This is a genomic window from Taibaiella chishuiensis (genome assembly GCF_003014535.1).
Classification (GTDB): Bacteria; Bacteroidota; Bacteroidia; order Chitinophagales; family Chitinophagaceae; genus Taibaiella; species Taibaiella chishuiensis.
On record NZ_PYGD01000006.1, the window covers coordinates 57,672 to 173,014 of the forward strand.

109 protein-coding genes and 1 tRNA gene (2 of these 110 cut by a window edge) are annotated in these 115,343 nt (G+C 48.7%); 58 read left to right on the forward strand and 52 right to left on the reverse strand.

Annotated elements, in window-relative coordinates; all coding sequences use genetic code 11:
• The 9 genes from gwsS to B0I18_RS15535 all read left to right on the forward strand — a co-directional run.
• On the forward strand, positions 1-836 hold the 3' portion of the coding sequence (gene gwsS, locus B0I18_RS15495) for a grasp-with-spasm system SPASM domain peptide maturase (protein ID WP_106523646.1). It extends 340 nt beyond the left edge of the window; only the last 836 of its 1,176 coding nucleotides appear in the window; its start codon lies off the left edge, out of view; it ends in the stop codon at positions 834-836.
• Positions 837-1,125: 289 nt separating this feature from the next.
• Complete coding sequence (locus B0I18_RS15500; RefSeq protein ID WP_106523647.1) at positions 1,126-1,626, forward strand: hypothetical protein; 501 nt, start codon at positions 1,126-1,128, stop codon at positions 1,624-1,626.
• A gap of 68 nt (positions 1,627-1,694) precedes the next feature.
• Positions 1,695-2,054 (forward strand): hypothetical protein, encoded by a 360-nt coding sequence (locus B0I18_RS15505; RefSeq protein WP_106523648.1) that lies wholly within the window; start codon positions 1,695-1,697, stop codon positions 2,052-2,054.
• 1 nt (position 2,055) lies between these two features.
• Entirely contained in the window at positions 2,056-2,715 is a 660-nt protein-coding gene (locus tag B0I18_RS15510; protein ID WP_106523649.1) for an ATPase, read from the forward strand.
• A gap of 310 nt (positions 2,716-3,025) precedes the next feature.
• Positions 3,026-3,970, forward strand: a complete 945-nt coding sequence (locus B0I18_RS15515) for a hypothetical protein (RefSeq protein ID WP_106523650.1) — start codon at positions 3,026-3,028, stop codon at positions 3,968-3,970.
• A gap of 5 nt (positions 3,971-3,975) precedes the next feature.
• Positions 3,976-4,482 (forward strand): hypothetical protein, encoded by a 507-nt coding sequence (locus tag B0I18_RS15520; protein WP_106523651.1) that lies wholly within the window; start codon positions 3,976-3,978, stop codon positions 4,480-4,482.
• A gap of 46 nt (positions 4,483-4,528) precedes the next feature.
• On the forward strand, positions 4,529-5,890 hold the full coding sequence (locus tag B0I18_RS15525; protein ID WP_106523652.1) for a hypothetical protein: 1,362 nt from the start codon (positions 4,529-4,531) through the stop codon (positions 5,888-5,890).
• A gap of 198 nt (positions 5,891-6,088) precedes the next feature.
• Positions 6,089-7,612: an AAA family ATPase gene (locus B0I18_RS15530; protein ID WP_106523653.1), complete on the forward strand. Its 1,524-nt coding sequence runs from the start codon at positions 6,089-6,091 to the stop codon at positions 7,610-7,612.
• A 1-nt stretch (position 7,613) separates the two neighbouring features.
• Positions 7,614-8,495 (forward strand): HNH endonuclease, encoded by an 882-nt coding sequence (locus B0I18_RS15535; RefSeq protein ID WP_106523654.1) that lies wholly within the window; start codon positions 7,614-7,616, stop codon positions 8,493-8,495.
• Between the two features lie 713 nt (positions 8,496-9,208).
• Here the strand turns inward: B0I18_RS15535 and B0I18_RS15545 are convergent.
• A complete protein-coding gene (locus B0I18_RS15545) occupies positions 9,209-11,422 on the reverse strand; it encodes a T9SS type B sorting domain-containing protein (RefSeq protein ID WP_106523656.1) in 2,214 nt (737 codons plus the stop codon).
• A 55-nt stretch (positions 11,423-11,477) separates the two neighbouring features.
• Positions 11,478-13,754, reverse strand: a complete 2,277-nt coding sequence (locus tag B0I18_RS15550) for an SBBP repeat-containing protein (protein ID WP_146146762.1) — start codon at positions 13,752-13,754, stop codon at positions 11,478-11,480.
• A gap of 289 nt (positions 13,755-14,043) precedes the next feature.
• Between B0I18_RS15550 and B0I18_RS15555 the strand changes: the two genes are divergently transcribed.
• From B0I18_RS15555 to B0I18_RS15565, 3 genes are all read left to right on the forward strand, one after another.
• Positions 14,044-15,990, forward strand: a complete 1,947-nt coding sequence (locus tag B0I18_RS15555; protein WP_106523658.1) for a tetratricopeptide repeat-containing sensor histidine kinase — start codon at positions 14,044-14,046, stop codon at positions 15,988-15,990.
• Positions 15,987-16,628 carry a response regulator gene (locus B0I18_RS15560; RefSeq protein ID WP_106523659.1) on the forward strand — a complete coding sequence of 214 codons (642 nt, stop codon included), beginning with the start codon at positions 15,987-15,989 and terminating at the stop codon, positions 16,626-16,628. The genes B0I18_RS15555 and B0I18_RS15560 overlap by 4 nt, the downstream gene beginning before the upstream one ends.
• Positions 16,629-16,894: 266 nt before the next feature.
• A complete protein-coding gene (locus B0I18_RS15565) occupies positions 16,895-18,148 on the forward strand; it encodes a hypothetical protein (RefSeq protein ID WP_106523660.1) in 1,254 nt (417 codons plus the stop codon).
• 615 nt (positions 18,149-18,763) lie between these two features.
• Here B0I18_RS15565 and B0I18_RS15570 read toward each other — a convergent pair.
• The 4 genes from B0I18_RS15570 to B0I18_RS15585 all read right to left on the reverse strand — a co-directional run bounded on the left by B0I18_RS15570 (position 18,764) and on the right by B0I18_RS15585 (position 22,661).
• The gene (locus B0I18_RS15570; RefSeq protein ID WP_106523661.1) at positions 18,764-20,209 is read right to left on the reverse strand and encodes a S41 family peptidase; all 1,446 of its coding nucleotides are present in this window, start codon (positions 20,207-20,209) and stop codon (positions 18,764-18,766) included.
• Positions 20,210-20,303: 94 nt separating this feature from the next.
• On the reverse strand, positions 20,304-20,978 hold the full coding sequence (locus tag B0I18_RS15575; protein ID WP_106523662.1) for a DUF4386 domain-containing protein: 675 nt from the start codon (positions 20,976-20,978) through the stop codon (positions 20,304-20,306).
• An 85-nt stretch (positions 20,979-21,063) separates the two neighbouring features.
• A complete protein-coding gene (locus B0I18_RS15580; RefSeq protein ID WP_106523663.1) occupies positions 21,064-21,828 on the reverse strand; it encodes a helix-turn-helix domain-containing protein in 765 nt (254 codons plus the stop codon).
• A gap of 71 nt (positions 21,829-21,899) precedes the next feature.
• Positions 21,900-22,661: a response regulator transcription factor gene (locus B0I18_RS15585; RefSeq protein WP_106523664.1), complete on the reverse strand. Its 762-nt coding sequence runs from the start codon at positions 22,659-22,661 to the stop codon at positions 21,900-21,902.
• A gap of 111 nt (positions 22,662-22,772) precedes the next feature.
• Here B0I18_RS15585 and B0I18_RS15590 point away from each other — a divergent pair, with 111 nt between their 5' ends.
• Entirely contained in the window at positions 22,773-23,042 is a 270-nt protein-coding gene (locus tag B0I18_RS15590; protein ID WP_106523665.1) for a hypothetical protein, read from the forward strand.
• Positions 23,043-23,047: 5 nt separating this feature from the next.
• Positions 23,048-23,794: a DUF3667 domain-containing protein gene (locus B0I18_RS15595; protein WP_106523666.1), complete on the forward strand. Its 747-nt coding sequence runs from the start codon at positions 23,048-23,050 to the stop codon at positions 23,792-23,794.
• Positions 23,795-23,886: 92 nt separating this feature from the next.
• Here B0I18_RS15595 and B0I18_RS15600 read toward each other — a convergent pair whose 3' ends face one another.
• Positions 23,887-24,768 carry an alpha/beta hydrolase gene (locus tag B0I18_RS15600; protein ID WP_219905989.1) on the reverse strand — a complete coding sequence of 294 codons (882 nt, stop codon included), beginning with the start codon at positions 24,766-24,768 and terminating at the stop codon, positions 23,887-23,889.
• 226 nt (positions 24,769-24,994) lie between these two features.
• Between B0I18_RS15600 and B0I18_RS15605 the strand changes: the two genes are divergently transcribed.
• From B0I18_RS15605 to B0I18_RS15615, 3 genes are all read left to right on the forward strand, one after another.
• Complete coding sequence (locus B0I18_RS15605) at positions 24,995-25,849, forward strand: AraC family transcriptional regulator (protein ID WP_106523668.1); 855 nt, start codon at positions 24,995-24,997, stop codon at positions 25,847-25,849.
• A gap of 106 nt (positions 25,850-25,955) precedes the next feature.
• Complete coding sequence (locus B0I18_RS15610) at positions 25,956-26,591, forward strand: class I SAM-dependent methyltransferase (protein ID WP_106523669.1); 636 nt, start codon at positions 25,956-25,958, stop codon at positions 26,589-26,591.
• A gap of 69 nt (positions 26,592-26,660) precedes the next feature.
• A complete protein-coding gene (locus B0I18_RS15615; protein WP_106523670.1) occupies positions 26,661-27,257 on the forward strand; it encodes a short chain dehydrogenase in 597 nt (198 codons plus the stop codon).
• 81 nt (positions 27,258-27,338) lie between these two features.
• Here B0I18_RS15615 and B0I18_RS15620 read toward each other — a convergent pair whose 3' ends face one another.
• Positions 27,339-28,286, reverse strand: a complete 948-nt coding sequence (locus B0I18_RS15620; protein ID WP_106523671.1) for an NADP-dependent oxidoreductase — start codon at positions 28,284-28,286, stop codon at positions 27,339-27,341.
• 122 nt (positions 28,287-28,408) lie between these two features.
• Between B0I18_RS15620 and B0I18_RS15625 the strand changes: the two genes are divergently transcribed.
• Positions 28,409-28,762 carry a winged helix-turn-helix transcriptional regulator gene (locus B0I18_RS15625; protein WP_106523862.1) on the forward strand — a complete coding sequence of 118 codons (354 nt, stop codon included), beginning with the start codon at positions 28,409-28,411 and terminating at the stop codon, positions 28,760-28,762.
• An 8-nt stretch (positions 28,763-28,770) separates the two neighbouring features.
• Here the strand turns inward: B0I18_RS15625 and B0I18_RS15630 are convergent, their stop codons facing one another.
• From B0I18_RS15630 to B0I18_RS15640, 3 genes are all read right to left on the reverse strand, one after another.
• Positions 28,771-29,070: a hypothetical protein gene (locus B0I18_RS15630; protein WP_106523672.1), complete on the reverse strand. Its 300-nt coding sequence runs from the start codon at positions 29,068-29,070 to the stop codon at positions 28,771-28,773.
• A 176-nt stretch (positions 29,071-29,246) separates the two neighbouring features.
• Positions 29,247-30,716 carry an IMP dehydrogenase gene (gene guaB / locus B0I18_RS15635; RefSeq protein ID WP_106523673.1) on the reverse strand — a complete coding sequence of 490 codons (1,470 nt, stop codon included), beginning with the start codon at positions 30,714-30,716 and terminating at the stop codon, positions 29,247-29,249.
• A 71-nt stretch (positions 30,717-30,787) separates the two neighbouring features.
• Positions 30,788-31,291 carry a DUF1579 domain-containing protein gene (locus tag B0I18_RS15640; RefSeq protein ID WP_106523674.1) on the reverse strand — a complete coding sequence of 168 codons (504 nt, stop codon included), beginning with the start codon at positions 31,289-31,291 and terminating at the stop codon, positions 30,788-30,790.
• 140 nt (positions 31,292-31,431) lie between these two features.
• Between B0I18_RS15640 and B0I18_RS15645 the strand changes: the two genes are divergently transcribed.
• Both B0I18_RS15645 and B0I18_RS15650 read left to right on the forward strand, forming a co-directional pair.
• Entirely contained in the window at positions 31,432-32,208 is a 777-nt protein-coding gene (locus B0I18_RS15645; protein WP_106523675.1) for a 3'-5' exonuclease, read from the forward strand.
• Between the two features lie 68 nt (positions 32,209-32,276).
• Positions 32,277-32,981 carry a polyprenol monophosphomannose synthase gene (locus B0I18_RS15650; RefSeq protein WP_106523676.1) on the forward strand — a complete coding sequence of 235 codons (705 nt, stop codon included), beginning with the start codon at positions 32,277-32,279 and terminating at the stop codon, positions 32,979-32,981.
• 978 nt (positions 32,982-33,959) lie between these two features.
• Here the strand turns inward: B0I18_RS15650 and B0I18_RS25350 are convergent.
• The 5 genes from B0I18_RS25350 to B0I18_RS15675 all read right to left on the reverse strand — a co-directional run bounded on the left by B0I18_RS25350 (position 33,960) and on the right by B0I18_RS15675 (position 39,822).
• The gene (locus B0I18_RS25350) at positions 33,960-34,928 is read right to left on the reverse strand and encodes a DUF6620 family protein (RefSeq protein WP_106523677.1); all 969 of its coding nucleotides are present in this window, start codon (positions 34,926-34,928) and stop codon (positions 33,960-33,962) included.
• Positions 34,929-34,948: 20 nt separating this feature from the next.
• A complete protein-coding gene (locus B0I18_RS15660; protein ID WP_106523678.1) occupies positions 34,949-35,893 on the reverse strand; it encodes a hypothetical protein in 945 nt (314 codons plus the stop codon).
• 8 nt (positions 35,894-35,901) lie between these two features.
• Positions 35,902-36,144: a hypothetical protein gene (locus B0I18_RS15665; protein WP_106523679.1), complete on the reverse strand. Its 243-nt coding sequence runs from the start codon at positions 36,142-36,144 to the stop codon at positions 35,902-35,904.
• A complete protein-coding gene (locus B0I18_RS15670) occupies positions 36,144-37,115 on the reverse strand; it encodes an SPFH domain-containing protein (protein ID WP_106523680.1) in 972 nt (323 codons plus the stop codon). Before B0I18_RS15670 ends, B0I18_RS15665 begins: the two co-directional genes overlap by 1 nt.
• A gap of 307 nt (positions 37,116-37,422) precedes the next feature.
• Complete coding sequence (locus tag B0I18_RS15675; protein WP_106523681.1) at positions 37,423-39,822, reverse strand: TonB-dependent receptor domain-containing protein; 2,400 nt, start codon at positions 39,820-39,822, stop codon at positions 37,423-37,425.
• A 192-nt stretch (positions 39,823-40,014) separates the two neighbouring features.
• Between B0I18_RS15675 and B0I18_RS15680 the strand changes: the two genes are divergently transcribed.
• Positions 40,015-41,025: an LLM class flavin-dependent oxidoreductase gene (locus B0I18_RS15680; RefSeq protein WP_106523682.1), complete on the forward strand. Its 1,011-nt coding sequence runs from the start codon at positions 40,015-40,017 to the stop codon at positions 41,023-41,025.
• Here B0I18_RS15680 and B0I18_RS15685 read toward each other — a convergent pair.
• The 6 genes from B0I18_RS15685 to B0I18_RS15710 all read right to left on the reverse strand — a co-directional run bounded on the left by B0I18_RS15685 (position 41,022) and on the right by B0I18_RS15710 (position 45,511).
• The gene (locus tag B0I18_RS15685; protein ID WP_106523683.1) at positions 41,022-41,534 is read right to left on the reverse strand and encodes a hypothetical protein; all 513 of its coding nucleotides are present in this window, start codon (positions 41,532-41,534) and stop codon (positions 41,022-41,024) included. The genes B0I18_RS15680 and B0I18_RS15685 overlap by 4 nt on opposite strands.
• Positions 41,535-41,545: 11 nt before the next feature.
• A complete protein-coding gene (locus tag B0I18_RS15690; protein ID WP_146146763.1) occupies positions 41,546-42,439 on the reverse strand; it encodes a hypothetical protein in 894 nt (297 codons plus the stop codon).
• 141 nt (positions 42,440-42,580) lie between these two features.
• Entirely contained in the window at positions 42,581-43,336 is a 756-nt protein-coding gene (locus B0I18_RS15695) for an ABC transporter ATP-binding protein (protein ID WP_106523685.1), read from the reverse strand.
• 20 nt (positions 43,337-43,356) lie between these two features.
• The gene (locus tag B0I18_RS15700; protein ID WP_106523686.1) at positions 43,357-44,019 is read right to left on the reverse strand and encodes a CBS domain-containing protein; all 663 of its coding nucleotides are present in this window, start codon (positions 44,017-44,019) and stop codon (positions 43,357-43,359) included.
• A 191-nt stretch (positions 44,020-44,210) separates the two neighbouring features.
• Positions 44,211-44,969, reverse strand: coding sequence for an alpha/beta fold hydrolase (locus tag B0I18_RS15705; protein ID WP_106523687.1), 759 nt, complete (start codon positions 44,967-44,969; stop codon positions 44,211-44,213).
• 65 nt (positions 44,970-45,034) lie between these two features.
• Positions 45,035-45,511 (reverse strand): GNAT family N-acetyltransferase, encoded by a 477-nt coding sequence (locus B0I18_RS15710; RefSeq protein ID WP_106523688.1) that lies wholly within the window; start codon positions 45,509-45,511, stop codon positions 45,035-45,037.
• A gap of 130 nt (positions 45,512-45,641) precedes the next feature.
• Here B0I18_RS15710 and B0I18_RS15715 point away from each other — a divergent pair, with 130 nt between their 5' ends.
• Both B0I18_RS15715 and B0I18_RS15720 read left to right on the forward strand, forming a co-directional pair.
• Positions 45,642-46,205, forward strand: a complete 564-nt coding sequence (locus B0I18_RS15715; protein WP_181358487.1) for an RNA polymerase sigma factor — start codon at positions 45,642-45,644, stop codon at positions 46,203-46,205.
• A 9-nt stretch (positions 46,206-46,214) separates the two neighbouring features.
• Entirely contained in the window at positions 46,215-47,351 is a 1,137-nt protein-coding gene (locus B0I18_RS15720) for a tetratricopeptide repeat protein (protein WP_106523690.1), read from the forward strand.
• A 791-nt stretch (positions 47,352-48,142) separates the two neighbouring features.
• Here B0I18_RS15720 and B0I18_RS15725 read toward each other — a convergent pair.
• Together B0I18_RS15725 and pth are read right to left on the reverse strand one after the other, a co-directional pair.
• Positions 48,143-49,717, reverse strand: coding sequence for a M1 family metallopeptidase (locus tag B0I18_RS15725; RefSeq protein ID WP_181358488.1), 1,575 nt, complete (start codon positions 49,715-49,717; stop codon positions 48,143-48,145).
• A gap of 77 nt (positions 49,718-49,794) precedes the next feature.
• Positions 49,795-50,355, reverse strand: a complete 561-nt coding sequence (gene pth, locus B0I18_RS15730; RefSeq protein WP_106523692.1) for an aminoacyl-tRNA hydrolase — start codon at positions 50,353-50,355, stop codon at positions 49,795-49,797.
• A gap of 186 nt (positions 50,356-50,541) precedes the next feature.
• Here pth and B0I18_RS15735 point away from each other — a divergent pair, with 186 nt between their 5' ends.
• The 3 genes from B0I18_RS15735 to B0I18_RS15745 all read left to right on the forward strand — a co-directional run bounded on the left by B0I18_RS15735 (position 50,542) and on the right by B0I18_RS15745 (position 55,741).
• Positions 50,542-52,218, forward strand: coding sequence for a peptide MFS transporter (locus B0I18_RS15735; RefSeq protein WP_106523693.1), 1,677 nt, complete (start codon positions 50,542-50,544; stop codon positions 52,216-52,218).
• 145 nt (positions 52,219-52,363) lie between these two features.
• Complete coding sequence (locus B0I18_RS15740) at positions 52,364-54,118, forward strand: peptide MFS transporter (protein WP_219905990.1); 1,755 nt, start codon at positions 52,364-52,366, stop codon at positions 54,116-54,118.
• Positions 54,119-54,238: 120 nt separating this feature from the next.
• Complete coding sequence (locus B0I18_RS15745) at positions 54,239-55,741, forward strand: peptide MFS transporter (RefSeq protein WP_106523694.1); 1,503 nt, start codon at positions 54,239-54,241, stop codon at positions 55,739-55,741.
• A gap of 531 nt (positions 55,742-56,272) precedes the next feature.
• Here B0I18_RS15745 and atpC read toward each other — a convergent pair.
• From atpC to B0I18_RS15760, 3 genes are all read right to left on the reverse strand, one after another.
• On the reverse strand, positions 56,273-56,530 hold the full coding sequence (gene atpC, locus B0I18_RS15750; RefSeq protein WP_106523695.1) for an ATP synthase F1 subunit epsilon: 258 nt from the start codon (positions 56,528-56,530) through the stop codon (positions 56,273-56,275).
• Between the two features lie 84 nt (positions 56,531-56,614).
• The gene (gene atpD, locus B0I18_RS15755) at positions 56,615-58,120 is read right to left on the reverse strand and encodes a F0F1 ATP synthase subunit beta (protein WP_106523696.1); all 1,506 of its coding nucleotides are present in this window, start codon (positions 58,118-58,120) and stop codon (positions 56,615-56,617) included.
• A gap of 181 nt (positions 58,121-58,301) precedes the next feature.
• Positions 58,302-60,260, reverse strand: a complete 1,959-nt coding sequence (locus B0I18_RS15760) for a PI-PLC domain-containing protein (protein WP_146146764.1) — start codon at positions 60,258-60,260, stop codon at positions 58,302-58,304.
• A 72-nt stretch (positions 60,261-60,332) separates the two neighbouring features.
• Here B0I18_RS15760 and B0I18_RS15765 point away from each other — a divergent pair, with 72 nt between their 5' ends.
• Together B0I18_RS15765 and pyrF are read left to right on the forward strand one after the other, a co-directional pair.
• A complete protein-coding gene (locus tag B0I18_RS15765) occupies positions 60,333-61,778 on the forward strand; it encodes a hypothetical protein (RefSeq protein WP_146146765.1) in 1,446 nt (481 codons plus the stop codon).
• 36 nt (positions 61,779-61,814) lie between these two features.
• A complete protein-coding gene (gene pyrF, locus B0I18_RS15770; protein WP_106523699.1) occupies positions 61,815-62,615 on the forward strand; it encodes an orotidine-5'-phosphate decarboxylase in 801 nt (266 codons plus the stop codon).
• A 443-nt stretch (positions 62,616-63,058) separates the two neighbouring features.
• Here pyrF and dnaK read toward each other — a convergent pair whose 3' ends face one another.
• Positions 63,059-64,969, reverse strand: coding sequence for a molecular chaperone DnaK (dnaK, locus tag B0I18_RS15775; protein WP_106523700.1), 1,911 nt, complete (start codon positions 64,967-64,969; stop codon positions 63,059-63,061).
• 429 nt (positions 64,970-65,398) lie between these two features.
• Between dnaK and B0I18_RS15780 the strand changes: the two genes are divergently transcribed.
• The 11 genes from B0I18_RS15780 (at position 65,399) to B0I18_RS15830 (ending at position 78,667) form a co-directional block, all read left to right on the forward strand.
• Entirely contained in the window at positions 65,399-65,635 is a 237-nt protein-coding gene (locus tag B0I18_RS15780; protein WP_106523701.1) for a YtxH domain-containing protein, read from the forward strand.
• Positions 65,636-65,763: 128 nt separating this feature from the next.
• Positions 65,764-67,803, forward strand: coding sequence for a putative porin (locus tag B0I18_RS15785; protein WP_181358489.1), 2,040 nt, complete (start codon positions 65,764-65,766; stop codon positions 67,801-67,803).
• 47 nt (positions 67,804-67,850) lie between these two features.
• Positions 67,851-68,936: an RluA family pseudouridine synthase gene (locus tag B0I18_RS15790; protein ID WP_106523703.1), complete on the forward strand. Its 1,086-nt coding sequence runs from the start codon at positions 67,851-67,853 to the stop codon at positions 68,934-68,936.
• A 126-nt stretch (positions 68,937-69,062) separates the two neighbouring features.
• A complete protein-coding gene (gene bioB, locus B0I18_RS15795; protein ID WP_106523704.1) occupies positions 69,063-70,058 on the forward strand; it encodes a biotin synthase BioB in 996 nt (331 codons plus the stop codon).
• Positions 70,015-71,187 (forward strand): aminotransferase class I/II-fold pyridoxal phosphate-dependent enzyme, encoded by a 1,173-nt coding sequence (locus B0I18_RS15800; RefSeq protein WP_245882104.1) that lies wholly within the window; start codon positions 70,015-70,017, stop codon positions 71,185-71,187. The genes bioB and B0I18_RS15800 overlap by 44 nt, the downstream gene beginning before the upstream one ends.
• Positions 71,166-71,834 (forward strand): dethiobiotin synthase, encoded by a 669-nt coding sequence (gene bioD, locus B0I18_RS15805; protein ID WP_106523705.1) that lies wholly within the window; start codon positions 71,166-71,168, stop codon positions 71,832-71,834. The genes B0I18_RS15800 and bioD overlap by 22 nt, the downstream gene beginning before the upstream one ends.
• Complete coding sequence (bioA, locus tag B0I18_RS15810; protein WP_106523706.1) at positions 71,831-73,108, forward strand: adenosylmethionine--8-amino-7-oxononanoate transaminase; 1,278 nt, start codon at positions 71,831-71,833, stop codon at positions 73,106-73,108. Before bioD ends, bioA begins: the two co-directional genes overlap by 4 nt.
• Before the next feature lie 13 nt (positions 73,109-73,121).
• Entirely contained in the window at positions 73,122-73,742 is a 621-nt protein-coding gene (locus B0I18_RS15815) for a hypothetical protein (RefSeq protein WP_106523707.1), read from the forward strand.
• Positions 73,743-73,808: 66 nt separating this feature from the next.
• Positions 73,809-74,747 carry a tRNA epoxyqueuosine(34) reductase QueG gene (gene queG, locus B0I18_RS15820; protein WP_106523708.1) on the forward strand — a complete coding sequence of 313 codons (939 nt, stop codon included), beginning with the start codon at positions 73,809-73,811 and terminating at the stop codon, positions 74,745-74,747.
• 69 nt (positions 74,748-74,816) lie between these two features.
• Positions 74,817-76,877 carry a T9SS type A sorting domain-containing protein gene (locus tag B0I18_RS15825; RefSeq protein ID WP_181358490.1) on the forward strand — a complete coding sequence of 687 codons (2,061 nt, stop codon included), beginning with the start codon at positions 74,817-74,819 and terminating at the stop codon, positions 76,875-76,877.
• A 170-nt stretch (positions 76,878-77,047) separates the two neighbouring features.
• Entirely contained in the window at positions 77,048-78,667 is a 1,620-nt protein-coding gene (locus tag B0I18_RS15830; protein WP_106523710.1) for an amino acid permease, read from the forward strand.
• A 54-nt stretch (positions 78,668-78,721) separates the two neighbouring features.
• On the opposite strand, the gene B0I18_RS15835 is transcribed toward B0I18_RS15830, so the two are convergent.
• Positions 78,722-79,555, reverse strand: coding sequence for a UbiA family prenyltransferase (locus tag B0I18_RS15835; protein ID WP_181358491.1), 834 nt, complete (start codon positions 79,553-79,555; stop codon positions 78,722-78,724).
• 91 nt (positions 79,556-79,646) lie between these two features.
• Between B0I18_RS15835 and B0I18_RS15840 the strand changes: the two genes are divergently transcribed.
• The 3 genes from B0I18_RS15840 to B0I18_RS15850 all read left to right on the forward strand — a co-directional run bounded on the left by B0I18_RS15840 (position 79,647) and on the right by B0I18_RS15850 (position 81,360).
• On the forward strand, positions 79,647-80,204 hold the full coding sequence (locus tag B0I18_RS15840) for a GtrA family protein (RefSeq protein ID WP_181358492.1): 558 nt from the start codon (positions 79,647-79,649) through the stop codon (positions 80,202-80,204).
• Between the two features lie 87 nt (positions 80,205-80,291).
• Positions 80,292-80,366, forward strand: a tRNA-Arg gene (locus B0I18_RS15845).
• A 610-nt stretch (positions 80,367-80,976) separates the two neighbouring features.
• Positions 80,977-81,360, forward strand: a complete 384-nt coding sequence (locus tag B0I18_RS15850; protein WP_106523713.1) for a VOC family protein — start codon at positions 80,977-80,979, stop codon at positions 81,358-81,360.
• A gap of 21 nt (positions 81,361-81,381) precedes the next feature.
• On the opposite strand, the gene B0I18_RS15855 is transcribed toward B0I18_RS15850, so the two are convergent.
• The 8 genes from B0I18_RS15855 to B0I18_RS15885 all read right to left on the reverse strand — a co-directional run bounded on the left by B0I18_RS15855 (position 81,382) and on the right by B0I18_RS15885 (position 88,279).
• Positions 81,382-82,248, reverse strand: a complete 867-nt coding sequence (locus B0I18_RS15855) for a hypothetical protein (RefSeq protein WP_106523714.1) — start codon at positions 82,246-82,248, stop codon at positions 81,382-81,384.
• A gap of 98 nt (positions 82,249-82,346) precedes the next feature.
• A complete protein-coding gene (locus tag B0I18_RS15860; RefSeq protein WP_146146766.1) occupies positions 82,347-82,751 on the reverse strand; it encodes a hypothetical protein in 405 nt (134 codons plus the stop codon).
• A 471-nt stretch (positions 82,752-83,222) separates the two neighbouring features.
• Positions 83,223-83,411 carry a hypothetical protein gene (locus tag B0I18_RS15865; RefSeq protein WP_106523716.1) on the reverse strand — a complete coding sequence of 63 codons (189 nt, stop codon included), beginning with the start codon at positions 83,409-83,411 and terminating at the stop codon, positions 83,223-83,225.
• A 126-nt stretch (positions 83,412-83,537) separates the two neighbouring features.
• Positions 83,538-83,714 carry a hypothetical protein gene (locus B0I18_RS25110; protein ID WP_181358493.1) on the reverse strand — a complete coding sequence of 59 codons (177 nt, stop codon included), beginning with the start codon at positions 83,712-83,714 and terminating at the stop codon, positions 83,538-83,540.
• A gap of 35 nt (positions 83,715-83,749) precedes the next feature.
• On the reverse strand, positions 83,750-84,439 hold the full coding sequence (locus tag B0I18_RS15870; protein WP_106523717.1) for a DUF4919 domain-containing protein: 690 nt from the start codon (positions 84,437-84,439) through the stop codon (positions 83,750-83,752).
• A gap of 82 nt (positions 84,440-84,521) precedes the next feature.
• Complete coding sequence (locus tag B0I18_RS15875; protein ID WP_106523718.1) at positions 84,522-85,976, reverse strand: hypothetical protein; 1,455 nt, start codon at positions 85,974-85,976, stop codon at positions 84,522-84,524.
• Between the two features lie 41 nt (positions 85,977-86,017).
• Positions 86,018-87,658 carry a DNA recombination protein RmuC gene (locus B0I18_RS15880; RefSeq protein WP_106523719.1) on the reverse strand — a complete coding sequence of 547 codons (1,641 nt, stop codon included), beginning with the start codon at positions 87,656-87,658 and terminating at the stop codon, positions 86,018-86,020.
• Between the two features lie 18 nt (positions 87,659-87,676).
• Positions 87,677-88,279, reverse strand: a complete 603-nt coding sequence (locus B0I18_RS15885; protein ID WP_106523720.1) for a WG repeat-containing protein — start codon at positions 88,277-88,279, stop codon at positions 87,677-87,679.
• 105 nt (positions 88,280-88,384) lie between these two features.
• Between B0I18_RS15885 and B0I18_RS15890 the strand changes: the two genes are divergently transcribed.
• The gene (locus tag B0I18_RS15890; protein ID WP_106523721.1) at positions 88,385-89,194 is read left to right on the forward strand and encodes an AraC family transcriptional regulator; all 810 of its coding nucleotides are present in this window, start codon (positions 88,385-88,387) and stop codon (positions 89,192-89,194) included.
• A gap of 69 nt (positions 89,195-89,263) precedes the next feature.
• On the forward strand, positions 89,264-89,857 hold the full coding sequence (locus B0I18_RS15895; RefSeq protein WP_106523722.1) for an NAD(P)H-dependent oxidoreductase: 594 nt from the start codon (positions 89,264-89,266) through the stop codon (positions 89,855-89,857).
• 159 nt (positions 89,858-90,016) lie between these two features.
• On the opposite strand, the gene B0I18_RS15900 is transcribed toward B0I18_RS15895, so the two are convergent.
• The 5 genes from B0I18_RS15900 to B0I18_RS15920 form a co-directional block, all read right to left on the reverse strand.
• Complete coding sequence (locus B0I18_RS15900; protein ID WP_106523723.1) at positions 90,017-90,376, reverse strand: rhodanese-like domain-containing protein; 360 nt, start codon at positions 90,374-90,376, stop codon at positions 90,017-90,019.
• Positions 90,373-90,696 carry a DUF3817 domain-containing protein gene (locus B0I18_RS15905; RefSeq protein WP_106523724.1) on the reverse strand — a complete coding sequence of 108 codons (324 nt, stop codon included), beginning with the start codon at positions 90,694-90,696 and terminating at the stop codon, positions 90,373-90,375. The genes B0I18_RS15900 and B0I18_RS15905 overlap by 4 nt, the downstream gene beginning before the upstream one ends.
• Positions 90,697-90,698: 2 nt before the next feature.
• On the reverse strand, positions 90,699-91,157 hold the full coding sequence (locus B0I18_RS15910) for a hypothetical protein (protein WP_106523865.1): 459 nt from the start codon (positions 91,155-91,157) through the stop codon (positions 90,699-90,701).
• 73 nt (positions 91,158-91,230) lie between these two features.
• Positions 91,231-91,821 (reverse strand): TetR/AcrR family transcriptional regulator, encoded by a 591-nt coding sequence (locus B0I18_RS15915; RefSeq protein ID WP_106523725.1) that lies wholly within the window; start codon positions 91,819-91,821, stop codon positions 91,231-91,233.
• Positions 91,822-91,965: 144 nt separating this feature from the next.
• Positions 91,966-92,676: an NRDE family protein gene (locus B0I18_RS15920; RefSeq protein ID WP_181358494.1), complete on the reverse strand. Its 711-nt coding sequence runs from the start codon at positions 92,674-92,676 to the stop codon at positions 91,966-91,968.
• Positions 92,677-92,981: 305 nt separating this feature from the next.
• Between B0I18_RS15920 and B0I18_RS15925 the strand changes: the two genes are divergently transcribed.
• A complete protein-coding gene (locus B0I18_RS15925; RefSeq protein ID WP_106523727.1) occupies positions 92,982-93,254 on the forward strand; it encodes a barstar family protein in 273 nt (90 codons plus the stop codon).
• Positions 93,255-93,261: 7 nt separating this feature from the next.
• Here the strand turns inward: B0I18_RS15925 and B0I18_RS15930 are convergent, their stop codons facing one another.
• From B0I18_RS15930 to B0I18_RS15950, 5 genes are all read right to left on the reverse strand, one after another.
• Positions 93,262-94,734, reverse strand: coding sequence for a carboxypeptidase-like regulatory domain-containing protein (locus tag B0I18_RS15930; protein WP_106523728.1), 1,473 nt, complete (start codon positions 94,732-94,734; stop codon positions 93,262-93,264).
• Between the two features lie 116 nt (positions 94,735-94,850).
• A complete protein-coding gene (locus tag B0I18_RS15935) occupies positions 94,851-95,069 on the reverse strand; it encodes a microviridin/marinostatin family tricyclic proteinase inhibitor (protein WP_106523729.1) in 219 nt (72 codons plus the stop codon).
• A gap of 272 nt (positions 95,070-95,341) precedes the next feature.
• The gene (locus B0I18_RS15940; protein ID WP_106523730.1) at positions 95,342-96,304 is read right to left on the reverse strand and encodes a DUF3592 domain-containing protein; all 963 of its coding nucleotides are present in this window, start codon (positions 96,302-96,304) and stop codon (positions 95,342-95,344) included.
• Positions 96,305-96,337: 33 nt separating this feature from the next.
• Positions 96,338-96,676, reverse strand: a complete 339-nt coding sequence (locus B0I18_RS15945; protein WP_106523731.1) for a cupin domain-containing protein — start codon at positions 96,674-96,676, stop codon at positions 96,338-96,340.
• An 18-nt stretch (positions 96,677-96,694) separates the two neighbouring features.
• The gene (locus B0I18_RS15950; protein WP_146146767.1) at positions 96,695-97,417 is read right to left on the reverse strand and encodes a hypothetical protein; all 723 of its coding nucleotides are present in this window, start codon (positions 97,415-97,417) and stop codon (positions 96,695-96,697) included.
• A 99-nt stretch (positions 97,418-97,516) separates the two neighbouring features.
• Here B0I18_RS15950 and B0I18_RS15955 point away from each other — a divergent pair, with 99 nt between their 5' ends.
• From B0I18_RS15955 to B0I18_RS15980, 6 genes are read left to right on the forward strand one after another with little or no spacing between them, the layout of a single operon-like run.
• Positions 97,517-97,963: an ATP-binding protein gene (locus B0I18_RS15955; protein WP_106523866.1), complete on the forward strand. Its 447-nt coding sequence runs from the start codon at positions 97,517-97,519 to the stop codon at positions 97,961-97,963.
• On the forward strand, positions 97,953-98,753 hold the full coding sequence (locus B0I18_RS15960) for a tRNA(His) guanylyltransferase Thg1 family protein (protein ID WP_106523733.1): 801 nt from the start codon (positions 97,953-97,955) through the stop codon (positions 98,751-98,753). Before B0I18_RS15955 ends, B0I18_RS15960 begins: the two co-directional genes overlap by 11 nt.
• Before the next feature lie 43 nt (positions 98,754-98,796).
• A complete protein-coding gene (locus tag B0I18_RS15965) occupies positions 98,797-99,276 on the forward strand; it encodes a hypothetical protein (protein WP_106523734.1) in 480 nt (159 codons plus the stop codon).
• 30 nt (positions 99,277-99,306) lie between these two features.
• A complete protein-coding gene (locus B0I18_RS15970; RefSeq protein WP_106523735.1) occupies positions 99,307-99,972 on the forward strand; it encodes an HAD family hydrolase in 666 nt (221 codons plus the stop codon).
• Positions 99,973-99,980: 8 nt separating this feature from the next.
• Positions 99,981-100,625: a class I SAM-dependent methyltransferase gene (locus B0I18_RS15975; RefSeq protein WP_106523736.1), complete on the forward strand. Its 645-nt coding sequence runs from the start codon at positions 99,981-99,983 to the stop codon at positions 100,623-100,625.
• Complete coding sequence (locus B0I18_RS15980; protein WP_106523737.1) at positions 100,610-101,095, forward strand: CYTH domain-containing protein; 486 nt, start codon at positions 100,610-100,612, stop codon at positions 101,093-101,095. The genes B0I18_RS15975 and B0I18_RS15980 overlap by 16 nt, the downstream gene beginning before the upstream one ends.
• Here B0I18_RS15980 and B0I18_RS15985 read toward each other — a convergent pair.
• Both B0I18_RS15985 and B0I18_RS15990 read right to left on the reverse strand, forming a co-directional pair.
• The gene (locus B0I18_RS15985) at positions 101,085-101,990 is read right to left on the reverse strand and encodes an aminoglycoside 6-adenylyltransferase (RefSeq protein ID WP_106523867.1); all 906 of its coding nucleotides are present in this window, start codon (positions 101,988-101,990) and stop codon (positions 101,085-101,087) included. The genes B0I18_RS15980 and B0I18_RS15985 overlap by 11 nt on opposite strands.
• A 62-nt stretch (positions 101,991-102,052) precedes the next feature.
• The gene (locus tag B0I18_RS15990; RefSeq protein WP_106523738.1) at positions 102,053-103,162 is read right to left on the reverse strand and encodes an AI-2E family transporter; all 1,110 of its coding nucleotides are present in this window, start codon (positions 103,160-103,162) and stop codon (positions 102,053-102,055) included.
• Between the two features lie 1,314 nt (positions 103,163-104,476).
• Here B0I18_RS15990 and B0I18_RS15995 point away from each other — a divergent pair.
• The 4 genes from B0I18_RS15995 (at position 104,477) to B0I18_RS16010 (ending at position 109,330) form a co-directional block, all read left to right on the forward strand.
• A complete protein-coding gene (locus B0I18_RS15995; RefSeq protein ID WP_106523739.1) occupies positions 104,477-104,992 on the forward strand; it encodes a DUF2975 domain-containing protein in 516 nt (171 codons plus the stop codon).
• A 2-nt stretch (positions 104,993-104,994) separates the two neighbouring features.
• Positions 104,995-105,204: a helix-turn-helix domain-containing protein gene (locus tag B0I18_RS16000; protein WP_106523740.1), complete on the forward strand. Its 210-nt coding sequence runs from the start codon at positions 104,995-104,997 to the stop codon at positions 105,202-105,204.
• Positions 105,205-105,293: 89 nt separating this feature from the next.
• Positions 105,294-106,160, forward strand: coding sequence for an ABC transporter ATP-binding protein (locus B0I18_RS16005; RefSeq protein WP_106523741.1), 867 nt, complete (start codon positions 105,294-105,296; stop codon positions 106,158-106,160).
• A gap of 2 nt (positions 106,161-106,162) precedes the next feature.
• A complete protein-coding gene (locus B0I18_RS16010; RefSeq protein ID WP_106523742.1) occupies positions 106,163-109,330 on the forward strand; it encodes an ABC transporter permease/M1 family aminopeptidase in 3,168 nt (1,055 codons plus the stop codon).
• A 3-nt stretch (positions 109,331-109,333) separates the two neighbouring features.
• Here B0I18_RS16010 and B0I18_RS16015 read toward each other — a convergent pair whose 3' ends face one another.
• On the reverse strand, positions 109,334-110,053 hold the full coding sequence (locus B0I18_RS16015) for a DUF3667 domain-containing protein (RefSeq protein ID WP_106523743.1): 720 nt from the start codon (positions 110,051-110,053) through the stop codon (positions 109,334-109,336).
• A gap of 512 nt (positions 110,054-110,565) precedes the next feature.
• Here B0I18_RS16015 and B0I18_RS25525 point away from each other — a divergent pair.
• On the forward strand, positions 110,566-110,793 hold the full coding sequence (locus B0I18_RS25525; RefSeq protein WP_219905991.1) for a class I lanthipeptide: 228 nt from the start codon (positions 110,566-110,568) through the stop codon (positions 110,791-110,793).
• 145 nt (positions 110,794-110,938) lie between these two features.
• On the opposite strand, the gene B0I18_RS16020 is transcribed toward B0I18_RS25525, so the two are convergent.
• Complete coding sequence (locus B0I18_RS16020; protein ID WP_106523868.1) at positions 110,939-112,024, reverse strand: 3-oxoacyl-ACP synthase III family protein; 1,086 nt, start codon at positions 112,022-112,024, stop codon at positions 110,939-110,941.
• 987 nt (positions 112,025-113,011) lie between these two features.
• Here B0I18_RS16020 and B0I18_RS16025 point away from each other — a divergent pair.
• Together B0I18_RS16025 and B0I18_RS24960 are read left to right on the forward strand one after the other, a co-directional pair.
• Complete coding sequence (locus B0I18_RS16025) at positions 113,012-113,449, forward strand: cold-shock protein (RefSeq protein WP_106523744.1); 438 nt, start codon at positions 113,012-113,014, stop codon at positions 113,447-113,449.
• A gap of 368 nt (positions 113,450-113,817) precedes the next feature.
• Positions 113,818-113,997, forward strand: coding sequence for a hypothetical protein (locus B0I18_RS24960; protein ID WP_146146768.1), 180 nt, complete (start codon positions 113,818-113,820; stop codon positions 113,995-113,997).
• 453 nt (positions 113,998-114,450) lie between these two features.
• On the opposite strand, the gene B0I18_RS16035 is transcribed toward B0I18_RS24960, so the two are convergent.
• Positions 114,451-115,343, reverse strand: the final stretch of a protein-coding gene (locus tag B0I18_RS16035; protein WP_106523746.1) for a carbohydrate binding domain-containing protein. The gene runs 1,390 nt beyond the window's last position; only the last 893 of its 2,283 coding nucleotides appear in the window; the start codon falls outside the window, past its right edge; the stop codon is at positions 114,451-114,453.

Below are 115,343 nucleotides of genomic sequence, written 5' to 3' on the forward strand. Positions count from 1 at the left end.
GGAAACGCTTTCCAGCCTTAAATAAGGAATGGCTGTTTCCCGCCCATATATCTCATTGTATTTTGGATACGGCAACCGGTCGATTGGATTATTTTACAGAATCCTTCGTAGAGCAGCTGAGTAAACTATGTTGCAATTTCGTACAACTTCGTTTTTTTGGAATACCTCCAATAGAGCATTTAGAAAACATATTAAGGCTTATAACCGGCTCCCAAATTAAGTCTGTAGAAATCCTGATGCCCTGGAATACAGCTTATGAAAGTGGCTGTACTTATGGAAAATGGATCAATGATTATAAAAAAATAAGTAGCCTGGTATGTTGGGGAGCCCCATCAACCTGTGTAGTAAAAGAGGGCGCTAGAGCTATGGGGTATCTTTTGTATACCAGCGAACAAATCAATGCAGCAACACATTGCGGTATTATCGACCAGGGAATGTTTTCAACGAATATAACCACCTATACAGAATCGCTTAATTTCAATAGCTGTTTAAACAGGAAGATAAGTATAGACATACAGGGGGACGTAAAAAATTGTCCTTCGATGAAGGAAAGTTATGGCAATATCGGCGACACCACCTTGGTTGAAGCGATAGGAAAACCGGGGTTTAAAAAGTACTGGAACATTACCAAAGACCAGGTTTCTATCTGTAAAGATTGTGAATTCCGGCATGTTTGCACTGACTGCCGGGCTTACCTGGAAGATCCAGGAGATGTTTACAGCAAGCCTTTAAAATGTGGTTATGACCCCTACATTTGTGAATGGGCCGAATGGAGTACGCATCCATTGAAACAGAAAGGTATTAATTTTTACGGTCTCGAAAAACCAGCTTTTTAGAACCAAAGATAGTCTGATAGCACCGTTGGCAGATTAGATGTTTAGCTCGTCCAATATTGAATTTGAACAACATAATCGTAAGTAATTTACTAGTCAATTCGCCGGTCCATTATGTTTTTTGATACTACTGCTTTAAGCAAATAATTCATATCTGCAAGCCTTACAACAGCCATTTTCTGCGCGTGATATGCTATGTTTTTTATAGGATTTCATCTTCGCTATTAAAAAAAATCAATCACTTAAGGCTAAGGCCTACGACTCCGGAGTAAAGGCCCTCCATAAGCTCGTTGTGAAACAACGATACATCTGGCCGATCACGGAGCAACAGGTGATCGGTCCGCCTCAAGGTCAGATACTACGCTATATCGTCAAAGCCGAAAACCTGCAGATAGGGAAGGCTCAGGGACATGCTTGGAGTCTCAACCACATCCTTAAGCTAGCACCGCTCAAAATCCTGTTGTGTTGCCCTGTTCCTAAAAATATTTTTAAAAGAAAAACGGAAAAAAGAAAGCAATGGAATCGTACGTCCAAAGCGACGGCGCAAAAAATACTTGGTTTAATGGGGGGACCCTTTGGGGGGAGGCCGTTCATCCAAGTATTTTTTGTGGGCTTTTGTGCTGGGGTTGGACGTACGATATTTGCTGCCCTTTTTTTGTCTTTTGTTACCATGCCTACTCCCGATTTCACTAAGAATAATTCGTCACTAGCACAGCCAATTCCATTTTTAGTTTTTAATGTCTGTTGTGATACAATAGCAATTTATAAAAAGTTTTTACAGAAATTAATTTAGCAAAACTTTCATCTACTTTACTTGACATTCCTTTGGGAGATTCGTAAATTTGAAAAAAACTATTTATTATGTCATTACAGATTATCATGAGTGAAGATGGAGAACGTGCAGAAGGCGTGTTAATTCCTGTAAAGGACTGGAAGACTTTGGAACCTTTTGTAGATAAGGAAAGCGAATTATATTCCTTAATGGAAAGGCTAACCAAGAAGCCTCCTTTCGAAATGACGGATAAGGAGCTTATAGATCATTTAATGCCTGCTGCCGAGCAGGCGAAACAAAAGTCGCGTGAAATAGGGCTCCCGGAAATCTATAAAAACGAGGACTGTTACGGTTTTGATCAATTTATACGTGAGTATCCCAATGGCCGGAAAGAGTTGGTGTCACTCGACATTACTAACCGCACTTTTACCATCCTGAAAACTTTATAACATGAGCCAGCCTAATCTATATGTGATAGCCGGTCCCAACGGCTCAGGGAAAAGTACGTTCTCTCGTAGCCTGACCCTTCTTGATAAAGTAATAGATCCGGATGTGGAATTGAATTTGCGCCGCCTACAATTTCCGGATATCAGTAGCGCAAATTTATTGGAAGCCATGAATGACAATTGGTTCCCCAACATGGTTCATGAAGCCATCGAAAAAAGAAAGGATTTCGCATTTGAGACAAACTTTAGGTCTGCATCCCTGATGGAAGTAGTAAAACAATTCGAAGAAGCAGGATATCTTACTCATTTGTTTTTCATAGGTCTTCCCTCACTACAACTGAGTATAAAGAGGGTGATGTTGCGGGTAAGCAAAGGAGGGCACGACGTCGACAATGCAGACATCGAAATCAATTATAAAGCAAGCCTGGAGAACCTGGAAAAATATGGTGCTTCTTTTGATAGAACCTGGCTTCTTCATAGTTCAGAGTATGGCAAGCAGTTGACCTTGCCTTACATGGTCTGCAAAGCGGAAAAAGGGCAGTTGTTGAAAGAACAAATTCATATTCCAAAATGGGCAGAGCATTTTGTTCGTACACTCGACAGGACCAGGTTAGAAATTGAACAGAAACAATCTTTGAGTAAGAGGCGTGGGCGTCGTTTGTAATTACTCAGTGGATTAATTATCTGTTGGGTATATAAAGTGTTCCTGGTCCTAGTTATCTGTCCGTTGAAATCAAATTAAATTCTGATAGTATTTCATGTATCAAACTATGCTCCGTATACTTTACCGATTTTTTTAAATTCAATTAAGCATACGCCAGGTAATGGCGTAAATATCCCTCAAATTTGTATTCCAATATAATCACAATAAAATAACAGATAAAAACCTGAAAACAACCAGGGGAAAACACCTGATTATGGTGATTATCTTGTTTAGATAAATTTATCGCTTTACTTTGTTACAAAAAAAAATTATGGATATTATTGAAGAACAGACAAGTACGATTCGAAAGTTGTTGTTCTGCGAGATTGAAATAGAGTTTAGAGATACTTATACTCCCAACGATGCTGATTTATTTAGATCCTTTTTTAGCCGTATTACGAAACTTTCAGAAGATAAGGATAGCTTAAGATACCAGAAATTTGGAGATAAAGTCTTATTCATGAAAGACGTAATTTTTGATGTTACCGACAAATTTATTACAGGAAAGTTTTTTTGCATACGAACTGACGTCTTTCCTCAAATAATCAATATGAACAGCGATGAGTTAACTGACATTGTCGCTGGTGAACAAGATGGAATTGCAGAAACGTCACATTTTGTTATAGATTACCGCAGCGAGATAATTAAAATGTCGATAGAATATAATCATTCAGGGGCGAAGATTTCAGATTTTAATAATTATTGTGGCCTATTAGGCATTAAATTTGAAGCTACTTCAAAGTTTAATGTGCTGATGATTTCTGCGAGTGAGAATCATCTTAAGGCTCTTGAAGATAAGCGAACTAATATTTCCGAGTTTAAAATCCGAATCCTTCAATCAAATCTTAGTTTAATCCAGAATGCGGATCAAGGGTTATACTCTGCTCTAAGGAATACCTTCGATTTATTTGATCCTAAATATGCAGAACTAAAATTGAAATTTGATTATAAAAAGCAAGCAATTCCGAAGGCAAAAGATATGATAAGTAATGTGGTAAAATCTATCAAAAGTGACTTGGCCGCTAGGAAAGCAATTGACACATTAAGTGTTCGAGCAGAAAATCCCGATAAAAATTTTAAGATGGAATTATATGATCTACTAGTAGAGAAGCTAAAGACTGAAATAACTGTGAAAAGAAAAGCTCGCTCACGTGCAATCGTTTCTGAGGACATACTTCCCAAAATGAGAGAAGAATTAATTAAGATTAAAATTTAGAATGTATGTACGCCAAAATAATGGACCGATACTTTAATCATGCTATTACCGCCGATTTATTTGTCGCGTGCCTGTTTTTTTTAGCGGATTATAAATTTGGCGTGTTCTCATTTGCATATTTAGACAAGCCATCCGCCATGGACTTTATTTCGAATCTCATAGGTACTTGCATATCATTAGCGGGCTTTATTTTGGCAGCTTTAACCATAATCGTTTCATTTAAATCAAATATTAAAGCTCGAAGGGATTATCATAACATAGAGTCAGCATTAGAACTTTTTTTGAATACGAAAAACTATGAAAGAGTGGTTAAATTTTTCAAGAAAGCTATTGTTGAATTTATAATAATTGTCATGTTGTTGTATGGCATTTGGTTATCTTCTGCAAATCTTGATTCCAATATAATTAGTATGGTGCTGTTTTCTGCAGTTACAATGGTAGTACTTACTATTTGGAGAAGTTTGGATGTCTTATTCAAAGTAATGAAAACTGAAAATTTAAACAGACAGTGATTAATATTTATGTGAAGAAATATAGAAAGGAGATAACATAAAAAAAATGATTGAAATTATTAATTGCTATGCCAGAATTGATCTTAGCTCGCAAGATTTTACAAGAGTTATTAAGGGGATGAACGATGCAGGGTATAAATCTGCAATTTGGCAATCCAAATTAACTCTGCTTTCCACGGTTGGCATTACAAAGTTAAATACAGATGTTTTAGATTGGTTAAGCTACTATAATATCCAAGGCAGAGATTCTTTTGTCTATAGGGCGGACATTTTTCTAGAGCATACCGACCTCGTCTATGTTATAAACCGGGGTTCCGGTTGGACTGGGGAATCTAAAGTCGAAATAGGAGTTATCGGTGTTCATATTGGCGGTGCATCCAAACTTCTGGCGAAATATGCCAACAGTTTTATCAATGCATTGAAAACAAATATTGATGGCCGCAAAGTGCGTCACATGAATTTGAGATGGTATAAGCTTTCCCAAAATAACAAAATTGACTCTAAGGTCTCATTCGAAAAAGGTTTTACTTATGCATCATTGCAAGAGGATGAAGTCAAAGGCGCAGTTTTACTTTCAGATGCCCAAAATAGAGAAATCCTGCTAAGAATAGCAGAGACAGGGTCAATAAAAAAAATTGACTTTAAAGGCGAGAAAATGGACTTCTATCTAGAGAAAATCGAGATGCTTACAAATCTTGGTTTAGTAGACAAAATGTACACCGTTACATGCCGCAAGAAGTCTACTCCAATCGCAATGATTCGATCAATGGACGAGTTAACACTCTCTAGCAAGGACATACTAAGCTGTCCCCATTGTGCGAGAAGTTTTGAAGATGAGTTATTGCAAGAAAGCTTTTCACTAACTACGATGGGTAGGAAATTAACTTTGAGTAGTCATTGGATGACAATTTTAGTTACCCAAGTACTTGTTGAAAATGGCATTCCAGAAAAAAGTATTATTTGGAGTTTGGAAGTTGACGGAGAAGAAGTTGACTGCGTTGTTCAGTTCAAGGATAAAATATGGATCTTAGAGCTCAAAGACAGAAACTTCGAGGCAGGCGATGCACATCCACTGGCGTATAGAAGCATTAAGTACAAGGCTGACAAAACAATAATAATTACAACTGGTAAGGTTAGTAAGAACGCGAGAAAAGTTTTTGAAGACTTGTCCACTCGTAGAGGCGAAAAAAATGGACATCCATTGTATATAGAAGGTCTCTCTCTTCTAAAAAGCTCTGTAGCAACATTAATAAAAAATGAAGCCCTTCTCCACGTTCGTGAAAAGACAAAGGAGATAAGTAAGGCTGCCTACATCGAATTATCCCCAGTATTCTCTAAATTATTTGGCAGCTATACGCTTGAACATAAGGGGGAGTTTAAGGAAGGGGTTAATATTTTTAGATATTGAATCATACGTTTTAAAAGAAAGATGATAACAAATCTCCATTCTGTTTCCTTGTTTCTAAATAGTTATTAGTTGTGTTGTTGTGTTCGCGTGACGTCCTCCCTAAAAACCGAAGCGTTGTAAAATAGAAAAACGGAGTAATTGAGTTGACTTTGAAATGATTTTGTATTAAGGGAATTAAAGTTTACGTAAAACAAATGAATGATGAAATTTATTGTAAAAATAAACACTGGAGATACTATCGTTGCAGATTATCTAAACTCAGTAATATTACGATATGTTGATTGGAATGATTATGGATTTAATACATTGTATCGTGTGACATATATAGATGGGAAAGGACGTCCTCAAAAAATTGGAGATGTTAGAATAGGCCGGGTGGGGCAAGCTTCAGAAGATATACGACAATTAAAGGAAGATACTGTATTTAATAAATTGGATGACAATTTTTTTTCTCTAGGAACAAGCTTAGATTTTTACGAAAAATTGGAATCAATTGGAACAAGCTTCCGCATACAAGTGTTAGAAGGCCTCAATGACATCGCCTTTTCATCTGAAATCTATGAAAAGGCCATTCAGGAAGGTGTTACTAAGATTTCATTGTTAAGAGGTTTTGACGAAAGAACAGTCAAGGGACAGTTGAGGAGGGTCGCTCATGGCGGGACCAGACTAAAAAAATACCATTTTTTTTATGATGCCCCCAATATCAAATCGGATTCGGGTAATGGCCATTTGTCTTTTAAAATTACTCCAGAATCAAATCCGCCTTCCAATATTCATGTATTAATTGGCCGCAATGGAGTTGGAAAAACAAGCTTCCTTAATAGCATTTTAAGTAACTTGAGTGGAAATTCATTAAACAATTCTACAAGAATTTATTTTGGAGGGTTGGAACCAGAGGAATTTGTAAATGTTGTTTCAGTATCGTTTAGTGCTTTTGATGACGCTATGCCATATTTTGATAGTTACAGTGATGTTACCGGTATTTCATTCAAATATATCGGACTCAAGAAAAGAGATGATCGCGCTACTTATGGCTTTAAGATAAAAGACTTAGAAGACTTAGAAACTGAATTTGTTGATAGTATATTAGAATGCATTGGCTCATTTAAAAAGGAAAAATTGAAGAAGGGGCTAGTGGCTTTACAATCAGATCCGATTTTTAGGGAAATAGAAATTTCTGAATTACTCGATCTTTCCGAAGAACTCATCAAGGAAAAAGGAACGGCAACTTTTAAAAAACTTAGTTCTGGTCATAAAATAATTTTACTGTCTATTTCAAGATTGGTTGAAACAGTGCAGGAAAAGAGTTTGGTCTTGATTGATGAACCAGAAGCGCATTTGCACCCACCTTTGCTATCTTCGTTTATTAGGGCACTTTCTGAATTACTTACTGATATGAATGGTGTTGCAATAATTGCGACACACTCTCCTGTGATTGTTCAGGAGGTATCGAGAGATTGCACCTATAAATTTAGACGTTCTGGAAATCTGAGGATTTGCGAAAGACCACAAATTGAGACATTCGGTGAAAACGTCGGAGTATTAACCAGAGAAATATTTGAATTAGAGGTGTTGGATTCAGGATTCTATAAAATTATTTCAAACGCCGTAACAAACAGCGGTAGCTATGAAGAGTTGCTAATCGATTTTGAAGAGGGACTAGGATCCGAAGCTCGTTCCATAGCAAAAGTACTTTTTAACCATAAAGGTCAGCAGGGTTAACATGAGAAAAATTACGAAACCCAAAGAAGATTCGAAAACTGTATTTTTAAATTGTATCACCGATTTTAGTGATCAAGATTTGAAAACTCGTCTTGAGCAAATCGCCTCATTGATCGCTACCAGCTCCCAACAATTTGATAATCTTATACGTGAGAATAAGCTATGTCTAATTGAGAGAAATAAGGTTTATAAAGCCACAAAAGAAGAAAGAATATTTGGTGGCCTAGTTACAATAAATGAGGTAAAAGAAGTGTATACAAAGGGGTTTGCGGCAAAAGATTCTCCCGGCAGAGTACTCTATGATGAAATAATTTTGTCAGCTCCTTATAGTAAGTGTCCTTACTGTTTTCATCGTAATGTGGGTACCATGGATCATTACCTTCCTAAAGCATATTATCCTTTACTTTCAGTCGTTCCTTTTAATTTAGTCCCAAGTTGTATTCGTTGTAACACTGGAGAATTGAGGGCAAGCTTTCCCCAACAACCTTCTGAAGAAATATTGCATCCGTATTACGATGATGTTGAAAAGGAATTATGGCTTAGGGCGGAAGTTAAACATACTTCTCCTGCAACAATTAACTTTTTTGCTGATCCACCTGAAAAATGGGACTCATTATTGAAGGATCGGGTACGTAATCATTTTAGTATCCTCAAGCTAAACGAGCTATATTCTATTGAAGCAGCTTTGGAATTAATTAATCTTGAAGGACAATGCCAAGCACAATATAATATGGGCGGAGCCGCTGCGGTAAAAAGTCACTTGGAAGAAACAGCCGAAAGTAGGAAAGTCGCGTTTATAAATTCATGGCAGACCGCTTTGTATTCAGCAATAGCTATTGATAACTGGTTTCATAATGGTGGATTTGTCATTCCAAAAAAATGAAAATATTTAAGGTTATAGATTGTATTGAACGTTTTCAAAGAGATGGAAATAAATAGATATGCGTGTTGTTGCTCTTCGAAACTTAAGTCGACTAGTTTCATAATGACATTGCAATTAGCTTTTTCATATCACTTAAAAATAAGTTCGAAAATTGTCCAGACAGGGCGACAAAAAAATAAAGCTCACGCGAAAGCGTGGGCTTTTTCTTTTGACACCAATGTCAGAATCTTTTTTTCGGACAGAAGAGACAAAAGATAAAAGCCGCGCAGCAAGCTTTATTTCTTTTAGACTCCCCCATCCGAGGATCATGTAATCATCCTGTCTTCCCGTAACGGGCAAATGCCCTTCATGCTGTGTGTAACCTCTTTTCTATTTTTTCTCGCTGCGCCACGACACCGGGAGAAAAAATGAATTTCACAGGATCACATTCGCCCGCCAGGGCAAGATTCATTTTCCGGGAACATCGAACTTATGATCTCTTTTTTTCCACTCTACTACTGTTTCATAAACAGAGCCCACTTTTAAAAGACTAGCAAAACCCTTATCCAATAAGCTTTTCAGGCCTGCACATTGTTGCACGTATAGGCATCCTCCTTGACCCACTGCATTTATGAATGAACCAAATGGCGTACGCATTCATTGAAACGGAATGGTATTAATTTTTATGGTCCTGAAAAATCAGCTTTTGAACCGGAGATCATTTACGCTTATCCCTACCGGATCAGCGTAACATCGCCCTTCTCTGTTTTCGCAGGCTGGCTGGCACTGGTACGATAAGACAAATAATAACTATAAGTGCCTACATCGGCGGCTTGCCCTTTGTAGCTGCCATTCCAGCCGGCATCGCCGTTATGACCCTGGTAAACCATTTGTCCCCAGCGGTTATAGATCGAAAAGGTATAACGGACCAGGTTACGGCATTCGTTGTTTTGCGGAACCGGTAAAAAGTAATCATTCAGGCCATCCTGGTTCGGAGAAAAAGCGGTAGGCATCATCAGCCGGCAATCGCACCAGTTTATATCAATATGGATCGTATCGCTGGCTATACAAGGCGGATCGCTTACCTGCACCCAATAGGTGCCGGGATCTGCTATCTTAACAGCCGCGGTTGTAGCGCCCGTATTCCAAAGCAGGGACGCTAAACCGGTATGCTGTGTTTGTAACAGGTATCCATCCCCCGCTTCCCGGCAGATCATCGTATCCCTGCCCAGGTTCTGGCGCAGATCCCGGAAACTAAGTTGGATCGTATCGCTCGCCACACAACCGGATTTACGAAGCTGCAACCAATACAAACCGTCGGTTCCGGCCTTAAACGTAGCACCAGTGCTGCCATCCTGCCAACGGTAACTATCGGCCGTAATACGCGGTTGGAGCAGGACAGGCTGTGTGCTGTTACAGATAATGGAATCCGGGCCGAGCGTAAAAGAAAGGTCCGGCAAAACAACATTATAGGTATCCACACGGATCAGGCAGGCATCGCGGAAGCGCACCCAATAAATGCCGGGCTGCTGTATATTCCGGGTATTACCTGTGGAACCGTCATCCCAGGCATAGTGTGTACCGGATGGGGCGGTAATCTGCCAGCCGGCGCCGGTATTTTTGTCGCACAATGCCGTATCGTATTTTTTAATCAGTGTATCCTGCAAGGCATGTACCACGTTATTGGAAAACCGGTTTGCCAGGGTACCCGGCAGCAGCGAAACGATATTCGCCTGCGGGTTACAGGCCATACCACCCAGGTTTGGCTGTTCTATCCTGCCGATATCAACGATCTCAACACCGTTTACAAAATGGTTGCTGCAGTTATAATACACTTTATTATCAGGTCCCATTTTGAAATCATAATTATATATTGCTGTTATATAAGTCATAGAACCCATAATGGTAGCGGGTATCCCAGAACTGAGATCGAACTGGTAAATACCGGCATGAAACTGGTAGGCCCCGTTATAAAAAGCTTGTCCGCTCATGTATAATTTGGAATTATCGGGCGAGAAGCAAATGCCGAGTATCTGGGCTGCCCCGGCATAGGGTAAAGGACTATACCAGCTCAGCAGGGCTTCGTTGGAAAGCAGACCTGTTGCAGGGTCGAAATCATATAGGCCCATATCTCCAGTGATGATAGCGCTGTTGTTGTTGGTGCTCCGCGTATCGGCAATTTTTTTTCGATCGGGCGATACAACCATCCTGCTCCAGAGATAACTCTGATCGCCTGTGGTAAAATTATTAGGCACGGTAGACATTACCGCATTGTGGTTTACACCCGCCGCTGTTATTTCAAATGCCTGGAAAAAAGAATCCACCCGGTTATAATAATCCTGTTTGCGGGTAACCAGCCATACATTACAGTCGTTGCCCGGTATGGCGATCATGCCTCCCATCAGCGCACTATCCAGGAAGATGGACTTCTGGTTCGGCACCACATCGCCCAAGCCGCCGTTGAGGGTCATATCTACAACACTGTAGTATAATTGCCTGGAATAATAAGGCCATGCAAAACGTGTTTTAGAGAATACGTAATATTTGTCGGGGTCGCCCGGCATAGGTACGATTACCGAATTCTGGTTGTCGGTATTGGTGGTTGAAAAATTAATGCCCGTAGGTGGCCAGCCAAAGGGAACAGGCGCCAGCCATTGCCCGTTGGGCATAAAATTGTGGTTCCTGTCCCAGAGATAAGAACCGTCGGTATAAAAAAGTAAGGCCCCGTTGGCATCACATACCGAAGCAGACCCTTCGCTCAAGTGGTAATTGACAGGCTGGTTGCTATTGAGCGCAGTCTCTATCGCAACAGGGACGCCACTATTGAAGTCGATGCCCGCTTTATAACCCAAGGCCCATACATTTTCGTATTGGGCGCCGGCCCTGCCGCAACACAGGAATAGGCAGCAGGAAAATAAGAACCGTAAAAACGGATGATAACTCTTCATAAAAATCAGGTTTGGATTATGCGAATCCTATACGGAGCATAGGACATAACCGGCATTATAATTTTGTTACTTTAAGCTTAACCTGTTTATCTCCGTCTTTAAGCTCCAGGATATAAGTACCTGCTGGTAGTTCCCGGATATCGAACATAAAGCGGTTGCCTTTGAGTTGGGTCCACACTGCCCTGCTCTGCCCTGTAATGTCCCAAAGCTTTACTGTGGCTTCTTTCAGCGATAAAGCAGTGGTAAGTGTCAGTTTGGAAAAAACCGGGTTGGGAAAGACACGCGTAAAACCGAAGGGCTCGGTATCCGTAATACCGGTCCCGGAAAAATTATGACAAACGGAAGTATCGCTGCAACCATCTACAGTTACGATAACAGCATAATTTCCGCTTTGCTGCGGACTGAAGTCCTGCTGGCTTGCACCCGGTACAGGAGCATATTGGTTATTGCAATCCAGCCATTGATAGGTGGCCCCTGCCTGGCTGGCATGCAGGCCGGTACCGCTTTCTGTTACATGGACATTAACCGTATCGATCGTGAGTTCCAGGCGCACGATGCTATCACAGCCCGCGGTATTAGCCAGGGTTGCTACTACGTAGGAACCACTGGTTGTATAGGTCTGACCGTTCAGGCTATAGCTTTTGCAGGCTGTTGCGCTTATGGTGCTGCCGCTGCTTTGTAATAAGGTAAGATTAAGGGTAATGATGCTGTCGCAGCCGCCTGCATTGGGCAGGATACCGGTATAAGTGCCACCCGCGGTATAAGTAGTACCGGCAAAGGTGAAGCTGTCGCATGCGGTAGCGGTAAGCGTACCAAAGCTATTGCAGGTCATTTTGTGAATAAATCCGTCGGAATCGCCACCGGCTGCGGAAACCAGGACTACCGCACCCGGGCCCGGATCAAAATCTGCCTGTCCGCCCACATAAGCCGCGAAGCTGCCGGCAGTATAAATACTTTTGCCATCGGGATGAATAACGATGGCATATCCTTTATCATAAGAAGAACCGCCAAAGCCTTTTACAGAAACGAAATCGCCGTTTGCATTTAAGCAATTGATAAAAACGTCGGTACCGCCTGCAGAAGCAAGATTAACCGTACCCGCACCAGGATCAAAATCGGCAAGCCCGGAGAACATACCGGTGGCATAACTATTGCCGGCCGCATCCAATACCAGGTCAAAATTGCTACCTTTTCTCTTTTTAGCCCATACAAAATTACCCGCTGCATCCAGCTTGGAGATATAACTGTACTGATCGTTGGGGCCCGTCGAAGTCAGGTTATTTACCAGGCTGCCAGGGTCGAAATCGACAGTGCCGCCATAAGTTCCCGTGCTGTATACATTACCCGCGGTATCGACGGCGATAGCAGTAGCCACGACCCTGTTGTACATATCACTCAGGCCATCGGCCAGGAAAGCTTTGGCCCAGACCATATTACCGCCTGCATCCAGCTTGGACAAAAAAACATCGGCATAACCCGTAGCTGTGAGCGGAGCAGTACCTGCACCGGGATCGAAATCGGCCGTATTTTTAAAGCTGCCTGTGGTATATACATTACCATTATGGTCGAGCGTAAGCGCTACCGGGGCATCAGTACCGCTGCCCCCCATAGCTTTTGCCCAAAGGAAACTACCGGTTGTGGTCAGCTTGGAAATGTAGATATCCGTCATGCCGGCCGCTGTTAGTTTAAAAGTATCGGCAGCATTCATGCCCGGGTTAAAGTCGGCTGTATTTGAAAAAATACCCGTGGTATAGACATTGCCTGCAGTGTCTATGGCTATATCCGTACCGGAAACAGTGCCGCCGGCATTACCCAGGCTGCCGGCCCAGAGAAAATTTCCTGCAGTATCAAGCTTCAGGATAAAAGCAGCGGTATAACCCAGCGAAGGGTCTGCGGAAGAACTGAGTTTGAAACTATCCGGACCGGGATCAAAATCAACGGTACCGCCGAAAGTACCGGTAGCATACACATTACCGGCTGGATCTGCAGCAATGGCAATATTCCTCTTCCCGGTATGGAGCTGCTTTGCCCAGGCCAGGGCGCCGGATGCCCTCAGCTTATAAATAAAAACATCGGTTCCAAGGGCGGTCATGGTCAGGGTGCCGGCGCCTGGATCGAAATCCGAGGAACCACAGAAATATCCGGCACTATATACACTGCCCGAATTGCCAAGTGCGATAGCAGTCACAGCATCTTCTTCGCCATCATCCCAGCATCCGCCACCTACCTGCCTCACCCATTCCAGGTTAAAATTTTGTGCGGACAAGCGAAAAACACTACAAAGCAGACAGACAACAAACACTACTTTTTTGCATAGATACATTTTTTTCATAATTGCATTTTTGGGAGTAAAAAAAATCAGGTAAAGGTTATTGTTTCGTAGATGCGGTACCAATATAAGGCTGGCCTGGCGGCTGTTTGTATAATTTTTAGGTTACGATTTACTGAAAACAAAACTATCCTGTAAATATTTTTATTCCAATGGTGGAAACCTTAAAATCCGGGATGGTAGAAACCACACATTTTAAGCAAAAGCTAAAAAATGTGCCGCTAATGATTAACTTGCAAACACCATTATCCCGACGGTCCCGACGGGAAAACAAATCCATAAAAGGAAAACCATGACCGCTTGCTTTCGTTATTTCAGCATCGTTTTTCTTTTGTATATGTCCCTGCACTTGCTTGGCTGCCAGTCAGCCCGAAGCAGTAACCCGGGACCGCTATCGGGTGCTAAAGACACGGCCCTGGTTTTATCTATGATCAGGAGAGCCGACAGCATTTGCTGGTACCAGCCAGATACCGCAATGCAATTGGTACGCGATGCCCGGCAACACAGCCTGCGCTGCGGTTTCAAAAGCGGGGTGGTCAGAAGCATGCAGTCTATGGGTACCTTGTTTATGGCACAGGGTTTGTATGATTCCAGCCTGGCCTGTTATGACCAGGCGCTTCAGTATGCAGCGAAACAGGAGCCGAAGGATACGGCCACCAACATTACTTTATATTCCAACTCCGCCGCCGTTTATGTTTCCTGGGGGCGCTACGAAGAAGCCCTGCAACTGCAATATAAGGCCATGCACATGGCTACAGGCACACGTTTCAGCAAACTGCTCTGCCTTATTTACAACAACATTGGCAGTATTCTTTATGAACTCGGGCAAACCGACAAAGCATTTTATTACCTGGATAAAGCAAAGGATATCGCCTTCCGGGTGAAAGAAGCCAATTTTGTGCTGCCCTATATTTACATGAATGAAGCTTTACTCTTTTTGAAAGAGCATAAAACGGATGCCAGCAAAGAGAAATGCAGCCTGGCTATAGCAACCAATAAAAAGTTTCAATCCACAGAAGTGGCGTATGCTGTGGCCGACCTGATGGGTAATATTTATAAGGCAGAAAATAAACCGGAACAGGCTATTGCATCTTACAAAAGCATCCTGGATATGAAGGAGGACTACCCTTCCGGTAAATTACAGGCCCTGATTTCGCTGGGTAATATGTACCTGGACCTGGAGCAGTACCCGGAAGCGCTTGCCTATTTGCAGGAAGCGATGCAAAAGGCAAAGGCATTAAGCGGCAACCGGGAGTTGAAACGGATTTATGAAGGCCTGGTAAGCGTATACCGCAACCAGCAACAGTATGCGCTTGCCCTCGATTATGAAGATAAACTGATCACGATTAAAGATAGCCTGCTGGATATAGAAAAAGTGCGCTCCTTAAGTATCCTGGAGGTAAAATACCAGACGGCCGAAAAGAATAAAGTGATTGCCGAAAGCAAGCTCCAGATTGCGGATCAGCGCGCAAGAATTGTCCGTAAAAATATGATGATCGGCGGAACCCTTGCCGGCACCGCGCTGATCCTGGCCTTATCCGGGTTTTTCTACTTATACAAACAGAAACTACAGCGTCAGAAACAGGAAACGGCGATCTGGCATGCCATGGTTGAAGGGGAAGAAAAAGAACGTTCCCGTATTGCACATGACCTGCACGACGGTATCGGCGGCCTGCTTTCCACCCTTAAAATGTACCTGGGCATCCTGCAGAAGCGGGTGCCCGAGGTCGCTACCATCGATGTATACCGGGATGCAAGCCGCCTGCTGGACGATACCGTTGCCGAGGTGCGCAAGACAGCGCATAACCTGATGCCCGAGCTTTTACTCAATCACGGACTTTCCGAAGCCGTCCGTATTTATTGTAATGCCATCCAGGATGATGAAGGTTTGAAAATAGACTTCCAGTATTATGGTTTTATCGGGAAACTCAATAGCGGCTTCCAGCTATCCCTGTACCGTATCATCCAGGAGCTGGTACAAAATATATTGAAACATGCCGCTGCCAGCCTGGCCCTGGTGCAACTGAGCCAGCACAACGAATTCCTGGATATAACCGTAGAGGATAACGGGATAGGCATGCCGGAAGAAAAAATAAAGCAGGGCGGCATAGGCCTGCAAAGTATCAAACGCCGCGTACAGGAATTACAGGGCAACTTTCATATCAGCTCAACACCCGGCAGCGGTACAACCATTTATATTGAATTCAATTTACTCCGGCAAAAAGAACAGCAGGCATGAAAATAACCGTTACCATAACCGATGATCATCCCATAGTCCTGAACGGTATTCAGAAGATACTGGCGGAATACAAACATATTGAAATACTGGACGCCTGTACCAGCGGCGCAGCGCTGCTGCTGAGGCTTAAAGAACGGCAACCGGATGTATTACTGCTCGATATCCAGATGAAAGGCATGCAGGGCGATGAAGTGGCGCAGCAGGTTTCAAAATTATATCCCCATATTGCCATATTGGTGCTCAGCAATCTCGACCAGGCTTTCCATATCCGTAATATGTTTTTAAACGGCGCCAAAGGTTATTTACTGAAAACTGCCGGCCCCTTCCAGCTTATTAATGCCATTGAAACCATACATAAAGGCAGGCAGTTTATAGACGAGGATCTGAAAGACCTGATGCTGCACGATATGATGGAAACCCGGGCCAATACCAACGGCATCCCTGCCCTCACCAAACGGGAAACGGAAATCCTGCACCTGATAGCGAATGAGATGACCAGCCCGGAGATCGCTAAAAAATTATTTATCAGCCTCAGTGCCGTAGAAAACCATCGTCTGAATTTATTGTTCAAACTGAATGTAAAAAACGCGGTAGGGCTGATCAAAAAAGCAATTCATTTAGGTTTGATCAAACCCTGATCCGTTACCCGAAAGGCGAATACAGTGTTTACTGATAGATTCCTTAAGCCCGGTCGGCAGCCGGAACCATCCAGGCGTACCTAAAAATACCTTTAAAAGAAAAACGCGAAAAAGAAAGCAATCGGTTGCGGGCATTATGGGTTACAGGGTTAAGCATCATTCGGGCATAGTTGTACGCAAATCATACCAGTTTATAAACTCGCTTATCCGGGAGTAATACGATTAGATATTTTTGGTTAAACCATTCACTAATCGTTAAACTATTTATGGAACACAAGCAAAGAATAGCTCCCGCACATTCGTCGAAACTCTTTATTACCGCCTGTTTGCTGGCCCTGGGGCTCGGGTCCTGCCAGAAAGATGTAAAGACAAAACCCAATGCAGACACCTTTAACGAGACGGTGTCTGCCAAACAACAAAATCTCAATTTCAGGCCCCTGAACACCAGCGATGCCAACCTGCTCCTGTTTCCGCAAGACGCCAACTACGAGAAAATAGACATGGCCGTTTATGCATTCGGCAATGTTTTAAAAGGTCTGTTGACCCAGGATATGGTTAACTTCATTGTAAGCCAGGTACAGGCCAACCCGGAACGCAGGGTTTCTTTTACTACGATCTTCAACCAGTTCCCAACGCTTCAGAATGCGATGAACCAGGGTCTGGCCAACCAGTCGATAACCACTATTCCCTACGATTTTTCTTCCGTCAATAAAATTCTTGCGGTACTCCAGAGAAACGGGATTACCTATGAACTTGGCATCAACATACCCAACCTGGGACTCTTCAGTAGCCATACGGTACAAGTATTGACACCGGGACTGGAGCTTTCTGACGAAGCCGGTCATGAAGACCAGATCATGGGTTGGTTCCGGCAGAACGGTACCAATACACCGGTACGCATCGATGAAAACGAAGCCATGACATTTGCCGTGGCTGTGCTGAACGTACACCTGAACCCTATAGGCGGTGTGCCGCCGATCAATACGGTGCCTATTGGCGGCCCTATCGCACCTGGTGGCTCCTACTCGGGTATCGATATGATCAATATCCGCCCCTGGTTTAAGTTTGAAAAGAAATCAAAATCTGAAATCTGGCTGCATGCCATGTACTACTGGACCGGGCCATCCTCCTGGTATCCGCTTTACAGCCCAGCACTGAGCAGTTTTGTCGGTTATGGCAAAAGCCTGGTAACTACCGCCGATATGGGCAACTGGCACTATGTCAATACCCATATGTCCAACCTTGTTGAAGATGTAATCTGGAATGTATATGAACGCGACTGGTGGGAGTCGTTTAAGCGGATCAACCAGTTAGGCGGAACAGTGACCTATAACTGGGGCGCCCCGATGCGCTTCTACGGCGAGGTATATGGAATCGACCCGGCCAGCAATCATCCCAACAATACCTATACACCTGCATATATGGGCACTTACAGGTCGACAATTATCAGCAATATGCCATCGACAACCTATCTGAACGGCTTTTCGGGCAATGCTAATTTCAACTTTAATGCCTTCTAAAGTTCAAAAACGATGTATAAAAAATTCTGTAGCCGGGCTACAGGATTTCTACGGACGAGCCCCTGCCTTTCCTGAAAATAAAGAACACCTTCGCCTTGCGAAGGTGTTCTTTATTTTGGGTTTAACGACTTCGTTAACCTCAGCAGAATTCCCCATAGTGAAGCCGGCTAACGGATAAGATCCTTCGCTGGGCTCAGGATGACAGCAACCCTGCAGTACAACTACTCCAATAAAGCCAGCTAACCGGTGAGATCCTTCGCTGCGTATAACAGCTGGATTCCCCATAGGGAAGCCGGCTAACGGATAAGATCCTTCGCTGAGCTCAGGATGACAGCAACCCTTCAGTACAACTACTCCAATAAAGCCAGCTAACCGGTGAGATCCTTCGCTATGCTCAGGATGACACCCTTCCTCTTGATCATTCGCTGTGCTCAGGATGACAGTACCCCTTCAGTACGACTACTCCGATAAAGCCAGCTAACCGGTAAGATCCTTCGCTATGCTCAGGATGACACCCTTCCTCTTGATCCTTCGCTATGCTCAGGATGACACCCTTCCTCCTGATCATTCGCTGCGCTCAGGATGACAGTCTTCCTCCTAAGCCCCATTCAAAACTCAAAGCTGCTCCAGCACCTGCTGTACGTGGGATACCCAGTCTTCGTCGGGTATGGTTTTATCCAGGTAGTAGTCGGGCTGTATACCTTTACCGTCGATCGCCATATCGGGTATACGATAACTTTTGGAAAGGCAATACCCCAGCTGGAACTGGTTATCCGGCGATGTAACAAAACACATATTCGATATATCCAGTACCCCTATGGTAGTAGTGCCGAATAGCTTTGTCTTCTTACTTTGTTTGGCTGCCAGCAAAAACTGTTCGGATGTACTCCCGTCGTTTTCGTTAATCACAACGGCAACGTTTTTAGGGAAGGGCAATACCGTATCCAGTTTTTGTATAGAAACACGATCTCCGTTAAGGTTTACAAACTTACCCAGGTTGTTGTTGAGTGTGGTCAATGCCTTGTTTATCTCTGTACGGTTCTGTTCCGAAAGACCCGGTATAGCCAGGTATTCTTCCATCCTTTTATTATTCAGCGGTGTGGAATAGAACTCCAAGCCTACAATACGTATCGGGTTGGTATAGAGATAGGGAATAATATTTTCGTAGCTATCGTCATTACCGCCGCCGTTATTACGGATATCAATGATGAGGTTTTCTGTTTGTGCAAGCAATCCCTTCGAAGCCGTCAGCAAACTATCGATCAAAGGCTTATGCCCGCCTTCGAAGCTGGGGATATACATATAGAGCGTTTTGGGTGAAATACGCTCCAGGAAAGGAACCGGGGACATGACCATTTTAGTATACAACTCATGCTTGCCCGTTTCCGGCAAAACGGGGAAAGTTCTCTTTAAAAAAACATTGGAGAGTTTTAAGGTATTGGGGCTAACCAACCTGGTTTTGTTTGTTTTTGATACCTTATTCGCCGAGAAGTTGCCCATATAGAACACGCCGGTACTGTCGCTGTTGATTTCGAGCTTTACCATACCCGGTTTCCAGGCCTCATTGGTTGAGGTAAGCACAACACCTTTGTACCCTTGTGCCTGCTTTTGTATGGCAATGGTATAGGGCCCGGTAGTCCATATGCCTTCAAAACCCGGATCCTGTTTTTGCGCAAGGGCTTTGCGCAGCTGTTCTTCCTGCAAACCGAGTACAGGCCAGTTGGCGCTGTTGACTGCCGCGTCGCCTGTGCGGGCGGTATCGTTATGCTGGGCTATGACCCTGAAATGCGCCCTGCGAAAGAAGCCCAGCCATTCATTCATCACTTCGGCGCAGTTATCCCTGCTCCTTATATTTTTCACCTTCAATAAATAAGGGGCGGTATGGCTTTCGTAGGCCTTCCGGCCTTTCTTTTCCAGGGCATAGGCAAAACCGGCATCATTTTTTTCAAATGTCTCCTTTACCCATTTAAAGTTTTTCTCGCAATCGCATTTTTCCTGTGCGTGTAAAGCAAAAACAGGCGCCATAAACAGCAGCAGTATGGGGTACTTCTTAAATAGCATAACAATAAAATAAAATATAAAAATAAATTTGAAGGTACTTACTTTTCATAGTATTGTATACCCGCCCCAAGGCATTTATTTAAAAGTAATTTTATCATGGCCCGTCGATAGTTTTAACGATCCCCCCTACCCGCATACAAATCAACCATAAGCCCAGAACCAGTTCCAGCAGCGCCGCCGGCACATTAAGCGCCAGGTACAGCGGCGTGGCAATGCCCGTGTATTGTCCTAAAAAGAGCAGGCTGGCAATCATGGACAAAAATGCGGCAACTATGCCCCAGACCGGCAGCCAGGATGGCACCAGTCCCGACCGGAGCAGCAGCACATACAACATTACATTACCGATGCATAAGGTCAGCACCATAAATACATGATTGAGCTGATCGCGCACTACTTTGAGTATATCGCCGGTAACGGCCAGGGCTGGCCAGGGGTATTGCAGGTAGGCTTTACTCAGGGCCAGTAGGGCCAATAACAGTACCGTACCCATAACAGAAAGCACGACCGCAACGATCCGGAAACCCAGGAAACCCACTGACAGGCTGCCGCCGAAACGTGCTAGCTGCGGATAAAGCAAAACTGCCACACCCATATAGGTAAGCGACAGTATAAACTGGCAGACCACCGCCCGGATAACCCGGCCCGGCGCCTTACCTGCTTCTGTTAAATACCCCGGCATATCTATCTCCGGGGCAACACTGCATAAGCCTGCGGCAAGCCCTGCAAGCATCAGCAGCCCGGCCAGTTTTGTTGTAGTATACATAGACATAACCTATCGTAGTTTCGTTTTATACGACAAAACTAGCGGTAGTAAGCTGCCTGGAATTGTATAAAAAAGACATCTTTGTTTGTGCTTATTGTTCGGCACCCAGCTTGCGGAAATCGCCGGGGGTAAACAACGAGAGGGATTTAAACTCGCGGATAAAATGCGCCTGGTCGTAGTAACCATGGTCATAGGCCGCATCCGTAAGCAGCGGTGCATGCAGGCAATCGCTTATGGCAGATTCGAAACGTATGATCCGGGCATAGGTCTTGGGATTAAAGCCTGAAGCGGCTTTGAAGCGCCGGCCAAACTGTTTGGGTGAAAGACAAAACTCCCGTGCCAGTGTATCCAGTCCTGCTTCTTCCCGCCCCTTGCGCAGGACGTGAATAGCCCGGATCATCAGTTGGTCCTGCAGCAACGCTTTCCGGGCCGACAGGAAATAACCAGATAGCAGGCTTACACGTTGTTGCATAGTGACCGCCGCATCCATCATTTCGTATAATTGTCTTGCACCAGGTCCCAGCAACAGATCGGGCGCCAGGATCTTATTCGTAAGTTCGCCGGCCGGGACGCCGAACAATAAGGGTATGGCATGGGCATAAAAGGAAACACCCAACAGGTGGTAAAAGCCTTCGACCGGAAGCTGGCAGGGGCGCTCCGTATGTCCCTGTAGCAACGAGAACAATAAACCGGATGGTTTATCCCGGTTGCCAAACGCGAAGGTAAGTTCGGTAAGACTGCCGGCGATTACCATATAGGTCGTATTCGGCGGCCGGGAGGCGTCCCAGCTACCGGTCCAGAAATGGCTGATCATATCGGCGAGGGCGACGCAAGGTGGTATTATTTCGTATAACATAACACACAGCAAGCCATTGAATACGTTTTACAGGTTGTGCCCAAGCCGGCGCGGGTAAGGCCCTGCAGGACTCAGATAATTTTATGGTGCATCGCATAGGCAAGGGCCTCCACGATATTGGCGACTTCAAAATTCTCGAAGATCTTCCTCCGGTAGTATTTTACCGTATCGGGAACCACATGAAGCTTATCGGCAATCTGGTTGATCGTCATGCCCTGTGCATACAAACGCAATACTTCTGTTTCGCGTTCCGTAAGCTTCGGTTTGGATGATTTGTGCCAGCGCCGGGTTTTCGTATCGAGGGTCCACAGCTCTTCGGTTCCCTGTTTGTGAATGATTACATTACCGGCAGTTTTATGATGGGAAATGGATACGATGCAAACCGCTTTCCATATTTTACCCGATGCATTCAGAAACAGCGGTGTAAGCTTATGATTGATCAGCACTTCCTTGCCGGAAGCATTACGCAGGTGAAAGTCGTAGGTAATACTGTACGTTTTCCTTTCTTCCCGGGGGACCTTTTCAAAAAAATCGAAACCGGCGTCATTGAGTATCGCCAGCAATTCCAGGTCTTGTTCCGGCACATTCCTGAAATAAAATTCATATCCCATCTGCTGTACTTCCGCTGCGGTATGCCCGCTTAAAAACAAGGGGTTGACCGATACATGGTCGAAGGCCATGTTCTCGTAGTCTATCACGTAAACGCTTTCGTAAGTAAGCCGGCTGAGGGCTTTCAACACTTCTATATACCCGTTCAATTGCAGGCGGTCGGCTTCTGTAACCGGTCCGGGTCTATTTTTTGTAAGCAGGCTGTGCTGCGCTGGGCTTTTCATCTAATCGGGTTAAAACAAATTTTATATTACAGATCAAAATTTTACACCAAAGTGTAGCGTGATCCAGCGCCTGTTTTGTGACTTTTGTAACACCGAAAAAATCCAAGTGTTATGGCAAAAAAAACGCTTTCAGAAATGAGCCTTGAAGAGCTTCAGAAAAGCCAGGCTTCCTCCAAAGGCATCGTAATCGCATTCTCGCTGCTGTGGCTTATCGTCATCTGCGTATTCATTTACGTTGGTATTACCCGGACGGGTGGGCTTTCCGGCAAATTACCGGCTATGCTCCCTGTTATCGGCACAGCAATACCCACCATGATCCCGATCCTGATCCACAATTCCAATATCCGTAAAGAAGTTAAAAAACGACAATCCCATTCCTGATCCAGATGAACCATTGTTTAAACTGTACCGAAACGCTTTCCGCCCCCTATTGCCCGTACTGCGGGCAGAAAGCATCTACCCACCGGTATTCGGTAAAACACTTTATCGAGCACGACCTGATACACGGTATCCTGCATATCGACAAGGGCATTCTTTTTACGATCAAAGAATTATTTACGCGTCCCGGCCACAGTATACGTGATTACATACAGGGCAAACGCGTGGGTTATTTCAACTTCATTACGCTCATGGTCATTATCCTGGGAGCGACACACTTTATATCTGCCCTAAGCCCCTTTAAGCTGGCGGATATCGTACCGGAAAATACGAAAGTGGCCATCTCGGTTATGGAAGAGTTTTCTACCAAGTATCCTAAGGTGCTTTTTCTCATTACCATTCCCGTGTCCTCGCTCTTCAGTTTTTTATGGTTCCGCAAAGCACGGCTGAACGCCACTGAACACCTGGTGATCAATGCCTATAAAGCCTCTGCGGAAATGATCCTGAGTATCCCCTTTCTCATCTGCACTATCTTTATCCGGGATACCCAAATCCTCTATATATTGTACAATATCTCCTCCGGGGTGCTGGGCTCCCTATATACGATCTGGCTTTACTCCCAGCTCTTTTCGGCTTATGGCTATAAACCTTACCAGCTAATACTGCGCAGTGTCATGGTCCTGGTATCCATAGGCGTTTTTTATGCGTTTGTGGGTATTGTAGTCGGCATTATCATAGGCCTTTTAGCCCGGTAAATATACCGGTAGCAATTTAGTAAACCATTATCTAAACAAAAAATAAAAACACCGCCCGGTTTTTGCCGGGCGGTTTTATCTTTATGCCTTCCTTAATATTGGGTTTCGGTATGGGGGTACAGCAAACGGAAAGCGCTGTATACCGCCTGGTGGATAATAGTGGCATGGATCTCACCCGGCAGGTAATCATAATACACTTTCATCCGGCTACCGCCGTATTTTTTCAGTGTTTCGTCAAGCGCCACCGCATCGTCATACATGATCTTATCTTCGTCTTTACTGCAGGCGCCTATATACACCTTGATGTCTTTATCCAGGCTCTTTTTCAGCAATGCGGGCGCTTCGGCCAGCAGCGACTCCTTACCCCACCATAAGCTCGGGCTCATAATGATGTAATTATCGAAAAGCTCGCGGTGTTTGAGCAGGATCTCGGTAGCCATAAGCCCAGCCAGCGATTCGCCGATAATCGTACGCTGTCCGCTGGTATTGTAATGACTATTGATATACGGCTGCAACTCCTCTTTCAGGAAGGAGATGAAACGGGCCGAACCGCCATACGCCGGGAAATGCTCCGGTTTGTACCCGATACGGGTTACAAAATCGAGATTGGGGACCGCGAAGGTAAAGTCCTTCCTCCGGTTGGTATTCTCGATACCTACCACGATAGAACGGGGAAAGCGGTTGATCCAGGGTTGGGTATTGTACCTGATAAGTCCTACAACATGTACGAAGTCCTCTTCAGCACCGCCATCCAGCAGGTAAACCACGGGGTATTTCGTGGTATCTTCTTTTTTGTATCCTTCGGGAAGATAAATATTGAGGACCCGTTTTTCTCCCAGGACGGCAGATTGCACCTCTTCCGTGGTAGCCAGCACAAGCGGCTTCGTGTTAATAACCTTCAGGGGCTGGGCCTTTTGCGCATAACCTGTGGTTAAAGCGGCAACAAGGACCAATGGCATGAGTATTCTTTTCATAAAATCAGTAGCAAGTAGTTTTCGCGATTATTCCAGGCATCGAAAATAACTAAATTAGCGTTCACAGCCAGCCACCAGGGCCCGTTTGCCCCCATTATCCCCCTACAAATCACCCGCTCAACCGGTTGCTGTCACTACAGAGTAGCAGGTGCCGGCATCCTCCGGCTTTAGCCCGGCACACGAAATTTAGCGTAGCTTCGCTAACGCATCGTTATACTTGTAACCCATGGAAAAAATCCCGGTTCGCAGCCTGCATACCACCGCCGCTACACCGGATGCCGGGGGCTTCTGCATCCGGCAGATCAGCGCCCTTACCGGCGGGCAGGATATGATCCAGGAACTGCACCGGCATGACTTTTATTTTATGCTCGTAATCCTTAAAGGCTCGGGTATGCATGACATAGATTTCACACATTATACGGTCAGTGCAAAGTCGGTATTCCTGATGCGCCCCGGGCAGGTACACCGTTTGCACCTGCATGCGGCTACCACCGGCTACCTGCTCCAGTTCCCGGCCTCTTTTTACTACCCCGACCAGCAACCGGCCCGCTTACGTTTACGGCAGAGCGCTGCGGTTAATGCTTACTACTGTGCACCCCGCCAGTGGCCCCCTTTGCAATATGCACTTGATACGATCTGGCAGGAATACTACAACCGCCGGGAAGATTATGAAGAGATGATCAAAGCCCAGTTGTCCGTTTTCTTTACCGGGCTGAACCGTATGCAGGAGCGGGACTGCAGGCCGGGCAACGATTACCGGCAGGAACAATTGGAAAGTTTCCTGCACCTGCTGGAAACCCATATCAGCACGCATAAACAGGTGGGACAATATGCCGCCATGCTGCACCTGTCGGCCTACCAGTTAAGTGCGATGACCCAAACCACGCTGGGTAAAACGCCTTCGGCGCTTATCCGGGAACAGGTGATCCTCGAAGCCAAACGCTTGCTGCTGGCTACTTCGCGCCAGGTTACCCAGGTGGCCGATGAGTTGGGTTACGAAGATGTTTCTTATTTCATACGCCTGTTCCGGAAACATACGGGTTATACACCGGAGGCCTTTCGCAGGCTGGACCGGGGCTAAGTACCATAAAACTGCGGTTTAGTCCTATCAGCAGGCCGGTGAGTGGGTCTACCTTTGCCCTACCCAAAAGGGATTACCTTTCTTTCAACCCTTAAATCCATAACCAATGCCGTTATCCGAGGACGAACAATACCGGAACAGCTGGAACGAGCGCTATAATGAGCCGGGCTTTGCCTATGGCAAAACACCAAACCTGTTTTTTAAATCCTGGCTGGAAACACTGGAACCTGGCCGCATCCTCCTGCCCGCAGACGGAGAAGGCCGCAACGGCGTATTTGCAGCGCAACTGGGTTGGCAGGTTACCGCTACCGACCTCAGCATCACAGGCAGGACCAAAGCCCTGCAGCTGGCCCGCGAACAAGGCGTTACCCTTGATTACCAGGTAGGCGACCTGGAAGAGATGCACTTCGAACCCTCCTCCTTCGACGTCATAGCCTTGATCTACGCCCATTTTACAGCGGCCAAAAAATCATTATTACATCGCCGCCTGGATACTTACCTGCGGCCCGGCGGTACGCTTATATTCGAAGCGTTCAGCAAGGCGCACCTGCCGCTGCGGCAAAGCAATCCCGCCGTGGGAGGCCCACAGGATATCGACATGCTTTGCTCCGAAACTGAACTTAAGGCCGACTTCCCGGGTTATGATATACACCTGTTGCGGCAGGAGGAGATCGCGCTGAACGAAGGAAAATACCATATCGGTACGGGTTCCGTAATCCGTTTTGCAGGCAGGAAGCTTTAGCAGTCTAAAATGCAATACAGGCGTACAATACAACCTATCGTTATAACCGTATAAATAACAAGCAACATTATGAAAATTATCATTGCAGGCGCCTCGGGCACTATAGGTAAACAGGTAGCCGGCTCTTTCGGACCGGAACATGAAATTATCAGGACCGGCAGTAAAAGCGGCGATATCCATACCGACATATCCTCCGTCGAATCGATCGAAAACCTGTTTCGCCAGACCGGGCCTTTCGATGCGCTGATATGTACCGCAGGCGACGCTCATTTCGGACCGCTTACGGCGATGACCGATGCGCAGTTCCGTATCGGCATCAACAGCAAACTGATGGGCCAGGTAAACCTCGTACTGATCGGGCAGCACTTTATCAACCCGCGCGGTTCCTTTACATTGACTTCAGGTGTATTAAGCCGGGACCCTGTGCTCACCGGCGCCAATCCTTCGGCGGTAAACGGCGCTATCGAATCGTTTGTGCGGGCGGCCGCCATCGAACTGGAACAAGGCGTACGCATCAATGCCGTAAGCCCCACCGTGGTTGAAGATTCGCCGGGTTACTTCCCGTATTTCCCGGGGCATATGCCGGTAACCATGAAACAGGTGATCTATGGTTATCATAAAAGCGTGCTGGGCGGCATTACCGGCCAGGTGATCCGTGTGGAATAAACAGGTCCGTTACCCCTGGACAACCACAGGGATACACGTTTGATGTATCCCTGTGGTTTGTTATTAAAAACGGTGCTCTCACTAAACAGTTACCACCACCTTACCCCTCGTTTTACCGGTTTCTACGGCTTCGTGCGCCTCGCGCATAGCAGTAAAGTCAAAAACCTGCGATACATGCGACTTTATGCTTCCCTGTTCCAACAGGTGGGCCAGGCTTTGCATATCCTGCCCGTTCGAAGTAACCATTAAAAAGTCCAGCGTAACGCCTTTATCCCGTGCCTGTTCCTTAAGCGGTTCGGGTATGGCCGAAGAGGGGATGGAGATAATCACGGCACCCGGCTTAGCCGCTTCTACCGAGCGTTTCAGTGTGTCGCCCGCCATGGTATCAAAAATAAAGTCGGCCTCCCAGGCTACGGTTTCAAAAGGCGTAGTGTTATAATCGATATGAGCATCAGCACCCAGCGACAATACAAAATCGCGGTTGGCTGCAGACGAAGTACCCGTTACATAAGCGCCCAGGTGTTTGGCCATGGCAACAGCATAATGCCCTACCCCGCCCGCTGCCGCGTGGATCAATACTTTTTGTCCGGCCTGCACCTGCATGGCCTTCGTGAGTACCTGCCAGGCGGTCAGTGCCGCCAGCGTAGCGGCAGCAGCTTCGTTATGGTCTATTGTCGCGGGCTTCAATGCCAGGTGCGCCGCATCGGCTACTACATAGTCGGCATAAGCCCGGCCTTTACCCGGGAAGTTGATCATACCGAATACTTCGTTACCCGGTTTAAAGGCGGTTACTGCCTTACCCGTACCCACAACCACACCCGATATATCCCAGCCCAGTATAGCGGGCCGTTCATCGGCCATCAGCCAGTTCATGGTGCCTTCGTTGGCCCTGGCCTTTACATCTACGGGGTTAATGCTGATGGCTTTTACCGCCACCAATACTTCGTTGTGGCCGGCTTCCGGCGCCGGCAGCGTTACCTGTTGCAGGTCTGCTGCAGCTCCTGGTTTGTCGATGATTATTGCTCGCATAAAATTTATTTATTTCCCGCAAAAATACCCGGCCACTATATTTGCAGCAAGTATGTACCATTTGGTATCCTACGTACCAAAAGGATACTCTTATTGATTATCAGGGAAAAGATTTTATCGATATGCCTATAAAAACCAGCACCGCGGCCGTATGCCCGGTAGATTATGCCTTTAAACGGATCGGCGGCAAATACAAAGGCCGTATTATCTGGCACCTGCACCTCGACGGCGTGCTTCGCTACGGCGCACTCCGGAAGGAGATGACGGATATAACGCCGAAGATGCTGACACAGACCTTGCGCGAACTGGAAGAAGACGGGCTGGTGGCCCGTAAGGTATACCTCGAAGTACCGCCCAGGGTGGAATACCGCTTAACGGCCGTAGCGGAGGAGCTGATCCCCTTTATCCGGCATTTGAAACAATGGGGCAAACGGCAGATGGACCGGGAGCAGGCCAGGAAAGGAAGTCTTGCCTGAGGCTGATCTCAGGTAATGAAGTTAAAAGAAAACAGTAAGGTGGTTACGAACAATAACCCCAAGCCGCCCAGGAAAAAGAAGTCGGCAATGGCTTCGAACTTACCACTATTGCGGTTGCCCCTTATCGAAAGAAAGGAGAGGATGCAACTGGTCATAAACAGGATGGTGGCCACGGTTGTGAGCTCGTCGATAACGGTTTTATGTGCGATGTTCAGCAACTTCAGGGAGGTCAGTACCACAAAGCACAGCCCCAGCAGGTTGGATGAAGCGTTGAGTATATGCGATGATTTATCCCTGTTGTCTTTCATAAATAAAAAAACGGTGAATGGCTTCGTAGACAAGGGTTACGGGCCTTTGCTCCTGTAAATGTAATTAAAAAGCCGGTGCCTGAACATAAGGCGGCGGGGCTTTATAGATTCTTAACAAAAACAGGTTATACCCTTCCGGGTATAACCTGTTCTGCTTATTATATTCAGAGAAGGGCTTAACGGCTGTAGTTAGGCGCTTCTTTGGTGATCACGATATCGTGCGGGTGGCTTTCGGCCATACTGGCTGCAGTGATACGGATAAACTGCGCATCGTCCTGCAGGGTCTTAATATCTTTAGCGCCGCAATAGCCCATACCGGCCCGGAGACCGCCTACAAACTGCTGTACCACTTCTTTCAGGCTGCCTTTGTAAGGTACACGGCCTACGATACCTTCCGGAACCAGTTTCTTGATGTCGTCTTCGGCATCCTGGAAGTAACGGTCTTTAGATCCTTCCTGCATGGCATCGATAGAGCCCATACCACGGTAAGATTTAAATTTACGGCCTTCGTAAATAATGGTATCGCCAGGGCTCTCTTCCGTTCCGGCGAAGATAGAACCTGCCATTACGGTGTTAGCGCCTGCAACCAGGGCTTTAACCATATCGCCGGTGTACCGGATACCGCCATCGGCAATAACCGGGATACCGCTTTTCTTCAGGGCCTGTGCAGCTTCCATGATAGCGGTAAGCTGTGGAGCGCCGGCGCCTGTAACCACGCGGGTGGTACAGATGGAACCCGGACCTACACCCACTTTAACGGCGTCGGCCCCGGCATCGGCCAGGGCTTTAGCGCCTGCTGCGGTAGCAATATTACCGGCAATGATCGGTAAGGTTTTGAAACTTTTTCTCACCAGTTTTACGGTTTCGATAACGCCACGGGAATGACCGTGTGCGCTGTCCATCGTAATCACGTCCACACCGGCCTGCATCAGCGCATCTACGCGGTCGAGCACATCGGAAGTAATACCAACGGCAGCGCCTACGAGCAAACGGCCGAAGCCGTCTTTACCGGCATTGGGGTGACTTTTATACTGGAGGATATCGCGGAAGGTGATCAGGCCGATCAGTTTACCGGATTTATCCACGACAGGTAATTTTTCAATTTTATGTTGCTGGAGGATCTTCTCTGCTTTCTGCAGGTTGGTGCCCTGTGGCGCGGTTACCAGGTTGGTAGCCGTCATCACTTCGGACACTTTTCTTTTTACGTTTTTTTCGAAACGCAAATCGCGGTTGGTCAGCATACCGGCAATCCTGTGCGCTTCGTCGACGATGGGGATACCGCCGATCTTGTTATCCTTCATCAGGCGCAAAGCCTCGCCGATCGTGGCATCCGGGCTTAGGGTAATCGGATCCAGGATCAGTCCGCTCTCCGAGCGTTTTACCCGGCGTACCTGTTCTGCCTGCTGTTGGATGGTCATGTTTTTGTGCAACATACCGATCCCTCCCTCACGGGCCAGCGCGATAGCGAGCTCCATTTCCGTAACCGTGTCCATAGCAGCGGACAACAACGGAATGTTGAGCTTGATATCTTTAGTAAGTTGGGTTGAAATGTTTACTTCGCGCGGAAGTACTTCAGAATAAGCGGGAGCGAGCAGGACGTCGTCAAATGTTAATCCTTCGCCGTAAAACTTAGATTTTGCAGCCATGTGCAAAGGTATTGCAAGATTTGTATATTTTCAAAAACTGCAAAAACATTTTTTTTTCTTACATAATTGCATCAGGTAGTCACCCTTTTATACACGGTTTCCGTTGCTATACTTTCTTCGCCCTCCGGGCTGATGTTATAAGCCCGGATCACCAGGGTGCCATCATCGGGCAGGTCTAATTCGGTACGCCAGCCCCATACTTCAGCCTCATCGCCACCGGCCACATAGCTGCCTTTTACATCGAACACATCGCTGCCCGGCCTGCTTTGCGACAGCATAATGCCGGTGCCCATGTGAAAACTGTCGACCCAGGCCACCTGGAACCGGCCCGAGCTCAGGTCGTAGCCATACAAGGCTACGCCCGTAAAGGCCTTACCCTTGAGGCTGCCACTATATTCATGCATCATAAAACGGCCGTCCAGTACAGGTTTGATCTGTCCCGTCATCTCCGACTCATCGGCCGGGTCGCCGGGTTCGAACCAGGTACGGGTATACACGGTCCAGTTACCGGCCAGCTGCGCCAGCCTGTTGTGCATACCCGCTTCTTTCGAGGTCACAAATTTCATTTTCGACATCGCGATCCGGTTTGGGTTACCTGCAAGTTAGCCCTTTAATTTAAAAAAGCCGGGAATGCAATGTTATCAAAATAGACCGGTCTATAGCGATTGCCTATTCAGCTTTTTAGCCTACTTTTACCCGATTTTTCTACCATCGTATGGCACAATTACAATTACAGAGACCCATCGCTTTTTTTGACCTGGAAACCACAGGTATAGACTCGGCCAAAGACCGCATTGTTGAGATAGCAGTAGTGAAGCTGATGACCGACGGGCAAAGAATATCCTGGGTAAGAAAGATAAACCCCGAAATGCCCATCCCTGCCGAATCTTCGGCGATCCATGGCATCTACGATGACGATGTAAAAGATGCACCGGCCTTTAAACACGTAGCCCATGAACTGAAACAGTTCCTGCAAAACTGCGACCTGGGGGGGTATAATTCCAACAAATTCGATATCCCCGTGCTGGCCGAAGAGTTCCTGAGAGCAGGTATCCCGGTCGATTTTAAAGAGCGGAAATTTGTAGACGTACAGCAGATCTTCTTTAAGAAAGAAGCCCGTACGCTGAGCGCGGCCTATGCCTTTTATTGCAATAAGGAAATGGAGAACGCACACAGCGCCGAAGCCGATGTGCTGGCTACCGTTTCGGTACTCGAAGCGCAGCTGGACAAATATGGCGACCTGGTAAACGATGTTCCGGCCTTGCATGAATATACAGGCGGCGACGAATTTGTAGATTATGCCCGCCGTATGATCCTGAAAAACGGCGTACCTGTATTCAACTTCGGTAAATACAAAGGCATTGCCGTGGAAGAGGTATTCCGCAAGGAACCGCAATACTACGACTGGATGATGAATGCAGACTTTGCCTTGCATACGAAGCAGATGATATCGGAGATCTTAAACAAGATGTTACTCCGAAAAAATAAATAACAATTGTCGTAATTTCTTACGATTTTAGCAGCCAGACCAATCACCATAATTCTTATACGCAGCTTCTTTTGGACAAACTTGTTATCATACCCACTTATAACGAAAAGGAAAACATTGAGCAGATCCTTCGCAAAGTAATGTCGCTTGAAGGAGGGTTTCACGTGCTTGTTGTAGATGACGGATCGCCCGATGGTACTGCCGCTATTGTAAAATCACTGCAGCAGGAATTTCCGGGCAGTATCCATATCGCAGAGCGCAGTGGCAAGCAGGGGCTCGGTACCGCTTATATCTTCGGCTTCAAATGGGCCTTGAAAGAAGGCTACGAATACATCTTCGAGATGGATGCCGATTTTTCGCATAACCCCGACGACCTGATCCGGCTTTACGAGGCCTGTGCAGCCTCTTCCGATGTATCTATCGGCTCGCGTTATACCAGCGGCGGCAAAATCAAGAACTGGCCATTCGACCGCATTTTTATTTCCTATGGCGCTTCGGTTTACACCCGCGCCATTACCTGGATGCCGGTAAAAGATTGTACCGCCGGGTTTGTATGTTATAAAAGGAAAGTACTGGAAGCTATCCCATTGGACAAGGTACAGTTTATCGGTTATGCTTTCCAGATCGAAATGAAATACCGCGCCTGGAAGCTGGGCTTCAAACTGAAGGAAGTACCGATAACTTTTGTAGACCGGAAAGAAGGCGTATCCAAAATGTCGAAAGGCATTGTGAAGGAAGCCATCTTCGGGGTGTGGAAGATGAGGCGGTTTTTGTAATTGGATGTTAGATGTTAGATGTTAGATGTTAGATGTTAGATGTTAGATGTTAGATGTTAGATGTTAGATGTTAGATGTTAGATGTTAGATGTTAGATAAGAGATGTTAGATAAGAGATGTTAGATGTTAGATAAGAGATGTTAGATAAGAGATGTTAGATAAGAGATGTTAGATAAGAGATGTTAGATAAGAGATGTTAGATAAGAGATGTGAAATGTGGGGCTTGTTAGATGTGAAATGTGGGGCTTGTTAGATGTGAGGGGTTAGCGTAAGCAACAGGAAGTTAAAAGAAAATTACGTTTATAAAATGAAAGCGGCGGATCAGGTGATCCGCCGCTTTCATTTTATTAGGTAGTGAGATGAAACCCTCCGGAACTCGCGTCAGCTGCGCCTGATAAGCTCCTTCGCGAGGCTCAGGATGACAGCGAACCTCCTGGTAGTTGATGCTTTACACGCTGGTAAAGCCAGCTAACTAATGAGATCCTTCGCGAGGCTCAGGATGACAGCGAACACTTCAACAGTTCAAAATTCAAAACTCAAAATTTAAAATTCTCCTGCTGTGCTCAGGATGACAGCGAACCCTCTTATACAGCCATTCCGTTGAAGCCAGCTTACCGATGAGATCCTTCGCGGGGCTCAGGATGACAGCGGCTTAACCCATAATAAAGCCAGCTAAGGGATGAGATGCTACGCTCAGGATGACAATCGTCCTCTTGATACATGATACTTAATACCTGATACTAAAAAAATGAGATCCTTCGCAGGGCTCAGGATGACAGGCAGCTTACCCCATAATAAAGCCAGCTTACCAATGAGATCCTTCGCTGCGCTCAGGATGACAGCGAACCCTCTTATACAGCCACTCCGTTGAAGCCAGCTAACGGATGAGATCCTTCGCGAGGCTCAGGATGACAGGCTTCATCTAATATCTCACATCTCAAATCTAACATCTAATATCTCAATACTCAAATCTAATACCTAAAACTCCACATCATCAGCTATATTGCCGCCTTGTTCGGCAGCAAATTTAGCCGCATATTCCTTTTGCTTCTCCTGCTGGTAGTCCATAAAATGATGGATCCTTTCGCTGTTGAAATCCTGGTTTTGCGCGGTCATATGCTGCATGGCTACCGACTGGAAATCGGCCAGGTTGATACCGTAATGATCAAGGATCCACTGGGCGCCGTCGAGCCCGTATTCGTAGGCTGCCTGTCTTGCGCCACACAGTTCTTCATAAAAATAGCGATCTGTTTTCAGGCGTTCGAGGTTATCGGTACCGCCGGCATTACCCGCTGCCTGCGGCTCCAGCCCCTGCAATTTAGGATGGGCTTCGTTATCGGCAAAATACTGGCCAAATAGCGTGGTGATGGTAAAAGAACTGTCTTCGGCCATACGCTGCGGCCATATGGTATTCAATTCATCCCAGATCACGGGCTCCAGGCCCATAGCCCGGCATACCGCCGCGGTATCCACACCGGCGCCGATCTTGACACACATGGCCGCATAATCTTTCAGAGATACGCCGTGCGCGGGTTCCAGGAGTGGGTTATTGTCTGCTACCTGTACAAAACCGGAGGTCTGCACGCCCATATATTTCATAGAATTGGCATGCTGGAACATGATGTACTGGTCGGTATCACACTGGTTCCATTCGAGGTATACCTGCTGACGGTAATTGTGATAAATGTTTTGCTTTTCGCGTTTATCGACCGTTTCACCGTCTGCTATTTCATCAGCGATCCAGGCCTCTGCCCTGCGGCTTACTTCCGCATCAAAATCTGCTTCTGTATAATGGGTACCATGCTGGGTTTGCGGATCGTAGCTACCGGAAGGGCGCAGCGGCCCGCGTGCCGGTTCGGTGGCAGCCTGCTGTCCCTGTGTGCCCGGTGTAGGGTTGCCGGCGCTTTCGTCGTTACCCATCAGCTGATTGAGAAGTTTTTTAAACATTGTTTTCTGGTTTTATTGAATTAAGAAGGAAAATGATTGGATGCGATATGCCTCAGGTACATTTTTTCATTATGTTCCTTAAGGTCGGGGGTTATATTATTCCATTCGTCGTACATAGCCCGCAAATAGGCTTTATACATGCGGGGCGCATTGCTGATGGCCTCCTGCCGCCGTATTTCGTTGGCTCTTATCTGCTGCTCCTTACCTGCTGTTACCGTGCGGTCTTTTTCAAAGATCAGGCTTAGCTTCAGCTCATGGTTGGCCTGGTACAGTTCGCGCTCCAGTTCGTTCTCGGCCTCATACGCCGCCAGGAGATGCCGTGTGCGCTGTTCGGCCAGGCTGCGCGCAATATGTTGCAGGCTACGCGCAGAGGTACCCGGCTCGAAGGTGTTCTGCGTCTTACAGGCCGGGCAGGTAATATAAGTGCTGATAAAAAAGATGCGGTCGATGGTAAGCGGGCTGCCGCACTGGCTGCAGGCAAAACTGTTTTTGGTTTGTTCGAAATCGGACAGGATCCTGCGGTATTCTGCTTCATAATCCTTAACCGCGGCCTGGTCCAGCTGGCCCTGCCAGTAATTGAATTTCGACTCGAAGTCGCGATGGTAGCGATCCGAACAGGCCTGGGTAAAGCCGGTGAGGTAGTCGGAGCCCATACCCGTAAGGCTACCGTCCCTGACGGCATAACGGGCATTGATCACTTTTTCCTCGTAGGTATCGTAGGCTTTGCGGCGTATATGCTGCATTTGCCCGTTGATACCGGATTGAATCTTGTAAAAGGTGCGCTGGTAGGTATCTTCATCGGCCGCCAGCATCTCCTTCAGTTCCGGTATGGCCGCCGTACAGAGCTCTTCCATCCTGGCTTCGAGCTTCTCCAGGAAGGCAAACCAGCGTTGCTGCGTCTCCTCCAGGCCGGCTACCCATTCGGGTACCGTTTCTTTTCTGTTATTACTAAACAGGTTAAACATGGTGTTGGTTATTGGGAGTTATCTTCTTTTTTGATATGAATACCATCCGAAAGCCGGATGTCCATAAACGCAAAGCCGCAATAAGCGCAGCGGGTAAGCCCATCCTGTTTGGCCCTTGCTGCACCGCAATTGGGACAATCACGCGCTTTCATCCCGGCATCCGAAGCTTCTGCCGCTCCGCCGTAATTACCTTGTGCGGCGGCCTTTTCCCGCAGCTTTTGTAAAAATGATTTTGGGCTTTTGTCTTCCATTACAGCTTGTTGAGTAGTTCGGCCTTTTTACTTTTAAATTCATCTTCGTCGATCAGGCCCGTATCAAACCAGGCTTTGAGCTGCTGCAGGCGTGCCGTTACATCGCCTCCTGCCGCAGGTTGTACCGGGGGCTGTTGTTGTTGTCCCTGTTGCATTTGCTGGGCCTGCTGCATCATCATACCCATTGCCATTCCCTGCTGCGTGGCATCATGCAGGGTCGTACCCTTTTCGCCTATGGCATTGGCCGTATTGAAACGGGTATATTTATCCATATCATCCACCATATTCATATTGGTGATCTTGTCGTAATGCGCGGTCACCTCTTCGGGCAGGGTAACGCTTGTAATTACGAATTGCGTAAGCTCAATGCCCAGTTGCAGGAAATAAGGTTTCAGGTAAGGCTCTATCTTTTTGCCCAGCTGGGTTACATTTCCCGCTACTTCGGTAACGGTAATGTGTTCGTTGGCCAGTACCTCGCCAAACTTGGGCGCTATAAAATCGCGCAGCTGATGTTGCAGTTCAAAAATGGTAAGCCGCGGGTAACTGCCTGCGTATTGCCGGAAGAAGGTGCCCACATCGGCGATCTTAATATCGAAACTGCCAAAGGCACGGACACGGATATTCCCGAATTTCGGGTCGTTCATCAGGATGGGCGCCGGCGTGCCCCATTTGTTATTGATAAACTGGTAGGTGTTGAAGAAATAGATATCGGCCTTGAAAGGACTTTCAAAACCATACTTCCAGCCTTTAAGCCAGCTCAACACCGGGATATTAGCAGTGCTCAAGGTATGTAGCCCGGCACTGAATACATCGGCCAGCTGTCCTTCGTTGAGGAACAGGACCTGCTGTCCTTCGCGAACGGTAAGCCTGGCGCCGTTTTTGATTTCCTTGTCTTCGTCGGCAAACTTCCACATCAACAGGTTGGGATCGGGTGTTGCCGTTTCAATGATTTCGATAAAAGGTAATTTCATGCCTGAGGGGTTTATCACTGCATGGCGCAGCGGCCTCAAATATAGCAGTAGGCATTGATTCGATTTTTATATATTTTGTTATAATTATCAAACTTAACATTAGCGGCCCCGTAACCTACCGGGCATAATACATGCACGAACAGAAAAGCCGGCCCGCTTTTTAGTATTTATAATCAGCGGGTTACCGATACATGAGCTGTATACCCGGTATGCAGTCTTAAAAAACGAAACCCGCCTCTGGGGCGGGTTTCATGTATCATAAAGGGAAGTAGATCAAGATCAGGAAGGACGTAACTACTCCCCGGCTTTAATTGATACCGGCGGGTTGCTGCATCTGCTGGAACATATCGGCCCGTTCTTCTTTACGGATACCGAAGTTGTAGCGGAAGCTGATCCCTACCCTGCGGCTGTCCGACTCGCGGTAACCCGAGGCCCGTACAGAGCCCTGGTTAATGGTGAAGGTATTGTTGTTGGTAAAGAAAATATCGTTGGCGCTGAGTGTCACAGTCAATTTGTCCTTAAAGAATTTACGGTTCACATTCAGGTTGAGCGCGCCCATGGAACTGAGCTCGTAAAACTGGAGCGGGCCCTTCAGCCGCAGGAAACCGTTAAGCGTGATCTGGCTTCTTTTATCGATACGTAACTGGTGATAGGTAAAGAACAGCCAGCCGCCGCGTTTGAACGAGAGGGGTTGTCCTTCGTAAAGCCCCTCATAAATATTGTAATTATACTGCCCGCCCACCACGAAGAAATAGGTACCGCCGGGTGGTATGGCCGCAAAGCCGCGCAGGTAAAACTCTTTGTTACGGCCCACATTATCGTAAGTACGGTAGGCCTGTGCAGTATTACTGTCGGCCTGGTAATACACATTGGTAAACATATCGCGGGTGTCGTTAAAGCCGATGGCAAACAGCGGCCGCTCCGTAATACTGATATTGGCCTCGTAGTTATGGGTAAACTGCGGGCGCAGGGTCGGGTTACCGGCCTCTGACAGGAACTGGTCTACATATTTGGGATAAGGATTGAGCTGCTCATAGGTAGGCCGGCTGATGGTACGGCGGTAGACCAGGTAAGCGCGTATCTCGTAACCGGCAATGCTCATTACCTTACGGCTCAGGTATACATAAGGAAAGAAGTCGGTACGATGAATGCTAAAGGAAGTATCGGCCGGTAAGCGCTGCAGGCCGCTCATATTGGTGTTCTCCATACGCACACCGGCTTTGAGCAGGAAGCTGCCCAGGCCTTTGGAAGCCTGTATATACGCCGCGTTGATCCATTCTTTATAGTTATAATCATTCGATCGCACCTTATCGGTAAACCGGTTGCCGTTCTGGTCGAGGTAATAAGCTGCACTGTTATTAAAGATAAGCAGCGACGATTTTACACCCGTCTCCAGGGTGATCCGGTGCGGCAATTTATAACTGAGGTCGGACAGGCCGGTAAGTACATGCCGCCTGCCGTTAATCGCGCCGCCGCCGCTATAGGGGCTAAGCGCGTAGGTGGTATAGCCCTGGTCGATATCGTTGGAGGAATAAATATAGGACAGGCTATTGGTCCATTCCGAGCCGAGGGTATCGATCTTGTAAACCGAGTTCAGCTCCTGGCTGAGCAGGAAGGTATAGTTGTCGTTTTTAAGATAGGTATTGCTTTGCCCCAGCGGCGCCGCTTCCGGCGCCACTTTGAAGCTGTTGGTATTGTCCGTTTTATTAAAAGAATTGGTATAGTTCAGGCGGCCGTCGTAACTCAGGTTCCACTTATCGTCCAGGTCACGGCCCCAGCCATAACCCAGGTACCAGTTATTGCCCGGCAACGTGGTATGCGCCTGCTGGCTCAGGAAGGTATCGCCGGAGATGAACCGGTCGGTGTTGAGTTGCTCATAACCATCGCGGTGGTTATAGTTGAGGTTGAGGTATACGGCATTACGGCCATCGTTGTTCGACAGGTTGATGCCCAGCTGCTGGTTACCCTTTTTGCCCTGTTGCACCGAACCGTTGATACTACCTGTAAGCCCGGGTTTTACGCCTTTCTTCAATACGATATTGACCACGCCGCCGCTGCCCGATGCATCGTAGCGGGCCGAAGGCGTACGCAGGATCTCGATCTTCTGAATAGCACCGGGCGGCAGGTTGCGCAACATTGTAGCAATATCCGAACGGCTCATTTTCATTTCCTTGCCATTAATGTAGATCGAAGCCGGTGTAGTACTGTTCAGGTAAATATTACCATCCTGGTCGATAAATATACCGGGCGTTTTCTCCAGCACTTCGTAACCATTGGTACTCGATGCGGCCAGTTGTTCCGGGTCTACCACCGTCTTATCATCCACCTGGCGCATAAGGCTTGCCGACGACCGTATCTCTACTTCGTTCAGCGTTTCGCCGGAAGCCTGGAGGGTAAGGGTAAAACTATCGCGGCCCGCGCCCAAAACGATCGTTTCGCGGAGCGGTTTATAATTAACGGCGCTCACCTTTACGATATAGGCAGCAGTATCCAGTTCGAAAACAGCCCTGCCCGATTCGTCGGCTATGGTTTCCATCTTCTTCGTGGTATCGGCTGCCCGAAGCACGCTTACGGTAGCAAAAGACAGCGGCTCGCGGTTTTTATCGCGGAGTTGCAGGGTAAGGGGCATTTTCTGGGCCCACAAAGGGGCGCATAACAGCAGGGCGCAAAGGCTGAGCCAGGCTGATTTCCGTTTCAGGGTAAACATGCAGGATGACCGGGTCGGTATTAAGGATTACAAAAGTAGTACAAATCAGGTAGCCACGAATACCGGAACAAGGCATTATAACGCGGTTCCGGGCAATATATTTTTCGATTATAGAACTATAAAGTTTTCGTTACATTGAGCCCGGCCAGGCTTCGATAACTTGCGGCTTCCGAAAAACTAAACGAATACAACTTGAGCAATATAAAACTGGGTTTGCTGGACCAGTCGGTCGTACGGCGGGGGCAAACGGTAAAAGAAGCAATAGACGAAACCATAGCAACCGCGCAACTGGCGGATAAACTGGGCTATAGCCGTTTCTGGATATCCGAACACCATAACTCCACCTTTATTGCCGGCTCCACACCGGAAGTGCTGATGGTAAAACTGGCCGATGCCACAAACCGCATCCGGATAGGATCCGGGGGGATTATGCTGCCCAATCACAGCACCCTTAAAGTAGCGGAGAACTTCCGTATGCTCGAAACCCTCTTCCCGGGCAGGATAGACCTGGGTATGGGCCGGGCGCCGGGCGGCGACCGTATTACCGCCTCCCTGCTCAATCCCTCCAACGATTTCAGCGAGGAGCGTTACCTGCAACAACTCAACCACCTGCAGCATTTTTTCCGCGATACCGCCGCTACACAGCATGGTAAGATCATAGCCACGCCGCAGGCAGCTACCATACCCGAACAATGGGTACTGAGCTCCAGTGGCGGCAGTGCCCGGATCGCCGCCGACTTCGGGCTCGGCCTGGCCGTAGCCAAATTCATTAATGGTTTTGTAACACCCGCTGTGATCGAAACCTACCGCAAAAATTTTGAACCTTCGGAGCAATACCAACAACCGCGAGAGATCCTCTCCGCATTTGTGTTATGCGCTGAAACGGAAGAACGGGCCTTGTATATGCGTAAAAACCTGGATTATATCCTGCTGCAGTTCGACAAGGGTATTTACGAAGATTTCCCCGATGGCGAAACCATTGCCAAATACCAGTTTACGGCCTCCGATATGGAACGGATCCGCTACAACAGCGGCCGCATTATATCCGGCACGCCCGACAGGGTAAAGGAACAACTGGACCGGCTTGCCAGCGATTTTGATGTGGACGAGATCGTGATCTCCACCATGATGGATAATGCCCCGGAACGCAAACGATCATTCGAGTTGCTGGCCGAAGCATTTGCATTGCCGGCGCAGGCTTAGCCTTTGGCAGCCTGCCTTACGGCGTCGAGCAAACGGGCTTCTTCTTCCGTATCGGCATCGATCTCGGTAACCTGGGTCAGGAAGTCGGGCGTAGTGGTAAACACTGTGAATGCATCCGTATTTTCCAGTTCGACCATTACCTCGCGCATGGCATGCAGGTAACCTTCCGACAGCGAATCGTCGTGCATATCCTGTTGCAGCGTATCGTAGGCCTCCTGCATCGGGTCGTACTGCTCGATAAACATCAGGTGTACCTCGGGCAACTCGCATTCCATCACCTCGTAAGCCCAGTCGGCCGGTGTATTGCCACTTGCCGGCGTGGCCGGGTTGGTATCGAAACTGATGGATAAGATCCCGCTGAACGCATCGCAGTTCAGGGCGAATGCAGAAAAGGTCTCCGCGCCAAATCTGGATTTGGCGATGATCGCGAAAGACTGGCGTAATAAACCCAGCAACGTTTGTTTAAAATTATATTCCGCTTCGAAAGCGTTCCAGCTAGTAGTATTCATACCTCATTTATTTAGGGATGGGACTGCGCGGCCACAGTTACCGTGTCTGCTTTGCCACAGTAAAAATCTTTGCGTTTGGCGATGGTAATCATCTGGTCGAGCAATTTGCTCCACATTTCATCATACCGCTTGGTGCCCCGCGGGAAAACCATATGTTCGTCGAAAATAGCGGAGATCATATCATTGGCCATAGCTGCCTGTTCCTGGTTGTAAAAAGTATGGATCCAGTATGGCGGCACATCTTTTATATTTTTAGAAGCCATACCGTTGGCGCCGAACAGGATGGGCGACGGCGAAAAGGGATAACCGCTTTTTTCGGATTCGGCCTTAAGTTGCCCGTTGAATAAGGCATACATATGCCTCAGGTAATTAATCAGCCGGAAATTAACCTCCCGGCAACTTTCTTCGTGGTCGGGGCCAATGCGCCAGCGATTCAGGTTAAAGCTATAGGGATCTTCGCCGGGGAACTGTACCACGGCCTTCCTCAGGACCGTAAACTCGGTTACATTCCCTACGATATGATCATAGATGGCCGGGTCGGAAACGGGGTATTCCCGCGCCTGTTCGAGCAGCGACAATGTTACCTTTTTCTGTTCGCTGCCACCCTCATTTACCCGTATCCAGAAAGCATCGCCGTAATATTTATGTTTACGGTACGACGTAAACCGGAAAACAGCAGGATCCTGTGCATCCTGCCTGAAGGTACCGTAATCAAAATAATCGGGAATGTAAATCGTATACTTACCCTCGCGGAGATTCAAAAAACAATCGACATAATTTTCGTCGACCTCTTTACCGAAGCTCGAAAACTCCCAAAGCCCCGTCAGTGGCTCTGTCCGCCGGTTGCAGGACGTCCACGCCGAAAGCGCAATAAGTGCGAATAATAAAAGCCGGGAATGTCGCATACCTGTTTTTCTTTACAACAGGCGCAAATGTAAATATTATCACAAAACAATCCGGAGAAAATCGAAAGAGATTACGGCCTGGAGTAGACATACGATGCCATAAAAGCGCATCCCTATTGTGGCTCCCGGGCCTGGCTTAACCTAAGCTTCGCGCAGTTCTTTACCGGTAAGGTCGAGAAATACGTCTTCGAGATTGGCCTCTTTCACCTTTTTCTTACGCTGGAAGCCGGAGGCGATCAGGTTATCGATCAGGTTATCGGGGGTATTTAAAGAGATGATCTTACCGCTGTCGACAATGGCTACACGGTCGCAAAGCTCTTCGGCCTCGTCCATATAATGCGTCGTAATCACTACGGTAGTGCCTTCCTGGCGCAACTGGCGGATCAGGTCCCAGAGGTTGCGCCGGGCCTGCGGATCCAGCCCGGTAGTAGGCTCGTCGAGGAAGATGATTTTGGGCTTATTGATAATAGTAGTGGCGATCGAAAACCGTTGTTTCTGCCCGCCGGAGAGTTGTTTGAATTTATTTTTTGCCTTCTCTTCCAGGTTCACGCTGCGCAACAGTTCCAGCGGATCGGTCTGCACATTGTACAAGCCGGCAAAAAGCTCGATCAGCTCTTTAAGGTTCAGGTTAGGATAAAAACCGGAAGCCTGCAATTGTACCCCGATCACTTTCTTGATCTCGTTGGGCTGCTGGTCCAGGTCCTTTCCATCTACGATAACGGAGCCCGAAGTCTTGGGCCTTAAGGTTTCTATGATTTCCAGTGTTGTAGTCTTACCGGCGCCATTAGGTCCGAGCAGACCAAATATCTCTCCCTGTTCCACATCGAAACTTAAACCATTTACAGCAGTAAAGTCTCCATATTTTTTTACCAGGTCGCGGACGGAAATGATAGGCATAGCAAAATTTTAAACGCAGGTTACATGTTTATATAGTTCATCAGCAACTGGTAGCGCTCCAGCATGGCTTCGCGGGCGGGCAGGTCGCCGAATACCTCTTTGACTACGTATTCGTACCGTTCGAACGAGGCCACCAGGGACTGCATTTCCTGGGTATTGGTCTTCAGGACCACTTCCATGGTATCCTGGTCGGGCACGGAGCGCAGCTGGGTATTGAGGATGATGACATCGTTATTTTCGCAGATACGCGCAATTTCTGAAAGACTGTAATTGGCCATTTTTACCTCCAGGGCAATAATGCCGCCGGTTTGTTCGATGCCGGTCTCTTTGCAGAGGAAATCCAGCAGATCACTGCGGGTAAGTGCGCCCAGGTATTTATTGTTTTCGTCGATCACCGGCACCACGCTTATTTTCTGCTGTATCGCTCTTTTGGCGGCTTCGTAGGGGTGGTTGTCGGCATATACCACGGGGCTGAAGGTCAGGAAGCCGGCTTTGGAAAGCGGCTGTTCGGGTGTATCCCAGTTCAGCAGGTCCTCTTCTCCTACCAGTGCTTTGTATTCGTCGGCGTCGGTTAATGGCAGGTGTGATACGTGCCATTCCTGCATCAGGTTCATGGCATCTTCCCCGGTATCGGACAGGTGTAGTACAGGCAGGTCGGGAGATATCAATTGATGAACGAACATGTCTTGTAGTTTTTTAGGAAGGCGATCCGGTTGCTATCGCGGGTCATCTTATTCACATATACGGATACAGTAAGGCCATAGTTTGGCGGATACCGTACCGTCTTTACCTTATAACAACAAAACGCCGCAAATGGTATGCCACACCGTTGTATAATTGTAAAGAAGAATGTTAATCTGCTTCGGTACGTTTATCAGGCCTTATGCCTGTCGAGGAAGCCTGCCAATATGGTACAGAAGGTTTCGGGTACCTCCATCATGGGCGCATGGCCGCACTTGTCGACCCAGAACAGTTCTGAGTTGGGCAGTAATTGTTTGAATTCTTCTGCCACCATGGGCGGTGTGATCGTGTCATTTTTACCCCAGATCAGGCAGGTGGGCACCTTAATTTCCCTGAGCTCATCGCTGAGATTATTGCGGATGGCCGATTTGGCCAGTGCAATGATCTTAATGGCTTTCAGGCGGTTATTAACGATGGCATATACTTCGTCCACCAGTTCCTTAGTCGCTACTGCCGGATCGTAAAAGGTAAGTTCTGTTTTCTTGCGGATAAATTCGTAGTCGCCCCGTTTAGGGTAGGTTTCACCCATACCATTTTCGAAAAGGCCCGAACTGCCGGTCAGGATCAGGGTTTTCACCTTTTCCTGGTTGTGCAGGGTATAAATAAGCCCTACATGTCCACCCAGGGAGTTACCCATAAGGTGTACTTTATCAAATTCACGCGTTTCTATAAACTTCTGTACATATTTGGCAAGGGCCCCTACTCCGGTGTCCAATCCCAGGTCAAACAGGGGTAACATCGGGATAATTACCCTGTAATTGGCTTTAAAATGATTGAACAAATCTTTAAAATTACTTAACGCTCCAAAAAGGCCATGCAACAATATTAGCGGCTCCCCTTCGCCTTCTTCAACATATCTGAATTTGCCAAGAGTTTTGATTTCCATTTCCATAAACTAAGATTAGTAGGCTGCAAAATACTGATATTCTATTATCACACCATTATTTTTTTTCAAAGTTACAACTCCATACTTACGTTTATCCATTCGTTGTCGAAATGTGTCTTGTATTTCCTGTAAAATCGTATGGCCGGCTCATTCCAGTCGAGTACCTGCCACATCATACCGCTGAATCCTTTGGCTTTTGCGGTGTCGATCAGCCGGTCCATAAGCTGTGCGCCGACCTTGCGGCCGCGCCATGCTTCGGTCACGATAATATCTTCGAGATAGAGCCTTTGTCCCTTCCAGGTGGAGTAGCGGATATAATACAGCGCAAAACCGATTACCTGTTCCTCGCCCTCCTCGTTAACTACAGAAGCTACCAGGGCCCACCATACCGGGTTGGCGCCGAAACCGCTTTCCATAAAATGCTCGTCAGATACCGTTACCGACTCCGGGGATTTTTCGTAAAGCGCCAATTCCCGTACCAATGCCATCATCGCTTTTCCGTCCTCCGGGCGTGCTTCCCGGATTGTTATTTGCTGAGTGTTCTGCATGCCGCAAAACTACCGGTTTTAGCCTTTAATTTGTTAATTTTAAAGGAATAAATACCTATTTAATTTGGATCATAATTATAGAATGTTCTATTTTTACCCCCATTGTTTTTATACCTAAAAAATCATCACCTTGTCTGCCAACAATTACCGGAATTTTACGGATGAAGACCTGGTACACCGGATCGCAACCAAGCAGGACCAGGAGGCTTTCAGCACCCTGTACCAGCGCTATGTGCACCTGGGCCTGGGTGTAGGCATTAAGTACCTGGGCAGCGCTGCCCCGGCCGAAGATGCCGTACAGGCGGTTTTCATCAAGCTGTGGACGGATGCCCAACAATACCAGATCCGGAAATTCAAGCCCTGGTTTTACCAGGTGGTCAAGAACCACTGCCTGATGGAACTGCGCAAAAAAGATCCCAGCAATAAAATAGTTGCCGAATGGGATATGGAACTTATGGAATTTGAGGAAACGCTGCATCATAAATTAAATGAAGAACAGTTGCTGAACCACCTCACGAATTGCCTGAAAAGCCTGAACGAAGAGCAGCGCAACTGTGTAACTCATTTTTACCTCAACCAGAAAAGCTACCTCGAAACGGCAGGCCTGACCGGGTTTTCCGACAAACAGGTAAAAAGCCATATTCAGAATGGCAGGAGGAACCTTAAAATCTGTCTGCGCCAGAAAACGGCATAAATAAAGGGTATGAACAGCGAAGAAAGGATATTACAAATATTGGACCAGAGCGCCTGTCTCAGCAAGGGACAGTTGATCGGCTACCTGAAGAAAACCTTGTACCCCGAGGAGCTCAGGGCAGTAGAGCTGCACCTGGCCGGCTGCCCGCTCTGCAACGACGCCCTCGAAGGATACGAAAAGCTCGCAGACGCAGAAAGCGTGCTGGGCGCTATTAAGATGCCCGTACTGCCCGCCGTGGCGCCCAAAGAGAAAGAAAAACCTAAGGAGAAAAAAGAACCGGTAGTAGTAGCCAAACCGGTGAAACCCGAGCCCGTAGCGGCTCCTGCCTCACCGGCACAACCCGCCGGCGATAGTACAACCGCCTTTATACCTCAACGCAGCACGGCCCGTATGCTGCGCCCGCTGGGTATTGCAGCCGCCCTGCTTATCGGGTTTGGCGCCCTGTGGTACTTCGGGCTGCGCAATAATGGCGCCAACCAGGAGGCCTCGAACAACACGCTGGCACAAACAACTACCTACAGCAATACCGGCGACAACCGCAAACTGGCCGCCAACAATCCTCCTGCCGCGCAAGAAGCTGCACCCGCGCCGGCAGCAGTACCGGCCAAAGTGCACAAGGATAGCTTGCTGGCAGCGCATACAGCCAAACGGGCAGACACTACCATAAGAGCAGCCAGGTTACAGCAAGCTCCTGCTGCAATGGCCATGCAGGCCGAAACAGCCGCAGCACCGGATATTGCAGCTGCAGACCGGGTAAGCGAGGAGAAGACTAAAGAAGAGGCCACGGAAAAACGGCTGCGCAAGACGGAGGATAATATGGCTGCAGCCAAGGCAGCCGCCAAAAGCGCCGATATAAAAGAAGAACGTAAAAAGGAAGCCGACAAACCCCAGTCTGATTTCGAAAAAGGCCTGGAACTGTATAAGCAAAAGCAATATGCCAGCGCCCTGCTCTACTTCCGTTCTGCCGAGTCGGACGATTCGGACCCGAGACATTGGGACGCGGTTTACTATTCGGCGCTTTGTAATAAAAGCCTGAACAAGAAACGCAGGGCCATTAAGCAATTCCAACGGGTGATCGACGCCGGCGCTTCCCAGAAAAACGCCGCGCAAAAGCAACTGAATGAGCTTAAAGGGAAGGATAATTAGGGGGAGATGTGAGAGGTAATTTTAAATTTTGAGTTTTGAATTTTGAACTATTGAAGTGTCCGCTTTCATCACGAGCACAGTGAAGGAGTTCCTTTTAGTATCAAGTATCAAGAGGACGATTGTCATCCTGAGCATCGCGAAGGATCTCATCCACTAGCTGGCTCCACCAGCGTGTAAAGCATCAACTACCAAGAGGAATGTTGTCATCCTGAGCGCAGCGAAGGATCTCATCCCTTAGCCGGCTTTACCAGCGTGTAAAGCATCAACTACCAGGAGGTCCGCTGTCATCCTGAGCATCGCGAAGGATCTTACCGAAGGGAGGCTGTACCTCGATAAGCTGCCGTATCTGAACCTATAAAAAAGCCGATCATCACTATTGGGGATGGCCGGCTTTTTTTAGTATTAAGCGTTTAGCAACGCAGCCGCGAATATGCGGCATGCGCTAACGCCGATAAGATGCTTCGCGCGGCTCAGCATGACAAAAGGCTAACCCCGGATGCAAAAGCAGCAAACGTTGGCCCAGGCATACTAACGCACTTAACTTTAAAAGGAAGTCGCTGTCATCCTGAGCGCAGCAGGGTAATTTTAAATTTTGAGTTTTGAATTTTGAACTATTGAAGTGTCCGCTTTCATCCCGAGCACAGTGAAGGAGTTCCTTATAGTATCAAGTATCAAGAGGACGATTGTCATCCTGAGCATCGCGAAGGAGCTCATCGATTAGCTGGCTTCACCAGCGTGTAAAGCATCAACTACCAAGAGGAATGTTGTCATCCTGAGCATCTCGAAGGAGCTCATTGATTAGCTGGCTTTCCTGGCGTGTCCCCCACCAGGAAATCAGGATCCGCTTTTATTTTACCCTTGTGGGCATAGCCGGTCCACTTGCCGGCTACGGGATAAATCCAGGTAGCTTTATTGCCGGGCAACAGGATGCGCAGGGGCATATCGAAACCGGGTATACAATTGCTCCACTGGAAAGCCGTACCGGTTGCCGTTGTTTGCCGCAATAACACAGGCAGTTCTTTATGCCGCAGGTATTGCTCAAACAGCTTCGAAAAATCCTTACCCGAATACTGGTTGATAAAGGTCTCTATATCGTTGCTGGTAACCAGTTGGTGGTAAAACTTAGCACTTATGGCCTTAAGCATCGCGAAGAAACGGGTATCATCATCCATGATCATGCGGATCATGTGGATGACAAAAGCGCCTTTATCGTAATGATCGCCGCTGCCCTCATCGCAGGCATTGTATTGCCCCTGCACCGGTTTATCGTTGCGGATAATACGCTTCTTGCCCTGCTGGTAACGGAAGGATGCCTGTTTGCCCTCCAGGCATTCTGCAAAAATGGTTTCCGAATAACTGGTAAACCCTTCCTGTATCCAGGTATCGGCCGGATCGTAAGCGGTAATGCTGTTGCCAAACCATTCGTGTCCCGATTCGTGGATAATGATAAAATCGAAGGTAAGCCCTACACCTGTCTTGCTACGGTCGCGGCCCAGGTAGCCCATTTTATATTCATTGCCGTAGGCCACCGCGCTCTGGTGCTCCATACCCAGGTAAGGTGCATCGACCAGTTTATAGCCGTCTTCATAAAAGGGATAAGGTCCCATCTTCTCTTCGAAACAGGCCATCATAGGTTTTACCACGGCAAACTGTTTGCGGGCCTTCTGTTCATTTTCCCGCAGCACATAATAATCGAGGCTCAGCGGGCCTTTGGCGCCGGCAAACGTATCGGACCAATGTGTATAGTCGCCGATATAAAACGTTATATCATAATTGTTGATCGGGTTCTGCACTGACCAGGTATAGGTTGTCGTATTGCCCGTAGTAACTTTGCCCCTAAGCCGGCCGTTACCGATCGCCGTCAACCCGGAAGGCACCGTGTATTTTAAAGTTACACGTTCGGGTTCGTCGCCGTTAAAGTTCTTACAGGGAAACCACATATAGGCCCCCGATCCCTGGCAGGCCATAGCCATCCAGAGTTGACCTTTACCATCTGTAGTCCTTACCAGGCCGCCATCCCAGGGCGCGCGTTGTGCCATAACCGGTGCTCCGTGATAATATATAGTACAGCGAAAGCTGTCGCCGGGCGCCATGCCGGCAAAGCCCTCCGAAAGATAATAAGTACTCCCCTGACCTCTTACCTGTAACCGCTTGCCGGCCATCAGCACGCTATCGATCTGCAGCGCTTCCTGCAGGTCGAGCTGGAGACTGTCGGCTGCGGGCGCCACTACCTTAGCCAACAGCGTATTGCTGCCGCTGATACTGTTGGTTGCCGTATCGAAGACGATATCGAGTTCGTAAGCCTGTACGTCCCACCAGGCACGAGCCGGCGTATTGCTGCACATTACACTGTTTGGTTGTGCCACAGTGGTAAAGCCGGCAAGCAATACACATATTATTACCAGGCAGTATCTATATAAAACAGGAACCATAACAGGAAATATTACTTATTGAAAGTATTCATTGTACGCTCGAGCCCTATCGTAGCAAAGCTTTCAATGATCTCTATCGATTTCAGCACCTTATCTTTTACATACGGCATTTCGTCGGCCTGCCACCTGCCCAGTACAAATTCGACCTGGCGGCCTTTGGGGAAATCGTTGCCAACGCCAAAGCGCAACCGCGGGTAAGCCGTACTGTTGAGCACCGCCTGGATATCGCGCAGGCCGTTGTGCCCGGCATGTGTGCCCGAAGCCCGCACGCGAATACTTTCGATCGGCAAGGCCAGGTCGTCTACGATTACCAGCATATTCTCTACCGGTATCTTTTCCTTATCCAGCCAGTATTTTACGGCTTTGCCGCTCAGATTCATATAAGTGGTCGGTTTGATCACTACGAATGTTTTGCCTTTCCATTTACACTCTGCAACCGCCGCCAGCCGGTCTACCCGGAAGCTGCCACCATGCTTGATCACAAAAGCATCTGCCACATCAAATCCGATATTATGCCGGGTGCTGTCGTATTCGGCACCGATATTGCCCAGTCCTACAATTAAGTATTTCATGCCTTTTATTTAAAAAGAAGGCAAAGGTAAAACCTTTCCGATTTGCCGCCCCCTTTTGGAAAGGTATTTTTAAATGCTTATTTTGCCGCCCCGTATCTTCAGGTACAGGAATTTAAACATCCCAACGATCCTTCTATTAAATACGAGACAGGGCAACCGGAACATTACAGATACAATTAAGAACTGATGGCGCAACAAGTACAATCCGCAATCCCGGCGCGGTCCGGGGGCAATCATCCCAAAGGACTTCCCTACCTCTTCCTCACTGAAATGTGGGAACGCTTCGGCTATTACCTGATGCTGGGCATTTTCGTATTGTATATGAAAGAGACGCAGGGAGAAGGCGGTATGGGCTTCCCGGCTGTTACAGCTTATGATATCTTCGGTACGTTTATCGCCTTCACCTACCTGACGCCTTTCCTGGGTGGCTTCCTGGCCGACCGCAAACTGGGTTATATCAATTCGGTGTACCTGGGCGGCGCGCTTATGGGACTGGGCTATATGGGCCTTGCCCTGCCGGGCCTGGGCTTTTTCTATGCTTCCATCGCCCTGATCATTATCGGCAACGGTTTCTTTAAACCCAGTATCTCTACCCTGCTTGGCAATCTTTACAGTGAAGAGCAGTATAAGGACAAAAAAGATGCGGGTTATAATATCTTTTATATGGGTATCAATATCGGCGCCTTTGTCTGTAATATCATCGGCGCCTTTATGCGTAATAAATTCGACTGGAGTGCGGCCTTCCTCAGTGCAGGCGTGGGTATGTTCCTCGGGCTTATCGTATTCACCATCGGCTTGAAACACTACCGTCATGCCAATGTGCTGAAACCTGCCGTAGCCGGCGATACCGGTATCGGGCAGGTATTGTCGCTGGTATTCCTGCCGGCCATTATCGCCGGGGTACTGGGCTGGATGATACCGGGCGATATCCTGGGCAGCGACAGCACCGATGCTTTTATCGCGGCTACCATACCGGTCATCATCTTTTTCGTATCCTTATATTACAGGGCCAATAAAGACGATAAACGGCCGATTGCCGCCCTGCTGGCTATTTTCGCAGTGAGTGTCATGTTTTGGGCGGTATTCAAACAAAACGGCACCGTACTGACCGACTGGGCCCAGAACTACACGGACCGGCAGGTAAGCGAAAGCATGGAACAGGCTGCAGGCAAATTGTACCTGGCCGAAGAGGTATCTTCCAAAGAGAGTATGGTAACGCAATACGACAACCAGTTCCGGACGCTGAAAGACGATAACGGTAAAGAGGTGAAAGCCATGGGACGCAGTGTATATTTCCGCAATATAGACCCGGCCAGGATCCCGGCCGACGGCAAACCGGTATACCTGGTCAATACAGAACTGTTCCAATCCGTAAACCCGGGCTGGGTGGTTATGCTTACCCCGCTGGTGGTCGCCTTCTTCGCCTTCCTGCGCCGCAAAAAGAAAGAACCCAGTACCCCGGCCAAGATTGCCTGGGGCATGCTGATCTCGGCCCTGTCGACCCTGGTGATGGTGGCGGCCGTATATGCAGGGCATAACGGCGAATTTAAAGTGTCTGCTTTATGGCTGGTCGGTTGTTACGGTGTGATTACCATAGGCGAACTGTTCCTGAGCCCGATGGGCCTCTCGCTGGTATCCAAGCTGAGCCCGCCACGCCTTACCGCCTTGATGATGGGCGGTTTCTTCCTCTCTACTTCCATTGGCAACAAACTTTCCGGTATCCTGGCCAAGACCTGGTATAATTACGAAGACAAGTCGCATTTCTTCCTGGTAAACTGCGGCCTGCTGCTCGTATCCGCCGCCATTGGCTTTGTGATGTTGAAATGGCTGAACAAGATCATGCAGGAAAAGGGCGTAAAATAAGGCCCTGCCTGCGTTCTGTCTGTCCCCGCATTTCCGGGGTGAAAAATGGGGGTAATTTTTAACAGGATATTACTCCTATTCGAAAAAATAACTACCTTACGCACGCTTTTATTTAAAATAACGAAAAAAACAATAATCTCGACGAATGGATAAAAACGCTACTACTGGTGATTTAGAGAACATTCCTGCTGAAATGAACCCGGCATCGAAAGGTCACCCCAAAGGACTATGGGTACTGTTCGGAACCGAAATGTGGGAAAGGTTCAACTTTTACGGTATGCGCGCCGTACTGACCCTTTTTATGGTAAATGCCCTGAGACTGGGAGAAGCCGACGCCTCTATCATCTACGGTGGGTTCCTGGCTTTGTGTTACCTGACCCCGCTGCTGGGCGGCTTTATCGCCGACCGCTTCCTGGGTAACCGTAACTGTATTATGCTGGGTGGCTCCCTGATGGCCATTGGTCAGTTCCTTTTATTTTACAGTGCCAATACCTTCGAGGGTAATTTAGAGTTATCCAAGATGTGGTTCTGGCTCGGGTTATTCGTCATTATCTTCGGTAATGGCTTCTTCAAACCCAATATCTCTTCGATGGTAGGCAGCCTTTATCCCGCCAGCGAAAAATCCAAACTCGATTCTGCATTTACCATATTCTATATGGGTATCAATATCGGCGCCTTGCTGAGCCAGTACATTTGCCCTATGATCGGCGACGTACAGGTAAACGGCGTACAGGATGTACACGCCTTCCGCTGGGCTTACCTGGCAGCCGGTTCGGCTATGGTATTGGGTACCCTGCTGTTCTTCTTCCTGAAAAATAAATATGTTGTTTATCCTAACGGCAAGCCCATCGGCGCCAAACCTTCTAAAATAAAAGTTGAAGGCGAGGAAGAAGAAGAAAAAGCAAAATTCAGTGGTGCCAGCCTTGGCTTTATCGTTGTCCTGGCCGTTGTATTGTTCTTCGTATTCCGTTACCTGCTGGTTGGCGAGGTTTTCTTCAGCAACTTCGCGATCGGCACCCTGGTAAAAGGTATTATCTACCCGATCATTTACGCGGCGGGTATCTCGCTGGCCACGCTGATCCTGCTGGACAAAGCGCTGACTAAAGTAGAGACCCAGCGTATCCTGGTTATATATATCGTATCCTTCTTTATTATCTTCTTCTGGGCAGCTTTCGAGCAGGCCGGTTCTTCCCTTACCTTTATTGCTTCTAACCAAACCGACAGGACTTTCCTGTTCGGCTGGCAGATGCCCGCCTCGATGGTACAGATCTTTAACGGTCTGTTCGTAGTTATCCTTGCGGTACCTTTCAGTAAAATGTGGGATAGGCTGCGCGCCAAAGGCAAAGAGCCGATATCGCCGATGAAACAAGCCATGGGCCTGTTGCTGATCGCGCTGAGCTATTTCATCATTGCCCACAACGTAAAAGACCTGGGCAACGCTGGCCTGCTGGGCGTAAAATGGCTGATCCTGCTGTATTTTATCCAGACCTGCGGTGAGCTTTGCCTGTCCCCGATCGGCTTGTCGCTGGTGGGAAAACTGGCCCCCAAGCGTTTTGCTTCCCTGTTATATGGTGTATTCTTTATCTCCAATGCAGCGGGTTATGCACTCGCCGGCACCCTGGGCTCTATCCTGCCCGCTACCGGCGATAAATTCCAGAAAGCACAATCGCTGGGTATCAACCTGCAGGATGTACTGGATAAAAAAGTAACCCCAACGGCCGAGCAACTGACCCTGCTGAAAGATAACCAGATCAGCGCGGTGTATACCCAGTTTGCCGGTTTCGAGATCCAGAACCTGTACCAGTTCTTTATGGTGTTTGTTGTGCTTTGCGGTATCGCAGCGGTAGTCCTGGCACTGATCACCCCAATCCTGAAACGCATGATGCATGGCATCAAATAAAAAATAGTACTTCCTAAAGCCTCCGGATCCGTTCCGGGGGCTTTGGAATTTATAAACGGATTCTATTTACGCCAACCCGTTTTCAGGACAGAACACGGGTAATGTTTTAAATTATTTTTGATGGAAATTGCGCAGGAAACGGTTAAGACACCGACTTTAGAAGATATTCAGAATTTTAGCGGTAAGTATCCCAAGCAGATCTGGTCGCTGTTTATGGTAGAGATGTGGGAGCGCTTCTGCTTTTATGGTATGCGCGGCATACTGACCATATTTATGGTGGGCCAGTTTGGTATGCTCGATGGAGAAGCCAACTCCAAATACGCTGCGATACAGGCCTTCGTTTATGCCTTTACTTTTATCGGCGGTATACTGGCCGATAAAATACTGGGCTTTAAAAAATCCCTGTTTTTCGGCGGCCTGATCATGATCCTGGGCAACGTGATCATCGCCATATCGCCCAAAGAGTTTTTCTACATCGGCATTACACTTTCCATTATTGGTACGGGCTTTTTCAAACCCAATATATCTTCGATGGTCGGCGATCTCTATAAAGACGACGACAGCAGGCGGGATGCGGGTTTTGGCCTCTTCTACGCCGGTATCAACTTCGGCGCCCTGCTGGGTGGCGCCCTGTGCGTGTACCTGGGTAAATATGTATCCTGGAGCTCCGCATTCCTGGCGGCAGCTATCGTAATGGTTATCGGCCTGATTACTTTCTGGTTTACCAAAAAGCACCTGGGCCCTATCGGCGATTCCCCGTTAAAAGATGCAACGCCATCGAGCAGGCGCATCAAAGAGTTTTCCGTATATGTGCTGTCGCTGATCACGATTCCGTTTATCCTGATCATGGTACAGGACACCAAGTATACCGACTACTTCATGTATACCATCGGGCCCCTTGCCTTTATTTATTTCCTCTACGAAACCCTGAAGCTTAAAGACCGCAAACTGCAGAAGAAGCTGTTCGCGGCTATGATATTCATTATTTTCTATATTATTTTCAACGCTTTCTTCGAACAGAGCGGCGGCTCATTAAGCCTCTTCGCAGAAAAGAACCTGACTCATACCCTCCTGTTCTTTAATATCGATCCGAATATTGTCAATAATTCCTCCAACTCCTTCTTCGTTATCATCTTTAGTTCTTTGGTGGGCCTGGCCTGGTTGTGGATGAGCAAGAAGAAAATAGAACCTAATACCGTAGTGAAATTCGGCATCGGCTTCCTGTTCCTGGCTGCCGCGTTCTTCCTGTTTTACTATACCCGCTTCTTTGCCGATGCCAATGGCATCACCTCGCTCAATATCTTTACCCTGGCCTACCTGGTGATCACCTTTGGTGAACTTTGCCTGGGCCCGATCGGGATGTCGATCATTACCAAATTATCGCCCAAACGCCTTACCGGTATGATGATGGGGCTCTGGTTCCTGGCCAGCGCCTACGGGCAGTATGCTGCCGGCATATTCGGTAAAGAAATGTCGATCGAAAGGAAGGATGCTACACTCCTGGAAAAACTGTTTGCTTATACCGAAGGGTATAAACAACTGGCTGTTTATGCACTCATCGCCGGTATCGTACTGATCGTGATATCGCCGCTGGTACGTAAACTGATGCAAGAGGTTAAATAGTAATTTTGAATTTTGAGTTTTGAATTTTGAGTTTTGTATCAGGTATCAAGAGGACGATTGTCATCCTGAGCACCGCGAAGGATCTCATCCGTTAGCTGGCTTTATCAGAGTGGCTGTATAAGCGGGTTGCTGTCATCCTGAGCCGCAGCGAAGGAGCTCACCGATTAGCTGGCTTTGTTAGCGTATAAAGCATTACGTATCGAAGGTTCGTTGTCATCCTGAGCACCGCGAGGGATTTCACCGGTTAGCCGGCTTTGTTAGCGTATAAAGCATTACGTATCGAAGGTTCGTTGTCATCCTGAGCGCAGCGAAGGAGCTCATCCGTTAGCTGGCTTTGCTAGCGTATAAAGCATTACGTATCGAAGGTTCGTTGTCATCCTGAGCGCAGCGAAGGATCTCATCCGTTAGCTGGCTTTGTTAGCGTGGAAGGACCTCTTCTATTAGCCGGCTTTACCCAATACTGCAATCCCCACAACAAAAAAAGCGTCCCTGGTATACACCAGGGACGCTTTTTATTTTCAGAAAGTACGATTAATAAGAAACCGCTTCCGCACCTTCCAATAAAACAGTTGTTTTATTGTTCAGCGTTTCTACGAAACCACCATTGATCTGGTAGGTTTCCGTATTGCTCTTATCCTTCAGTATCTTCATTTTTCCTACACCGAGCGCTGCAACCATCGGCGCGTGGTTCTGCAGGATCTCGAAAGAGCCTTCCACACCCGGTAACTGAACACCGTATACGTCGCCGCTGAAAACTTTATGCTCGGGAGTTAATATTTCTAGTTGCATTTCTTTAATGAATTTGATGAACGGATGATTTGATGTGCTGATACCGTGCCCGCAGGCGCCGCATCATAATAACAAATCAATGCATTAATTTTTAGCTTGCTCCATCAGTTTTTTACCTTTGGCAATCGCATCATCGATAGTACCAACAAGGTTAAAGGCTGCTTCAGGATACTCATCCACTTCACCGTCCATGATCATATTGAAACCACGGATCGTTTCTTCGATCGGAACCAGTACACCCTGCAGACCTGTAAACTGCTCTGCTACGTGGAACGGCTGGGAAAGGAAACGCTGTACACGACGGGCACGGGATACGGTCAGTTTATCTTCTTCGCTCAGCTCATCCATACCCAGGATCGCAATGATATCCTGTAATTCTTTATAACGCTGCAGGATCAGTTTTACCCTGTTGGCGCAATTGTAGTGTGCATCACCAACAATCACCGGGGTAAGGATACGGGAGGTAGAATCCAGCGGATCCACCGCAGGATAGATACCCAGATCCGCAATCTTACGGGAAAGTACGGTAGTGGCATCAAGGTGGGCAAAGGTAGTTGCCGGAGCCGGATCGGTCAAGTCATCCGCAGGTACGTAAACCGCCTGTACGGAAGTAATAGAACCTGATTTGGTAGAAGTGATACGCTCCTGCATCAGACCCATTTCGGTAGCCAGTGTAGGCTGGTAACCCACCGCTGAAGGCATACGGCCTAACAGTGCGGATACTTCGGAACCTGCCTGGGTGAAACGGAAGATGTTATCAACGAAGAACAGGATGTCTTTACCTTTACCTTTTCCATCACCATCACGGAAATACTCCGCCATAGTAAGACCGGAAAGGGCCACACGGGCACGGGCTCCGGGAGGTTCGTTCATCTGTCCGAATACGAAAGTTGCTTTAGAATCTTTCAGGCCCTGAAGATCTACAGTGTTCAGATCCCATCCGCCTTCTTCCATACTGTGCATGAATTTTTCGCCGTATTTAACGATACCGGCTTCGATCATCTCACGCATCAGGTCATTACCTTCACGTGTACGCTCGCCCACACCGGCAAATACAGAAAGACCACCGTGGCCTTTTGCGATATTGTTAATCAGCTCCTGGATCAGTACGGTTTTACCTACACCCGCACCACCAAACAGACCGATCTTACCACCTTTTGCATAAGGCTCGATCAGGTCGATTACCTTGATACCGGTGTATAATACTTCTGTAGCTGTACTCAGCTCATCGAATTTAGGAGGTTTAGCGTGGATCGGACGGGTAACAGTCCTGTCCGGTTGTGGTAAACCATCAATAGCATCACCGGTTACATTAAAAAGACGACCATTGATCTGGTCTCCGGTAGGCATTGCAATTGCTTTGCCGGTGTCAGTTACTGCAAGACCGCGCACCAGACCTTCTGTACCATCCATCGCTACGCAACGTACGCTATCTTCACCAAGGTGCTGCTGTACTTCGAGAATCAGTTTATCTCCGTTTTCACGGGTCAGTTCCAATGCGTTATAGATCTCAGGCAATTTGCTGTCTGAAGAGAAATGGACGTCCACTACCGGGCCGATGATCTGCTTGATTTTACCAACGTTAGGCATATCAAAAATTTGATTTTTTATGAATAGATTTTCAATTCGGCTGCAAAGGTACGTGATATTATTAAAAAAAGGAAATGATCTAAAAAGATGGTTAAACATTTTTTTTCCCTATAACAAAGCCGAAAAACGGCAATGTTACAGGCCGCAAGGCTTGCAAAGCAGATAGGCAGCGCAGAAAAACCTACTTTTTATAGACCGGCATGCTGTTCAGCAAAATACAGAAATCAGTAATCCAGTTGCCCGCTACATCCACATACAATATGTTGGGTTTGGTCTCCCTGTCGATAACCCCTTCGGCAACCCAGTCCAGCACTTTAGCCGGCAGGTACCGGTTGGCGCGCTGCGCCAGGCTGATAATGCTTTTGTTCTTTTTAATGGTATTGGCGATCAATAAGGTGGCATCCAGCAACAGGTTACCGTTTTCGGATTGGAATTGCCCGCAGCTCAGGGCAGCCTCCTGCCCGATCTGCGTCAGCTGCCAATCCAGCCGTACAATATCGTTCGGTGCAGTTTTGCCCTTCATCCCCTTAAAAAATCTTTGCTCTACGGCAAACAGGCTATCGGTAATATTGGTAGCGGCGTAAGCACGCCGGTAATTAAAAAAGAAGGATGAACGTTCGGTCATGGTATTGCGTACGACCCCGAGCAGTGGGAAGTCCTGCTCTTCGAAGGACAGCAACACCTTACCCGCAAGATCCTGCAGGGGCACGTCGGCCAGGCTGTGCGTTGCGCCGGGATGGTATACCTTATCCGGACCGAGCACCGCGACAATGGCTGCGGCCTGGTCGGCGATGCTCTTATGCCGATCGCAGAAGTGGCAGAAACTCAGGATAACAAACTCCTGCTGATGCCGGTCCAGGAACCGCTTTACCGCCGTAAGCACCGTATCCAACGGTTCGCCATAACCGCCCCCCACAGCATCTTCCATACAATCGGAAGGCGCATGCTTGGTATAGAGGGCATCCTCGAAGAGGTCGATACGCAGGTCGAACATACGGATACCGGCATCCAGCTGCGCACTTACCGACAGTAACTGGGTAAGGGTATTGCATTCATTAATGGTATACGTGCTTTTGCCGCCCACGGCCGTCAATACCGACATACCGGCATCGTGCGATCCGGGCAAGGCGATATCCCTGAGGGTATATTTTTCCCGGCCGGGCATTAACAGGTCTTCCATCCAGGAGGCCGAACGGTATACCCTGCCCTTGCTCCGGTACAACTGCCGATCCGCGCCCGCATAGACCAGCAGGAACTGCTGCTGCCCGGTAGCCGCCAGGCTTAAGGGCCGCCCCATCTCGAGGTGAGGCAGGGCTGTGGCTTGGTTTTCCCATAACAACCCATCGCCCGACAGGTAGTATTGCAGCTGGCGCTGCTCTTTACTACTCCATATATATAACAACCGGTCGGACCCGGCCGCCAATGCCGGTGTATAATTGCTTGCTACGGCAGCCTGCCCTTTGGTCTTGCTCCAGCTATCACGGCCTGCGTCGTAGTCCAGGCTGGTCAACTGGCCGGAACGGCCCCACCAGCAACGTACGGTTTTACCGGTATTGCACAAGACGGGATGGGTAAGGGAACGCGCGCCCCTGACAGCAGTTACCGAGGTTTGCGACAGAGTACCATCAGGCGCGGTACTGCAGACTACCAGGTTTAACCGGTCTTTGTAAGCGGCACGGGTACCCAGCAGTATTTTATCGCCGGCTACCACCGCCGACAGACCGGAAACGCAACGCAGGTCTTTTGCTTCGCCGGGCAGGCTATTAGCGACAGCCTGTTGCCAGTTTGCTCCGGGGCGCAATAAGGTATATTGTAAGGTACTGTCGGCCGCCAGCCAAAAGAGGTAAAGACCGGCATCTGCGGCAACCATTGCCGGTCCGGCAATGCTCTTGATATCTGCAAGGGGTACGGCTTCGAATACCGACTGCGTATCGACGGCCATAGCCATACGCAACAGACCCTGCGCCCCCGGCTCTTTCCAGGTTACATAACACCGGTCTTTATAACATACCATACCCACGCCCTGGTCGCTGCTTGCACCGTGTAACAAAGGCTCCGCCACACCAAAGGCCACCTGCTGCGCCCAGGCAGTCCCTGCGCAGAGACATACCAGGAGCAATAAAAAACATCTTTTTGTCATGTACGCGGTATAAACATTAATTTTGATCACAAACAAACCGAAGGCTTTTTCCACCCATCCATATACTTGCCTGTGATCAAATACTACACTACTTTTTTCCTGCTGTTATATACAATGTCGCGGGCCCTGGCCCAGGACGGCCAATACTGGCAAAACGGGTACCAGCCCGGTGGCATGCTCACGCCCGGGGCGGTAATTGCCAGTGACAATGATAGCGGTTTTTTTTATTATAACCCAGCCTTAATGGCCCTGCATCCCAAAACCTCCGTTTCGGCTTCTGCAAGCGTGTACCAGTACCGCAACCTGAAAATGAAAAGCGCCGTGGGTAAAGGGCTCGATCTGCGCGGCCGCTCGGTACGCATCGTGCCGCAACTGGTAACCGGCACGATATTGCTGAACCGTAAAAACGGGCTTACCATAGGTTACTCCCTGGTTACACAGCCGCAGATGAATTTCCACGCTACGCAACGCCAGGATAAACAGATGAATGTATTGGATGACCGCTACAGCCCAGGCGCAGAATTTTATATAGGCCAGTATTCGGTACTCAATAACGCCACCCGGACCACGGCCAGTATTGCTGCCGCAGTACGGCTTTCCGAGCACCTGTCGGCCGGGTTTATGGCCCAGGCCCACCTCCGCACCCAGGATTTCTCCGAAAGCTACAGTACCCGGGCACTGATCAACAGCGACACCGATTTTCTTACTCAACCGGTAACCGCCGTACAATACAACTACGAACTCAGCTACTGGCACCTGGGACTGCAATTCAAAGCCGGTCTGGCTTACGAAGCCGGGCGGCATCACTTTGGCCTGATGCTCAGTTCGCCGCTGCTCAGGATTAGGGGCAGGGCTATACTCAGCAGCGATCTGCTGATCTCCAACCTGGTGCAGCCCGACGGCGGTTATACCCTTAACGCACTGGCTAACGGCCGCCAGACAAAGCTGCCGGTAAGATACCGCATGCCGCTGAGCATTGGCCTGGGTTATGCATTCGACTACGGCCGTGGACAGTTTTTTATGGCAATGGAACATTTTCTCAAACTCAATACCTATAACATCATTACGCCGCGCAACGAATCGTTTATCCGTCCGGATACCGGCATTAATAACACCGCGACCCAGGAACTGCTGCAATTCAGCGAGGAGCGCAGCAGCGTAACCAATATTGCCTTAGGCTGGAGTTATATCCTTCAGAAAAGTATGACCCTGTTTGCCACTTTCTCTACCGACATGACCTTCGTGCCCGACAACCGGAGCGATCCGACTTACAGGGGCCAGGATCCCTACCTGCTCTCCTGGAATACCTATAACCTGCAACTGGGCGGCAACTTCCGGCGCCAGCGGCTGCATATGCGGGCAGGCATACTGCTTACCTATGGGCGTACAACCAATTACCTGCAACCGGTCAACTTTGATACGCCCAACGAAAGTAACTTCCTGCTGGGCCAACCCGTACGTACAGCCGCACGGTACTTCTCAGCCGGCCTTATGGTCTCTTATGTCCACAATTTTTAAAGCAGCTTATACAAATGCTTTATTATTTTTGCAGGCATGAACAGACAAACACTGATTGAACAGATACGCAAAAAGAAATCGTTCCTCTGCGTGGGACTGGATTCCGATATTTCCAAAATACCGACCCACCTGTTTGCTACCGAGGACCCGGTTTTTGAATTCAATAAAGCCATCATCGACGCCACCAAGGATCATACTGTGGCCTATAAAATCAATACCGCATTTTATGAAGCACAGGGATTGAAAGGCTGGATCAGCATGGGCAAAACCCTCGATTATATTCCTAAAGACATATTTACCATTGCCGATGCCAAACGCGGCGATATCGGTAACACGGCTGAACAGTACGCCAAAACATTTTTCGACACCTACCCTTACGACAGTGTAACGGTAGCACCTTATATGGGTAAGGACAGCGTAGCGCCTTTCCTGCAATTCCCCAATAAGTGGGCTATTGTACTGGGCCTTACCAGCAACGAAGGCAGTAAGGACTTCCAGCTGCAACCCAGCGGCGACGGGCTGTTGTATGAAAAAGTGATGCAAACGGTAGCCGGTTGGGGTACGGTAGACAACACGATGTTTGTAGTAGGCGCTACCCGTAAGGAACAACTGGAACGTGTACGCGAGTTGATACCCGACCACTTCCTGCTCATACCCGGCGTAGGCACTCAGGGCGGCGACCTGGCTACTGTGGCCAAAGCAGCCATGAACAAGGATGTAAGCATCCTGGTGAATGTAAGCCGTGCCATTATCTTTGCCGGCAGCGGTATGGACTATGCCGATCTTGCTGCAAAAGCAGCTTCCGAATACCGCGAACAGATGGAGCAGTTTTTGTAATGGGGTGTTGGGTATTGAGTATTGAGATGTTAGAAGTTAGATGTTAGGTGTCAGGTGTTAGAGGGTTAGTTGTCATCCTGAGCGCAGCGAAGGATCTCATCGGTTAGCTGGCCGTATTAAAGGGGCACACTCCAGAAGGCTTACTGTCATCCTGAGCGCAGCGAAGGATCTCATCGGTTAGCTAGCCGTATTAAAGGGGCACACCCCGGGAGATTTACTGTGGTCCTGAGCGCAGCGAAGCATGACAAGCTTCTTCTTGATACTTGATACATGATACTAAAAAGGAGATGCTTCGCAAGGCTCAGCAGGACAGTCTTCTTCTTGATACCTGATACTTGCTACCTGATACTCTTGAATGATCTGGTTGAAAAAACAACAATAAATAAGAAAGGGAACTCTGAATTCAGAGTTCCCTTTCTTCGCTATAGCAAATATCCCGGGGATTATTTTACTTCTTCGTAATCTGCGTCAGACACGTTGTTGTTATCACCACCGTTGTCTGCAGTAGCACCCTGGCCCTGTGCAGCGCCATCAGCGCCGGCACCTTCCTGGGATGCTTTGTAGATTTCTTCACTGGCAGCAGACCAGGCTGTGTTCAGCTCTTCCATATGCTTTTCGATACCGGCGAAGTCCTGGTTTTTGTGGGCTTCTTTCAGTTGGTTCAGGGCAGATTCGATCGGCGCTTTTTTCTCAGCAGGAATCTTATCACCATAGTCTTTCAGCTGTTTTTCGGTATTGAAGATCAGACCGTCGGCCAGGTTCAGTTTTTCTACCTGCTCGCGGATCTTTTTATCTTCTTCTTCGTTAGCCTTCGCATCGTTCTTCATTTTTTCGATCTCGTCTTTGCTCAGACCGCTACCGGCTTCGATACGGATATTCTGTTGTTTACCGGTACCTTTATCTTTTGCAGTTACGCTCAGGATACCATTGGCATCGATATCGAAGATAACTTCTACCTGCGGTACGCCACGCGGAGCCGGTGGAATGCCGTCGAGGATAAAGCGACCCAGTGATTTATTCTGGTTAGCCATAGGACGTTCGCCCTGCAGTACATTGATCTCAACGCTTGGCTGGTTTTCGCTGGCGGTAGAGAATACTTCGCTTTTCTTGGTTGGGATGGTTGTGTTGGACTCGATCAGTTTGGTCATTACACCACCGTAAGTTTCGATACCCAGGGAAAGCGGGGTAACGTCCAGCAGCAGTACATCCTTCACATCGCCGGTCAGTACGCCACCCTGGATTGCAGCGCCGATGGCTACTACTTCATCCGGGTTTACGCTCCTGTTGGGTTTTTTACCGAAGAATTTTTCTACTACTTCCTGGATTTTAGGAATACGGGTAGAACCACCTACGAGGATTACTTCGTCGATATCGGAAGTACCCAGGCCGGCATCTTTCAGTGCTTTACGGCAAGGCTCCAGTGTACGCTCTACCAGGCTGTCGGCCAGTTGCTCGAACTTAGCGCGGCTCAGTTTACGCACAAGGTGTTGTGGCACGCCGTCGATGGCAGTGATATAAGGCAGGTTGATCTCTGTTTCCTGGGAAGAAGACAGTTCGATCTTTGCTTTTTCAGCAGCTTCTTTCAGACGCTGCCAGGCCATTGGATCTTTGTGCAGGTCTACGGTCGGCATGTCTTTTTTGAACTCGTCAGACAACCAGTCCATAACTACTTTATCGAAGTCATCGCCACCCAGGTGGGTATCACCGTTGGTAGATTTTACTTCGAATACGCCGTCGCCCAGTTCCAGGATGGATACGTCGAAGGTACCACCACCAAGGTCGAATACAGCGATTTTGCTATCTTTATGCTGTTTGTCGAGGCCATAAGCCAGGGCTGCAGCAGTAGGTTCGTTGATAATACGGCGTACATTCAGACCCGCGATCTCACCGGCTTCTTTAGTAGCCTGGCGCTGCGCATCGTTAAAGTATGCCGGTACGGTGATTACCGCTTCTTTTACTTCCTGGCCCAGGAAGTCTTCAGCAGTTTTTTTCATTTTCTGCAATACCATGGCAGAGATCTCCTGCGGCGTATACATACGGCCGTCGATATCTACACGTGGTGTATTGTTATCACCTTTTACAATTTTATAGGCATTATGTGTCATCTCGCTGCCTACTTCGTCGAAACGACGACCCATGTAACGTTTGATGGACATAATGGTGTTGGAAGGATTGGTGATGGCCTGGCGTTTGGCCGGGTCACCTACCTTACGTTCTCCGTTTTTCAGAAAGGCCACGATTGATGGCGTGGTACGACGTCCTTCGTCGTTTGCAATTACTACCGGCTCGTTGCCCTCCATTACGGCTACGCAGGAGTTGGTAGTACCTAAGTCGATTCCTATTATTTTACTCATATTGCTTATTTGAAATAAAGTTTGGTTAGATAATTTGTCTTTTTTGCGTTTGTACTAATTGAGTAGGTCAACTAATATGCCATTTTTCGTTTGCGTGAAAGATTGTCAGTTTTTGTGACATTTTCTTTTCCAGGCCCGTTATGTCCTGCAAAAATGCTCGCACAGCTTTCCCGGAAAAGTAATTATTGCAGGTTCTGCCTTACCCAGCATGTATCCTGACATATACTTAATAGCAATTTGGCGCATTTACATCCGGGAGATTGCACTAACAGCATATTGCCGCTGTACCAAAATCCGCCTTTTTGAAACAGATCCGGTTTTAGCCGGTTATAAAATAATTGTTATAAAATAAAAGTAAGGCGCATACTACCCGGAAAGGCGTATTTTTAAGGAGCAATATTTAAAACCTCAACCTTTAAAAAAACAACAATGAGCAACGAGCAAACAAAGCCCGAAGAAGAAGGATTCTTCGATAAGGCTAAAAAAGCATTGCAGGACCTGAAAGAAGAAGCAGGCGAAGTATGGGATAAAATTGAGGACAAAGCAGAAGATATATGGGACGCTACCAAAGACAAAGCGGAAGAACTGAAAAATAAGGCCGGCGAAACCTGGACCAACCTTAAAGACAAGGTACAGGATAACGACGAAAGCAATAAAACAGCCTGATCGCCGTTTTAGCCTTACGCCAGCGAGAGCGTACAATCCCCGGGGTTGTACGCTCTTTTTGTACAAGGTTAAATCATAAAATGACAGATTCTTATCTTAAATTTGCCATTCAAACCAGAATATTGAACTTGCAACGTCTCCCCGCACTCCTGCTCCTTACACTGCTTGGTTTTGTCCTTAACCCGGGCAGGATATGGGCGCAGGTGATCAATTACAACAATAACATCACCAACAATACGGATCCTAACCAACAGCAACAGAACAACCTCTTTAACCAGGGCAGGGATTCGAGCTTTAAAGCCAATGCCGACTGGAAAGACGAACAGGCGAAGATCCATTTTAATTATCTCAATTCTGCAGTAGCCCGCTACCCCGATAGTTCGCTCAGCTTTTTTCACCGCTACCAGTTTCCGCAATCCTGGTGGGGAAAAGATTTAGGTAATGCAAATACTGCCGTTAGAAATGAGGTATTTACACCAACAGTAACACCAGGTCTGAGCCTGGGCTATAATGCCTATGATGTATATAAACTAACGCTTAATAACCTGGCTTTTTATAATACGACCCGGCCTTATTCGGCGTTTTCGTTTATGATGGGCAGCAAAAACGAACAGAATGTGGAGATCCTGCATACCCAGAACATAAGCCCCAACTGGAACATTGCCGCCCGCTTGCGCTACCGGAGCTCCCAGGGCTTTTACAACCTGCAGCGATCCAATAACATAGGCGGTAGCCTGAGCAGTAATTACCAGAGCACCAACCAGCGCTACTATATGGCAGCAGGTTTTGTATACAACCGCTTTAAACAGGACGAGAACGGCGGATTGAATACCAATAACCTGGATAGCCTGCTGCATAATGTAGGCGACTATAGCGACCGCCAGGTACTCGATGTCAATATGCCCTTCCGCAGGGGCAGTACCACCAATGCCGCTGTATCCAATACCCTGCGCGACTGGACATTTTATGTACAGAACAACTATTCTATAGGCCAGGCCGATACGCTGTACAACAAGGATTCTACCCAGGCTACCTACCGGTTTACTCCGCGCTTCCGGTTCAAACACCAGCTGGAGCTTCATTCGGAACGCCATATGTTCCGCGATATCAACGGCGATAGCCTGCGGTATGCTACCGCCGGTCTTGCCAAGATTTTAAGAGATTCCCTGTTGACAGACTCTATCTATACTGCACAAACCTGGTTTTATGTAGACAATAAGTTTAGCCTGAATGGCTTCCTGGGTAAGAAAAACGAACTGGTATTGATTGAGGCGGGCATCGCCAACCGTATCGACCGCTTTGGCACCGACTACGTTACCGACCGGGAGAGCAGCTCCAATGTCAGTAATTATCTATTTGGGGAAATCAAGAAAGAAGCCTTTGCCGAAGGACAATGGGAATACCGCGCTGCCGCAAAATTTATATTTACCGGCGAGGCGGTGGGCAACTTCGATATCAACGCCGACGTAGGCAAGGACCTGAAAAAATGGGGACAGTTTTCGGCTGGTTTGCGGCAGAGCCTGAGCAACGCCCCCTACAGCTGGACCGTGTTTAAAACCAAGTTCTACGAACGCAATTACGACCTGAACAAAACAAGTGTAACCCAACTCTGGGGAGAGGTGAACATTAAAAGGATAAGACTTCAATTAGGAGTTCGCAATTACTTATTAACGAACTATATATACTACGGATCAGATTTAAAGGTACACCAACAAAGCGAGGCCTTTTCGCTGTTGCAGCTCTATGGCAGGAAGGAGTTCCGGTTCGGCATTTTTGCCCTGGATAATGAAGTAGTCTGGCAACAACCTACGGGCGGAGCGCCGGTACAGGTGCCAGCTGTACTGCTTCGTCACCAGTTTCGTATAGAAACCAACCTGTTCCGTAGTGCACTTAAAGTGGCCACAGGCCTGGAGGTTAGATATCATACATCTTATTTTTCAGATGGTTATACACCTTATTTCAACCAATTCTACTACCAGGATACCGAAAAGATTACCAATGCGCCCGAATGCACGGCCTTTTTCAATTTCAAGATCAAAAACTTCAGGGCTTATGTAATCGGCGGCCAGCTGCAACAGTTTTTTACCCGCAGCATTATCAACGCACCGGGCTATCCCGCACAAAGTGCGTTATTTAGATTTGGCTTTAATTGGATTTTAGTAAATTAATGATAATCATAAATTTGAATTATCATACAAAAAGTGAAATATAGACAATGTCTACACCAGATATACCACAGATAGCAGAAGATTGGGAAGATGATGACAACCTGGATGCAACGGAGGATACAGACAGTCCGCCGGAGCCTGTGGAACGATTGCGCATACAACTGACCGGCAAACAGGAACCCATCCGGATCGATAAGTTCATCATGAACCGGATCGAGGGCGCTACCCGCAACAAGATCCAGCAGGCCATCGACGAGGGCATGGTATTGGTAAACGGCAAAACCGTAAAAGCCAACCATAAAGTACGCCCTTACGAAGAAATCATTGTGTTCGACAAACGCGAACCTGTCGTTACCGATATCATCCCGGAAGAGATGGCTTTGGATATCGTGTACGAAGACGAGGACCTGATGATCATCAATAAACCCGCTGGCATGGTGGTGCATCCGGGTAGCGGCAACCCCAGCGGCACCCTGGTAAACGGTATCGCCTGGTACCTGAATCCTGATTTCGATAAAGAACGCATCTCCGAACTGCCCAGGGTGGGCCTGGTACACCGGATCGATAAAAATACCAGCGGCCTGCTGCTGATCGCCAAATCGGAAAAGGCGATGACCGACCTGGCCAAACAATTTAAGGCGCATACGGTACATCGCCGTTATATAGGACTGGCATGGGGCAATTTCGAAGAGGAATCGGGCACCATCGAGGCCCATATCGGCAGGAACCTGCGCTTTCGCCAGAAAATGGACGCTTTCCCCGATGGCGACCACGGCAAACATGCCATTACCCACTATAAAGTGCTGGAGCGTTTTCATTACGTAACCCTGCTGGAGTTCAGGCTCGAAACCGGCCGTACCCACCAGATCAGGGTACATACCCGCCTGATCGGACACCCCCTGTTTAATGATGAAACCTATGGCGGGGAAAAGATTGTAAAGGGCACCATTCATGCCAAATACAAACAATTCGTCGAGAATTCGTTTAAAATACTACCTCGCCAGGCATTGCATGCCAAAGAGTTAGGATTTATTCATCCCCGGACCCGGGAGCAGATGCTTTTCAGTTCGGAACTGCCTGCCGACTTTGAAGAGGTGATCGAACGCTGGAGAAAATACATCGGCGGTAAGTAAATACTGACTAACCCCAATGGTGTTTTTCGTGGATTGCTAATTTATGTAAATGTTCTTTGGACGGTATCCGAATGCCCGTACATTTGGCCGCTCATCCATTAACCAATCCACACAAAACACAAGTCCATGGAAGATATCCGTTTCAACTGGACCCGCGCGGAGATCAGCGAAATTTACCACAAACCTTTACTCGAACTCATGCTTGAAGCGGCCGATATGCATCGCCGCTACCATACCTTCGGCGAAGTGCAGGTAAGCAGTTTACTATCGATCAAAACCGGCGGTTGCTCCGAAGACTGTGCCTATTGTCCGCAGGCCGCCCGGTACCATACCGGGGTTAAAGTACAGGCCCTGATGAAAGTGAACGAAGTAGTCGAAGCTGCCAAAAGCGCCAAAGCCGGCGGCGCATCCCGTTTCTGTATGGGGGCCGCCTGGCGCGAAGTACGCGATAACCGCGATTTTGACCGCGTGCTCGAAATGGTACAGGAGGTGAACAAGCTCGATATGGAGGTATGCTGTACCCTGGGTATGCTTACCGAAAGCCAGGCCGAAAAGCTGGCCAACGCCGGGCTCTACGCCTATAACCACAATATCGACACTTCAGAAGCCTATTACAACGATATAATCAGCACCCGCACCTTCGACGACCGGCTCGGTACCCTGGCCCATGTACGCAAAGCGGGCATTACCGTGTGTAGCGGTGGTATTATCGGCATGGGCGAAACCGACGACGACCGGATTGCCATGTTACACACTTTAGCTACCCTGCCCCAACATCCTGAATCTGTTCCCATTAACGCACTTGTGCCGGTAGAAGGCACGCCACTGGGCGAATCGCAGCGGGTACCCTTTTACGACCTGGTACGCATGATCGCTACGGTACGTATCGTGATGCCGCGGACTGCTGCACGGCTCTCGGCCGGACGCCTCGAACTCTCGCTTGCCGAACAGGGCATGTGCTTCCTTGCGGGCGCCAATTCCATTTTTGCCGGCGACAAACTGCTCACCACGCCCAATCCCGAATACAACAGCGACATGGATATGTTCCGCATACTGGGATTAAAATCCAAAGCGCCTTTTGCAGATCAACCCGCCAGGAACCGTGCAGGAGCAGAGGCCTGATGCCCTGACGAAATACCTGCAGCACAGGCTGGCGCAACGCGACCGGGAGGGTAACCTGCGCCGTTTACCCCAACCCACTACCGGTATCGACTTCTGGTCTAACGATTACCTGGGCCTGGCCGCAGGCGCTGCAGCTACGGGCGAAGGCACGGCATTGCCCTGCGGTGCCACCGGTTCGCGGCTGCTTTCGGGCAACAGCCAGCAGGCCCTCGATCTCGAATCATTCCTGGCGGCGCACCATAACCAGGAGGCAGCCCTGCTGTTCAATTCGGGTTACGATGCCAACCTGGGTTTGCTCTCCGTATTGCCCAACCGGCATACCGTAGTCCTGTACGATGAATACTGTCATGCCAGCATGCTGGACGGTATCAGGCTGAGCCCGGTCAAACAGGCGTTCCGTTTCCGGCACAACAGCGCCGAAGACCTGGAACAAAAATTACGACGTTATGCACAACCTGGCACGCCGGTACTGATCGCGCTTGAATCCGTATACTCGATGGAGGGTAGTATAGCGCCCCTGGCTGCTATTACCGGGCTTGCTGCCCGTTACGGAGCCGCTGTAGTGGTCGACGAGGCCCATGCCACCGGGATATTCGGTGCGGGCGGTACCGGCCTGGTACAACAGCTGGGCTTGGAACAACAGGTTACGGCCAGGGTACACACCTTTGGCAAAGCGCTGGGCTGTCATGGCGCCGCTATTACCGGCAGCCGCTTACTTATCGATTACCTGGTCAATTTTGCACGCTCGTTTATTTATACCACAGCGCTGCCCGCGCAGGCCATCGATGCTATTGCCCGGGCGTACCGGTATATCGGCGAGCAACCGGCCTTGGTAGTGCAGCTGCACGACCTGGTGTCCTATTTCCGGCAGCAACTGCAGGAGCGTGGCCTCCGGGGCTGGTGTGATAGCATTACGCCCATACAAAGCCTGCTTACCGGGGGCAACGCAGCTACCCGGTCGCTGGCCGGCAGGCTGCGCAGCCAGGGCATATCGGTATCTGCAGTGTTGTCGCCCACGGTACCCCTTGGTCGCGAACGCCTTCGCATATGCCTGCATGCCTTTAACACCCGCGGCGAAATCGATCTTTTACTAAACCTGTTATCTTCATGTCCCAACCCCGATCTATAGCCATAGCCGGCATCCATACCGGTATCGGCAAAACCATCGTGAGCGCCCTGCTTTGCGAAGCCTGGCAAGCCGACTATTGGAAACCCGTACAGGCAGGCAGCCTGGAATACAGCGACAGCCGGCAGGTATACGACCTGCTGAGCGTGCCTGCCAACCGGGTACATGCCGAAGCGGTTCAATTACAAATGGCCGCTTCGCCCCATAAAGCTGCCGCTGCAGAACAACGGCCTTTTGACTTCAGGGACTTTATATTTCCGCAAACCGACAACCTGCTCCTCGCCGAAACGGCGGGCGGCCTGCTTTCGCCCATAGACCAGCAGCATACCATGGCCGATTTTATAGCTCATTTCGACATGCCGATGGTATTGGTTACCCGTAATTACCTGGGCAGTATCAACCATACCCTGCTCTGCCTCGAGGTGATCCGGCAACGGGGACTGAACCTGCTGGCGCTGGTCGTGAACGGCCCACGCGATGCCGCCTCCGAAGACTTTATCCGGAGCCGCAGCGGCGATCTCCCCTTTATCTACAGCCCCGAACTGGATATGCTGAGCGCAGACCAGGCAGCCACAGCAGTGCCCGACCTCCGCCGACAGCTGGCCGCAGCATTACCGGCTTACCGCATTCCTTTAAACACAACAATATGAACAGCATCCGCACACGCGACAGCGCCGTGATATGGCATCCTTATACCCAGATGAAACACTGGCCCGAGGCCATCGGCATTGTGCGCGGCGAAGGCGTATACCTGGTCGACGAAGCAGGCAACCGCTATATCGACGCCATATCGTCGTGGTGGGTAAACCTGCATGGGCATGCCCATCCTTATATCGCAGCGCAACTCAGCCAACAGCTTTACCAGCTCGAACACTGCATCTTTGCCGGCTTTACCCACGAGCCGGCCGTACGGCTGGCAGAACGTTTATTGCCCTTATTGCCAGGCGCAATGGTCCGGATCTTCTACTCCGACAACGGGTCCACAGCTGTGGAAGTGGCGATTAAAATGGCCTGGCAATACCACCAGCAAACAGGCAGTGGCAAAACCAAACTGGTGGCGCTAGAAGGCGCCTACCATGGCGACACCTTCGGCGCGATGTCGGTAAGCGGCCGCAGCCTGTTTACCGATCGCTTTGCACCGCTGTTGTTTGATGCCGCTTTTATTCCCTTTCCCGGCGAGGACAATGAAGCAGCCTGCCTGGCCGCATTCGACGCCCTGCTGGAGGCAGGCGATGTGGCTGCCATTATACTCGAACCCCTGATACAGGGGTCGGCCGGTATGCGTATGTACCCTCCGGCGGTGCTGGAACAGCTGATGCAACGCGCCCGGCAACAAGGCTGCCTGGTGATCGCCGATGAGGTAATGACCGGCTTTGGCCGTACAGGTACCCTCTTTGCCTGCGACCAGGTGCAAGCGGCAGGGCCCGATATCGTATGCCTGTCCAAAGGGCTTACCGGCGGCACACTGCCGCTGGGCGTTACGGCTTGCAGCCAGGATATCTTCGATGCCTTTTTAGGCGACGAGGCCCATCGCACGCTGTACCATGGCCATTCGTTTACCGCCAACCCCATAGCCTGTATGGCCGGCAATGCCAGCCTGGACCTGTTATTAGATCCGGTTTGTCAGGAGAACATACAACAGATCGGCCAGGCGCATGCCCGCGCGCGGTTACGCTGGCAGGACCATAAACGCATAAAATCGGTGCGGCAACACGGTACGATACTGGCCATAGAGCTGGATACCGGATCGGGCACGGGTTACCTCAACGAGCAGCGCGATTTTATATACCGCTTCTTCCTCGAACGCGGCATACTGATGCGCCCCCTCGGCAATATCATTTATATCCTGCCTCCCTATTGTATTACCCTGCCGGAACTCGACCTTATTTACCGGCAGATCGATGCCTTACTCGAAACGATTTAAACCACCACAACATATGTCTACCGCATTCCACCAAACCCTGACCCATATCGTAGCCGACGACGAGCTGCATGCCCGCTGGCTCAATACCCTGTCGCTGATGGAGAATACCGGCGCCCGTAAAATATCCCGTTATGAGCATCCGGTACATACCAATATAACCGTGTTGAAACATGCCGCAGAAGAAGCCCGTCATGCCTACTATCTTAAAAAGCAGATCGGCAAGCTGGGCGAGGGGCTTTGTCCCGACTACAGCTTCGACTCCCTGCTGGCGCCGGTACAAAGCCATCATTACCTGCGACAGCTCGACCTGCAGGCCTGCCGCTACCTGTACGGCAAGGGATACAGTGGCCGCTCCTTGCACGATGGCGCCTATATCCTGGTAACCTATGCCATCGAAGTACGGGCCGACGAGTTGTATGGCGTTTACCAGGAAGTGCTGAACCAGGCCGGTTCGCGCGTCAATGTCAAATCGATTATCCTGGAAGAGGCAGGCCACCTCGAAGAGATGACCCGCATGCTGGAGCAATTCAGCCCGGACTGGGCTGGCATTGCCGCCGACATCTGTACCCTCGAGCACCTGCTTTTCGAAAAATGGATGACCGCCATACGGCAGCTGCCTGCCCTGCAATGCTGAAACAAACATACCGGGTGTAAAGCGGAAGTTGTTTAATTTTGCAGCGCATTTAATAACGCGCAACACTTGAATCTTTCCACCCAGACCACCTTTATCAAAACGCTGAGCCGCGAGCTCGGCTTTGATTATTGCGGCATAGCCCGTGCACAGCGGCTCGACGACGATGCCCGCAAGCTGGAGCAATGGCTGACGAAAGGGTACCAGGGTAAGATGGGGTATATGGAAAACCATTTCGATATGCGTGTGGACCCTACCCTGCTGGTACCCGGCGCTAAATCGGTGGTGACCCTGTTGCTGAATTATTACCCCGAGGAACAGCAGGCCGAAGGGGCGCCCAAGATTGCCAAGTATGCCTATGGCACCGATTACCACCTGGTGATCCGGGAAAAGATGAATGAATTCCTCTACCGTATCCGCGAGAAGATAGGACAGGTAGAAGGCCGGGGCTTTGTAGACAGCGCACCGGTGCTGGAACGTAGCTGGGCCGTACGCAGCGGCCTGGGCTGGGTAGGCAAAAACGGCAACCTGATCCATAAGCAGACCGGCTCCTTCTTTTTTATCGCTACCCTGATCATCGATCTTGAGCTGGAATACGACGATCCCTTTGCCAAAGACTACTGCGGCAGTTGCACCCGCTGCCTGGACGCCTGTCCTACAGGGGCTATTGTAGACCCGACCCTGATCGACGGCAGCCGTTGTATTTCTTACCTGACCATCGAACTGAAAGACGAACTGATCGCCCCGGAGTTCCGGGATAAAATGGAGGGCTGGATGTTTGGTTGCGACATCTGCCAGGATGTATGTCCCTGGAACCGTTTTGCAAGGCCGCACCAGCAGGATGCCTTCGCTCCCATCCCTTTATTGCTCAACCTGGGTACCGCCGAGTGGGAAGCCATGGACGAACAGTTTTTCCGTACCCTGCTTAAAAACTCGCCTATGAAGCGCAGCAAATGGAAAGGCATCCAACGTAATATCAGGTTTCTCGAAAACCCAGGTAAAATATAAACATAATAAATATAGTATATAGATTTATTTTTTCAGTATTATTGTTATGCATAAAAAATAACAATGCTGATGAAAACAATTTATCTATTTGCCTGTCTTTGGGGGATCACCTTATCCGCTCGTGCAGGTACGGGAGACACGATTACCGTACAGGGTCATAACAGTGTTGTGATCAAAACAGATCCCAGTGTAGGGGAAACTTATTATACTGCCTGGTCGACCTTCCCCGCCGACACCACGCATTACCGCAAGGTGCTGGCTTACCTGACATTCGAATGCGCGCCGGGACTGAGCTGCGGCGAATGGGATTATCTCAACCATATCTATATCGGGAAAAAGGGCGGTATAAACGGCGATTCCCTGGGATATGAAATGGGCCGTTTTATTACACCTTATGGTTTTTACTGGAACAGTAACGACAACTGGAAACACGGCTGGTGGCTGGATATAACGGACTGGTCTTACCTGCTGCACGATTCGTTGCAAATTGTTTATAAGCACACAGGGTACGAATCCAACGCCGACCGCGGATGGAAAATAAACCTGAAATATTATGTAATAGAAGGCAGTCCGGTCAGAGATTTCAAAAAGATGGACACACTCTGGCAGGGAATTTTTCAATACGGCAACCCCGCCAACAATATAGAAAGCAAGCTCGATGCACGGAACATTGTGCTGGATGCGGCTACAGCTACGGCCAAACTCTGGATCATGCAAACCGGGCACGGTAACGATAAGCCGGGTGGTTGCGGTGAGTTTTGCGCCAAGAACCGCTTTGTAAAATGGGACAATACGACCATCAACACCCGTAATATATGGAGGGAGTGCGGGTTCAACCCACTGTTTCCACAAGCGGGCACCTGGATATTGGACCGGGCCAACTGGTGTCCGGGGCAGACCGTACAACCCGACTGGATAGAGATCCCGGGGCTATCAGGTAATACAGCACACACGATCGATATTGATATGCAACCCTATACGGGCACCCAGGATTTTGGCAATATGTTTTTCGCCACTTATCTTTTTGAGTATGGGGCACCTAATGCACAAACCGATGTATCACTGGAGACCATTATATCGCCGAATACCGATTACGAATACAACCGGCTCAACCCCATTTGCGGCCGCCCGGTAATCCGTATTAAAAATAACGGCGCGCAGCCGCTTACCGCCCTCGACGTGGAATATGGGCTGGCCGGGCAACCCAAAGCTATATACCATTGGACCGGTAACCTACCTTTTGCACAATACGCAGATATTACCCTGGCCAATGCCGTACAGTATCTTGTAACTACCGATGCAACATTCGAAGTGGAGCTCAAAAATCCAAACGGCGCTACCGACGAATATACCTACGACAATAAAACCAGCAGCATACTGAAACCCACGCCGGTACTGCCGGCTGCATTTGTAGTTGAATTTAAGACCAATAAAGCCAATAAAGAAAACTCCTATAAATTTATAGATGCACAAACCGGCCAGATCGTCCACCAGAAAAGCAATACCAGCTTCCCGGCGAAAAACACTGTATACCGGGACACCGTGATCCTGCAAAAGAACAGCTGCTACATTTTCGAATTTTCGGACGAAGGCACGCCATTGTCGGGTGGTTTCGATATAAACAAGGACGGACTGTATTTCTGGCTTTGGGACCGGCTGGCACAGGACCCGGCCAACCAACCCCATATTTCCATTATCGATAATACTGCCGGAGCACTGCAAATAAAAGAACTGGGCACCAATGCCAACCTCCGTGATTTTACCCAAACGACGACGACAGCCAAAGGCGCCGCCATCAGCGGAGCAGATTTCGGCACAAAAATCATTTACCAGTTTTCGACAAACAGTACCAACCTGTCCCATGAAAACAGAAATGGTGGCCAGGCAGAGATCAAAGTATATCCTGTGCCTTCAGCCAACGGACATTTCACCATCAACTACCATATACCCGACAATAAGGCGGCTATGATGGAAGTACGCGACATCAGCGGGCGGTTGCTGTACGAAGGTATGCTCAGCGGCATCGGCGGGGTACGGGATATAGACCTCAGCCGTTTTTCCAAAGGCATCTACCTGCTCCGGATTGTTACCCAAGGCGAAAGCATCTCCAAAAAACTCGTTATACAATAAGCCTGCCCTACCCTGTAAAGGCCTGCTTGCGAATATATAAGCGTGCCCTACCCGGCATTTTGAAGCCGCCTTACAGCGGCTTCTGCTTATTTAGCGCGGATAGCCGTTGCTTATTTGACAAATATGCATTAGGTTTGACGTCTTAAAATCTTAACATCTAAAATTATTGCATGGGTTTATTTACAAAGAAACCAATGGATGTACTCATCAGTGAGTCCGCCGATTCGGGTAAAGGTTTGAAACGGACACTGGGAGCAGGCGCTCTTGTTGCCCTCGGAATCGGGGCCATTATAGGCGCGGGATTATTTGTAAGCACGGCCACTGCCGCAGCGCAGAGTGCCGGCCCCTCTGTAACCCTGGGCTTTATTATAGCTGCCATTGGTTGTGCCTTTGCCGGTTTGTGTTATGCCGAGCTTTCGTCTTCCATTCCCATTGCCGGTAGCGCCTACACCTATACCTATGCAACTATGGGCGAATTGCTGGCCTGGGTTATCGGCTGGGATCTGATCCTGGAATACGCCGTGGGCGCGGCCACCGTAGGTATTGCCTGGAGCGAGTACCTCAACAATTTCCTGGTTAATGTATTGAACCTGCCCCCTATACCCTATGCCCTCTCCCACTCGCCGTTCGAACATTCGAAAGTGCTGGAAGTGGCTGCCGGTACCGATATCAGCTCCCTGCAAAGCGTATTGTCGGCCGATGCATTCGGCACACTCAGCCAGAAATCCCACCTGGTACTGTCTCCCGAAATTCTTACCAAAATACCTGCCAGCTTCCAGCAGTTTATCCATACCTATAGCGGTATGGTCAATATACCGGCGCTGGTGATCGTGGGCCTGCTGAGCCTGCTGCTGATCAAAGGCACCAAGGAATCGGCCTTCGTAAACGGCCTTATCGTTATTACCAAAGTATCGATCGTGATACTGATTATTATACTGGGCTGGCAGTTTATCAACCCGGTAAACCATACTCCCTATATCCCTGCACCTACGGTGTATGTAGACCACGAAGGGCTTAGTCATAATTTTGGCGGCATTATGGGTATACTCGGCGCTGCCGGTACCGTATTCTTTGCCTTTATCGGTTTCGATGCGGTAAGTACCGCGGCACAGGAAACCAAAGATCCCAAACGCACCATGCCTATCGGCATCCTGGGTTCACTGGCGGTTTGTACCCTGTTGTATATCCTGTTTGCGCATGTGCTTACGGGTATAGCTCCCGTAGAGTTTTTCCGGAGCACGGGTAAAGAAGCCTCCGTATCCATGGCCATTACCAAATACATGGCGGGTTACGATTGGTTGAGCAAACTCGTTACCGTGGCGATCCTTGCCGGTTTCTCATCCGTAATCCTCGTGATGCTGCTGGGTCAGAGCAGGGTTTTCTATGCCATGAGTAAAGATGGCCTGCTGCCCCCTGTACTCAGCAAACTCCATCCTAAATACCAAACGCCTTATAAAGCCAACTACGCCATTTTTGTTATTGTAGGCCTGTTTGCGGCCTTTGTACCCGGCGATATCGTAGGCCATATGACCAGTATCGGTACCCTGTTTGCCTTTATGCTGGTATGCGCCGCGGTAATTATATTGAGAAAGACCAACCCCGAACTGCCCCGCCAGTTCAAGACGCCGCTGGTACCCTTTATCCCGATCCTGGGTATCGTAGTATGCGGCGCCATGATCTATGGCCTGGGCTGGACCAACTGGCTGAGGCTGCTGGCCTGGCTGGCTATCGGCTTCGTATTCTACTTCGGCTACAGCCGCAAACGCAGCAAGCTGAACAACCCGAAATAAGTAATGTTAGTGTGAGATACTGTGAAAGAGCAACCTTTAGAGGTTGCTCTTTCTTTATCGCCACAGGATAAAGGCCGCATAGACCAGCATCATACCGTCAATAAACAACAAATAGAAAATATCGGAGCGGTATTTACGGGAAAGTACCAATACTATTTTCGTAACGATAATAATGGCCAATGCACTCCAAAGACGCTGCAGGATCGGGTAACGGGTATACTGCCATACCGCAAGGCCGAGCAATACCAATAGGAAAAAATCCATCAACCGGAAGCAACGCTGCAGGCCGATGGCATTGGGTAAAGTATAGATACTGTTTTCGCGGTCGGTCTCCATATCCCGGATATCGAAGGCAATACACAGAGGCAGCATGAACGTAAAACGCAGCAGGAACTCTACTTCGTAAGCCTCGAAACTTTTGTTCCAGTACGCCATCGGCATCAGTACCGTTACTGCCGTCCATACCATCGAGAGCAGGAACAGCTTCAGCAAACCCCAATCCTTAAGTCGCCGTTTTTGCGGGAAAGGCAGGATCGGCACGGAATAACCCAGGGATAAAACGCCCAAACCGACGCTGACCAGGATCACTTTGAAAGGGAGATAAAACAGGCAGACCAGGCTGATCAGGCAGCCCAGTACAATAAGTGCAGGATGTACCCAACGATGCCGTAGCGTCCAGTCGGCGCGGTCAGAAACGCCTGCAGGGATGCGTTTGATATAGTAGTGCAGGTTATAAATGCAGAGCGTATTGGCGATCACGAACCAATGCAAAGCCGTACCGAACGCGGGAATATGCCCCAGCAGCAGCTTTTCGGTAGCCATACAAAGCCCTGCAGCACAACAGGCCGCAAAAATGCTGGTGTACAATATCCATTTCAGAAACTTCAAGCGCTGCGGAGAAAAGGTAGTCCGGCAATTTAGTTTAAAAGTACCGGGATTTGTTAAAATTCACCTTCTTTTTCTGTACTTTTGCAAACTTGTGAAACATTATAAGGATAGCAGAAAGTTTAATTTTGTAAGGGATACCATTCTGAATGTGATCGATTTTTTTCACCCGATCTTCTCCCGGTGGATTCCCTTACAGACCTTCCGGTACCTGGCCTGCGGCGGCGGCGTTACGGTGCTGGGGCTTGTTGTTTATTTTATTAGCTATAACTATATCCTGCACGATGAGTTGGTCAGTTTTGCAGGCATCCATATGACCCGTTATATCGCGGCTTATGCGATCTCCTTCCTGGTTAGTTTCCCCATCGGCTTTTTCCTTTCCAAATTCGTCGTTTTCCAGGAGTCCCACCTTAAAGGCAGGATACAATTGTTCCGCTATGCAGCGCTGCAGGGTTTCAACATTATCCTCAATTATTCGTTGCTGCACTTTTTTGCCGGTTTTTGCGGCTTCTGGGCTACGCCTTCACAAACGATCACCACGGCGATCCTTGCGGTGTTCAGCTATTTCTTTCAGCGGCACGTATCTTTCCGCAGCAAGAAACCACCCGTTGCGCTACATGCATCGATGGAGCAGGAAGAAAGTATGGGGTAGTTTTCCGGGTCTTTAATTTTTTTTTAAAATTGTGACGCAGGTACAAGGACAATCCTTACCTTTGCGCCCTTGCCTGCCGGTAATACCGGCCTCGTAGTACAATGGATAGTATAAGAGTTTCCGAAGCTCCAGATTCAAGTTCGATTCTTGACGAGGCCACCAAAAGACAGAGGACAATCCTCTGTCTTTTTTTATACCCTTTACTTTCGCATTACCCGGCCGGGTAATGTTCCCCATCCCAAAAGACTCCTGCAAGGATAACACCAAAGGCATATGTAAGATAGATTAAAGCAGAGGTCCATGTCCGCCATATTGTGCGCAAGGTCCTTTGCAGGATACATCGCGGAGAAGAGCGCTCTTTGCCAATGCTTCCGGTCAGGCAAAAAAAGACACAGGAGCGTATTGGGCCCAACAAAGCGATTCGTTTAATCTACCAGCATTTTATGGTCTCGCTGCTGTGCGGCGAGACCATAAAATTCAAGGGATCACATTCGCCCGCCAGGACCTGGTATTGGGGTATATTTACCTATCCCGGATAGCTTAAAGCGCTCCCTGTCTATTCCCTTAAATAAATAACAGAGGAACACTGCTACAGGCTTGATTTTAATACCCCTCCAGAAATTCCACTTGCGCCCGTGGTAAAAAAATTGCATGATCCCTTGGCTCGCAAGTAATACGTACGGTAGTGTGCTTACCTTTGGGGACTACTCGTAGCAGGACGCTACGAGCAGTGTGCATTGAGTATCCGGAATCATCGATAAAAAACAATGTTATGCAGATAAAAAGTATAGACCACCTGGTATTGACCGTTGCCGATATAGAGCAGACGCTTGCATTTTATACCAGGGTACTGGGATTCAGGGAAGAGACCTTCGGTGACAACCGCAAAGCCCTGTGCTTCGGCAACCAGAAGATAAACCTGCATCTTAAAGGACAGGAGATCGACCCGAAGGCCGCCTACCCTACCTGCGGATCTGCCGATCTCTGTTTTATCGCCGATACCGACGTGGAGACCGTTATGCAGGAATTAAAGGAAAAGAATATCCCGGTTGTAGCGGGCATCGTAGACAGGACCGGCGCAGTCGGCAAAATAAGGTCGGTATACCTGCGCGACCCGGATAACAACCTCATAGAGATCAGTAATTACGTGCGGTAACGACAAGGCAGTAAGACTATGCTACTCTTCTTCCCATATACGCGGCGCAGGCGGCGGCAGCGCAGCCGGTCCATCCTCGCCGTCATCCGACAGCCGGAGTTGTACCCTGCCGGGCAGTACGGTCTGCCCGTAGTTCAATATTATACGGTCGGCAGACCATCCGTTGTCAACCAGGAAACCTGTTATCGTTTTCATCCGTTCCCAGGCCAGTTGCGTTTCCAGCCTGCTGTTTCCCGGATTGCCGCTAATCACTATTTTCCTGCCGGGCGCTGTGTCGGCCGCTAGCCGGAGCGCATGCCTGAGGCCCTTTTGCGCATCCTGTACCAGCTGCGCATTGCCATATATAAATTGCAGCGACAGTCCTCCCGTATCGGCAATACTACCCATACAGGTATTATCCAGCGATAAGTTGCGCACGTCGACAACATGACCGACATACAAACTCCCGATATTGTCTGCCGGCAGCACGCCCGTCTCGTACCATAACGCCAGCTGCTTACACACCTTATTCCGCGCCCTGATCAGTATTACCTGGTCTCCGAGTTCGGAATCGATGCCATTACGCAGACCCGATACCAGTTCGTAATAATACACGGCCTTTACCAGGTCGGCATCGGCATGATTGCGCCGGTACATCGCGGCATATTGATCGCCCAGTTTGGTTGCAGCGTCTATAAACCGCGCCTGCCTGCTGCCGCGCTGGTCCACCGGGAAACCCGCGTCTACTATGGCTTGTAACGCTGCTCTTCCGGACGGCAGGGAATCGGCAACTTCGGGCTGTTCCGTATTGGAAGATGAAAGGCAGGCGGCAGGCATACCGATAGCCTGAACGAAAATACTACAGGATAAAAGAGCAGCGATGACCGCCGCGAATGGTTTGAGCAACATGGAATAAACCGGCGCTTGGTTTAAGCGGCGAAGTTAAGACCTGCCTTTCCATTTATCGCTCTAAGCGCAATAAATTTCGGTTATGTTATGCCATCCGCTCAGCATTTATTGAGCCAATCAGTAAGGGTGCGTATGGCATGCCGGATCTTCTCGGTTTCGAAGTGTTCTTCTTCATCCATAAATAAATGCGCGTGCCGGCAGGCATAGAGTGAACGTTCTTCGAGCGCAGTGGCCACTGCTTCGTCTGCACAGGTTTTATCGAGTACCAGCCTGATGCTGGCCTGTTGCTTTTCATCCAGGCATATTGCCGAATAAGCCACCGTCTTTTTATTGTATTCTACAATGTTCAGGGGAATGCCGAAGTCGGCATCGAGCGATTCGCCCCGGTAGCTGTAACGCCCGTCGGGCTGCTGTTCGCGGTAGAGTTTAACGATCGATTTCAGGTCTGAAAGGTATACCGGCCTGTAGATGAATTGATCCTGCTCCCTGGTCTGTCTGGACATGATCTTAGGTTTTTTATACCCCAAAATTAACAGGCTTTCCGCATTGAATACAGATACAAAAATGAGTTTTAGCATGGACACAGATTGCGCGTTCCGCCAGTTCATATGCACAATTCTGGTGCCCATCCGGACCTGCGGTCCTGGCGGAGCAATACAAGCCGCAGGAATCACACAAAGCCTGTTCACAAAAATATAACAGCCCCTGATGCAGGTGGGGCAAGGCTTTCACACTGAGTAACTATAATTCACACTTATTGTCGCATCCGGAACAGGTCAACTTTTATCTTCGCGCGTCGTATAAAAAAATCGTATTGTACGAAAGTTCTTTACTTACTCGCGTTGCGCCCGGTCCTAAACCAGACCGGGCGCTTTTTACTGTTATCTGCGGGTATAGATCGCCACCGGCCACAGTGCTTATGCATTAAAAAAGCCCGGCAGAACCGGGCCTTAGCTATTTTTTAAAGGGGTTACTTAAGCGATCGTACGCTGACAGGTACCACCGCCCTGTGTATTGTTACAACCTTCGGTTACAGGAGGACAGCCCTCACTTACTTTACTGAAACCGAGATCGCGGCTGAGGTCTTTGCCACCGGTCAGCGATTGCAGGTTAACGATCGTATGCTTTTTCAGCGACAGGGGGTTGCTGTTTTTCTTCTTCATAAAAATTCGGTTTATGCAACGAATATAAGCGCTTTGCGGACTGCACACGACTCTTCTGGACCAATACCTGTTTGGTCTGTACCAGCAAGGCTTTGCATCCTATCTGCCACAACACACCGTGCTATTTTACTGCCCGCTGTCCGCCTGCTTCCTGTTCGAATCCGGTATCGGCGTATTGACCTGCGAAGCCAGGGAGTCAGTAAGATACAAGGGTTTCCCAGCCTGCTCATGCACAGGCTGCTGTTTGTCGCCGCAACTGCTGCCCAGGAGCACAATCAACAGTATCCAGGTGTAGTTTTTCATAAACTGACATTTTATAGAAGTCCGGCTTCCGCTTCCTATTTCAGTTTCAACAATTCTGCTTCCTTTTCCAGGATTTGTTTAACGTCGAAATAGAATCCTTTGATCCCCTCTTTATTCTTTTCCACATCCAGGTAATCACAACCACTATGGGTAAGCTTTTGACTGCCGCCGAAATCGAAACCCATGAAGTTAAGGATATCATATTCATGCCCCACGGAGATCACATGCCAGCCGGTCTTGTCCGTGCGGCCATCCCCCGTAGACAGGATCGTAGCGGCAATCATTTGTAACTTATATCCCGCTATCCGCATAGCTACCGTGTCGCCATCATAATAATAGGCATTTGCAAGACGGTTCAGGTCCCGCATACGGAAGGGACTTGTTTCCAATATCGCCTTTTCATAACGGATCATCTTTTCGTTGTCCCCGGCAACCATGGAATCGGCTCTAAGCAGCACATTAATGCTATCATTATAAGTTGAAAAGTCCAAAACTGAATACCCGGGATCGAACAGGAAACCATAATAAAGCGTGGCAAACTCCTGCTTCGTAAATGTGGTATCCCCGTTTTTATACCGCTTCATCAGCGTGGGATAATAAAAAGCAGACTTTTTGTCTTTTATGTTTTTACGGATCGCTTTATAGTCGGGCGGACTGAAATCACCTGCATTCACCTGTGAAAGGCCGAGACAGGACAGGAGTATAATAAGGAGCGTAGATTTCATCGGGTCTTTTACCTGTAAGATGCAGCTATTTTTTAAAAGTTGCAAGTGGTACCGCTTATATACTGACCGGGCAACCGGTTGGCTATTCCTTTAATGAAGCGAGGAAGGCATCATCCCCCCAATACCTGCCGGGCTTTTGTTTTATAACCGCAAGGATGCGCGCATTAATTGCTTTATTGTTGTAGGAAGCTAGTATACGGGCCGCTTCCCGGTAATAAGATGGTTCATCATCCAAGGTCATGCGCTGCAGTAGCGGTTCCACCAGTGTAATGTCTTTAAGCACAGCTGCCTTACGGGAAAATACTTCGAAAAAGTCGAAACCGGTTTCCCGGATCTGCCTGCCAATCAGGGCCAGTGCAGCTTCCCTATCGTTCTCCAGGACCAGGTCTACCATACCGGTAACCAGGTCCTGCTTGCTTACCGATACAGCTTCATCATAGTTACCGGTAAGGTTATAAGCCTCTGGCTCCAGCAAAGTCGCCTTCGCAGCCATCACGGCCTTTCTCGGGTTATTAGCCAGCAAATAGCCGAACGCATCAGCGCTCAGACATTTTTCATCTATCCACAAAGTCCACAGCAGGCTATCATACACCGGGCACCGGTATTTACTTACAGCGCGTGTCAGATAGTTCAGTCGGTCATCCCAACCCGGTCCGCGCGCTGCGCTTGTCAGCGAACGTTCCAATAAGGCATAGGCAGCTTTGTTCTGATAAGCGGCGATAGCTTTATAAAACTGTTCCCATTCAGGTAGACTGTTGTGCCTGGTCAGTGTTTGTTCCAGGTTCTTTTTAAGGAGGGGAAAGAAATCCGGGTGTGGAAAATTGCTAATGGCCTCGTAGACGAAATTGAACCCTTCCCCCGTTTCGTTCCCTGCTTCACTCGCCAGTATCAGGGGGACATCTGCAGCCCGTTTATACCGCGACAAAGGCGCCACCGCCATCGGATTATGTTCAACGGCCACGCAACTCCGGATGGCGGGATACAAGGCCGGCACTGGCGGAGCATAGTAAAGACGAATTTCGCGACTAGCCAGTTTAGAGGGTGTATAAAGTAATACGCTATCCAACTGGGCATATTGCACGCTGTCCAGCACCTGTCTTTCGTCGCTTAGGAAACCAGGTCTTACGATCTCGATAAATACATCGCCAACCTTTGGGCTGGTCATGACACATCCGAATAACGCGACAACTTTCGCCGTATCGTTCATGTGGGCATATACCATGGGCAGTAGGTCCCGGAAACCATTATCAGCTAAAGCCCAGAAAGCATAACAACGCACCACACCACTGGGATGAAGCGTTAACGCGCGGAGTTCCGCCACGGAGGCTACACGTTTCAGCTTTTCGAAACGGTCGTATTGTTCAGGGCGTGTGGCATCAATAGAAATATGCTCGCCCAACAACTGGTTTTCTTCCTGAATAGCGGATACGATCTGTTGCGTAGTTCCCGATATTGCTGACGCATGATAGACGTCCTGCCCATAAACGGAATGCAGGCAAATGCCCCAAAGAAACGATAAAGCAAACAGGTATTTCATGACGATAGCAGCAGGTTGCTCTAAAATTAAGTTTTTCCTGTTTAACTGCCTACCTCATCATTAGCTTGTCCCGCAGCGTCACTTATACCATCCGGCTTGTCTTCGGCGTCATCATCCGGCAGCAGCTCGGCTTCACGCAGGTGATGCTCCGGTATACGCTTGCTGGTTTTGGCTTCCAGCTTCCTTATGTTTTCAAAGCGGCCTATAATCGTGCTGCCCTTACGGCTACCGTCTTTAAGACTGTTCATGGCATCGCGGTGCGCCGTGGCCGCCGATGCCAGTGCCGTTTCAATCCGGTCCATATCCTGCAGGAAACCCACAAACTTATTATACAGCTCACCACATTGCCGGAAGATCTCTTCCACATTCCGCACCTGGTTCTCTTTCTGCCAGAGTATCTTGACCACTTTAAGCGTCGCTACCAGTGTAGTGGGTGTAATGAGTACGATCTTCCGCTTCAGGGCCAGGCTGAACAACTCCGGATTCTGGTTCATAGCCAGGGTCAGCGCGGGTTCTACCGGCATAAACAGGAATACATAATCGGGGGTATTCAGCCCGGCTATGGCCTGGTAGTTTTTATCGGCCAGGCCATTGATATGTTCCGTAACGCTGCGCAGGTGCTGCTTCAGGTACATGGCTTTTTCCTCGGCGGTTGCCGCATTGAAATAGTTGACATAAGCCGTCAGCGATACCTTACTGTCGATAATAATGCTTTTGCCTTCGGGCAGTTTGAGGATAAAATCCGGTCTCCGGGTTTTATCGAGGTTGGTATCGGTATACGAACGTTCGCGGTCGAAGTCGATATATTGCTGCAGCCCTTCCATTTCCAGGATCATATGCAGGCGCTCTTCGCCCCAGTTGCCCTGCATCTTTACTTCCGACTTCAATGCAGTAGCCAGGTTGCGGGCATCGTCGCTGAGCTGTGTGTTTAAGCGTTGCAGGGTTTCTATCTCTTTTTTAAGGGAGGCCATATCGCGGATATCCTCTTTGCGGGTGGCTTCTACCTTTTCCCTGAATTCGCTCAGGTTGGCTTTTAAAGGATCGAGTATCGTATTCAACTCACGTTTGTTTTCATCCAGGAATACTTTCTTCTTATGCTCCAGCACTTCGGAGGCCATATGGCTGAACTGCTCCCGGGACCGGGCATGCAGCTCTTCCAGCTCTTTACGGAACAGGCCGATCTTTTCGTTGAGGTAGACCTCCTGTTGCCGGAAAACCGTCAGTTGCCGGTTCAGGTCCAGGATAGTTTGTTCCTGCTGCTGCGCCGTCGCTTCCTGCCCGGCCAGTTTTTGCTGCAACAATGCAAAGCTCTCTTTAGCCACATAATCCTGTGCTACGGCGGCTTTACTCAGCTTTTGTTCCGACTCAGCAGTAAGCCGCAACAAGCTGGCCTGGTGGGCCCGATTGGCTTCCACTTCGGCATCCAGGCTATTGTGCGCCTCGCGCAAACCACCCGTTACATTTTCATACAACTCCCGCGATACAAACCCGGCGGCCAGTTCCTCTTTCGAAATACGGCCGGCCAGTTGCAACTGCGCCGCGGTCAGTTGCTGCAGGGTTTGTTCCTGCAGCGCTTTGGGTACATAATTTTTAAGCAGGGCCAGCCGTACCAGCAGGTACCCCAAAAGCAATCCGCCCAGGAGGCCCAACAGCAGGCCAGGCAATAGTTCTGTATAGTTCATAGCTAAAAATTCGGGAACTTATTTTTTGATAATCCGGCCTTTGCCATCGAGTACTACCGGTTTGCCTTCGCGGGTAAGGGCCTTGCGGCGCTTGCCCTGCAGGGGGCCTGCCTCCCGGAACTCTTGTCCATCGCGGTTTACAAAGCCTTGTTCATAACCGCCGGTCCACCACCAGTGTTGCCGGCTTTGATCATACTGTTTGTAACCGCCCAGGGTGTAAGCAGCGAGCCCCTCTTCAAAAGGAGTTACAAAATCGTAACGTGCCGGTATCACTTTATGTCCGTCAGGATCGGCAAAGCCCATCTTTTCGCCCTCCACGAAACGGAATAGCCCTTCTACAACATAGTCTGGACCATTGTCAAAAATAAAAGGCCTTAGTATGATTTCCTGTTTGCGGTTAATACCTATCCAACCCTGGTCGAAAACAATGGCCATGGTATAAAAAGTATCGCTGGCCCAGAGGTATTTTGCGGCAATGGCGATATTGCCATCCAGGCTTTTATAACCGGTAAGGGGATCGCCCGAACTGGTATCGGTATAAGCGACCCAATAGTCCGCCGGCCGCTGTGCAAGGCAAGCTACAGGTAAAAGCAGGAATACTAAGGCAAAAAATCGGTTCATAACAGGGATCGGGCAAAACAGTTAAAGGCCTTACAAAGATAGGAAGAAGCCCGGAGCAGATATTTCTTTTTGTACTTTTGCAGGGTTTATCAATGTTTCGTAAAAATGGAGCAGGATCCCGCTTATGTACAGTACCGGATTGCCGTACCACCTGACTTTTCAGGTGTATTCAGCCAGTTTTACTATGCGTGTAACGGTACGGCTTCGGCCATAACCCATACCCTGTTGCCTTCGTACCAAACGCTTATGGTATTTGCGCTGAGCGAGGGCCTGTCTTTCGTAACGAAAGCACAGACCCATATGGCCGTATCGCAATGTATGATAACCGGCCCGGTAAGACAGGCTTTCCAATATACCCTGGAGCCCGGAGCGGCTATGCTGGTCGTTAATTTTAAAGACGATGCCTTTTACCGTTTCTTCGGCGCGCGCGAATTACCCCTGCATAACCCGGTATCGCCCGACAGCCTGTTGCCCGACGATTGCTTTAATGGCCTGTGGGCCTGCCTGAAACAGCTGGACAGCCCGGAGCAACAGGTACAGGCCTTGCTTGATTTCTGCCGCCCCTACCTGAAGGAACAGGATCTATTGTCGCAACGCCTGGCCGGTTTTGACGAAAACCAGCAAAGCCCGATCAAGGCGCTGTCGCAGGAACTGCAACAAAGCGAACGCAACCTGCAGCAGCATTATAAAAAATATTTCGGTTACACGGCCAAGGAGAAAGGCCGCTACAGCCGCTTTATACGGGCTATCCGCTACCTGCAGGAACACCCGGCCACCACCGACTGGTTTGAACTGATCCACGAATTCGGATACTATGATCAGAGTCAGCTGATCCACGACTTCAACCATTACCTGGGTCTTAGCCCCGGCAAATACCTCAAGTTCCAGCAGGACATCTGCAATGCCGGCGACTGACCGCCTTCGTTTTCTTACAATCCCGCCCCGGTGACCCGCTCTACTTTTGTGTTATAAAAACAAAACGAGATGAGACACCTTATTGTTTATGCCCACCCCAACCCCGACAGCCTCAACCGGCATTTACTCGACACCGTTACCAGCCTTCTGGTACAACAGGGACACGAAGTAGTGGTACGCGACCTGAACCAGCAAAACTTTAACCCCGTACTGTCGCTGGAAGATATAGCAGGCTTATACCGGGGCGTAGTGGGCGCCGATATACAGGCCGAGCAAAACCACGTTGCCTGGGCCGGATGCATCACCTTTATTTATCCCATCTGGTGGACCGGGATGCCGGCGATCATGAAGGGATATATCGACCGGGTATTCAGTTACGGCTTTGCCTACCGCTATGATGAAGGTATACAGAAAGGACTGCTGCAGGACAAAGAGGCCGTGATCATCAATACCCAGGGCAAGTCGCACGCCGCCTACGCCGCAAGCGGTATGGACAAAGCGCTGGTACTGACTTCAGATCAGGGTATATTCGCCTATTGCGGCTTCCGTATCCGCGAACATTTCTTTTTCGAAAACGCCGACAGGGCCGGGGCCGAACAGGTACAACAATGGACCGGCGATATCGCGCAACACTACGCCATACATCATCTTCAAACCAATTAAGTCATGACCGCAATAGATCCAACCCAAGCCGGCAAACTGCCGCGCAGTGCCGGTTCCCGCTTTTGAAGGATCGCGGCGAAGACCCTGAAATACACCTTTTACTTTATCCTGTTCTATTTTGCCTGGGAAGGTTTTATGAACTGGCGGTAACGATAAGGCTTAATGCCCGGCCAGCGTTTGCTGCAGGTCAGACCAGGCGCCGCCGTTGTACACCTGTTTATACCCCTTTTCGCGCAACAGGGCTGCAGCCTTTACACTACGCAGACCATGCGAACATACCGTAATGTAAACCTTCGACGGATCGAGCGGCACCGTATCGGCATGCAGCCGGCTCAGCGGTATATTCACCGAGCCTTCGATATGACCGGTACGGTATTCGCTTTCCGTGCGCACATCGAGGATCACGGCGCCATTCCGGACTTTTTGATCCAGGCCCTTATCCAGGTTCAGAAAACGGTAGCTGCGGTATACCATGTACAAGCCGGCAAGCACCAGCAGGGTGATCACAATTGTTTTCATAAAGTGTCGTTCTGGGGTTTTATACGGGCAAGGATGCGACGGTCGATATAAAAAGTACCGAAGGGTATAATACAGGCCAGCAGCACTTTCCAGGTAGTACGGCGAAATACCCAACGCTGCTCTACGCCTACAGACAGCGTATTGAAGATGAACAGGAGGAACAACACGCCGTGCACAGGGCCCAGCAGGCGCGTGGCCATGGGGTCGTTCCAGTAATACTTCATAGGTACGGCTACGAAAAGCAGCAACAGCAGCGAGCTGCCTTCGAGCAGGCCGATAAGGCGCAGGCGCCCGATGCGGGAGCGGAGGTGAGCGATCATAATTATCTGAGATAAGGCCTTTGGGCCAGTGGAGAAAAAGGCCAGGGAATGGCCAAGATAATGAGTACTAAAGCAATACCGAACCAGATAAACAGGGTGCGGAACTTGGCCCGGTCCCCGGGTCTTCGTTTAGCCAGTGCAGAGCCGATGGTGACCAGCACAATGGCGGCCAGCATGGCGGCAAAATGGAACAGGGCAAAAAAAGTAATACTCCATATCCCTATTGCCTCCCGGAAGTTGCGCCAGAAATAATGTACAACCGGGCTTTTGATATACACCATAATACCCAGCACGAGTTGTATATGCGCTATAGTCGCCGTCCAGTGCCGCACGGCGTTATCCGTGGCCGAAAAAGACCGGCCCGAGCGATAGCCCTCCATAGCCCGGAGCAGGGCGCATAACAAACTTAATACAACAAACCAGCGGAAGAAAGAGTGCAGGAAAATAAAGGTCTGGTACATACCCTGTTTTTTTAAGACCCGGCAAAGGTATACCAAAAACATACTAACTAGTATGTTTTTGGTATAAAAAATTTTAGCGCAGGCTATGCAGGTAGTTTTTAAGCTCCCGGAGATAACTCTTATAGCAGTCGTTGCTGTTATACAACTTGCCGAAATTGCGGATGCCCCAGTAGCCCGACATAATCATAAGCACGGCCTGCTCGGGATGCACCTTGCTGTTGACCAGCCCCGCCTTCTTTCCTTTTTTCAGTATATCGGTAAGCAATTGGAGCAACTGGTCTACCAATCCGGCCAGGGCTACACGGAAGGATTCGTTCCAGGGCGCCATTTCCTGTGTAAAATTGCCGGCCGGGCAACCATAAGCTACTTTAAGAAAATTATTCCCGAGTAACAGTGTTTTGAAGATCCGGTAGATCGTATCGAGCGGGTGCTCGTTCTCTTTGCCGGCTTGCAGGTAATCGTGCACCATGCCGGTTTTCATCAGTTCGTTGATGATCGCGAGTCCCATTTCATCCTTACTTTTAAAATGATAAAAGAAGGCGCCCTTGGTTACCTGGGTCGTTGCAATGATCTCGTCGATACTGGTGGTCTGATAGCCCTTGGTATAGATCAGTTCAAAGGCTTTTTCCAGGATCATAAGGCGGGTGGCCGCTGCTTTTTTCATAAAGGAACAGGATTTACGGGATGCAAATAAACGCTTTTTTATTTTTATACAGGAGGGCCGGCCCATTCCGCCCATAGCCGCTTACAGGCCGCGCAAAGATTGACATTACCTTTTATAACCCTTTACCATAAAGCACTACAGGCTTTATGACTCCTGGAATGATTGGGTATAAAAACCGCCCTGCAACAGGTCGTTGTACCGGAATATGCTACCCGTATCGCTTATCGTGATATTACTGATACTTACCGTCTGCAACAGCCCGTCGCGGTTCATACGCAGGTCGGTAGCCGCATCGCCCTCGCCTGCAAACGTATGGAACTGCTCTATGGATTCGGTACTGATAACCGGTGAAGCGGCCTGCCAGCGGTCAAACCAGGCTTCCCGTTTATGACGCACTTCCTCGTCGTACAGGGTAGCCGACGACCAGATATGCATGACATCGTCGGGCATAGGCCGCCATGTTTTGTTGGCGCCATCCCAACGGGCCTCCCAAAGCGCATGTTGTTGCCAGATGACGAGTGTAAAGGGTTCGATCTGGTCGAGATCGATCTGCTGAAAAGTAAACACTGGTGTTGCGCTATCGAAAATCTGCAGGAAGATCAGTCCCCTGCTGAGCCGGTATGGCGGCTTATGGATATGTCTTTCGAATGCTCCGTTCAGCAATACCATCGCATTACCCCGCTCATGCAAGGCCATCCAGGTACCGCCTGCAAGCCCGTCTTTGGGGAAAATGATGCGGCCGCTGTCGCCCCCGTAGATTGCCGGTGGCAGCGCCGCGGGGCGCAATGCCAGCTCGTCCCTGTTGGAAGTGATAAATACCTTGTCGCTGGTTTTAATAAAAGTTACGGTACACATATAGGCGTTGTCTGTGTTCCCCGGCAGGATTACCCTGCCGGGCATAAACCGGTATCATACCCAACATTTGGTGATCAACCGTGTTGGTTATACCGGTATGTAAGGTACAACATCCCGGTATACTACGCTATCAGGAACATCGATACCCGGATGCTGAAATTTTTCGGCAGGACAGCTTGCATACAAGATAAGATACACCTGCCTTACAACCGGGACCGGATATTATAACTACGCTATAATGCCCTGCAGTAAAGCATTTCCAGGTTTTAAAATTCCCTTAACCTTTAATCCTGTATTTTTATTATATGATAATCGACTTAGGTACTATACGCACAATCGACGCCCTGCACAGCGACCTGGAAAGGGGTCTGAAGTTTCCATCCTTCTACAACAACAATTGGGAGTCCCTGCGCAGGGTGCTTTCCGACGACAAGCAACAGGAGCGCATTACCCTGCTGAACTATTCACAGTTCACATCCCGGTTCCCGGCAGAGGGCAAAACGTTCAGCCGTCTTATAGAAGATTACAACCATCGCAGCCGCCGTACCGGTAGCCGTGGCCGGATCGAGGTCATGTAAACAGGTTTTAGTCAACCGGAGGGATATAATCAAGGGGAAGCAGTTTATCCAGCTTCTCATAGGCCCAGTACTGCTCCAGCAGGAGATCGTAGGCATCGTAAAAGTTGCCGTCTGCGAGCAGGTGCAGGTTATTACCATCGCGCAATGAAACAACGCTTACCTGCTGCTGCGGGTCACGCGCCCAATTGCCGCTGCGCTGTAGGTAAGGGAGCTCTTCGAGTTCGCGCATATAAGTTACTTGCAAGAAGTCGGGGAAATGTAACAGCACATCCGCTCCCCTGCGGGTTATTATGCTGTCTGCCGGTACGGGCGTTTTGTACAGGAGGTTCAACGATGCTCTTTTTTTCCAGAAGCCCGGCCTTTGGTTGCGCAATTGCTCCAGTACCTCAGGTTCTTCTGCAGCGGCTATGCCCGTTGTATCCCGGGTTTCATAGTATTTCACCTGGCATTCCTTTTTTGTTGCACCATATTTTGCAAACACATACACGGGTGTCACCGTGCTATCGTGCAACCTGCGCCGCCCTTTAAGCCAGAACCTTTCAGGACCTGTGGTATCGTTTCGCCAGGTCTCCAGCGAAACCAGGGCTTTTGCCGCCATTGCCGTATCGCCGGTAAAGATCTCTCCTGCCAGCTGCACTAAACCGGTAGTATCGTACCAGCGCAGGGTATCCGTCCTGATGGGGATATAGGACATCGCATCCTCTTCATATACTCTTTTCAAGCGGCGTATTTCAAAGCCTTCGGCGCTTGCGCTACCTTTGTATAAGGCCTGTGCGAAATGGCGGAAAGATCCGTTGAAAGCAGCTTTGCGCTTTTTGCCGAACTGCCGGGCCTTACGCCCGGTAGCGGGCAGTTCCCGGAAATAAGCGTAGCCTTTATAAAACAGCTTGTTCTGGTACATATCCAATTCAAAATCTTCGAGCTGGTAAACGATATCGTATCCCATAGCCTGGTTCCTGATCTGCAAAGGCTTGTCAGCCCAGGCTTTCAGGATGCCGTCTTTTTTATCGAAACTGAATTGCACCACTTCTTTATTCTGCAACTTGCATGCGGCGGCATAATCCGACCAACCCACCAGCTCCTCCAGGAAGCGGACGCCATATTTCTTCCAGCCATTACGTTCGGGCAGGCTTACCTGTACTTCATCGAGTTGTACTACCTTCCTGCGCAGCGCTACCTGTAAGGCATGCGCATTGTCTGCCGTAACTTTAAGTGTTACCGTTTCATAACCGATCACAGACAGGGTAAGCGTTGCGGGCAGTTGCGGAAAATGCAGGAAGCTGAAACGACCGGCATCGTCGGTAGTGGCGTTATAAGTAGAATTAGCGATATAAACGGCTGCGGCAGGTACAGGTTTGCCGGAGACTTCATCAGTGAGTACGCCGCTTGCGGCCATTTGCTGCCCCCATGCCGGGAACAGGCAGCATAACAAGAACAACGCCAGCAGGGCGTTAGATTTCAGGTGGTTCGGGTTAAACATAACCTAAGTTACGGCGCTTGTTGCAGCCCACCAATACACCTTGAAGTTATCGCATAAAAAAAGCCTTCCGATACCGGAGGGCTTTCTCTATTTCATTGAAGGGAGCAGGGGCTGATTTACAGGGGCGAAGACTGAACATCATCGTCGCCATCTGATGGGAATTTCTGAGTCTGGGCCATATCCAGCGTAGGTTTGGTATAATCGTCTTCCTTATCGGAAGGGTATTTCTGGGTTTGGTTAGGACCTGCCCCTACGGCATCGCCGGCCTGGCTATCCAGTTGTTGCTCCATAAAATTGGAGAAAAAAGGCTTTTTAAGTTGCTGATCTTTTTGCATCGCGTTTATGGTTTGGTGTGGTAAAAAAACAGGTTCCCGGAGCACAAGGATCACAGGAAACTCCTTTCGCAGCCGGTAGTTTTTAAGCCCGATCTGTGAAAGAAAAGTAAATATATAGCAATTTTTATAATCTAGCAGGATTGTGACGCATCAGAAAAACCTATAAATATGTTAAAAATAGAATATTTATTAAGACTACCTGGCACGCAGTTGTATACAAAATATAATAACATTAAAAATATTGTATCTACAACGGTTAAAACAGGTTTTGGCTATTCCAGGTCGCTTGCAAAAGCCACGGTAAGCGGCGCATCCGGCAGGTAGAAAATAGCGATCTCCTCTTTACGGGCAATATCGAGTTCCAGCAGGCTTACGATTTTCTTGAAACTAACCTGGTATTTCTTACCCAGGTCGTCGGTATATTCGAGCACAAACAGGAGTTGCGGCTGGTCGTTTACCGAAAGCCCCGTCTGGCTTGCACTTTTTAAAGTAGCCATGGTTTTACGGCCATATAGTTTAAGCCGGAGGTCATGTTTACCCGGCCCCAGGTGTTTGCGTAACAGTCCCCCGATCACGCGCTCATAGAAAAGCAGCATAAGCGGGCATAAGATGAGCGGATGCCAGAAGATCATGAACCGCCAGTTTTGCCCCTGTCCTTCGAACCAGTAGGAATAATAATAATAACCGGCCACAGCAGCCGCGATCAGCAACCAACCGGTTATACGTAATACCAGCACACCCTTCTTAAAACGCGTTACCGTACTGGCCGGCAGCACACATGGCTGCTTTAATTCGGGATCAATACGCAGATCAACTGTATTACCGGTCTCGTACCGGCGCTCGAAAGGCTTGCTGTCGTTGATAGGCATCGTTTCGCTGATCGCTTCTCCTGCAAAGTTGGTAAAGCTCAGCGTTACGTTCAGGGATTCAACGCCTTTACGGGCCTGGCCGGCAACCACACAATCGGTTACCCTGGCGGGCACCAGCGTGCCTTCGGCCATCAGCCGCGTAATACGGGCATGCACGGTAAACACATCGAGCAGCCAGCTTTTCAGCAATTGGTACAGGAAAATGATCCAGAGCAGCGCCGATAACGACAGCCACACCATGATCATAAGCGGTGAAGAGTCGGCACGCCCCGCGTCACTGCCCGTAATACTGTAATACAGGATCATGGGGAAAGGGATCGCAAAGAAAAGCATATATATGCCCCAGAATATACCGTTCCGGCCCATAGCGTTTTTTTAAAATTTCAGGAATTGGTGTTGTTAAACATGCTGCCGGTCGCCATGCGCCCGGGGTTCAGAGATCACGAGGAAATTAAGATCCTCCTGTTCCCGGTTGGCGACCAGGTGTGGCGTACCCGGCGGTATATGCAGGCTCTCGTCCGCATGCACTACCAGGCTGATCCCGTTGACCTCGAAAGTAGCGCAGCCCGAAAGAATATAAAACACCTGTTGCGCCTTGTGATGTAAGTGCCGTTGTTCGGTAGTACCGGGCGGCATCCGCTCCCGGATAACGCTCAGGCCTTCAGACTGCAGCAGGTGCCAGCCATCGCAATGGTCGCCCCAGGTATAATGTGCCGCATTTAAAACCGATTTGATCATAACCGATCGTTATTAATATTATAAGATGATATAATGAATCAAACACAAAACACTCATATAGCTACCACCGTACAGCAAAGTGTACCTCAACCCGTAACCAACGCTGGTCGCAAGGTTGCCGCTGCAATGGCGCCGGTGCCGGAATACGGGCAAGAGGATTTTCGAAAAACCCAAAAAGAGCAAAGCGAATGCAGTAAGCATGCCCGCGTACAGCAACCAGAACAGGAACCCGGATACTACACCGAGTAGTATACCGCCCAATAGTGCAACCAGGAAACCGGCCAGGCTGTCCGGAACGGCGTCCGACAAATCCAGGCCCAGGTCTCCGCCCCTTTCTAAAAAACGCTTTAGCGGGCGGATGCCGCCGGTTATCTTACCCGGGGTGCACCTGGGTCGTATACCTGCATACAACGCAGCGGTAATAAGCAGCATAAAAACAGCTGTTATCGCTATTGATGATACCAGGGTATTGTGCCAGAGGCTATGATGCCGCGGCAGCCCGGCCAGCCATACGCCACTTATGCCCAGGCCGGCAACGAGAAGTATCTTGAAAAAAGTGCTGCGGGATATCACCAGCTTACGCTGTGTAGAAGGAGTGGATGAAGGTAAAACTGGTGTCATAAAGTGATCATACCCCGTAATAACACAAGAACGGTTCAATTGTTGCCCGACCTGCTTCTTATACCAGGTAAATACAATACGTGGCGATAAGGAGAAACCCGAAAGGAATCTGCAGGACAAGCATAATTCTGTTTATCTTTGCCGCCCCGCGGAAAAAAAGGCGCCCCCACCGGGTTTGCCATAAACGGGAAAGCATACTATTATATACCTATTTGCGGCATGGAAGCTATTATATTTTGCGGGATTCAGGCAACGGGAAAATCTACTTTTTATAAAGAACATTTTTTCCGGTCGCATGTCCGTATATCGCTGGACCTGGTTAAAACCAGGCACCGGGAAGAACGCTTGCTGGAAGTATGCCTGCAAACCCAACAGTCATTCGTGGTAGACAATACCAACCCGGCCAAAGCCGACCGCAGCAGGTATATCCAGGCCGCCCGCGATCATAAATTTAAAGTAGTGGGGTATTATTTCCGGTCCGGGATCCGCGAAGCCATGGAACGCAACAAAGAACGCAGCGGCAGGGAACGCATCCCGGAAGTGGGGCTCAAAGGCACCTTCAGCCGGCTGGAATTGCCCGACCTCTCGGAAGGTTTCGACGAGCTGTATTATGTAAGCATAGAAAATAACCGTTTTACCGTTAAACCCTGGGAACATGAAATTTGATGAGCTGGATGCGAAAATGAGGGTTTATGAAACTGCCCGGGACCGGTGTATCGTTCCCGGCATGTATATTGTTGCCCGGATCGACGGCCGGGGCTTTACCCGGCTGACTAAAGAGCTTCACGCCTTCGAAGCGCCGTTCGACGAGCGTTTCAGGGATTATATGAGCGATACGGTTAAACACCTGATGCAATGCGGGTTCAATATCATTTATGGATATACGCAAAGCGACGAGATATCCTTGCTGTTCCATATCGATGAAACGGCTTTCTCCCGCAAGACCCGTAAATATATCTCGATCCTTTCCGGCGAAGCCAGCGCTAAGTTCTCGACCTTACTGGGTGGCGTAGCCACTTTCGATTGCAGGCTTTCGGAGCTGCCGGGCCGGCAACTGGTGGTCGACTACTTCAGGTGGCGCAATGAAGATGCGCACCGCAATGCTTTAAACACGCACTGCTACTGGCGTTTAAGAAAAGATAACTATAACCGCAACGAAGCTACGGCACGAATAACAGGCATGAGCATCGCCGCAAAGAACGAACTCCTGTTTAACTACGGCATTAATTTCAACGACCTGCCGGATTGGCAAAAACGCGGTATCGGTATCTACTGGACTAGCGCGCAGCACGAAGGCGTAAACCCGCATACAGGCCAAGCCGTAACCGTAAAACGCCGGGAGCTCCATACCGAATACCATCTTCCCATGCGGGAAGCCTATAGCGACTTTATCGAAACACTGATCAGCCGCAACGAAAAACAAAATACGTTAAACATATCCGCCGGGGACAACTAACCCCGGTTTGTACTTACTAAATTATATAATCAACCACCTTTTCATGTTCCTGGAAGAAAAAATTGAATGGATTAAGCGGAGTTACTCATCTGTCGACTTTAAAGTTCCCTACCTGCACGCCTCTAGTATCCTTAAATCAATTGAAAGAGAATTTATCAACGCCAAAGACCCGGCTGCCGATCCCGATAACCTGGAGCAAGACCAGAACCTGTGGCCCTCCAATATACGGCAGATGGCCCGTGTGGGCGCTGTAGACATGTGGGATCATACCCAATGGCTGGGCAAACTCGATTCCAACGCCAGCTACTGGACCATCCTGACCGGCGGCAGGCTGTCGTCGACCAAGGACATGATCTACGACTGCAAACCCAATGCGCTTACTTCCCTGTATTTCCTGACGCGTAATAATTTTTTTATTATCGATAAGAAATACAATTGGTTTACTTATTTTGAGATTAATAAGGAGCACAATACCGCGACCATCTATAAAGGCGGTACGGGTATCACCCCATTTGAATCCTGATTGCTTCGTTCCGAAATGCTTCGATAAACTATGCGCCCCAAGAAACATCTTATCGTTTTTGATATCGACGGTACCCTTACCGATTCCGTAACGGTGCACCAGGCCGGGTTTATAGCGGCCCTTAAACAGTTGGGCGTAACGGAGGTGAGCCATAATTTTCATACCTACAAACACCATACAGACCTGCACATTGCCCGCTGCCTCTACGAATCGGCCTTACAGCAGGCGTTCGACGCAACGGTCATCAGCCGGTTCGATACCCTGCTGGCCGACTATATCGTTGCGGCAGGGTTACCCGCCGAGATAAAAGGCGCAAAGCGGTTTGTAACGTACCTCGAGCAGGAAACGGATTTCGGCGTATGTTATGCCACCGGCTCTATGCACGGTCCTGCAGTATTGAAGCTGCGGGCAGCCGGTATCGGCTTTGCACCGCTGCAGCTGGCTGCCTCCAACCTGTACGAAGAACGTGGCGCGATTGTACAAGCGGCCATAGACAATGCCTGCACATATTATGGTGTGCGTAGCTTCGACCGCATCATCGCCTTTGGCGACGGTCTCTGGGATCTTAAAACGGCACAGGCGCTGGGTATCGGGTTCGTGGGCATTGGCCCGATCCATAAAACCGCCCTGGAAGCCGCCGGGATGGCGGTACACTGGAACGACTTCGAAGCCTTCGACCCTCTTTTTTTAAATTAAACAGTACCATGGATCACACCGTCAATACCGTAGCAATTTTCGACAAGCTGGCCCGGGTTTACCAGGACAAGTACATGGACACTTCCCTGTATCATGCTTCTTTCGACCAGTTCTGTGCGTATATCCCGGAGCCCGAAGCGCGCGTGCTGGAACTGGCCTGCGGTCCGGGTAATATTACCCGCTACCTGCTTAACAAACGGCCCGACCTTAAAATATTGAGCACCGACCTGGCGCCGCAAATGCTGGAGCTGGCGCGGACCAACAACCCGGAAGCGACCTTCCGTTTAATGGACTGCCGGGATATCGGTAAACTGAGCGAGCAATACGATGCCCTCATGTGCGGCTTCGCCCTACCCTATCTTTCGCGCGAAGAAGTACTCTCGCTTATTGCCGACGCCTCCCGTATCCTGGAGCCCGGTGGCGTATTGTATCTCAGCACCATGGAGGACGATTACAGCAAGTCGGGCATGCGCAGCGGCAGTACCGGCGACTCCCTGTTTGTTTATTTTCACGAAGCGGCCTTCCTGGCCAAAGCCCTGGGCGATCATGGCTTCCAGGTACTCCACATGCATCATCAGCCCTTCCCGGGTGGAGACAATATAACGGATCTTATCATTATCGCACAACAACAACATGCATGGCACAGGAGATAGAACGTAAATTCCTTGTAGACGCCCAGGCATGGAACAGTACCGAAAAGCCTGCCGGAGCAGTATTTCGCCAGGGATACCTGGTTACCGATCCGCAAAAGACCATACGGGTAAGGCTTACACCCGGTAAAGCATTCCTGACCATAAAAGGATTGACTACGGGCGTTACACGACCGGAATTCGAATATGAAATACCGGTAACTGAAGCAACCGAATTACTGAACCGTTTTGCCGTAACCGAACTGTCCAAAACACGGTATACCCTGCCCTTCGCAGGCAAGATATGGGAAGTGGATGTATTCAGCGGAACCAATACCGGTCTTATTGTAGCCGAGATAGAGCTGGACAGCGAAGACGAAGTGTTTGCCCTGCCCGGATGGGTAACCCTCGAGGTGACCGGCGACGCCAGGTACTACAATGCCAACCTGGCCCTGCATCCCTATACCCTCTGGTCACAGGATCTCAGTTCCTGAGTATTGCCGGTTGTTCTGTTGCATCATCCCGATCCAGGTTTTTAACATAGTCCAGGTAAGCACAGATCTGCCCGTCGAGTTTCTCCGGGTACGTATAACCCAGGCCTGCAGCAAGGGCCTGGCCCAGTTCGCGCCCTACTTCCGTATAGGCCTGCAAAGCCCGCCAGTTGTCCTCCGGGGCGCTTCCCGAAAAGGTAGCTTCTATCCTGGCCCAGAGTTCAGGGCTCAGGTACCGTTTAAACAAGCGGCCTTTTTTATTCGTGCTCACCTTCCAGTTATGCTGCATACCGATATACCATTCGATCATAGGTCGCAGGTATTGCGAACGCATCATATCCTCCGACATGAATTTGGCATAAAAGAGATTATCGCGCCAGAGGCATTTGGCGACATAGGTCATGTCCCACCAGAAATCGTTCATCAATTGTTGATAAGCTTCCGCAGTGGGCTTTTGGATAAATGCCGGCTTATACTCCGGCGTCTTCATACCTGCAGTAAGGTTATCTTTATCCATCATGATCTTATAACCGATATCCCAATCCTCTTCCAAAACCTCTGCCAGCACCGCTTTGCGGAACTCCTCCCTGCCATAGATTTTAAAATCGATCTTGGTATAATCCTCGTACAATACCATACGCATGGCATGTTTGCCATCGAAAACCTCTTCGCCTTCGACCACCATGGCGATAATACCGCCGAAGTTTTCGATCCAGGTAGGCTCTGCTAAAAATAAAGGCAGGTCATCGACCACCAGTTCTATATCCAGGTCGCTGAACCGGTCTACAGGCGCATAAGGATTGACCAGCGAACTGGTAAGCAGCACAACCCGTACGGTATCCGTAGTTGCAGCCCAGTACAATACCTGCTGTAGCTTACGCTCCCGGTTCTGTTCCATATCGGTCATAAGTTTCTGTTTTCGGAGTTTGTATTATTCAAAAAAGAATGATGTTTCTTGTTTCAGGATTCATCGGCGGGCATCCCGGTAATCGTACCGCTTCTGCGGAAGCGTTGCTTCTGTTCGAGCCAGGAAGTAAACAGGGTATAAAACACAGCCAGGATAATCGCACCTTTAAACATACCGGTAAATCCCCAGGCCGATATACCGCCGATAACCCCGATAAACAGAACCAGGAACGGCAGTTTACCCCCGCTCTTGGCAATCAGCACCGGCTTGAGCACGGCATCGATCACCAATACGGCGGCGCCATATATCGCCAGGAATACCGCCATGCCGGCATGGCCCTGGCTTGCCGACCATAATACCAGCGGCGCCCATACGATAAACGGTCCTACCTGGATCAGCACCAGGAAGAACACGAGGGCGGCCAGCAGTATTTTGAAATGGAGGCCGGCAATTACAAAACCGATCCAGGAAATGATCGTGGCTACAAAAGCCGTACCCATCACACCGATCGACACGCCTTTGATCGCATGACCCGTAGCCGCCATCAGGCTCAGGCCATCTCTTTTGCCCAGGAGGTGCTCCAGCGTTGCCTTTACGGGCTGCATCGCCTTCTCGCCACCTGCCAGCAGGAAAGCCGAGGTGATGATCCCGAGAATGATCTGTACCGCAGCGCCGATCACACCTGCGCTACCGGTAAGCATATGATGTAATACAACCCGGAGCTGGTGTTCGTAGCCCGTAAGCGCTTCGCGCGGGTTTTCCTGCAGGTGCTTCCAAAACTCAGAAAAGGTAGGCCCGGCATAGGGCATACCGGTGATATTATCGGGCAGATCGGGCAAGCCGTGTAAGCGTACTTCTTCTGCCAGTTGCAGCACATCTTTAATATGCCGGCCCAGGGCTGCGATCGCATATACAAAGGGCAATGCGGCCACTACGATCAGCACAATGGCATATAAGGTTGCCGCCAGCCTGCGCCGGCCGCCGAGCTTGCGGGCAAGCCAGTTATAAGGCTGGTCCATCGATACATAAAAGATCAGCGCAAAGGTGAAGACGCCAAAGAACACCTTCAACACATTATACAGCGCAAAAAGTAAGGCCAGCAGCGCCAGCAATACAAGCACGGTTTCAATAGTACTACGCGGGGAACGTTGACCAACAGGCATAGGTTATCGTTTAAAGATTCATATAAAAGCGGGGCAATAGGTCCTATAAACGGATCGTGAGTATAAATATATCGAATTCGGATAATAACGATTTTGTAAATCGCGGGGCAGTACAGCAGCAGGCAGGGAAATAAAAAAAGTCGCCCGGGAACAGGCGACTCAAAATCCATATGGATTAAATCAAAGAACAGGGTAAAGGAATTGATTACCATTCCCGGAGCAACACGAGTTTTTTCTGCGGCACTTTCGCAATCAGGTTCCGTGGTATCAATCAGCATGCTAAGATAACAGCGCCCGGCCGCCGCGGCAACACACAATGAGTAAGTGCACCGTTTATAGCGGTAACCGTTGAAAAAGGAATAGCTGTCGGCAGTCTCCCCTAACTTGCTCCCGGCTTAGAGCAGGTGCTTATTTTTAGAAAATTTAAAAATAAACAGTAATTAATTATTGTTTTACGATAATTAATTGCTAGGTTTGCATAAGTATTTAGATTAGATATTAGATATTAGATATTAGATATTAGATATTAGATATTAGATGTGAGATATTAGATGTGAGATGTGAGATGTGAGATGTGAGATATTGGATGTGAGATGTGAGATGTGAGATATTAGATGTGAGATGTGAGATGTGAGATAGCAAGTATCAAGCGGACGATTGTCATCGGGAGCGCAGCGAAGGAGCTCAATTTTTAGTATCAGGTATCAGGTATCAAGTATCAAGTATCAAGTATCAAGAGGACGACTGTCATCGGGAGCGCAGCGAAGGAGCTCAATTTTTAGTATCAGGTATCAAGTAGCAACTATCAAGAGGACGATTGTCATCCTGAGCGCAGCGAAGGATCTCATCAGTAAGCTGGCTTTATCAACGTGTCAATTATCAAGTACTCAAGGGTTCATTGTCATCCTGAGCGTAGCGAAGGATCTCATCAGTAAGCTAGCTTTATCAGCGTGTCAATCATTAAGTACCCAAGGGGGTCATTGTCATCCTGAGCGTAGCGAAGGAACTCATCAGTTAGCTGGCTTTGACAAAGGGGCATGTATTAGCAGGAGCCTGTCATCCTGAGCGTAGCGAAGGATCTCATCAGTAAGCTGGCTTTATCAGCGTGTCAATCATCAAGTACCCAAGGGGTTCATTGTCATCCTGAGCGCAGCGAAGGATCTCATCAGTTAGCTGGCTTTATCAGCGTGTCAATTATCAAGTATCAAGAGGACGATTGTCATCGGGAGCGCAGCGAAGGATCTCATCAGTTAGCTGGCTTTGTTCACGGTTTGCACACCTCACATCTCATATCTCACATCTCAACCCCCACTCATGAACCGCGTAAAAACCATATCCAGGATCCTCTATTACCTGAGCGCCTTGCTGGCATTGATCTATAGCGGCATGGCCCTGTATTCGGTTGTATGCCTGCTTACCGGCTGGAATCTTATTCCTTACGGCGAAGGTAAGTACCTGCATATCCTGTATCCCTTTACCAGTAAGCCTTTCCTAAACATCGACAACAACCTGCCTTATATGTTGTTTTCGTTTTTGTTACCGCTCACCTTATACGGACTGTTTTTTTGGATCACATGCGGCGTATTCCGCGTGTTTCATCAACCCAGGCTGTTTACCGCGAAAAATGTAACCCGGCTCCGGCAGTTTTACGGGTTCAACCTCATCGCACCCGTAAGCGCGGTATTGCTGGCGGCAATCTTTGTGCCGGTTGAAAGCCCTATCTGGGCGCTGGTCGTCGTACATTTGCTGCTCGGCGTTTTCGCCTATTTCTTTGCAGTAATTTTCAGGCAGGGACTTCAACTACAAAACGAACAGGATTTATTTATATAACTATGCCCATTATTGTCAATATCGATGTAATGCTCGCCAAACGGAAGATGCAGAGTAAGGAACTGGCGGAGCGACTGGGTATTACACCGGCTAACTTATCTATACTAAAAACAGGCAAAGCAAAAGGTATCCGGTTTGATACCCTCGAAGCCCTGTGCCGCATCCTGGAATGCCAACCCGGCGACATCCTGGAATACAAACAAACGGAGTAATCTAACCCGATCCATCATAGCCCTGTACACCTCCTGTAATGCAATACCACTGCATTACCAGGCTTACTATTCCCTATATTTTATACACCATGAACCACCTTAGCATCCGCCAGCTATCGCTGCAGTATCCCGGGGGACTGCTGGCACTCGACCAGATATCGCTCGATATCACCAATGGAATATTCGGTCTGCTGGGCCCCAATGGGGCCGGCAAATCGTCGCTCATGAAAGTGATTACCGGTCTTCAGCGCCCCCGAAACGGGCATATCAGTTTTAACGGGACCGATGTATTGAAAGAACCCGCCTTTATCAGGAGCCGGCTCGGTTTCCTGCCCCAGGATTTCGGCGTTTATCCTAAAGTATCTGCTTATACGCTCTTACAACACCTGGCATCGCTTAAAGGCATCGGCAACCACCGGGAACGGAAGGCGCAGATCCTTAGCCTGCTGGATAAAGTAAACCTGCTGCAGGTAAAAGACAAAGAGGTCCATACTTTTTCGGGCGGTATGCGGCAGCGTTTCGGTATAGCCCAGGCTTTGCTGGGCAACCCGCAGATCATTATTGCCGACGAACCCACGGCAGGCCTGGATCCTGAAGAACGTAACCGGCTGCACCTATTGCTCAGTGAGATCAGCATGCAGGTGATCGTCATCCTGTCTACCCACCTGGTAGAAGATGTACGGACGCTTTGTCATCAAATGGCGATCATCAGCCAGGGCAGGCTACTGACACAAGGAAGCCCGGAAAACATGATCCGGGAACTGGTAGGAAAAGTATGGACCCGCGCCATACCACCTGCAGAACGGCAGGCTTATGCGGCACATCCTTTTATCGGGCAGCAGCTCACCGGCAAAGTCCTGCACATAGCGATACACAGCGAACAACAACCGGAGGGTTTCCTGCCGCTTGCGCCTACACTCGAACACGTTTATTTCCATACCCTGAACCACTCCTGATCATGCGCCCCATTTTCCTGTTCGATCTCAGGCGTTATGCCCGATCACCCTGGACCAGCCTCGCCCTTGCCGGGCTTACAGCAGCCGGCGTCTTTGCCGGCAACCAGTTCAATATGGATACAGGCTCCGGCATTTACCTGAACAGCCCTTACCAGGCGGGCTTTATGCTGGGCATGCTCAGTCTCGCAGTAATCTTTATTGGTACCGTAACCGGGGCACAACTCCTATTCAAGGAGCGGGATACCCGGTTCGACATGCTCCTGTTTTCCTGCCCGGTTACGAAACAGCAGTTCGTAACCGGGCGCTTACTGGCCCTGCTCTGTATTACCATTGCCAGCTTCCTTTGCATCAGCCTGGGCTTTACCATTGGCATGCAAATACGCGTGGGTATTGCCATACAAGCCGGGTTCCGGCCGCTGCATTACCTATATCCCTTCCTGGTTTTCGGTTGTGTCAACAGCCTGTTTGTATGCAGCCTGTTGTGTTGGGTAGCCTGGCGATCGGAACATAAACTAGTGATGACCTTAAGCGGCCTGTTGCTGTATGTCCTGTACATGGTGGCCTTGCTGTTTTCCAACGCTCCCTTTATGGCGCATGGTCTGCCCCAGTCCATCCTGGCACAACGCATCTCTGCGCTTACCGACCCCTTCGGTCTTTCGGCCTATTTTTATACCAGTAGCGATTATTCTATTACACAGCGCAACACCTTTCTGGTACCGCTTTCAGGCTATTTCCTGGCCAACAGGCTGATCGTTGTAGTATTATCCCTTAGTCTTATCGGGTCAGGGTTCCGGGGCTTTTCTTTTTCGCCCGGGCGCGCCGGTAGCAGGAGGCGCCGGGTTAAGCCGGAAGTTATCACAACCACAATACACCCCCTATTTTTTATCAAACCCGATTTTTCTATACGAAGTCATATCCGCTCGATCATATCTTTCTGCCGCGTAGATCTCAGTTACCTGTTTAAAGGTATCGCTTTTTATGCAGGGGCCATCATCCTGTTATTTACCTGTGGTATGGAGCTCTATGCCGCTATAGAAAAGGGAATTCGCCTGCCACAGCAATATGCCCGCTCGGGACTGATGGCGGTAACGATCTCGGAGCATTTTCACCTTATCGGCCTGTTGCTGGTGGTTTACTTCGTCAATGACCTGTCCTGGAAAAGCAGGGCCAGCCGGTTTTCCATGATTGAAGACACCACCGTGCTCGTTACCGGTAAACAGTTGGGGCATTGGGCAAGTTATGCTGCTATTTTATTGGGTTATACGCTACTGCTGATCCTGTTGGGCATCATTTTCCAGTTAAGCTATCATTATACTTATATCGACTGGGAAGCCTATGCCGGTATATTCATCTGCTGTACCCTGCCCCTGTGGCTGCTTTCCGTACTGCTATCAGGCATCAACCAACTGGCGCCGCGAAGTTATATCGCCCTGGTCCTCTCCCTGGTAACGGCAGTGACAACAGCAAGTCCCTTGTCCCGCAAATGCATCAGCTACCCACTCTTCCGCTTCCTCTCCGGTTATTCCGGTCCCTATAGCGACTTTAGCGGTTATGGGCCTTACCTGCCGGCTTTCGCACTACGCCTGCTATCGGGGGCCTGCCTGCTGGGCATTTTATGGCTTACGGGCAGACAACTTGTCCGCAGGCGACCCGATCTCCCTGCAATTGCTGCAATAGTGTTGCTGGCAATAGCCGGGATATATGCAGGCAAACAGTTTATGCTGGGTTATGAACCCACAGACGAAACCGCGCAATTACAAGCTGCTGCCCGTTATGAACAATTATACCGGCAATACCAGGATATACCACAACCCCTGATCACTGCGGTAAAGACCCGGATCGACCTGTTCCCCTGCCGAACGGCCTATACCATCAATGGCCATTATACGCTCAAAAACCTTTCGGGGAGCGGCATTCCGGCAATATTATTCAATTTCAGCGACGAGTTGCTGATGCACCAGGCCTTGTATATTGCGGGTAAGGATACCATAAACATCCAACAGCGAACAAGCCTGGTCCGTTTGCCCCGGCCTTTACAACCGGGCGACAGCGCCAGCCTGCTGTTTACACTGAGTTATAGCTGGAGCCCGGCCAATGGGCATCAGTCTTTTAATGCCATTACCGGCAACGGATCGTTTATGCGCATCAGCCGTTACTATCCGCAGATCGGGTATATGGCCGAGCGGGAGATAACGGACATCCGCCAACGGGCGACTTTTGCATTGGGGCAACCGACAGGGATACGCAAGCTGGAGGCCCCGCGGAGTGAGGTACAGGACTTTATCGATCTCGATATGACGATATCGACCGACGCATCGCAAACGGCCATCGGAACCGGCCTCCTGGTACACCAATGGACGGCAGGTAACAGGAACTACTTTCATTACCGGCCCGGAACACCCGTCCCTTTCCGGTTTGCGGTATCTTCGGCAGCGTATAAACAGCGTTGCGTAAAGTATAAAGGCATAACCATCACGGTTTACTATCATCCCTTACATGCCGAGAATGTAGACCGGTTGCTTTATGCCGCACAGCAAACCCTCGACTATTGTTGCAAAAATTTCGGCCCTTATCCTTTTACCTCCATATCCTTTGCCGAAATATCGGCCTTTACGCGGGGCTTTGCCGCTACCGCCTATCCTGCCGTGATCTTTATGCCGGAACAGATGATCTTTCACACCAATATCCTGGCCGACCAGCAGCAGGATGTGATCAACGAACTGGCAGGTCATGAGCTCTCGCATTTGTGGTGGGGCAACAGCCAGATCGACCCTGATGATCGGGAAGGCGCAGTCATGCTCACCGAAACACTCGCGATGTATACAGAGATGATGTTGTACAAAAAAATGTATGGAACAAAAAAAATGCAGCAGCGCCTGGACGTACAGCAACAGATCTACGAAGCGGCAAAAGGCTTTTCGGAGCCACAGGCTTTGTGTAAAGTAACCGGCGACAACACCCATATTTCGTACGCGAAAGGCGCTATGGTAATGGTTGCACTCAGCAGGCTTATCGGCGAGGATAAGGTAAACCAGGCCCTGTCTCTTTTCCTGGACCGGCACAAATTTCCCGCGCGCAAACCCGTATCGACCGACCTGGTGCGGGCTATACTTGATGTAAGCGATACGCAATACCATACGGAGATCCGCAGGTTATTTATGGAGCCCTAAAGGTTAATGATGGATAGCGTGTAACAGGAATCCCAGTAGCAGCACGCAAATTGAAAAAGTAATAATTCCTAAAAGATAGGCCCCTACTGCTTTCAGGTAATTGACGAATTTATTTTTCTCAAAAAACTGCCCTACAGCCCAGGCATGATAACCCATAAAAAGCATGCCCCCATAATGCAACAGGTGCGCATGGCTAAGTCCTTCGGCGATAGCGAAAAGGGAGAACAGTAACATGCCTACTCCCTGAACAAAACACAGCACAATAAGCAATTCGAAAAAATTATAGCCATATTTCCGGAAGAACAGCTTTTGCCAACATGCAATAAATACACCCATAATAATATTAGCGTAACCATAGTGGTGTTGTACCCATTGGTTCACCGGGTTTATACCGGCTGTATTGGTTTTATCGAAATTAAGGTACCCTTCTTCAATATGAAAAAAGTGGTTGGTTACGGTATAAATTAAAGACGTTACGATAATAAATACGATAGGCTTTACAAGCCGGTTCCTGTTGTTTAAAATGAACGTGTTGATACTTTCACCCGGCTGGACGACCAATTCCTTAACGGTATAAAATATCCCTTTTTCCAAATGCAGGATATGTTCTATCTCGTGCTGGATATAATGCCGGTCAATCCGTTTCAACCTGGCTGGTGTACCACATTTGGAACAATAGTTTTCGGGTATATCCTGTTGGCAGCTGTTGCAGATGGCTATCATAACTCAATATTTGAATGCGCTATTTTTATGTATTTTTTTTGATCATGGCTACCCTAACCAAAACAATTGAACGGCAAAACGGTAAAGAGCCCGGGGCTTCATTTGCATACTTATTGCTGGCGTAGACCAGCAAGCTTCATGAGGATGATTTTTCCCTTGTCACGTTTTGATTGTACCTAAGCACAAAATTGAGCAATACAGCAGTATTAGCCGCTACACTTCAGTGTAAAAAGGGCATTACCCCCAGGCATAAAAATGCTTAGCGTTAAAGACGTTCCTTTATCGGGAAGACGGGGTTATAGTATGATCCTGGAATTGGAGGGTCGAAACGGGCAATCCGGCTATGCCGCTTTTTTTTTACCCGATTTTATCCGAAAGCGAGCCTAAATCCATGACCCGTGCAGTATTGGTATTATTCGACCCAGTTACTCGCTTAGAAGGCCCACTTACTCAATATAGCTTTTTACAGCAAATTATAATCAGGTAATTGTAGGTACTAAACAACATACCTTATGAAAAAAAAGCAAGTAAATCTCAATCGTAAGCTTTTCTTACAGAAGAACCTGATCGGCACATTAACGATAACAGACACGAGGGCTGTTCTGGGCGGAGCGACCTTAGCCGGCGATACGTCTCCCTGCGGCCCTTGCACCGGCCCAACCTATACCTGCCCGACCGCGTTAAACTGTCCGCCACCCAAAACAAATCTTACCCTAAGTAATCCATGTTGCGGGTTCTAAATTGCCCGAAACAATCGTCAATGATTTTATGCTAAAAAAGCTACCGTCACCGGTAGCTTTTTGTTTTTAAAGGAAGGAACGATTAGTGCATGACCCCATGGGCGGCAATCTAAGAGAAATTAAGCTTGCTTTCAAAATAGAAAAATCAGGGAACGTTATATACCAAGGCATTCATGTTTACACCTGCTCCTACGGAAACAAATATTATATTATCACCTTTCTGGAGCGCGTGATCGGCTATCCTTCCTTTGCAAACCAAATCGTACAAGGTAGGCAGTGTTGCTACGGAACTATTTCCCAACCATGCAATGGTCATCGGCATGATCCCCTCAGGCGGCGAAGCTGCTCCATACAGACTGTAAAGGCCTTTCAATATGGCATCGTCCATTTTCTCATTGGCCTGGTGTATCAGTATTTTATCAACCTGGTCAATGGATAGCCCGGCTTTGTCGAGACATTCCCTGATCATTTGGGGCACCGTTTTTAAAGCATACTCATATAATTTCCTGCCGTTCATTTTTAGGAAAAGATGGTCAGCCTTGTAATCAGGGTTAATGGATCGGTCCATTCTCAATACGTAAGCCAGTTCAGAACTGTAAGACTTTGTGACGTGCGCCAATACACCTGAGGGTACATTATGCTCCGCGGTCTCTAAAATAATCGCGCCTGCCCCATCAGCATAAATCATACTATCCCGGTCGTGCGGATCGCAAATGCGCGACAAGGTTTCCGCCCCCACGACCAATACGCGCTTAGCGTCGCCTGAGCGGATGTAATAATCAGCCTGGATCACCCCCTGTAACCATCCGGCACAGCCGAACGGCAGATCATAGGCTACCGTAGTGGGGTTAGCAATCCTCAGAAAGTGTTTTACCCTGGATGCGATTGTGGGTACAAATTCACTTCTCCGGTTCGTTTCCTTAATATCTCCGAAATTGTGTGCTACAATGATGTAATCGAGAGACTCCGGATCAACTCCGGCAGACTGAAGTGCATGTTGTGCCGCAAAACCGGCAATATCTGACGTGACGAGATCTTCAGTTACATACCGCCGTTCCCGGATACCTGTTATCTTGCTAAATTGCGCTATAATTTCCATATTTTCCTTCGGCAGCTTTAATCCGTCAGGACCATAAAAGCTATGCTGCATAAAGTCTGCGTTCAACACCCTTCTTTCCGGAATATAGCTCCCACTGCCTCTGATCACTGTACCTCTTTTTCCTTTTTGCATTATAATAAAATTCGTATTTGACGGCATATATCAATAGTTATACCGTTTGGATAAAAAATAATCAATATTGAACCTTATTACCATCACTGCGACGACACATAGATGGCAAGCCCGGCAACATACTCCTGCCATGCATTTGAAGCCAGTGGCCGGAGGTGCCATCCAGTCCTTCTTCCTGCTTCAAAAAACATCCTGCTTTCCCGGCAATACATAAAGAAAGCCACAAACAATGACCGATAAAAAATAAACGGGCACGGCGGCGACGGAAGCAATTAACGTTATAGCGGCCTATGTTATACCAAAGGAAGGAGTATGGCATACACATGACACAAAAACCTATCAAATGAAAATATAGTGGAAAATGGCGGCTGAAGAAGCAAGTACTGAAGCGGAACATATTATGTCACGATCAGCGTAAGCAAAGGCAGAAACCTGTTTGGGCTGAAGATACACTAATAAACTTAAAACACATCCTTTTATTCGCCTTGGATACTTATTATTGCCCCTATCTTTAAGTCCTTGCTTTATGGCAATTGTTATAGGGCAGCTCCGTTAAAGCGCTCCGGTTTGCGCCACCAGAGCTTCAAGGTGTTGCAGACCTTATGAAATTAAATTTTTAAAGCCAGCTGAATTGTTTAGCTTTGATATCTATAGATTACCTGTGGGGTTGAAATTGCGCTAATCCTTGTTTTTTAGCCTGTTCTGACCCTGCCCGTTTTCCTTCTGCTTCGATATCCGCCAATCGGCGGAGACCAAAGATGTTGTCGGGACTTATCATTTCCTATATCCTATATCATTATAGTTTAAGCCTTTGATTGGCCATGCCGTGGTAACGGACCTTCTGTATTTAAGTTAACCATCGTGATCCGGGAAGAATGGATCATCATGATTAATCAGAGTAAGCCTATGGCTCACTCGTCCAAATAGCCGATTCGCTTAATAGCAATCGGAATTTCTTCATAATTAAACATAAAAACAAACTACTATATGGCAGGAACCTATGCAAAAAAAGATCGTGAAAGTAAAAAGGCGAAAGTCAAAAGAGATAAAGCAGACAAAAAGGAACAACGTAAGCTCAACAATAATAAAGGTAAGAGCTTAGACGAAATGATGGCCTATGTGGATATCGACGGGAACCTAACCTCTGAACCGCCTGATATGCGCACTCCGAAAGAGACTACCCGTACTAATCACGGCGCCGCTTCGCCGGTATATGATCCGGAGCAAATGCGCTCGGGATCAGTAGTGTTTTTCGACGATGCTAAAAGATATGGTTTTATCAATGATAGCAAAAGCGGCGAAAGCATTTTTGTTTTAGGCAGGAATGCCGCGTTCAAAATTAAAAAGGGTGATCATGTAAGTTTTTATAAAGAACGAGGAAGTAAGGGTTTTATTGCCGTTAATGTCCAGCTAATACCTAAATAAGCTAGGTAAATAGGTTTACGGGGGCATTTTGAGATCGACATCCTTCATGTTTTTGGCGGGGTAAGCATCTCCTGTTTTTGCTTCAACTTTCTTAAGCCACTCAAAAGTCTACAGTGAGGTGACTACTTTTGAGTGTCATTTTTCATTTGTTTAAATCCGAAAGATACTTTTTCCACCCGCGTCTCCCTTTAATTAAAAGGATCATGCAGACTTCTTATCCGATGTAAACCCGGGCCTTTATGTCTAACACCAGATACCAAATCAATTATAAAATCGACATAAGCGGTGATTGGATCTCAGAACAAGGATTCAAAGATGCTTATAAGAGAATATGCAGATTGATTGCCGCTATGCCGCCGGAACTACATATGAATAAATTAGATTATAATATTCCTTTGTTTGATCCTAAGAGCAAGACCGTTGTAGATATATTGCTTAAAGTAAGAGACGAAACAGAACTCGGGATGCTTATCACGATCCTGGACAACTATTGCGACCTCTGTTTTATCCCCAGGGATATGAAACCTACAATCATAAATACTGCCTGACAATTTCTTCGAAGAAGATTTTTTCAAACGTTGTTAAAAGATTTTCCACACTTGCTGAAGCCGATAAAATTACGGTTAAGGGGTACAATAGTAAAAAATCCTTCGGTTGTTGTAATTTTTGTTAATCCTTACCCGCAGGTTCCCTGCTGTACATTTCCAAACAATGAGTTTAATAAAGCTCCCATTTTTTGTTCTTTTTATCCTGGCTGCTGTTAATTTACAGGCACAGGAAGACGATATAACTTTTTTAAAGAACAGGATGATTTCATGATCTATTGATAGGTGAGCACCAAAATCAAGTTCGTGCTCCCTCCCAATCCATCCACACCATTTATAAGATGTTGATATTTTGTTCAACACCATGTAAAAGCGTCCTCTGCGTTTTCGAGTGTTCCATTCCACAGAAATTGATGAACGTAAAAAGCGCACCTGTTCTTTCACGTTATTTCTCTTCTATTTCATCAAACCCACTTTTTTAAAAAGAATCCGGCCGTTATGGGTAAAACATTGCAACAGATAAATACCGGCTGCATATTGGGATGATGAGAGGCTTATCCTCACACTTGATTCCTTTAGAGCAGCAGGAAACTGGCCCATCCTTTGGCCATTTACATTTAACAAACGTATATCGGTAATGTAATCATCTTCCCCATTTACTAATGATACCCGTAATTCCTGATTCCCAATAGCCGGCACCACGCTTACACTTTCTTTAACCGGGCTTATTGCTGGTAATGTTTGTGATGCGTTATTAATTATGGCTTTCATGCTTGCCGAAGGAAAAATTGGATAGCCAGGATATTGAGGGGTAATGTAACCCGTTGAAGGATCTGTTTCATTTTCGTAGACATCATTGGCTTCGTAGAATGGTGTGATTTTTACCGAACGAACTTCCATGATTTGATCTTCGTAATCCATGATGGCTGTGTTACCACCATTCACCCATTCATCTTTGCTATACCAAACACCCAACCAGAATCGTGCTGCCCTAAAGCCAACACGACTGGTGTCGGTTACTTGTCTTGCAAAAACATCGTCCACGTACCATGTTATACTGGGGGCAATACCGGGCCCGCCGGTATGCCATTCAATGGTATATTTATGGAAGCCATTGGAGAGGATAACAGGATTTGTGTTATAGCGAAGCGTGATTTCATTGCCTTCGCCATTACACAAACCTCCCCAGGTATTAAGGTTCATATCATCTATATAAGCTTTATGACCCGTATATCCTGGATTGATGAAGGTATCAGTTGGTGCAGCGGGAAATTCAAAATCTATCTCCGTATTCTTAATACCGCCCGATTGATAATTTAGATCTTCTATATAATGAAAAGTCCAGAAGG

Coding starts and splice junctions, on each gene's coding strand:
- B0I18_RS15525 (WP_106523652.1), top strand. CDS start 4,529: ATGATTGAAATTATTAATTGCTATGCCAGAATTGATCTTAGCTCGCAA.
- B0I18_RS15665 (WP_106523679.1), bottom strand. CDS start 36,144: ATGGAAGACAAAAGCCCAAAATCATTTTTACAAAAGCTGCGGGAAAAG.
- B0I18_RS15595 (WP_106523666.1), top strand. CDS start 23,048: ATGAACCATTGTTTAAACTGTACCGAAACGCTTTCCGCCCCCTATTGC.
- B0I18_RS15630 (WP_106523672.1), bottom strand. CDS start 29,070: ATGAAAGACAACAGGGATAAATCATCGCATATACTCAACGCTTCATCC.
- bioA (WP_106523706.1), top strand. CDS start 71,831: ATGAACAGCATCCGCACACGCGACAGCGCCGTGATATGGCATCCTTAT.
- bioD (WP_106523705.1), top strand. CDS start 71,166: ATGTCCCAACCCCGATCTATAGCCATAGCCGGCATCCATACCGGTATC.
- B0I18_RS15610 (WP_106523669.1), top strand. CDS start 25,956: ATGCCGTTATCCGAGGACGAACAATACCGGAACAGCTGGAACGAGCGC.
- B0I18_RS15890 (WP_106523721.1), top strand. CDS start 88,385: ATGGAGCAGGATCCCGCTTATGTACAGTACCGGATTGCCGTACCACCT.
- B0I18_RS16005 (WP_106523741.1), top strand. CDS start 105,294: ATGAACCACCTTAGCATCCGCCAGCTATCGCTGCAGTATCCCGGGGGA.
- B0I18_RS15940 (WP_106523730.1), bottom strand. CDS start 96,304: ATGGGCCGGAACGGTATATTCTGGGGCATATATATGCTTTTCTTTGCG.
- B0I18_RS15910 (WP_106523865.1), bottom strand. CDS start 91,157: ATGTACCAGACCTTTATTTTCCTGCACTCTTTCTTCCGCTGGTTTGTT.
- B0I18_RS24960 (WP_146146768.1), top strand. CDS start 113,818: ATGAATAAATTAGATTATAATATTCCTTTGTTTGATCCTAAGAGCAAG.
- B0I18_RS15645 (WP_106523675.1), top strand. CDS start 31,432: ATGGCACAATTACAATTACAGAGACCCATCGCTTTTTTTGACCTGGAA.
- B0I18_RS15580 (WP_106523663.1), bottom strand. CDS start 21,828: ATGTTATACGAAATAATACCACCTTGCGTCGCCCTCGCCGATATGATC.
- B0I18_RS15930 (WP_106523728.1), bottom strand. CDS start 94,734: ATGTTTAACCCGAACCACCTGAAATCTAACGCCCTGCTGGCGTTGTTC.
- B0I18_RS15880 (WP_106523719.1), bottom strand. CDS start 87,658: ATGAACTATACAGAACTATTGCCTGGCCTGCTGTTGGGCCTCCTGGGC.
- B0I18_RS15980 (WP_106523737.1), top strand. CDS start 100,610: ATGGCACAGGAGATAGAACGTAAATTCCTTGTAGACGCCCAGGCATGG.
- B0I18_RS15535 (WP_106523654.1), top strand. CDS start 7,614: ATGAGAAAAATTACGAAACCCAAAGAAGATTCGAAAACTGTATTTTTA.
- B0I18_RS15545 (WP_106523656.1), bottom strand. CDS start 11,422: ATGAAGAGTTATCATCCGTTTTTACGGTTCTTATTTTCCTGCTGCCTA.
- B0I18_RS15640 (WP_106523674.1), bottom strand. CDS start 31,291: ATGTCGAAAATGAAATTTGTGACCTCGAAAGAAGCGGGTATGCACAAC.
- dnaK (WP_106523700.1), bottom strand. CDS start 64,969: ATGAGTAAAATAATAGGAATCGACTTAGGTACTACCAACTCCTGCGTA.
- B0I18_RS15690 (WP_146146763.1), bottom strand. CDS start 42,439: ATGCGACATTCCCGGCTTTTATTATTCGCACTTATTGCGCTTTCGGCG.
- B0I18_RS15745 (WP_106523694.1), top strand. CDS start 54,239: ATGGAAATTGCGCAGGAAACGGTTAAGACACCGACTTTAGAAGATATT.
- B0I18_RS15900 (WP_106523723.1), bottom strand. CDS start 90,376: ATGAAAACAATTGTGATCACCCTGCTGGTGCTTGCCGGCTTGTACATG.
- B0I18_RS15510 (WP_106523649.1), top strand. CDS start 2,056: ATGAGCCAGCCTAATCTATATGTGATAGCCGGTCCCAACGGCTCAGGG.
- B0I18_RS15825 (WP_181358490.1), top strand. CDS start 74,817: ATGAAAACAATTTATCTATTTGCCTGTCTTTGGGGGATCACCTTATCC.
- B0I18_RS15700 (WP_106523686.1), bottom strand. CDS start 44,019: ATGTTCGTTCATCAATTGATATCTCCCGACCTGCCTGTACTACACCTG.
- B0I18_RS15760 (WP_146146764.1), bottom strand. CDS start 60,260: ATGACAAAAAGATGTTTTTTATTGCTCCTGGTATGTCTCTGCGCAGGG.
- B0I18_RS16020 (WP_106523868.1), bottom strand. CDS start 112,024: ATGCAAAAAGGAAAAAGAGGTACAGTGATCAGAGGCAGTGGGAGCTAT.
- B0I18_RS15685 (WP_106523683.1), bottom strand. CDS start 41,534: ATGAATACTACTAGCTGGAACGCTTTCGAAGCGGAATATAATTTTAAA.
- B0I18_RS15830 (WP_106523710.1), top strand. CDS start 77,048: ATGGGTTTATTTACAAAGAAACCAATGGATGTACTCATCAGTGAGTCC.
- B0I18_RS15860 (WP_146146766.1), bottom strand. CDS start 82,751: ATGTCCAGACAGACCAGGGAGCAGGATCAATTCATCTACAGGCCGGTA.
- guaB (WP_106523673.1), bottom strand. CDS start 30,716: ATGGCTGCAAAATCTAAGTTTTACGGCGAAGGATTAACATTTGACGAC.
- B0I18_RS15920 (WP_181358494.1), bottom strand. CDS start 92,676: ATGTGTACCGTAACTTTTATTAAAACCAGCGACAAGGTATTTATCACT.
- B0I18_RS15570 (WP_106523661.1), bottom strand. CDS start 20,209: ATGCTATTTAAGAAGTACCCCATACTGCTGCTGTTTATGGCGCCTGTT.
- B0I18_RS15590 (WP_106523665.1), top strand. CDS start 22,773: ATGGCAAAAAAAACGCTTTCAGAAATGAGCCTTGAAGAGCTTCAGAAA.
- B0I18_RS15925 (WP_106523727.1), top strand. CDS start 92,982: ATGATAATCGACTTAGGTACTATACGCACAATCGACGCCCTGCACAGC.
- B0I18_RS25110 (WP_181358493.1), bottom strand. CDS start 83,714: ATGAAAAACTACACCTGGATACTGTTGATTGTGCTCCTGGGCAGCAGT.
- B0I18_RS15660 (WP_106523678.1), bottom strand. CDS start 35,893: ATGTTTAACCTGTTTAGTAATAACAGAAAAGAAACGGTACCCGAATGG.
- B0I18_RS15895 (WP_106523722.1), top strand. CDS start 89,264: ATGAGACACCTTATTGTTTATGCCCACCCCAACCCCGACAGCCTCAAC.
- B0I18_RS15960 (WP_106523733.1), top strand. CDS start 97,953: ATGAAATTTGATGAGCTGGATGCGAAAATGAGGGTTTATGAAACTGCC.
- B0I18_RS15985 (WP_106523867.1), bottom strand. CDS start 101,990: ATGGAACAGAACCGGGAGCGTAAGCTACAGCAGGTATTGTACTGGGCT.
- B0I18_RS15550 (WP_146146762.1), bottom strand. CDS start 13,754: ATGAAAAAAATGTATCTATGCAAAAAAGTAGTGTTTGTTGTCTGTCTG.
- B0I18_RS15855 (WP_106523714.1), bottom strand. CDS start 82,248: ATGTTGCTCAAACCATTCGCGGCGGTCATCGCTGCTCTTTTATCCTGT.
- B0I18_RS15575 (WP_106523662.1), bottom strand. CDS start 20,978: ATGTCTATGTATACTACAACAAAACTGGCCGGGCTGCTGATGCTTGCA.
- B0I18_RS15740 (WP_219905990.1), top strand. CDS start 52,364: ATGGATAAAAACGCTACTACTGGTGATTTAGAGAACATTCCTGCTGAA.
- B0I18_RS25525 (WP_219905991.1), top strand. CDS start 110,566: ATGAAAAAAAAGCAAGTAAATCTCAATCGTAAGCTTTTCTTACAGAAG.
- B0I18_RS15670 (WP_106523680.1), bottom strand. CDS start 37,115: ATGAAATTACCTTTTATCGAAATCATTGAAACGGCAACACCCGATCCC.
- B0I18_RS15505 (WP_106523648.1), top strand. CDS start 1,695: ATGTCATTACAGATTATCATGAGTGAAGATGGAGAACGTGCAGAAGGC.
- B0I18_RS15565 (WP_106523660.1), top strand. CDS start 16,895: ATGGAACACAAGCAAAGAATAGCTCCCGCACATTCGTCGAAACTCTTT.
- B0I18_RS15555 (WP_106523658.1), top strand. CDS start 14,044: ATGACCGCTTGCTTTCGTTATTTCAGCATCGTTTTTCTTTTGTATATG.
- B0I18_RS15990 (WP_106523738.1), bottom strand. CDS start 103,162: ATGCCTGTTGGTCAACGTTCCCCGCGTAGTACTATTGAAACCGTGCTT.
- atpC (WP_106523695.1), bottom strand. CDS start 56,530: ATGCAACTAGAAATATTAACTCCCGAGCATAAAGTTTTCAGCGGCGAC.
- B0I18_RS15605 (WP_106523668.1), top strand. CDS start 24,995: ATGGAAAAAATCCCGGTTCGCAGCCTGCATACCACCGCCGCTACACCG.
- B0I18_RS15675 (WP_106523681.1), bottom strand. CDS start 39,822: ATGTTTACCCTGAAACGGAAATCAGCCTGGCTCAGCCTTTGCGCCCTG.
- B0I18_RS15710 (WP_106523688.1), bottom strand. CDS start 45,511: ATGCAGAACACTCAGCAAATAACAATCCGGGAAGCACGCCCGGAGGAC.
- B0I18_RS16025 (WP_106523744.1), top strand. CDS start 113,012: ATGGCAGGAACCTATGCAAAAAAAGATCGTGAAAGTAAAAAGGCGAAA.
- B0I18_RS15915 (WP_106523725.1), bottom strand. CDS start 91,821: ATGAAAAAAGCAGCGGCCACCCGCCTTATGATCCTGGAAAAAGCCTTT.
- B0I18_RS15995 (WP_106523739.1), top strand. CDS start 104,477: ATGAACCGCGTAAAAACCATATCCAGGATCCTCTATTACCTGAGCGCC.
- B0I18_RS15560 (WP_106523659.1), top strand. CDS start 15,987: ATGAAAATAACCGTTACCATAACCGATGATCATCCCATAGTCCTGAAC.
- B0I18_RS15625 (WP_106523862.1), top strand. CDS start 28,409: ATGCCTATAAAAACCAGCACCGCGGCCGTATGCCCGGTAGATTATGCC.
- B0I18_RS15615 (WP_106523670.1), top strand. CDS start 26,661: ATGAAAATTATCATTGCAGGCGCCTCGGGCACTATAGGTAAACAGGTA.
- atpD (WP_106523696.1), bottom strand. CDS start 58,120: ATGCCTAACGTTGGTAAAATCAAGCAGATCATCGGCCCGGTAGTGGAC.
- pth (WP_106523692.1), bottom strand. CDS start 50,355: ATGAAATACTTAATTGTAGGACTGGGCAATATCGGTGCCGAATACGAC.
- B0I18_RS15530 (WP_106523653.1), top strand. CDS start 6,089: ATGATGAAATTTATTGTAAAAATAAACACTGGAGATACTATCGTTGCA.
- B0I18_RS16000 (WP_106523740.1), top strand. CDS start 104,995: ATGCCCATTATTGTCAATATCGATGTAATGCTCGCCAAACGGAAGATG.
- B0I18_RS15945 (WP_106523731.1), bottom strand. CDS start 96,676: ATGATCAAATCGGTTTTAAATGCGGCACATTATACCTGGGGCGACCAT.
- B0I18_RS25350 (WP_106523677.1), bottom strand. CDS start 34,928: ATGTTTAAAAAACTTCTCAATCAGCTGATGGGTAACGACGAAAGCGCC.
- B0I18_RS15850 (WP_106523713.1), top strand. CDS start 80,977: ATGCAGATAAAAAGTATAGACCACCTGGTATTGACCGTTGCCGATATA.
- B0I18_RS15885 (WP_106523720.1), bottom strand. CDS start 88,279: ATGAACCGATTTTTTGCCTTAGTATTCCTGCTTTTACCTGTAGCTTGC.
- B0I18_RS15720 (WP_106523690.1), top strand. CDS start 46,215: ATGAACAGCGAAGAAAGGATATTACAAATATTGGACCAGAGCGCCTGT.
- B0I18_RS15815 (WP_106523707.1), top strand. CDS start 73,122: ATGTCTACCGCATTCCACCAAACCCTGACCCATATCGTAGCCGACGAC.
- B0I18_RS15600 (WP_219905989.1), bottom strand. CDS start 24,768: ATGAAAAGAATACTCATGCCATTGGTCCTTGTTGCCGCTTTAACCACA.
- B0I18_RS15875 (WP_106523718.1), bottom strand. CDS start 85,976: ATGAAATACCTGTTTGCTTTATCGTTTCTTTGGGGCATTTGCCTGCAT.
- B0I18_RS15955 (WP_106523866.1), top strand. CDS start 97,517: ATGGAAGCTATTATATTTTGCGGGATTCAGGCAACGGGAAAATCTACT.
- B0I18_RS15790 (WP_106523703.1), top strand. CDS start 67,851: ATGTCTACACCAGATATACCACAGATAGCAGAAGATTGGGAAGATGAT.
- B0I18_RS15970 (WP_106523735.1), top strand. CDS start 99,307: ATGCGCCCCAAGAAACATCTTATCGTTTTTGATATCGACGGTACCCTT.
- B0I18_RS15705 (WP_106523687.1), bottom strand. CDS start 44,969: ATGGAAATGGAAATCAAAACTCTTGGCAAATTCAGATATGTTGAAGAA.
- B0I18_RS15935 (WP_106523729.1), bottom strand. CDS start 95,069: ATGCAAAAAGATCAGCAACTTAAAAAGCCTTTTTTCTCCAATTTTATG.
- B0I18_RS15515 (WP_106523650.1), top strand. CDS start 3,026: ATGGATATTATTGAAGAACAGACAAGTACGATTCGAAAGTTGTTGTTC.
- B0I18_RS15975 (WP_106523736.1), top strand. CDS start 99,981: ATGGATCACACCGTCAATACCGTAGCAATTTTCGACAAGCTGGCCCGG.
- B0I18_RS16015 (WP_106523743.1), bottom strand. CDS start 110,053: ATGATAGCCATCTGCAACAGCTGCCAACAGGATATACCCGAAAACTAT.
- B0I18_RS15870 (WP_106523717.1), bottom strand. CDS start 84,439: ATGAAATCTACGCTCCTTATTATACTCCTGTCCTGTCTCGGCCTTTCA.
- B0I18_RS16010 (WP_106523742.1), top strand. CDS start 106,163: ATGCGCCCCATTTTCCTGTTCGATCTCAGGCGTTATGCCCGATCACCC.
- B0I18_RS15905 (WP_106523724.1), bottom strand. CDS start 90,696: ATGATCGCTCACCTCCGCTCCCGCATCGGGCGCCTGCGCCTTATCGGC.
- B0I18_RS15620 (WP_106523671.1), bottom strand. CDS start 28,286: ATGCGAGCAATAATCATCGACAAACCAGGAGCTGCAGCAGACCTGCAA.
- bioB (WP_106523704.1), top strand. CDS start 69,063: ATGGAAGATATCCGTTTCAACTGGACCCGCGCGGAGATCAGCGAAATT.
- B0I18_RS15965 (WP_106523734.1), top strand. CDS start 98,797: ATGTTCCTGGAAGAAAAAATTGAATGGATTAAGCGGAGTTACTCATCT.
- pyrF (WP_106523699.1), top strand. CDS start 61,815: ATGAACAGACAAACACTGATTGAACAGATACGCAAAAAGAAATCGTTC.
- B0I18_RS15865 (WP_106523716.1), bottom strand. CDS start 83,411: ATGAAGAAGAAAAACAGCAACCCCCTGTCGCTGAAAAAGCATACGATC.
- B0I18_RS15520 (WP_106523651.1), top strand. CDS start 3,976: ATGTACGCCAAAATAATGGACCGATACTTTAATCATGCTATTACCGCC.
- B0I18_RS15585 (WP_106523664.1), bottom strand. CDS start 22,661: ATGAAAAGCCCAGCGCAGCACAGCCTGCTTACAAAAAATAGACCCGGA.
- B0I18_RS15735 (WP_106523693.1), top strand. CDS start 50,542: ATGGCGCAACAAGTACAATCCGCAATCCCGGCGCGGTCCGGGGGCAAT.
- B0I18_RS15780 (WP_106523701.1), top strand. CDS start 65,399: ATGAGCAACGAGCAAACAAAGCCCGAAGAAGAAGGATTCTTCGATAAG.
- B0I18_RS15695 (WP_106523685.1), bottom strand. CDS start 43,336: ATGCCTATCATTTCCGTCCGCGACCTGGTAAAAAAATATGGAGACTTT.